The 115,343-nt window shown below is 59.8% G+C and carries 96 protein-coding genes and 1 pseudogene (1 of these 97 only partly in view); 42 read left to right on the forward strand and 55 right to left on the reverse strand.

All coding sequences use genetic code 11. The features are described from left to right. Positions 1-106: 106 nt before the first annotated feature. Positions 107-1,006, forward strand: coding sequence for a LysR substrate-binding domain-containing protein (locus BLW36_RS05435; RefSeq protein ID WP_091385915.1), 900 nt, complete (start codon positions 107-109; stop codon positions 1,004-1,006). A gap of 12 nt (positions 1,007-1,018) precedes the next feature. On the opposite strand, the gene BLW36_RS05440 is transcribed toward BLW36_RS05435, so the two are convergent. The 20 genes from BLW36_RS05440 to leuC all read right to left on the reverse strand — a co-directional run bounded on the left by BLW36_RS05440 (position 1,019) and on the right by leuC (position 25,591). After that, entirely contained in the window at positions 1,019-2,236 is a 1,218-nt protein-coding gene (locus tag BLW36_RS05440) for an MFS transporter (RefSeq protein WP_091385917.1), read from the reverse strand. A gap of 24 nt (positions 2,237-2,260) precedes the next feature. Beyond that, positions 2,261-4,297 (reverse strand): transglutaminase TgpA family protein, encoded by a 2,037-nt coding sequence (locus tag BLW36_RS05445; RefSeq protein WP_091385919.1) that lies wholly within the window; start codon positions 4,295-4,297, stop codon positions 2,261-2,263. Then, positions 4,281-5,303, reverse strand: coding sequence for a DUF58 domain-containing protein (locus BLW36_RS05450; RefSeq protein WP_091385921.1), 1,023 nt, complete (start codon positions 5,301-5,303; stop codon positions 4,281-4,283). Before BLW36_RS05450 ends, BLW36_RS05445 begins: the two co-directional genes overlap by 17 nt. A gap of 4 nt (positions 5,304-5,307) precedes the next feature. Then, positions 5,308-6,231, reverse strand: coding sequence for an AAA family ATPase (locus tag BLW36_RS05455; protein WP_091385923.1), 924 nt, complete (start codon positions 6,229-6,231; stop codon positions 5,308-5,310). Positions 6,232-6,398: 167 nt separating this feature from the next. After that, the gene (locus tag BLW36_RS05460) at positions 6,399-7,580 is read right to left on the reverse strand and encodes an O-succinylhomoserine sulfhydrylase (RefSeq protein ID WP_091385925.1); all 1,182 of its coding nucleotides are present in this window, start codon (positions 7,578-7,580) and stop codon (positions 6,399-6,401) included. A 107-nt stretch (positions 7,581-7,687) separates the two neighbouring features. Then, on the reverse strand, positions 7,688-9,175 hold the full coding sequence (purF, locus tag BLW36_RS05465) for an amidophosphoribosyltransferase (protein ID WP_091385927.1): 1,488 nt from the start codon (positions 9,173-9,175) through the stop codon (positions 7,688-7,690). Between the two features lie 42 nt (positions 9,176-9,217). Next, complete coding sequence (locus BLW36_RS05470) at positions 9,218-9,712, reverse strand: CvpA family protein (protein ID WP_091385930.1); 495 nt, start codon at positions 9,710-9,712, stop codon at positions 9,218-9,220. A gap of 146 nt (positions 9,713-9,858) precedes the next feature. Continuing rightward, positions 9,859-10,497 carry an SPOR domain-containing protein gene (locus BLW36_RS05475; protein WP_091385932.1) on the reverse strand — a complete coding sequence of 213 codons (639 nt, stop codon included), beginning with the start codon at positions 10,495-10,497 and terminating at the stop codon, positions 9,859-9,861. Continuing rightward, positions 10,478-11,749, reverse strand: coding sequence for a bifunctional tetrahydrofolate synthase/dihydrofolate synthase (folC, locus tag BLW36_RS05480; protein ID WP_091385934.1), 1,272 nt, complete (start codon positions 11,747-11,749; stop codon positions 10,478-10,480). Before folC ends, BLW36_RS05475 begins: the two co-directional genes overlap by 20 nt. A gap of 159 nt (positions 11,750-11,908) precedes the next feature. Further along, positions 11,909-12,763 carry an acetyl-CoA carboxylase, carboxyltransferase subunit beta gene (gene accD, locus BLW36_RS05485; protein WP_091385936.1) on the reverse strand — a complete coding sequence of 285 codons (855 nt, stop codon included), beginning with the start codon at positions 12,761-12,763 and terminating at the stop codon, positions 11,909-11,911. 139 nt (positions 12,764-12,902) lie between these two features. Beyond that, positions 12,903-13,712: a tryptophan synthase subunit alpha gene (gene trpA / locus BLW36_RS05490; protein WP_091385938.1), complete on the reverse strand. Its 810-nt coding sequence runs from the start codon at positions 13,710-13,712 to the stop codon at positions 12,903-12,905. 35 nt (positions 13,713-13,747) lie between these two features. After that, positions 13,748-14,965, reverse strand: a complete 1,218-nt coding sequence (gene trpB / locus BLW36_RS05495) for a tryptophan synthase subunit beta (protein ID WP_170833126.1) — start codon at positions 14,963-14,965, stop codon at positions 13,748-13,750. A 29-nt stretch (positions 14,966-14,994) separates the two neighbouring features. Continuing rightward, the gene (locus BLW36_RS05500; protein ID WP_091385942.1) at positions 14,995-15,606 is read right to left on the reverse strand and encodes a phosphoribosylanthranilate isomerase; all 612 of its coding nucleotides are present in this window, start codon (positions 15,604-15,606) and stop codon (positions 14,995-14,997) included. A 112-nt stretch (positions 15,607-15,718) separates the two neighbouring features. Beyond that, on the reverse strand, positions 15,719-16,597 hold the full coding sequence (gene truA / locus BLW36_RS05505; protein ID WP_091385944.1) for a tRNA pseudouridine(38-40) synthase TruA: 879 nt from the start codon (positions 16,595-16,597) through the stop codon (positions 15,719-15,721). A gap of 149 nt (positions 16,598-16,746) precedes the next feature. Continuing rightward, complete coding sequence (locus BLW36_RS05510) at positions 16,747-19,848, reverse strand: FimV/HubP family polar landmark protein (protein WP_091385946.1); 3,102 nt, start codon at positions 19,846-19,848, stop codon at positions 16,747-16,749. A 215-nt stretch (positions 19,849-20,063) separates the two neighbouring features. Continuing rightward, complete coding sequence (locus BLW36_RS05515; RefSeq protein ID WP_091385949.1) at positions 20,064-21,059, reverse strand: Asd/ArgC dimerization domain-containing protein; 996 nt, start codon at positions 21,057-21,059, stop codon at positions 20,064-20,066. 149 nt (positions 21,060-21,208) lie between these two features. Further along, positions 21,209-22,324, reverse strand: coding sequence for an aspartate-semialdehyde dehydrogenase (gene asd, locus BLW36_RS05520; protein ID WP_091385951.1), 1,116 nt, complete (start codon positions 22,322-22,324; stop codon positions 21,209-21,211). Between the two features lie 77 nt (positions 22,325-22,401). Next, on the reverse strand, positions 22,402-23,475 hold the full coding sequence (leuB, locus tag BLW36_RS05525) for a 3-isopropylmalate dehydrogenase (RefSeq protein WP_091385953.1): 1,074 nt from the start codon (positions 23,473-23,475) through the stop codon (positions 22,402-22,404). A gap of 21 nt (positions 23,476-23,496) precedes the next feature. Then, on the reverse strand, positions 23,497-24,144 hold the full coding sequence (gene leuD, locus BLW36_RS05530; RefSeq protein ID WP_091385955.1) for a 3-isopropylmalate dehydratase small subunit: 648 nt from the start codon (positions 24,142-24,144) through the stop codon (positions 23,497-23,499). Position 24,145: 1 nt separating this feature from the next. Beyond that, complete coding sequence (leuC, locus tag BLW36_RS05535) at positions 24,146-25,591, reverse strand: 3-isopropylmalate dehydratase large subunit (RefSeq protein WP_091385957.1); 1,446 nt, start codon at positions 25,589-25,591, stop codon at positions 24,146-24,148. A 249-nt stretch (positions 25,592-25,840) separates the two neighbouring features. Here leuC and BLW36_RS05540 point away from each other — a divergent pair, with 249 nt between their 5' ends. Both BLW36_RS05540 and BLW36_RS05545 read left to right on the forward strand, forming a co-directional pair. After that, the gene (locus tag BLW36_RS05540; RefSeq protein WP_091385959.1) at positions 25,841-26,734 is read left to right on the forward strand and encodes a LysR family transcriptional regulator; all 894 of its coding nucleotides are present in this window, start codon (positions 25,841-25,843) and stop codon (positions 26,732-26,734) included. Positions 26,735-26,830: 96 nt separating this feature from the next. Continuing rightward, positions 26,831-27,568, forward strand: coding sequence for a TIGR04219 family outer membrane beta-barrel protein (locus BLW36_RS05545; RefSeq protein WP_091385961.1), 738 nt, complete (start codon positions 26,831-26,833; stop codon positions 27,566-27,568). A gap of 61 nt (positions 27,569-27,629) precedes the next feature. Here BLW36_RS05545 and aroC read toward each other — a convergent pair whose 3' ends face one another. Next, the gene (gene aroC / locus BLW36_RS05550) at positions 27,630-28,721 is read right to left on the reverse strand and encodes a chorismate synthase (protein ID WP_091385962.1); all 1,092 of its coding nucleotides are present in this window, start codon (positions 28,719-28,721) and stop codon (positions 27,630-27,632) included. Positions 28,722-28,864: 143 nt separating this feature from the next. Beyond that, entirely contained in the window at positions 28,865-29,788 is a 924-nt protein-coding gene (gene prmB / locus BLW36_RS05555) for a 50S ribosomal protein L3 N(5)-glutamine methyltransferase (RefSeq protein WP_091385964.1), read from the reverse strand. Between the two features lie 103 nt (positions 29,789-29,891). Here prmB and folE point away from each other — a divergent pair, with 103 nt between their 5' ends. Together folE and BLW36_RS05565 are read left to right on the forward strand one after the other, a co-directional pair. Beyond that, the gene (gene folE, locus BLW36_RS05560; RefSeq protein ID WP_091385966.1) at positions 29,892-30,452 is read left to right on the forward strand and encodes a GTP cyclohydrolase I FolE; all 561 of its coding nucleotides are present in this window, start codon (positions 29,892-29,894) and stop codon (positions 30,450-30,452) included. 74 nt (positions 30,453-30,526) lie between these two features. Then, positions 30,527-30,871: a 5-carboxymethyl-2-hydroxymuconate Delta-isomerase gene (locus tag BLW36_RS05565; RefSeq protein WP_091385968.1), complete on the forward strand. Its 345-nt coding sequence runs from the start codon at positions 30,527-30,529 to the stop codon at positions 30,869-30,871. A 37-nt stretch (positions 30,872-30,908) separates the two neighbouring features. Here the strand turns inward: BLW36_RS05565 and BLW36_RS05570 are convergent, their stop codons facing one another. The 7 genes from BLW36_RS05570 to BLW36_RS05600 form a co-directional block, all read right to left on the reverse strand. Continuing rightward, the gene (locus BLW36_RS05570; protein ID WP_091386976.1) at positions 30,909-31,793 is read right to left on the reverse strand and encodes an alpha/beta hydrolase; all 885 of its coding nucleotides are present in this window, start codon (positions 31,791-31,793) and stop codon (positions 30,909-30,911) included. A 145-nt stretch (positions 31,794-31,938) separates the two neighbouring features. Next, entirely contained in the window at positions 31,939-32,394 is a 456-nt protein-coding gene (locus tag BLW36_RS05575) for a SixA phosphatase family protein (RefSeq protein WP_091385969.1), read from the reverse strand. A 54-nt stretch (positions 32,395-32,448) separates the two neighbouring features. After that, positions 32,449-33,057, reverse strand: a complete 609-nt coding sequence (locus tag BLW36_RS05580; RefSeq protein ID WP_091385971.1) for a DUF4389 domain-containing protein — start codon at positions 33,055-33,057, stop codon at positions 32,449-32,451. Between the two features lie 67 nt (positions 33,058-33,124). Beyond that, entirely contained in the window at positions 33,125-34,162 is a 1,038-nt protein-coding gene (locus tag BLW36_RS05585) for an NAD(P)H-dependent glycerol-3-phosphate dehydrogenase (protein WP_091385973.1), read from the reverse strand. A 193-nt stretch (positions 34,163-34,355) separates the two neighbouring features. After that, positions 34,356-36,278, reverse strand: coding sequence for a molecular chaperone HtpG (gene htpG / locus BLW36_RS05590; RefSeq protein WP_091385975.1), 1,923 nt, complete (start codon positions 36,276-36,278; stop codon positions 34,356-34,358). 290 nt (positions 36,279-36,568) lie between these two features. Then, a complete protein-coding gene (locus BLW36_RS05595; protein ID WP_091385977.1) occupies positions 36,569-37,765 on the reverse strand; it encodes a serine hydrolase domain-containing protein in 1,197 nt (398 codons plus the stop codon). Between the two features lie 397 nt (positions 37,766-38,162). Continuing rightward, a complete protein-coding gene (locus BLW36_RS05600; protein ID WP_091385979.1) occupies positions 38,163-38,765 on the reverse strand; it encodes a peroxiredoxin in 603 nt (200 codons plus the stop codon). 338 nt (positions 38,766-39,103) lie between these two features. Here BLW36_RS05600 and BLW36_RS05605 point away from each other — a divergent pair, with 338 nt between their 5' ends. From BLW36_RS05605 to bfr, 3 genes are all read left to right on the forward strand, one after another. Further along, entirely contained in the window at positions 39,104-39,316 is a 213-nt protein-coding gene (locus BLW36_RS05605; RefSeq protein ID WP_091385981.1) for a bacterioferritin-associated ferredoxin, read from the forward strand. Positions 39,317-39,455: 139 nt separating this feature from the next. After that, positions 39,456-40,769 (forward strand): DUF2254 domain-containing protein, encoded by a 1,314-nt coding sequence (locus BLW36_RS05610; RefSeq protein WP_091385983.1) that lies wholly within the window; start codon positions 39,456-39,458, stop codon positions 40,767-40,769. A 254-nt stretch (positions 40,770-41,023) separates the two neighbouring features. Continuing rightward, complete coding sequence (bfr, locus tag BLW36_RS05615) at positions 41,024-41,503, forward strand: bacterioferritin (RefSeq protein ID WP_091385985.1); 480 nt, start codon at positions 41,024-41,026, stop codon at positions 41,501-41,503. A gap of 131 nt (positions 41,504-41,634) precedes the next feature. Here bfr and grxD read toward each other — a convergent pair whose 3' ends face one another. Continuing rightward, positions 41,635-41,967: a Grx4 family monothiol glutaredoxin gene (grxD, locus tag BLW36_RS05620; RefSeq protein ID WP_091385987.1), complete on the reverse strand. Its 333-nt coding sequence runs from the start codon at positions 41,965-41,967 to the stop codon at positions 41,635-41,637. 253 nt (positions 41,968-42,220) lie between these two features. Between grxD and BLW36_RS05625 the strand changes: the two genes are divergently transcribed. From BLW36_RS05625 to BLW36_RS05660, 9 genes are all read left to right on the forward strand, one after another. Beyond that, the gene (locus BLW36_RS05625) at positions 42,221-43,405 is read left to right on the forward strand and encodes an aspartate aminotransferase family protein (protein ID WP_170833127.1); all 1,185 of its coding nucleotides are present in this window, start codon (positions 42,221-42,223) and stop codon (positions 43,403-43,405) included. Between the two features lie 17 nt (positions 43,406-43,422). Then, positions 43,423-44,337: an ornithine carbamoyltransferase gene (argF, locus tag BLW36_RS05630; RefSeq protein ID WP_091385990.1), complete on the forward strand. Its 915-nt coding sequence runs from the start codon at positions 43,423-43,425 to the stop codon at positions 44,335-44,337. Between the two features lie 798 nt (positions 44,338-45,135). After that, positions 45,136-48,063, forward strand: coding sequence for a ribonucleoside-diphosphate reductase subunit alpha (locus BLW36_RS05635; RefSeq protein ID WP_091385992.1), 2,928 nt, complete (start codon positions 45,136-45,138; stop codon positions 48,061-48,063). A gap of 538 nt (positions 48,064-48,601) precedes the next feature. Next, positions 48,602-49,870 (forward strand): ribonucleotide-diphosphate reductase subunit beta, encoded by a 1,269-nt coding sequence (locus BLW36_RS05640; RefSeq protein WP_091385993.1) that lies wholly within the window; start codon positions 48,602-48,604, stop codon positions 49,868-49,870. Positions 49,871-50,692: 822 nt separating this feature from the next. Beyond that, complete coding sequence (locus tag BLW36_RS17325; protein ID WP_170833128.1) at positions 50,693-50,854, forward strand: hypothetical protein; 162 nt, start codon at positions 50,693-50,695, stop codon at positions 50,852-50,854. Positions 50,855-51,023: 169 nt separating this feature from the next. Further along, complete coding sequence (locus BLW36_RS05645) at positions 51,024-51,482, forward strand: hypothetical protein (RefSeq protein WP_091385995.1); 459 nt, start codon at positions 51,024-51,026, stop codon at positions 51,480-51,482. Positions 51,483-51,599: 117 nt separating this feature from the next. Then, positions 51,600-52,400, forward strand: a complete 801-nt coding sequence (locus tag BLW36_RS05650; RefSeq protein WP_091385996.1) for an NYN domain-containing protein — start codon at positions 51,600-51,602, stop codon at positions 52,398-52,400. Next, positions 52,393-52,758 (forward strand): molecular chaperone DnaJ, encoded by a 366-nt coding sequence (locus BLW36_RS05655; protein WP_091385998.1) that lies wholly within the window; start codon positions 52,393-52,395, stop codon positions 52,756-52,758. The genes BLW36_RS05650 and BLW36_RS05655 overlap by 8 nt, the downstream gene beginning before the upstream one ends. 804 nt (positions 52,759-53,562) lie before the next feature. Further along, complete coding sequence (locus tag BLW36_RS05660) at positions 53,563-54,282, forward strand: methyltransferase family protein (RefSeq protein WP_091385999.1); 720 nt, start codon at positions 53,563-53,565, stop codon at positions 54,280-54,282. A gap of 157 nt (positions 54,283-54,439) precedes the next feature. On the opposite strand, the gene BLW36_RS05665 is transcribed toward BLW36_RS05660, so the two are convergent. Then, on the reverse strand, positions 54,440-55,123 hold the full coding sequence (locus BLW36_RS05665; RefSeq protein ID WP_091386001.1) for a spermine/spermidine synthase domain-containing protein: 684 nt from the start codon (positions 55,121-55,123) through the stop codon (positions 54,440-54,442). Between the two features lie 238 nt (positions 55,124-55,361). Here BLW36_RS05665 and BLW36_RS05670 point away from each other — a divergent pair, with 238 nt between their 5' ends. Further along, entirely contained in the window at positions 55,362-56,240 is an 879-nt protein-coding gene (locus tag BLW36_RS05670) for an EamA family transporter (protein WP_091386003.1), read from the forward strand. 105 nt (positions 56,241-56,345) lie between these two features. Here the strand turns inward: BLW36_RS05670 and BLW36_RS05675 are convergent, their stop codons facing one another. Continuing rightward, the gene (locus BLW36_RS05675; RefSeq protein WP_091386005.1) at positions 56,346-56,576 is read right to left on the reverse strand and encodes a carboxymuconolactone decarboxylase family protein; all 231 of its coding nucleotides are present in this window, start codon (positions 56,574-56,576) and stop codon (positions 56,346-56,348) included. Positions 56,577-56,997: 421 nt separating this feature from the next. Beyond that, positions 56,998-58,302, reverse strand: a complete 1,305-nt coding sequence (locus tag BLW36_RS05680) for a carbohydrate porin (protein ID WP_170833129.1) — start codon at positions 58,300-58,302, stop codon at positions 56,998-57,000. Between the two features lie 374 nt (positions 58,303-58,676). Between BLW36_RS05680 and BLW36_RS05685 the strand changes: the two genes are divergently transcribed. Then, positions 58,677-58,844 (forward strand): PLDc N-terminal domain-containing protein, encoded by a 168-nt coding sequence (locus tag BLW36_RS05685; protein ID WP_091386009.1) that lies wholly within the window; start codon positions 58,677-58,679, stop codon positions 58,842-58,844. A 346-nt stretch (positions 58,845-59,190) separates the two neighbouring features. Further along, the gene (locus BLW36_RS05690) at positions 59,191-59,988 is read left to right on the forward strand and encodes an alpha/beta fold hydrolase (protein ID WP_211567137.1); all 798 of its coding nucleotides are present in this window, start codon (positions 59,191-59,193) and stop codon (positions 59,986-59,988) included. A 181-nt stretch (positions 59,989-60,169) separates the two neighbouring features. On the opposite strand, the gene BLW36_RS05695 is transcribed toward BLW36_RS05690, so the two are convergent. After that, positions 60,170-61,132, reverse strand: coding sequence for a DUF4862 family protein (locus tag BLW36_RS05695; RefSeq protein ID WP_091386011.1), 963 nt, complete (start codon positions 61,130-61,132; stop codon positions 60,170-60,172). Between the two features lie 224 nt (positions 61,133-61,356). Here BLW36_RS05695 and BLW36_RS05700 point away from each other — a divergent pair, with 224 nt between their 5' ends. Then, a complete protein-coding gene (locus tag BLW36_RS05700; protein WP_211567138.1) occupies positions 61,357-61,974 on the forward strand; it encodes an SOUL family heme-binding protein in 618 nt (205 codons plus the stop codon). Positions 61,975-62,004: 30 nt separating this feature from the next. On the opposite strand, the gene BLW36_RS05705 is transcribed toward BLW36_RS05700, so the two are convergent. Continuing rightward, a complete protein-coding gene (locus tag BLW36_RS05705; RefSeq protein ID WP_091386013.1) occupies positions 62,005-63,861 on the reverse strand; it encodes a cation:proton antiporter in 1,857 nt (618 codons plus the stop codon). Positions 63,862-63,952: 91 nt separating this feature from the next. Here BLW36_RS05705 and BLW36_RS05710 point away from each other — a divergent pair, with 91 nt between their 5' ends. After that, on the forward strand, positions 63,953-64,852 hold the full coding sequence (locus tag BLW36_RS05710; protein WP_091386015.1) for a polysaccharide deacetylase family protein: 900 nt from the start codon (positions 63,953-63,955) through the stop codon (positions 64,850-64,852). A 59-nt stretch (positions 64,853-64,911) separates the two neighbouring features. Here BLW36_RS05710 and BLW36_RS05715 read toward each other — a convergent pair whose 3' ends face one another. Further along, positions 64,912-65,430, reverse strand: coding sequence for a BLUF domain-containing protein (locus BLW36_RS05715; RefSeq protein ID WP_091386017.1), 519 nt, complete (start codon positions 65,428-65,430; stop codon positions 64,912-64,914). 232 nt (positions 65,431-65,662) lie between these two features. On the opposite strand from BLW36_RS05715, the gene BLW36_RS05720 reads away from it, so the two are divergent. Continuing rightward, on the forward strand, positions 65,663-67,051 hold the full coding sequence (locus tag BLW36_RS05720; RefSeq protein WP_091386019.1) for a glutamine synthetase family protein: 1,389 nt from the start codon (positions 65,663-65,665) through the stop codon (positions 67,049-67,051). 198 nt (positions 67,052-67,249) lie between these two features. Beyond that, positions 67,250-67,636, forward strand: a complete 387-nt coding sequence (locus BLW36_RS05725) for a DUF2750 domain-containing protein (protein ID WP_091386021.1) — start codon at positions 67,250-67,252, stop codon at positions 67,634-67,636. A 148-nt stretch (positions 67,637-67,784) separates the two neighbouring features. Here BLW36_RS05725 and BLW36_RS05730 read toward each other — a convergent pair whose 3' ends face one another. Next, positions 67,785-68,699 (reverse strand): AraC family transcriptional regulator, encoded by a 915-nt coding sequence (locus tag BLW36_RS05730; protein ID WP_170833130.1) that lies wholly within the window; start codon positions 68,697-68,699, stop codon positions 67,785-67,787. A 122-nt stretch (positions 68,700-68,821) separates the two neighbouring features. Between BLW36_RS05730 and BLW36_RS05735 the strand changes: the two genes are divergently transcribed. The 4 genes and pseudogenes from BLW36_RS05735 to BLW36_RS05750 all read left to right on the forward strand — a co-directional run bounded on the left by BLW36_RS05735 (position 68,822) and on the right by BLW36_RS05750 (position 73,678). Continuing rightward, positions 68,822-70,333 (forward strand): CoA-acylating methylmalonate-semialdehyde dehydrogenase, encoded by a 1,512-nt coding sequence (locus BLW36_RS05735; protein WP_211567139.1) that lies wholly within the window; start codon positions 68,822-68,824, stop codon positions 70,331-70,333. A gap of 270 nt (positions 70,334-70,603) precedes the next feature. Beyond that, positions 70,604-71,764, forward strand: a complete 1,161-nt coding sequence (locus BLW36_RS05740; RefSeq protein ID WP_091386025.1) for an acyl-CoA dehydrogenase family protein — start codon at positions 70,604-70,606, stop codon at positions 71,762-71,764. Positions 71,765-71,791: 27 nt separating this feature from the next. Continuing rightward, a pseudogene (gene mmsB, locus BLW36_RS05745) lies at positions 71,792-72,709 on the forward strand (3-hydroxyisobutyrate dehydrogenase); the annotation flags it as partial. 441 nt (positions 72,710-73,150) lie between these two features. Then, complete coding sequence (locus BLW36_RS05750) at positions 73,151-73,678, forward strand: NlpC/P60 family protein (protein ID WP_091386027.1); 528 nt, start codon at positions 73,151-73,153, stop codon at positions 73,676-73,678. Positions 73,679-73,766: 88 nt separating this feature from the next. On the opposite strand, the gene BLW36_RS05755 is transcribed toward BLW36_RS05750, so the two are convergent. Genes BLW36_RS05755 through BLW36_RS05765 form a run of 3 tightly spaced genes read right to left on the reverse strand, consistent with a single transcriptional unit; the run spans position 73,767 to position 77,475 of the window. After that, on the reverse strand, positions 73,767-75,980 hold the full coding sequence (locus BLW36_RS05755; protein ID WP_091386029.1) for a xanthine dehydrogenase family protein molybdopterin-binding subunit: 2,214 nt from the start codon (positions 75,978-75,980) through the stop codon (positions 73,767-73,769). Beyond that, the gene (locus BLW36_RS05760) at positions 75,977-76,972 is read right to left on the reverse strand and encodes an FAD binding domain-containing protein (protein WP_091386031.1); all 996 of its coding nucleotides are present in this window, start codon (positions 76,970-76,972) and stop codon (positions 75,977-75,979) included. Before BLW36_RS05760 ends, BLW36_RS05755 begins: the two co-directional genes overlap by 4 nt. Continuing rightward, positions 76,969-77,475, reverse strand: a complete 507-nt coding sequence (locus BLW36_RS05765) for a (2Fe-2S)-binding protein (protein ID WP_091386034.1) — start codon at positions 77,473-77,475, stop codon at positions 76,969-76,971. Before BLW36_RS05765 ends, BLW36_RS05760 begins: the two co-directional genes overlap by 4 nt. 192 nt (positions 77,476-77,667) lie before the next feature. Here BLW36_RS05765 and BLW36_RS05770 point away from each other — a divergent pair, with 192 nt between their 5' ends. Both BLW36_RS05770 and rrtA read left to right on the forward strand, forming a co-directional pair. Further along, positions 77,668-78,159, forward strand: a complete 492-nt coding sequence (locus BLW36_RS05770; protein WP_091386986.1) for a tRNA-uridine aminocarboxypropyltransferase — start codon at positions 77,668-77,670, stop codon at positions 78,157-78,159. Between the two features lie 4 nt (positions 78,160-78,163). Continuing rightward, the gene (rrtA, locus tag BLW36_RS05775) at positions 78,164-78,808 is read left to right on the forward strand and encodes a rhombosortase (RefSeq protein WP_170833131.1); all 645 of its coding nucleotides are present in this window, start codon (positions 78,164-78,166) and stop codon (positions 78,806-78,808) included. A 94-nt stretch (positions 78,809-78,902) separates the two neighbouring features. Here rrtA and BLW36_RS05780 read toward each other — a convergent pair whose 3' ends face one another. Continuing rightward, positions 78,903-80,369: a phage tail sheath family protein gene (locus tag BLW36_RS05780; RefSeq protein WP_091386038.1), complete on the reverse strand. Its 1,467-nt coding sequence runs from the start codon at positions 80,367-80,369 to the stop codon at positions 78,903-78,905. Between the two features lie 675 nt (positions 80,370-81,044). On the opposite strand from BLW36_RS05780, the gene BLW36_RS05785 reads away from it, so the two are divergent. Then, a complete protein-coding gene (locus BLW36_RS05785; RefSeq protein ID WP_091386039.1) occupies positions 81,045-81,905 on the forward strand; it encodes a hypothetical protein in 861 nt (286 codons plus the stop codon). A gap of 9 nt (positions 81,906-81,914) precedes the next feature. Then, positions 81,915-83,081, forward strand: coding sequence for a DUF4785 domain-containing protein (locus BLW36_RS05790; RefSeq protein ID WP_091386041.1), 1,167 nt, complete (start codon positions 81,915-81,917; stop codon positions 83,079-83,081). 58 nt (positions 83,082-83,139) lie between these two features. On the opposite strand, the gene BLW36_RS05795 is transcribed toward BLW36_RS05790, so the two are convergent. After that, complete coding sequence (locus BLW36_RS05795) at positions 83,140-84,348, reverse strand: cation:proton antiporter (protein WP_091386043.1); 1,209 nt, start codon at positions 84,346-84,348, stop codon at positions 83,140-83,142. 340 nt (positions 84,349-84,688) lie between these two features. Between BLW36_RS05795 and BLW36_RS05800 the strand changes: the two genes are divergently transcribed. Beyond that, positions 84,689-87,100, forward strand: coding sequence for a sialidase family protein (locus BLW36_RS05800; RefSeq protein ID WP_091386045.1), 2,412 nt, complete (start codon positions 84,689-84,691; stop codon positions 87,098-87,100). 70 nt (positions 87,101-87,170) lie between these two features. Here BLW36_RS05800 and BLW36_RS05805 read toward each other — a convergent pair whose 3' ends face one another. Continuing rightward, complete coding sequence (locus tag BLW36_RS05805) at positions 87,171-87,839, reverse strand: DNA-3-methyladenine glycosylase I (RefSeq protein ID WP_091386047.1); 669 nt, start codon at positions 87,837-87,839, stop codon at positions 87,171-87,173. A 36-nt stretch (positions 87,840-87,875) separates the two neighbouring features. Further along, positions 87,876-88,763 carry a dienelactone hydrolase family protein gene (locus BLW36_RS05810; protein WP_091386049.1) on the reverse strand — a complete coding sequence of 296 codons (888 nt, stop codon included), beginning with the start codon at positions 88,761-88,763 and terminating at the stop codon, positions 87,876-87,878. 257 nt (positions 88,764-89,020) lie between these two features. On the opposite strand from BLW36_RS05810, the gene BLW36_RS05815 reads away from it, so the two are divergent. Beyond that, positions 89,021-90,478 carry an amidohydrolase gene (locus BLW36_RS05815; RefSeq protein WP_091386050.1) on the forward strand — a complete coding sequence of 486 codons (1,458 nt, stop codon included), beginning with the start codon at positions 89,021-89,023 and terminating at the stop codon, positions 90,476-90,478. A gap of 176 nt (positions 90,479-90,654) precedes the next feature. Here the strand turns inward: BLW36_RS05815 and BLW36_RS05820 are convergent, their stop codons facing one another. From BLW36_RS05820 to BLW36_RS05835, 4 genes are all read right to left on the reverse strand, one after another. Continuing rightward, positions 90,655-92,832: a prolyl oligopeptidase family serine peptidase gene (locus tag BLW36_RS05820; RefSeq protein WP_091386052.1), complete on the reverse strand. Its 2,178-nt coding sequence runs from the start codon at positions 92,830-92,832 to the stop codon at positions 90,655-90,657. 160 nt (positions 92,833-92,992) lie between these two features. Beyond that, positions 92,993-93,631, reverse strand: a complete 639-nt coding sequence (gene tmpT / locus BLW36_RS05825; protein WP_091386054.1) for a thiopurine S-methyltransferase — start codon at positions 93,629-93,631, stop codon at positions 92,993-92,995. A 108-nt stretch (positions 93,632-93,739) separates the two neighbouring features. Beyond that, positions 93,740-95,500 carry a DUF3592 domain-containing protein gene (locus tag BLW36_RS05830; protein ID WP_091386056.1) on the reverse strand — a complete coding sequence of 587 codons (1,761 nt, stop codon included), beginning with the start codon at positions 95,498-95,500 and terminating at the stop codon, positions 93,740-93,742. Between the two features lie 181 nt (positions 95,501-95,681). After that, positions 95,682-96,488 (reverse strand): zinc metalloprotease, encoded by an 807-nt coding sequence (locus tag BLW36_RS05835; protein ID WP_091386058.1) that lies wholly within the window; start codon positions 96,486-96,488, stop codon positions 95,682-95,684. A gap of 47 nt (positions 96,489-96,535) precedes the next feature. On the opposite strand from BLW36_RS05835, the gene BLW36_RS17095 reads away from it, so the two are divergent. Further along, positions 96,536-96,862: a hypothetical protein gene (locus tag BLW36_RS17095; RefSeq protein ID WP_139304824.1), complete on the forward strand. Its 327-nt coding sequence runs from the start codon at positions 96,536-96,538 to the stop codon at positions 96,860-96,862. A 257-nt stretch (positions 96,863-97,119) separates the two neighbouring features. Here BLW36_RS17095 and BLW36_RS05840 read toward each other — a convergent pair whose 3' ends face one another. Next, complete coding sequence (locus BLW36_RS05840; RefSeq protein WP_091386060.1) at positions 97,120-97,932, reverse strand: metallophosphoesterase; 813 nt, start codon at positions 97,930-97,932, stop codon at positions 97,120-97,122. 262 nt (positions 97,933-98,194) lie between these two features. Between BLW36_RS05840 and BLW36_RS05845 the strand changes: the two genes are divergently transcribed. From BLW36_RS05845 to BLW36_RS05855, 3 genes are all read left to right on the forward strand, one after another. Continuing rightward, positions 98,195-99,412, forward strand: a complete 1,218-nt coding sequence (locus BLW36_RS05845) for an MFS transporter (RefSeq protein WP_139304825.1) — start codon at positions 98,195-98,197, stop codon at positions 99,410-99,412. Positions 99,413-99,906: 494 nt separating this feature from the next. Next, complete coding sequence (locus BLW36_RS05850) at positions 99,907-102,423, forward strand: TonB-dependent receptor (RefSeq protein ID WP_170833132.1); 2,517 nt, start codon at positions 99,907-99,909, stop codon at positions 102,421-102,423. Positions 102,424-102,531: 108 nt separating this feature from the next. After that, positions 102,532-104,130, forward strand: a complete 1,599-nt coding sequence (locus tag BLW36_RS05855) for a tetratricopeptide repeat-containing sulfotransferase family protein (protein ID WP_091386064.1) — start codon at positions 102,532-102,534, stop codon at positions 104,128-104,130. Positions 104,131-104,219: 89 nt separating this feature from the next. Here the strand turns inward: BLW36_RS05855 and BLW36_RS05860 are convergent, their stop codons facing one another. Next, entirely contained in the window at positions 104,220-106,403 is a 2,184-nt protein-coding gene (locus BLW36_RS05860) for a S9 family peptidase (RefSeq protein ID WP_091386066.1), read from the reverse strand. A 234-nt stretch (positions 106,404-106,637) separates the two neighbouring features. Next, positions 106,638-108,014 carry an SLC13 family permease gene (locus BLW36_RS05865; protein WP_091386068.1) on the reverse strand — a complete coding sequence of 459 codons (1,377 nt, stop codon included), beginning with the start codon at positions 108,012-108,014 and terminating at the stop codon, positions 106,638-106,640. Between the two features lie 228 nt (positions 108,015-108,242). Here BLW36_RS05865 and BLW36_RS05870 point away from each other — a divergent pair, with 228 nt between their 5' ends. The 3 genes from BLW36_RS05870 to BLW36_RS05880 all read left to right on the forward strand — a co-directional run bounded on the left by BLW36_RS05870 (position 108,243) and on the right by BLW36_RS05880 (position 110,211). After that, positions 108,243-108,869 (forward strand): MliC family protein, encoded by a 627-nt coding sequence (locus BLW36_RS05870; protein ID WP_091386070.1) that lies wholly within the window; start codon positions 108,243-108,245, stop codon positions 108,867-108,869. Between the two features lie 192 nt (positions 108,870-109,061). Continuing rightward, positions 109,062-109,649 carry an SLATT domain-containing protein gene (locus BLW36_RS05875; RefSeq protein WP_091386072.1) on the forward strand — a complete coding sequence of 196 codons (588 nt, stop codon included), beginning with the start codon at positions 109,062-109,064 and terminating at the stop codon, positions 109,647-109,649. A gap of 40 nt (positions 109,650-109,689) precedes the next feature. Further along, complete coding sequence (locus BLW36_RS05880; protein ID WP_091386075.1) at positions 109,690-110,211, forward strand: TrmH family RNA methyltransferase; 522 nt, start codon at positions 109,690-109,692, stop codon at positions 110,209-110,211. 53 nt (positions 110,212-110,264) lie between these two features. On the opposite strand, the gene BLW36_RS05885 is transcribed toward BLW36_RS05880, so the two are convergent. Further along, positions 110,265-111,143 (reverse strand): aldo/keto reductase, encoded by an 879-nt coding sequence (locus BLW36_RS05885; protein WP_091386077.1) that lies wholly within the window; start codon positions 111,141-111,143, stop codon positions 110,265-110,267. A 265-nt stretch (positions 111,144-111,408) separates the two neighbouring features. On the opposite strand from BLW36_RS05885, the gene BLW36_RS05890 reads away from it, so the two are divergent. After that, positions 111,409-112,437: an XdhC family protein gene (locus BLW36_RS05890; protein WP_091386080.1), complete on the forward strand. Its 1,029-nt coding sequence runs from the start codon at positions 111,409-111,411 to the stop codon at positions 112,435-112,437. A 28-nt stretch (positions 112,438-112,465) separates the two neighbouring features. On the opposite strand, the gene BLW36_RS05895 is transcribed toward BLW36_RS05890, so the two are convergent. From BLW36_RS05895 to purL, 3 genes are all read right to left on the reverse strand, one after another. After that, positions 112,466-112,789 carry a TfoX/Sxy family protein gene (locus BLW36_RS05895; RefSeq protein WP_091386082.1) on the reverse strand — a complete coding sequence of 108 codons (324 nt, stop codon included), beginning with the start codon at positions 112,787-112,789 and terminating at the stop codon, positions 112,466-112,468. A gap of 10 nt (positions 112,790-112,799) precedes the next feature. Next, a complete protein-coding gene (locus BLW36_RS05900; protein ID WP_170833133.1) occupies positions 112,800-113,093 on the reverse strand; it encodes a DUF1801 domain-containing protein in 294 nt (97 codons plus the stop codon). Positions 113,094-113,269: 176 nt separating this feature from the next. Further along, positions 113,270-115,343: the 3' portion of a phosphoribosylformylglycinamidine synthase gene (purL, locus tag BLW36_RS05905; RefSeq protein WP_091386086.1), read on the reverse strand. It continues 1,796 nt past the right edge of the window; 2,074 of the gene's 3,870 nt are visible here — the last part of the coding sequence; its start codon lies beyond the right edge, outside the window; its stop codon occupies positions 113,270-113,272.

Consider the following 115,343-nt stretch of genomic DNA (forward strand, 5'->3'; position numbering starts at 1 on the left):
CCGACATCCTTCGCTCTCCATTTCCGTTAAAGTACGGGCGCCATTTTCCGGCTGCCTCGCCGGGGAAGCGAACGATTTAATTTTAAGCTAACTATAAGAAGAACTTATGTCTAAAGTCCTGTCCCACCTGGTTGCCCTGCGCTGTGTCGAGGCCGCCGCCCGACATCAGAGCTATTCCAGGGCAGCAGACGAATTACATGTGACCCAGGCCGCGGTCAGCCAGCAGATACGCCAGATAGAGGAGGTGCTGGGCGTAAAGCTATTCGTTCGCCGCGGCCGCAGCATGCAGCCGACCACCAAGGGCAGGCAGCTGGCCGGGCAGCTAAGCAAGGGCTTCCGGGCGATTGTCGATGGCGTACACCAGATCCAGTCGGAGCCGGTTCCAGGAACCCTGAATATCACCACCACCCAATCTATGGCGACCATGCTGCTGATGCCCAACCTGTGGAAGTTCCGCCAGCAGCACCCGGAAATCGATGTGCGTGTGGCGGCATCGAGCGGGCTCGAAGATTTAAGGCACGGGGATATGGACGTGGCCATTCGCTTTGGCTTTTTCGAGCAATCCGAGCTGCACCAGACGATCCTCTTCGAGGATCCCCTGGTCGCCCTCTGCTCGCCGCAACTGCTGGAGCACGTGGATCTCACGGATCCGGAAAACCTCAAGGAGTGCTGGCTAGTCGACGCAAATTACCGGCCCGGGTTTGGCTGGCCGGACTGGCTAAAACTGGCGGGACTTGATTTCCCCGCCGGCGAAATCAAGTGGCTGCAGGTCAGCAATCTTGATGTGGCCCTGAGTGCGGTGATGTCCGGACACGGAATTTTCCTCGGGTCACATATACTGTCGAAACAATTTATCGAGGCCGGGACCCTGGTGAAACCCTTCCCACACCGAATCGAAAACGGTATTCGTTACAGCTTCCTGTACGATGAATCCTCGCCGCGGTTGAAGCGGATTCAGGTGTTCAGAGACTGGCTGTTCGCCCTGGTGAAGGAAGCGGGTGGCTAGGATCCATTCAGGCTACTCGCCTTCACTGACTTCCACGCCCCGCAGTGCGCCGCTCCAGGCGACCAGCACAAAAGCAACCAGGCTGAGGATTCCCGCCCACAGCAGTGTCGTCAGCGGCGCCGCATACTCACTCAGCACACCCGCAGCCAGCGCGCCAAGCGCCGCCGAGCCGAACAGCGCCAGCTGGTAGATGGAAATAATCCGGCTGCGGAACTCGGCCGGGGCAAATAGTTGCACTATCGCCCGCCCGAGGGCCGCCGAAGCCGCGGCCACTGCGCCCCAGCAGGCGCACAGCAGAATAAGGCCGAAAGGGGTTGGGCCGAAGCTGATCGCAACCATCAGCGCGGCGCTGTAAAGCAGACACATCAGGATACCCCGCCCCGGCTGTCTGCCCTGGCCGCGCCGCAACATGGTCGCCGTCGCGGCGACGGTACCGGTGACAAACGCCAGTTGCAACGTGGCGTAATAACTGGCGCCGCGACCGTAGTCCGCCGCCAGTAGCGGCAGTACCACTAGAAAGATACCGATATGCACGAAGCCGTTGAATGCCAACAAGGCAATCAGTTCGCGCAGTTCCGGTCGTCTCCACGCCTGCGACAAACCGTCGAGGATCAGCGCGTGCGGCAACTTATCCTCCGCCGGTGCGGCCGGGCTTTTCTCCCGCAAAGTGAACAGAAATACAGACGCAACCAACAAGACAGCGGCCTGGATACCCAGCAACAACTGCGGTCCCCACTGGTCAAACCGGCTCGCCAGTAACATGCCGATCGCCTGGCCGCCGTATTGGGCCAGCATCATCCAGGTTACTGTTTTCTGTACCCGGCTCTCGCTGGTAAGCCCCTGCCGGTCGCGGGCACTGCGCTGTACCAGGTTGTCGCGGGCGGGCTGCAGGAAAGCGGTGCAGATGCCGAGACAGGCACCGTAGAGCAGCAGCAGCAACAGATTGGGAATGCGATAGGAGAAATACAGCAACAGCCCACCGTGGCACACCGCCAGCCCGAGGGCGGCCAGCGCGGCCACCGCGGCGGAATCGCGCCTGTCCGCCAGCGCCCCGGCGAACAGCAGAAATACCAGGTTCGGCAGCAACACCGATGCCTGAACCCAGCCCAGATGCAGCGCTGGCAGTCCCACCACTGCGACTGCAATCCACGGCAGCAATATCACCTGCAGGCCGGTGGCCAGGGAGGTGCCGCTGTAACCGAGTAGGAATTTTTGCAGTCTTGCAGGCATGATCAGTAAACGCTTGTTCAGAGATTATTCGCCTGTGGCGATGCGGCCGCCGTCAGCGGTTCGCCCAAACACAAAATTGGCTCGCGGTGACCACTGTCGCAGCAGCCGGCGCAGCTGTTTCTCCGCCGCCGGATCCTCGCCATAGGCCGCCCTTTCAAAAGCGGCGGTGATGCGCTCGACCATCGGTGCCAACGCGGGCATCTCGATGCCTACACGGCGGGCAAAATCCCGCGGCGCTTCGCCGGGGCGGCGGGCGATACCCGCGCGGGCCATACGCCGACAGAATTTCTGGTACAGCCGGCTCGCCGGCGGCAGGCGACGGCCGCGGTTGCTGAGCCACAGCCACAGCAACATGCCGGTCAGGGCCAAGGCAACCGGCACCGCGATGAACGCCGCCAGACGCAGCGGGGAGACCTCACCGAGTAGTTTCTTCAGCAGGTTCTCCTGTTTGTCGCTGTCGAAGCTCACCACTGTCTGGTACCAGCGGTAATTGATCATGTCCCACTCCAGCCGCAGCCGATTGAGCACGGAGATGCGATGCAGCTGCAGCAGGGAATCCTGCATGAATTCATCGGCGGCGGCACTCTGCAAACCGTCACGAATGCGTTCCGGTGAGACTGCAGCGGTCGGATCCACCCGCTGCCAGCCGCGCCCGGGAAGCCAGATTTCCGCCCAGGCGTGCGCATCGTATTCGCGCACCAGCAGGTATTCCTCCTGCTCGACCCACTCACCGCCCTGATAGCCGGCCACCACCCGTGCCGGCACCCCCGCGGCACGCATGGTAAATACGTAGCTGCTGGCGAAGTGTTCGCAAAACCCCTGCTGGCTGCCGAACAGAAAATCGTCGATGGAATCCGCCCCCAGTGCCGGCGGCTTCAAGGTGTAAGTGAAACTGCGGTTGAAATATTTCAGTACGTGGGCGGAAATTTCCTCCGCCCCCAGGCCCGAAGCATGGAACTCCTCCGCCCAGGCACGGGTGCGCGGGTTGCCGCCGCGCGGCAGCTGCAGATAGCGGCGATATTCGAAATCGCTCAGCTCGCGGTCATCGGTGAGCGTCTCGCGCGGCCAGGAACGCACATCATAGGCGAAGCGATTGTATACCGGTCGTTTCTTGAGGAGGCGGTCATCGGCGGTCTCACCGACGCCGCGGGTGTCGGAGATCGGCCGTGCCATGGCGAACAGCCAGGGATTATTGGTGGCCTCCTGTATCACCCGGTAGCGATAGCGCGGCCCCACTTCCGGCAGCTTCTGCTCGCGACCCTGCCAGCGTACGACGCCGCCTTCGCGCGGATCCACGCCGAATCCCTGGCTCCAGCGACGTCCGTCAAAGTCGGCGTAGACCAGACCGCGCCAGTAGCGCTGTTCCGGCGGCGGTATCGGTCCGTCGAACGCAATGCGCAGGGCCGGCTTGTCCGACTTCGACAGGCGGGTGAAATCGCCGGGCGTCATCGAGTCGCTGATGCCGGTAGTGGTGCCGGAATTATTCTGTGGCACCGCCCACAGGGGCCCGAGGCGCGGCATCACGATAAACAGCAATAGCATCAGCGGCACTGCCTGGGCCAGCAGGCGCAGGGATAGCCCCAGGGCCCGGCGCGGACGCGCGCTGAAGTGGCCCAGCTGCGCCGCCAGCGCGGCGGTGACCACCACCACACAGACAGTGCCGTAGAGCGCATAGGGAATGGTCTGCTCGTAGACAAACAGTGTGGCAGCGACGAAATACGCCAGTAACAGGCTCAGAAAAGCATCGCGGCGGCTGACCAGCTCGAGGTTTTTCAGTGTGAAGGATATCGCCAGTAACGCCACCATTGGCTCCAGCGCAAACCAGCGCCGATAGGACAGTGCCAGGCCCGCAACCGTCAGCCCCACGACCAGCAGCTTTACCGTGCGCCCCGGCAGGTCACGGCGCCCGCGGAAGACCTCGAGGCGCCAGTAGACGGCAAAGGCCCAGGCACACACGATCCACAGCGGTAGCTGCGCGAAATGCGGCAGCAGCGCGGCGAACTGGGCGGCGAAAATCCACAACAGGCTCTCGCGGGGCAGGAGCTCACTTTGATTGGCCACCGACGCCCCCTTTCACTGGAAACAGTGCCAGTGCCGTCAGCACCCGCTGCAGATGATCGGCCCCCTGCGCCGGCGCCAGCTTGCTACCGGGGATCCGCAACCCGTAGGCGATCTGCTGTCGCTCAGCCTGCAGCGCCCAGTGACACAGGTTGCTAAGGCGGGTCTCCACGTCGCGCCCGCCGAGCAGCTCCCAGTCCAGCCACAGGCGCGTATCGGCATGGCTCTCGTAGTTCTTGTTGTAGAGATCGCGGCCACCGGCATACTGCTTCCAGGCCAGATGGCGCAGGGAATCTCCCGGCTGATAGGGCTTGAGGCCGGCAAAATCGTCGCCGCCGCGAAGCGCCTGCGGCGCGACGGAAAGATCGTCGGATTCGCTGTCACTGAGCGTCGCACCGATCGGCAGGGGGCCGGCGGACAGCGGCTGGGGGAAAACCAGGAATTCGATATCCAGATCGACCCAGCTCCAGCAGCGGAACAGTCCCAGTGGAAAGCGGCTCTCTATGCGTAACCGCGGTGCGCGTACCTTGCCGCGCGCCACTACCGGCAGTGCGACACGGATCTCGGCGCTGCTGCGCTCGTACAGATCCAGATAAGCGCCCTCCTCCGCTGGCCAGCCGACCCGTATCCACTCCCGCACGCGGCTGCCGCTGCGGCTCACATCGATATCCGCTTCAGCGTAGTCGCCGGCAAAGGCCGGGCGCGCTGCCAGCAGTTGCAGCCGCAGGCCGGAGAGATTGGCAAACGTATGCACCGGTAGCACCGCGAACAGGCTGACGAGCAGAAAAGTCAGGGCGATGACAAGGTTGTTCTCATAGTTGGTGCCGAGCAGCCACAGCAGGGCGACCACGAGCAGGAAGCCCATACCGGCGCGCGAAGGCAGGATAAACAGCTTGCTGTGATCCAGGGTGACGCTGCGCGACGGCGGCGAGCGGCGGCTCAGCCAGCGCTGCATCAGCTCGCGCCAGCGGTCGGCAATCGGGCGGGCAATATCGCTCGGGAAGCTCATCGAATCAGGCCGCGATAATGTCGACCTGGCGCATCAATCGCTCCACCAACTGGGTGCCGTCGCCCCAGTCGCCATGGGAATCACTCTGCAGGCGGTGTCCGGCTACCGAAGGCAGCACCGCCTGGATATCTTCCGGCAGCAGGTGACCACGCCCGTGGATCAGCGCCCAGGCACGCGCCGCGTGCAGCAACGCCAGGGCGCCGCGCGGGGAAAGACCCACTGCACACTCCGGGCTCTGGCGTGTGTGCAGCACCAGTCGCTCCAGATAGTCGAGCAAGCTCTCCGAAGCCTTCACCTGCCCCACCAGGCCCTGCATCTTTTTCAATGCCGTGACATCGACGCGCGGCTTCAGCTGTTGCAGCTGCGCCCGCGGATCCGCGCCGAGGAACAGTGCCCGCTCCGCTTCGCGGGTCGGATAACCGAGACTGATGCGCATCAGGAAGCGGTCCAGCTGGGATTCCGGTAGCGAGAAGGTTCCCGACTGATGCAGTGGATTCTGGGTGGCGATGACGAAGAAGGGCTCCGGCAGCGGGCGCGTCTCACCATCGACACTGACCTGGCGCTCTTCCATCGCCTCCAACAACGCACTCTGGGTCTTGGGGGAGGCGCGGTTGATCTCGTCCGCGAGCAGCAGCTGGCTGAACACCGGCCCCTCGTGAAAGCGGAACTGGCCGGAATCGCGCTCGAAGATGGAGACCCCGAGGATATCCGCCGGCAGCATGTCGCTAGTGAATTGCACCCGCTTGTAGGAGAGCCCCAGTACCTGCGCCAGCGCGTGCGCCAGCGTGGTCTTGCCCATGCCGGGCAGGTCCTCGATCAACAGGTGACCGCGGGACAACAGGCAGGCCAGTGCCAGCTTGACCTGATGATCCTTGCCCAACAGAACCTTGCCGATATCGGCGACGATGGCGGAAATTAACTTTTGCACGGCAAATCCATTACTGCTCGGTTTTTCTTTGCGGCCCGTTCATTCAGGCTCAGGGGCGGCCCCACTGCCGGGGCTTCGCATCGCGGGTGATGCGTTATTCAACCTCGACTATTAATCATAGGTGTTTGACACAAGGGCTCTGCCCTTACTGTCACAAACCGCGCCAGTTACAGCTGCGCGAGTCCCCGCAGCAGGTCCCGCTGCAGGTCCTCGACATCCTCCAGCCCCACGGAAATCCGGATCAGGTTCTCGGTGATCCCGGCGCGTGCCTTGTCCTCCTCAGAAAGGCGCCCATGGGTGGTGGTAGCCGGATGCACTATGGTGCTCTTGGCATCGCCGAGGTTGGCGGTACAGGACAGGATCTTGCAGCTGTCGATCACTTTCCATGCCGCTTCACGGCCACCGCGGACGGTGAAACTGAGCACGCCGCCAAAGGCCGACTGCTGTTTGGCGGCCAACAGGTGGCCGGCGTGCTTCGGCAGGCCGGTGTAGTTGACCTTTTCCACCACCGCCTGCTCGTCCAGCCACCAGGCCAGCGCCAACGCATTGCGGGAGTGGGCCTGCATACGCAGGTTCAGGGTTTCCAGCCCCTTCAGGAAAACCCAGGCATTGAACGGGCTCATGCTCGGGCCGGCGGTGCGCAGAAACACCACCAGCTCGTCCATGATTTCCTTTTTGCCCACAGCGACACCGCCGACACAGCGGCCCTGGCCATCCAGGTACTTGGTGGCCGAGTGCACGACAATATCCGCGCCCAGCGCCAGTGGGCGCTGCAGTGCGGGGGTACAGAAACAGTTGTCCACCACCAGCTGTGCGCCGGCGCTGTGGGCCAGCTCGGCGAGCGCGGCGATATCCGCGACTTCACACAGCGGGTTCGACGGCGTCTCCATAAACAGCAGCTTGGTGGATCCGTCCACGGCCCCTTTCCAGGCATCCATATCGGTGAGATCCACGTAGCTCACCCGCACGCCGAATTTTTCCATATAGCGGCCGAACAGAGCGGTGGTGGTACCAAAAACGCTGCGTGAGCAGATGACGCGATCACCGCTTTTCAGCAGCGCCATGCACAGGCTGAGAATGGCCGCCATGCCGCTGGAAGTGGCTACCGCCGCCTCGCCGCCCTCGAGCGCCGCGATGCGCTGTTCGAACATGCGCACGGTCGGATTGGTGTAACGGGAATAGACGTTGCCCTGGCTGTCGCCGGAGAAACGCGCCGCGGCTTCGGCGGCAGAGGGGAATACATAACTGGATGTGAGGAACATCGCCTCGGAGTGTTCGCCTTCCGGCGATCGAACCTGCCCGGCGCGCACCGCCAGGGTATCCAGTGAATAGCCGTCGTCTTCGAACATAAACCGTCCCGGGTCTCTGCTGTTGGGAAGACGGTTATGTTACCCGAATTGGCGTGGGAAGGCGCCCTCCTCCGCGTCGCGGGCGGGGGCGCCGGAGAGGTTGCTGCTTACAGGCTGCCCTGGCTGCCTTTGCCCTGCTTGGCGGCGTCGTTACGCGCGGCGTGCAGCTGCTCCAGGTAGTTCTCGTCAACGTCACCGGTAACGTAGTTACCGTCGAACACCGAGCAGTCGAACTGCTCGATATTTTCGTTGCCCTCGGCGGAGCTCTCCACCAGGTCCTGCAGGTCCTGATAGATCAGCCAGTCTGCCCCGATCTCCTCGCACACCTCCTCGGTTGTGCGGCCGTGAGCCACCAGCTCGCTGGCGGACGGCATATCGATACCGTAGACGTTGGGGTATTTCACCGCCGGTGCCGCGGAGGCGAAGTACACCTTGGCCGCCCCTGCCTCGCGCGCCATCTGGATAATCTGCTTGCAGGTGGTGCCACGCACGATGGAATCGTCCACCAGCAACACATTCTTGCCGCGGAATTCCAGCTCGATGGCGTTCAGCTTCTGGCGCACGGACTTCTTGCGCTGCTTCTGGCCCGGCATGATGAAAGTGCGGCCGATATAACGGTTCTTCACCATGCCTTCACGGAACTTCACGCCCAGGCGGTAAGCCACCGTCTGGCCGGCGGTGCGGGCGGAATCCGGAATCGGGATCACCACGTCGATATCGTGATCCGGGCGCTCACGCAGGATCTTGTCCGCCAGGTGCTCACCCTGACGCAGGCGCGCCTTGTGTACGGATACGCCGTCCATGATGGAGTCGGGACGGGCGAAGTAGACGTGTTCGAAAATGCACGGATTCAGCGAAGAATTCTCCGCGCACTGCTCGGCGTGGACTGTGCCGTCCAGCTCGATATAGATCGCCTCGCCCGGCGCCACATCGCGCACCAGGGTATAGCCCAGCACGTCCAGTGCCACTGACTCGGAAGCCACCATGTATTCGGTGCCCTTGTCGGTCTCGCGCTTGCCGTAGACCAGTGGGCGGATACCGTGCGGGTCGCGGAAAGCGACGATACCGTAGCCGACGATCAGCGCCACACAGGCGTAGCCACCGCGCACGCGTTTGTGCACCGCGCGCATCGCGGTGAAGATGTCCTCCGCTTTCGGCTGCAACTTGTGCTGTTTGTGCAGCTCGTGGGCGAAGACATTCAGCAACACTTCGGAGTCCGAGTCGGTGTTGATGTGGCGCAGGTCCTGCTGGAAGATTTCCTCGGCGACTTCGCGCACGTTGGTGAGGTTGCCATTGTGGGCCATGGCAATGCCGTAGGGGGAGTTGACGTAGAAGGGCTGGGCCAGCGCCGGGCCGGAACTGCCGGCGGTCGGGTAGCGCACATGGCCGATGCCGAAGTTGCCCTTCAGGCGCTCCATGTGGCGCGCGCGGAATACGTCGCGCACCAAGCCGTTGGCCTTCTGCTGGTTCAGACGGTCGTCGTCACAGGTGACGATGCCGGCGGCGTCCTGCCCGCGGTGTTGCAACAGGGTGAGTGCGTCGTACAACTGCAGATTGACGTCACTCTTACCGACGATACCGACAATACCACACATAGTCTTGGCCCTATGGTCGAGAAGGGGCGATGGCTCGCCCGTTTAAAACAATTTTACAAAAAAGCCCTTGATGACCGCGGCCAGATCCCGCGCGCTGTCCTCGAAGGCGAGGAAATGGGGAATCAATGCCGAATCCCGCCACCAGCTGTCCTCTTCCACCGGCACCAGTGCCGGTGCCAGTATCAGCAGCGCCATCACGACTATCGCGCCGCGCAATAAACCGAAGACCATCCCCAATACCCGGTCAGTACCGGACAGGCCGGTGGCTTCGACGAACGCGGACAGGGTCATGTTCAGGCCGGCACCGGCCAGCAGCGTGAAGATAAACAGGATGGCGAAGGCTGCGATTGCCTGCAGCGATGGAGTGTCCACCAAATTGGAAAGTAACGGTGCCAGCTGATCGCGGAACATCATCGCGATCACGAAAGCGGCGACCCAGGTAGCTAAGGACAGGGTTTCGCGCACAAAGCCGCGACTGAGACCGATCAGCGTGGAAATGGCCACGATTGCCAGAATGGTCCAGTCAGCCCAGTTCATCCAGTCCTACCTGCGTGGCGGCTGCTGCCGCGAAGAGCGCGCATTCTAACTGAAGCGCATCTGCGCGTGAAGCTGTACGCATAACCGTTCGAAATTAGGAGCCGGAATGTTCGGAATGACCGGATACGGGGCAACGCGGCTCGGCATCAGGCCTTGAGGCGTAGCACCAGAGCCTGGGCCTTGAGCAGTTGATCCAGTTCCCGCTTGACCGCCTGGGCATCCGCCTTGCTGACGCTGGGGCCGACGAAGACCCGCACAAACTGCCCCTTGCTGGTGGTCACAGCCCGGGTGTAGGCCTTGTAGCCCTTGTCCATCAGGCGGGCGCGCAGCTTGTCGGCCCGGGCCTCGTCGCGGTAGGACGCGACTTGCACCACCCAGGCGATCGGCAGCCCCTGCGGATCGAGCACCGGCGCGGGATCTTTTTTCTCTACCTGCGGCTTTTCGGCCTGTTCAGTCTTTTCCTGATCGGACTCTGCAACGGAAGCCACACTTTCCCGTTTTGGATTAGAAAACTGTTCCGGCACTTCTGGCTGAAAGGCGGCCTCCGGCGCCGGGGCCGGTGCCACACCGGCGACGGGCTCCGGCGCGGCGATCTCGATCGGGCGAATATCCGGTGCCGGCGGGATCTGGCTGGTCACGTCGATATAACGCGCACCCTCGCGGTCGAACAGGCTCGGCAGGAAGATAACAGCGAGCGCAACCAGCACCAGCGCACCTACGATGCGCTGCTTGAAGCCGTCGTTCAGTCGCCCGCCGCGGGGCGGATTATGGTCGCGACTCGCCATCGCCCTCTTCTCGAATCTGTTGTAAAACCTCCGCCACAGTAAAGAAGGATCCGAAGACAAGCAACCTGTCTTGCGGACCAGCGGTCACCAACAGCCGTTCCAGCCCGTCGACCACCGTCGGGCAGCGCTCGTCCACCTTGTCCGCGAGCACCCCGGCATCCTTCAATCCACCCAGCAGCGCCGCACAATCCGCCGCCCGGGGATTGTCCGGCAGCAGCGCCGGGTGCCAGCTGTCGACCTGCTCGCGCAGCGGTGTAAACAGTCCTGGCAGATCCTTGTCCGCCATAACCGCAACCAGTGCATGCGTCTGGCCGGTAACCGGATTGGCGTCGAGCCAGCGCGCCAGGTATTCGGCCGCAGCCGGATTGTGGCCGACATCCAGCAGCAGCGAGCGCTCGCGCCAGCGGATCTGCTGGCAGCGGCCGGCCAGCCGGATGTCGGCCAGCACTTCGTCCACGCCCCGCGGTGGCAGTGCCTCCAGCACGGCGAGCGCGGTGATCGCCGCGACGATACTCGGGCGCGGTAAACTGACCGGCGGAATTGCGACGGTGAGATCGCCGAAGCGGTAACTTTCGCCGTCGGCAGAGCAGTCGACGGTAAAATCACGACCGATGAAATAGCTCGGCGCCCCGAGGCTCGCCGCGGCGGAGACGACGGACAACGGCGGTTGCGGATCGGCACAGATAAACGGACTGCCCGGGCGCAGTATGCCGGCCTTCTCGCGGCCAATCACCTCGCGATCACTGCCGAGCCAGGCCTCGTGGTCGATGGCCACACTGGTGATGATGGCCAGATCCGCATCCACCAGATTGACCGCATCCAGGCGCCCGCCGAGCCCCACTTCCAGCAGTGCGTATGCAACGCCGGCACGCCGGAACAGCCACAGCGCCGCCAGGGTGGTGAACTCGAAGTAGGTAAGGCTGGTCTGGCCGCGGGCAGCTTCCACCGCCTCGAAAGCCTGGATCAGGTCAGCATCATCGACTTCGCTGCCGTCGATTCGCACCCGCTCATTGAACCGCAGCAGGTGCGGCGAACTGTAGGCTCCCACCGAGTGACCACCGGCCCGCAACAGCGCCTCCATAGTGGCGACACAGGAACCCTTGCCGTTGGTACCCGCCACAGTGATGACCGTCGGCGCCGGTTTCTCGACGTCCAAAACGCGCGCAACCGCGGCCACGCGCTCGAGCCCCAGTTCGATCTCGGTCGGATGCAGCCGCTCCAGGCGGGCGAGCCAGTCTTGCAGTGTGGACATATTTCGCTTCGTGTTACGCAGAAGCGGCGACCGCCAGGGACGGCGGAAATGCAGATTTTGCAGGAGCAAAAATCTACCTCTGGCCGCAACCGGTTTCCAATATTACTGGAAAGCCGGATCACAGCCAGGGGCCGCTTCCGCAAAATGGATCTGTAGGGATCAGACGCCGCTCAGTTTACCCAGCAGGCGCGATACCGTGGAACGCATTTCGCCGCGCGGGATGATCATATCGATGGCGCCGTGGTCGAGCAAAAATTCGCTGCGCTGGAAACCCTTGGGCAGTTTCTGGCGAATGGTCTGCTCGATAATGTTCGGACCCGCAAAGCCGGCGCGGGCACCGGGTTCGGCCGCATTGATATCGCCGAGCAGCGCCAGTGACGCAGACACGCCGCCATATACCGGATCGGTCATGATGGAGATATAGGGCACGCCGGCCATCTTCATCTTTTCCAGTACCGCCGAGGTCTTCGCCATCTGCATCAGCGAGATCAGCGCCTCCTGCATACGCGCACCACCGGTAGCGGAGAAGCACACCAGCGGGATGCCCTCTTCCAGCGCGCGCTGGGCCGCGCGGGTAAAGCGTTCGCCGACCACATAACCCATGGAGCCGCCGTGGAAGGCAAATTCAAAGGCCACCGCCACCAGCGGCCGCCCCTCCAGGGTGCCGCGCATCGCAATCAGCGCATCGGTTTCGCCGGTCGCCTTCTGCGCCTGGGTCAGGCGGTCCTTGTATTTTTTCACATCCTTGAACTTGAGGCGGTCAACCGGCTCCACATCGGTCGCCAGCTCTTCGCGGCCCTCTTCGTCGAGGAAGATATCCAGGCGGCGCCGCGCACCGATGCGTATGTGGTGGTCGCATTTGGGGCACACATCAAGGTTGCGCTCCAGCTCCGGGCGATACAGCATGGCGTCGCACTTGACGCACTTCTTCCAGACGCCCTCGGGAACTTTGCTGGCGCCGGTGCGGCGCTCGGTGCGGATAACCGCGGGCACAATCTTTTCTAACCAGCTCATCTTATTTCCAAATCCCGATGCTTTTTATGGACCGGTCGCATTGTACCGGTCGGTGGCTTTCAGGCTGCGAATTAAAACACTATGCAAATTATCTAACCCGGCCAGATCAGCCGCTGCTTTTGGCTTTCTGGCCAGCCGGTCACTGATCCAGGGCGGCGCGGATTTCACCGACCAGTGCCGCAACGCGATCCTTGGCCGCCGCCCCATCGGCCGCCTCGCCGATTGCGGATACCAGCACACTGCCGACCACGGCGCCGTCGCCGTGCTCGCTGACTGACCTGGCGGAAGCGCCATCCTTGATACCGAAACCGACGCACAGCGGCAGATCGGTAAAGCGGCGAATACGCGCCAGATTGTCGCGCACCGATTCCGGATCCAGGTGCCCGGCGCCGGTCACCCCTTTCAGGGACACATAATAGACAAAGCCGCTGGCGAGCTGCACGATAGACTCGATACGCTCATCTCTGGTGGTCGGCGTCAGCAGGAAAATATTGCGCAGGTTGCGCTCGCCCAGCAGCTTGTTCAGCGGCCCGGCCTCTTCCGCCGACAGGTCCACCGTCAGGGCGCCGTCGACACCGGCCGCCTTGGCGGCGTCGGCAAAGGCTTCCGGCCCCATTTTTTCGATCGGGTTGGCGTAACCCATCAGGATCACCGGGGTGTCCTGATCCTGCTGGCGAAACTCCTTGACCAGTTCCATGCACTTGCGCAGCGAGGTCTTGTGCTCCAGCGCCCGCTCGTGTCCTTTCTGGATCACCGGGCCCTCGGCCATCGGATCGGAGAAAGGCACACCCAGCTCGATCAGGTCGGAGCCACTGGCCACCAGTTGGTGCATTAGCGGCACGGTGTTTTCCAGACCGCCATCGCCGGCGACGATATAGGTCACCAGGGCCTTGCGGCCCTCGGCGCGCAGTTTGGCGAAACGGCGGTCGATTCTGTTTTCCTGAGTCACTCGTTCAATCCCTAATTCACTGTGGGAGCCAGGCCCTAGACTTCGATGCCGTCGATGGCGGCAACGGTGAAAATATCCTTGTCGCCGCGGCCCGACAGGTTCACAACGATGTTCTGTTCCGGCTTCATGGTCGCCGCCAGCTTCAGCGCATAGGCGACCGCATGGCTGGATTCCAGCGCCGGCAATATCCCCTCGGTACGGGTGAGTTGGCGGAAAGCATCGAGCGCTTCCTTGTCGTCGGCGGTGACGTACTCCACCCGACCGATATCTTTCAGCCAGGCGTGTTCCGGACCTACGCCCGGATAATCGAGGCCGGCGGACACCGAGTGAGTCTCGATGATCTGGCCGTCCTCGTCCTCCATCAGATAGGTGCGGTTGCCGTGCAGTACACCCGGCACACCCTCGTTCAGCGGCGCCGCGTGCTTGCCGGTTGCCAGTCCCTCGCCGCCGGCCTCGACACCGTACATCTTCACGCCGGTATCGTTCAGGAACGGGTGGAACAGGCCGATCGCATTGGAGCCACCGCCGACACAGGCCACCAGTGCATCCGGCAGCTGGCCGAATTCTTCGAGGCTCTGACGGCGGGCCTCGCGGCCAATTACCGAGTTGAAATCGCGTACCAGCTGCGGATAGGGATGCGGACCGGCGACAGTGCCGATGATGTAGAAGGTGTCGTCAACATTGGTGACCCAGTCGCGCATGGCTTCGTTCATTGCATCCTTCAGGGTCTTGGAACCGGACTCCACCGGAATCACCTCGGCCCCCAGCAGCTTCATGCGATAGACATTGGGCGACTGGCGCTTGACGTCCTCGGCACCCATATAGACCGCGCACTTCAGCCCCAGGCGTGCGGCGACGGTGGCGGTGGCGACACCGTGCTGGCCGGCGCCGGTCTCGGCGATCACGCGGGTCTTGCCGCTGTGCTTGGCCAGCAGCGCCTGACCGACGGTATTGTTCACCTTGTGCGCACCGGTATGATTCAGGTCTTCGCGCTTCAGCCAGATACGCGCCCCACCCGCGGCCTCGGTCAGGCGCTCGGCCAGATACAGCGGCGACGGCCGGCCGACATAGTGGGCCAGGTCGTAATCGAAGGCGGCAATAAATTCCGGGTCGTCCTTCAGCCGCGCATACATCGCCTGCAACTCATCCAACGCATTGATCAGCGTCTCCGATACAAAGCGGCCGCCGTAGGGACCGAAGTGCCCGCTGGCATCCGGGAAGGCGGAAAAATCTATCGCACCTTGATCACTCACTTGCACACTCCATCGATCACAGAAAATTTCTACTGGTTCTTCGCCGCGCGAATGAAGGCGGCGACCTTTTGCGGATCTTTCTTACCCGGTGACGCCTCGACTCCGCCGCTGACGTCCACGGCCTGCGGGCGTGCCGCAGCAATTGCCAGGGCAACATTGTCCGGCTGCAGGCCACCGGCGAGCACTATCGCTCGGCCGCTATCCTGCGGTACCCGCTGCCAGTCAAAGGTCTCGCCGGTACCGCCGGGAACGCCGGGGCGGTAGGCATCGAGCAGGAAGCCGCGCGCCCGGGGGTGACCATCCATCGCTGCATGCACATCGAGACCATCTTTCATGCGCAGCGCCTTGATATAGGGACGCCGGAACTGCTCACAATACTGGGCCGTTTCACGGCCGTGAAACTGCAGCAAATTGAGCGGCACTTTGGTCAGCACGGCTTCCACATCCGCCGCCGCGGCGTCGACGAACAGCCCCGTCAGCGTCACAAAGGGCGGCACCGCCGCCGCGATGGTCGCCGCAGTATCGACATCAACGTGACGTGGACTGGACGGATAAAACACCAGCCCCAGCGCATCGGCTCCGGCGGCTACCGCCGCGGTCGCATCTTCGATATTTGTGATGCCGCAGATTTTTACTTGCATCGCGTCACCCGGCCTGAAACCGACCGGCCGTCCATAAAAGAGGGAGCCCGCGATACTAGCAGATTGGCTCCGGCCGCGAAATGCGTGATTCCGCCGTTCCCGGCGCCTGGCGTTACCGCGGCAACTGTCCCAGCGGCAAGGGTACCAGCAATGGACCCGGCTCCGACTCCGGCAATTCGAACTCCGCCGGGTACTGCACGTCCACCAGGTAGAGCCCGTAGGGCGGCGCAGTGACACCGCCGACCGTGCGATCCCGACAATCAAGCACTTCCCCGACCCACTGCGGCATACGCTCTCCGCGGCCGACGGCCATCAGCACGCCGGTAATGTTACGCACCATATGGTGCAGAAACGCATTGGCGCTGACTTCCAGCACGATCAGCTGTCCGACCCGGGCGATATCCAGCCGGGTTACTTCCCGCACCGGACTCTTCGCCTGGCACTGGCTCGCGCGGAAGCTGGTGAAGTCGTGCCGTCCCAGCAGATACCGGGCGCCATCGCGCATCGCCTGCAGATCCAGCGGGTGCTGGGTCCAGGTCACCTCGGCGGCGGCCTGCGCCGAGCGGGTCGGTGCACTGTGAATCAGGTAGCGGTAACTGCGCGCCCGGGCGGAGAAGCGCGCGTGAAACTGCGCCGGCACCTCCCGCGCCCAGTGCACCCGCACCGCGTCCGGCAACTGCGTATTCACGCCCTGCACCCAGGCGCGCGGCGGCCGCACCGCGCGGGTATCGAAATGGATGACCTGGCCGGTCGCATGCACACCGGCATCGGTGCGCCCGGCGCATACCAGCGTCACCGGTTCGGCGGCGATACTCGACAGGGCTCGCTCCAAGTGAGCCTGCACGGTTTCGGCGGCAGACTTCTGCTTCTGAAAACCGTGTAAGCGGGCACCGCAATATTCGACACCCACGGCGATACGGCGCAGCCCCTCCGGTAACTGTTCACCGGGTGGCACCTCGCCATTCGGCTTATAGATATATTCGCGCGGCATTTCTCTGATAAACCACCGGTGGCGCACGACGGCCACTGCTAAATAAAACGGTGGGCCGGCAGACACTGACGAATTCTGTGCGACCCAAAATCCAAAAATAAAAAAACCCCGCAGCCTGTGCGAGGTTTTTCCGGAGAAAGAGCGGGCCTTTACGCCATGCGCTCCAGCATCTCCTCGGCGCGCGCTTTGTGCTCGCCCGCGCCCTCCTGCACCACCTCGCTGAGGATATCCTTGGCTCCGTCCTTGTCGCCCATATCCAGGTAGGCCTGGGCCAGCTCCAGCTTGGTGCTAATTTCATCGGTGCCATCGAGCAGGTTCAGCTCGGAATCCAGGTCGCTCTCCAGATTGAAGCCCAGATCGCCAAAGTCTGCCTCGCTGTCCTCTGCCGCGGACGGCTGGCTCACTCCAGCAGAAGGCTGCTCAGACGCCACGGCAACGGCAGTATCGCCTTCCAGTGACAGCTCCTCATCGCCGGGCAGGCTGCTGGCAATATCATCCAGATCGACGGAATCGAGATCCAGACTGTCGTCCAGCTCACCGCCTATCGATTTCAGCTCGTCGTCACCGATGTCATCCAGGGACAGCTCTGCGGTATCCCTTGCGGCCGCCGCATCCACATGATCATCCGCCTGCGGTTCTCCGGCCTCGAGCTGCAGCTCATCAGCGGTTTCCATCGGCGACAGGTCCAGATCGAAATCCAGGCCGTCAAAATCATCATTGCCGGTCTGCTCGGCACTTTCGGGCTGCATATTGTCGAGTTCGACGCTATCGGCTTCACCGCTTTCGAGCCCGGCGGATTCGAAGTCAATCGGACCCAGCTCCTGGCTGTCGTCACTGTCACCCAGCTCCAGATCACCCAGGTCGAGATCGTCGAGATTGAACTCGTCCTGCTCACTGTCCGCCTGCACACCCTGTTCTGCGGGCGCTTCGCTGTCGAAGCCGCCGTCCAGCCCCAGATCCAGCGAGAAGTCGTCCTCGCTGCTGTCCGACTGGGCACCCTGTCCGCTTGGCACTTCGCTATCGAAGCCGGTGTCCATGTCCAGATCCAGGTCCAGCGAGAGATCATCGTCGCCGGATTCGCCAGCAGCGCTGTCGCCATCGCTGGACAGATCCATGGTCAGGTCGTCCAGCAGGGAAGTGTCATCCCCCAGCTCCCCGCCGAAGTCACTGCCGGAATCTGCGGTCGCGCTATCGCCGTCGAAAGAGGCACTATCGAAGGATTCGCTGGCGAAATCATCCTCGAAAGATGCGCTGATATCATCCAGCTGCGCGGCTTCCAGCGATTCACTGGTGAAGTCCATGGATGGCGCTTCGAAAGGTGCGGCGCCGGCGATGGTCTCGCGCAGGCGCGCGGCGCGATCCGCCGCCGGGCCATCGCTGACACTCAACAGCTGGCGATAGTGTTCGTCAAACTTATCGGCATTCTGCTGGTGCGCGTACACCTCCAGCAGCATCAGGCGTGCGTCGACATTCTGGCCGTCCTGGTCGAGCCCCAGCAACAGTTTGCTCTCGGCCTCGTCGTACTGCCCCAGGGACAGGTGGATTTCCGCTTCGGAGATGGGATCGTCTGTACCCACATCATCCAGCTCGCCGAGATCGAAGTCATCTTCACCCGGCATGCCCTCCAGCGCAGACAGCTCTTCGCTCTGCTCGCCGAGTCCCGGCGCTTCGGCCAGCTCGCGCTCGGACAGCATTTCGCGCTCGACCTGCAGCATGGCCTCTTCTTCCTCCTTGCGACGACGCCAGGTGAAGAATCCGAACAGGCCGACCAGCAGCACGCCGGCACCGATACCAATCAGCTGAATATTCTCCATCAGCCGCTCCATCAGGGTCGGCTCGGATTTGGTCTGTACTACCACGCGATTGCGACTGTCGTCTTGCGTCGCAGGCTCCTCTGCTACAGCGGGCTCTGCGGTCGTGTCCGCAACCGTTTCTTCGCCCGCAACGGTTTCCTCGCTGGATTCCGCAGCGGCTTCACCGTCGCCGACTTCCATCGGGTTGGCGGACGGCTCCGACTGCTCGGCGGCAGCCTGAACTGCTCGCATTTCCTCGTTGGAGACCTCGACCATGCGCTCCATGGTATCGATCTGCTCGTCCAGTTCGGCGATGCGCTCTTGCAGCTCCTCGTTTTCGAGGCGCGATTTGTCCAGCTCCTCCTCGGCAACGGTCAGGTCACCGGCCAGGGCCTCGCTGTCCTCGGCGCCACTGCCGGAACCGGACGTAACGGATTCGTTGTCACCCGGGGCGGCCAGGCTGACCCGCCCCTCCACGGTTTCGCCAGAGGAAGTGTCCTCGGCAACCGCGCGCGCATCCAGCGGGGCACCGGTAGCGGTGTCGCCACCAATGCGCTGGCGCCAGGATTCATTCTGCGTGGCCACCTCGGAGACGGCCTCGGACAGGGACAGCGCGCGCACATCTTGCGCATTCGGCAGGCGCAGCACGGCGCCCTTCTTCAGCAGGTTGATGTTGTTATTGATGAAGGCCTCGGGGTTGAGGCGCTGGATCGCCAGCATGGTCTGCTGTACGGAGAATTCGCGGCTGACGCGGTTATTCACTGCGATTTCCCACAGGGTCTGATTCGCAGACACCGGGCCGTATACGCGGCTGCTCTCGCCGGCCGGGCTCTCTTCGGCAGCGGCGGTCTGCGCCTGCGGGCGCAATTCCACCGGCTCGTCGGCCTGCTGCTGTGTCGGCTGCTGTTCGCGCACCTCGACCGGTTGCGGCTCGGCGACCGGCTCCGGCTCTGCCGGGCGTACTGCCGGCTGTTGCACCGGTCGTTGCACCGGAGCCTCACGGCGCACCTGCTGGCGCTCACGCTCCGCGGCGCGGACCGGCTGCTGGGCAACGCTGGTCGAGAAGGCGGGCAGATCCATCAGCAGGGTGTACTCCCGCAGCAGACGGCCGCTGGGCCAGCGGGTTTCCACCAGGAAGTTCAGGAAAGGTTCGCGAATCGGTTCGCGGCTGGACACCCGTATTACCGGCTGGGCGCCGGAATAGTCCACTTCGAAACGCAACTCGGTGAGCAAATAGGATCTGTCGACGCCGGCGCGCTCGAAATCCTCAGGACTCGCGAGGCGCACTTTGATTTCGTTGTCGCCGAGGCCGCGAGTCTGCAGCAAATTGATTTCTGCATTGAGAGGCTGGTTGAGGGTCGAGTTCAGTTTGATCTCACCCAGCCCGAGCGCCAGAGCCGCGTTGCCACCCAGTGCGCTGACCAGACCTACCGCTAGTGCCAGCTTTCGCACACGCATATCCGATTCCCTTTATTGTTAGAATCACCGGGTGTTCCGAGAAGCGCGTCTTTTATCCGCAAAGCCGACCTTCGAAATCCCCATCACCGTACAGTAAACGTTCAAGCAAGTATTTGCCGCAATGGCAGGTGTCTCTCTTTGGCGAATTTATCGCCAACCCCAAGCCGAACGAGAGTTAAGAATACACCTTCACTATGTTCGCTAAGTATTAAATATCAATAGTTTTTTAGCAACAAGTGCACAATCTGTACGCAGTTCATGGCCAAATCTTTGCGCAAATTGTCCGACACTGCACAAAAATTGATCTGTCGACTATTCAGCAAGCTCTGCCGCAACCGGCCAATTATTGTCGCCTCGCTGCCAACCGCATCCTCCGCCGACGGCTGTTCGGCCAGTTGCAGGCGCGCGCCGTTCTTCAGTAACGCGCGCACCTTTTCCAGGTCGACCTCTTCGTGCAGCGCCACGCGCAGGTTGGCCAGCTGGCCGTGAAACACCGAGACAGTATTGATACAGGCATCCACCGCGACCCCTTCCCCGAGCAGGCAGCGCAGATCGTGCACCAGCGCCAGTTCACTCAAGGTATGGCCGCTGGCCAGCAGCGCCTCAGTGGCGCTCAGCTGGTTGAACGCGAGGCGGTGGCCTATAGCGGGATCGACTTCCGCATCCTGGCCGCTGAACATGCGCGCCGTCTGTGCCGCCATCGAATCGATCGCCACCTTGCCCAGTGCCGATACCGGCTGATTCAGCTGGATCTCTACCGCCTGCAGATCCTCTGCCAGCGGCGCAAGCGCCTCGGCCACCATGGCGGCACCGGCACTTGGCAACGCCAGCACACGGCGCTCTGCGCCGGCGATATCGCCACTGTTCAACAGCGGATGGACAACTGTGACGCTCTCATCGCCGCGGGTATTGCCGGCGGCGTCCACTACCCAGGCACCTGCCGCCTCGGCGGCGGCCAGGGCTGTCTGCGCCGCCTCATCGCTGCGCAGCAACACCACCACCTGCTCCGGCGCGAAGGTAAACTTCTCCAGCTCCTGCACGGGGACATTGCGGTTGGCGAACACCTGTGGCTCCACCTCGCTGTCCTCGACCTCCAGCAGCCGCAGCCGGTCTGCAGCAATGGTGCCGCGCTGTTCGAGAATCTCCAGCAGGGGGGCAAGGGCAGCGTTATCGATACCGACGATAACCAGTTCGCGGGCAGTTTCCGACATGGTAGTTCACTTCGTGGTTTGGGGAGGCAAAATCGAGGGGCGATTATACCCGTGGGGAGTAATGTAAAAAGCCGCTCCGGGGCCCCGGAGCGGCTTTTATTGTGCAAGACATCACAGGCTGGCGAAATGCGTGCCAGCCGGGCCCGCGCTTACAGTTTGCCCAGCAGAATCAGCAGCACACGGCGCAGCGGTTCCGCCGCGCCCCACAGCAGCTGGTCACCGACGGTAAAGGCATTCAGATATTCCGGCCCCATGCTCAGCTTGCGCAGGCGGCCCACCGGGATATCCAGCTTGCCGGTCACCGCGGTCGGCGTCAGCTGCTGCAGCGTGGCCTCGCGTTCATTGGGTACCACATTGACCCAGTCGTTGGCGCTGCCGATCAGCTGCTCGATTTCTGCCAGCGGCAGATTTTTGTTCAGCTTCACGGTGAACGCCTGGCTGTGACAACGCATGGCACCGATACGTACGCAGGTGCCGTCCACCGGGACGGTCATATCGGTAGCCAGGATCTTGTTGGCCTCGACCTGCGCCTTCCACTCCTCACGACTCTGGCCGCTTTCCAGCTGGGTGTCGATCCACGGCAGCAGGCTGCCCGCCAGCGGCGCGCCAAATTCCGCGGTCGGGAAATCGGCCGAGCGCATGTCGGCAGCCACCTTGCGGTCGATTTCCAGGATCGCACTGGCCGGATCGGCCAGCTCTTCGGCAACGCCGTCGCGCAGCGCGCCCATCTGCGCTATCAGCTCGCGCATATTCTTCGCCCCGGCGCCGCTGGCAGCCTGGTAGGTCATCGCGGAAACCCAGTCCACCAGACCGGCCTTGAACAGACCGCCGAGCGCCATCAGCATCAGGCTCACGGTGCAGTTGCCACCGATAAAATTTTTCGTACCCGACTCGATGCCCCGGTCGATCACGTCGCGGTTGACCGGATCCAGCACGATGATGGCATCGTCCTGCATGCGCAGGCTGGAGGCCGCGTCGATCCAGTAACCGTTCCAACCCTTCGCGCGCAGCTTGGCAAAAACCTCTTTCGTGTAGTCACCGCCCTGACAGCTGACGATGGCGTCCAGCTCGGCGAGCGCATCGATATCGAAGGCGTCGCCCAGCGGTGCCACTTCGCGACCGATATCCGGTGCCTTACCGCCCGCGTTGGAGGTGGAAAAGAAAACCGGTTCGGCGATATGGGCGAAGTCACCCTCCGCCAGCATGCGCTCCATCAGTACCGAGCCGACCATGCCGCGCCAGCCGACAAATCCTACTTTTTTCATTGCAGTATCCTGTTAATTCTGTGCTCTTCTGAGTTCCGGCTAACGCCGGCATTACGATAACAATCAGATCTGCGAAATTAGAAAGCGGCCACCACTGCTGCACCCATCTCCGCGGTAGATACCTTCTTACAGCCTTCGGTATGGATATCCGCGGTGCGCAGTCCTTCGTCGAGCACTTTACTTACAGCCTGTTCGATCGCGTCTGCCGCCTCGCCCATATCGAGCGAGTAACGCAGCATCATGGCAGCCGACAGAATCGTCGCCAGCGGGTTGGCGATGCCCTGCCCGGCGATGTCCGGCGCCGAACCGTGGCACGGCTCGTAGAGACCGAAACCACTCTCGTTCAGGGAGGCGGAGGGCAGCATGCCGATGGAACCGGTCAGCATCGCCGCGGCATCGGACAGGATATCGCCAAACATGTTGCCGGTGACCATCACGTCGAACTGCTTCGGCGCGCGCACCAGCTGCATGGCCGCGTTATCGACGTACATATGGGACAGCTCCACATCCGGATATTCCGGTGCCAGGCGATCCAGCACTTCGCGCCACAGTACCGTCACTTCGAGTACGTTGGCCTTGTCTACCGAGCAGAGCTTGCCGCCCCGCTTCTGCGCCGCCTCAAAAGCCGTGCGCGCAATGCGTTCGATTTCCGATTCGCTGTATACGTAAGTATTGAAGCCCTGCTTCTCGCCATTTTCCAGCGTGCGGATACCCCGCGGTTCGCCGAAATAGATGCCGCCGGTGAGCTCACGCACGATCAGGATATCCAGGCCGGAAACCACCTCCGGCTTCAGCGAAGAGGCATCGGCCAGCTGCGGATACAGAATCGCCGGCCGCAGGTTGGCGTACAGGCCGAGCTTGCTGCGAATTTTCAGCAGGCCTTTCTCCGGGCGGATTTCTCGCTCGAGCGTATCCCACTTGGGGCCGCCGACGGCACCGAGCAGTACCGCATCGCACTCGCCGGCCGCGGCCAGCTGCGCGTCGGTAAGCGGCTCGCCGTGCGCATCGATGGACGCGCCACCAATCAGGCCCTGCTCAAAGCTCAGGCCCAGGTTAAATTTCTTGTCTGCAGCTTCCAGTACCGCTACCGCCTGCTCGACGATCTCCGGGCCGATACCGTCGCCCGGCAGGATCATGATCTTCTTGCTCACAATGATTTTCCTTAATTCTGTTTATTTGACCGCGTCGAACAACCACGGCGCCTGCTCGCGGCGCTTGGCCTCATAAGTGCGGATATCGTCCGCATCTTCCAGTGTCAGGCCGATATCGTCGAGACCGTTCAGCAGGCAGTGCTTGCGGAATGCATCCACTTCAAAATCGATGGTCTCGCCATTCGGTTTGACGACCTGCTGCTTTTCCAGGTCGATGGTCAGCTGGTAGCCTTCCTCCGCGTACATCTCGTCGAACAACTGATCGACAATCGTCTCATCCAGTACGATCGGCAGCAGGCCGTTCTTGAAACAGTTGTTGAAGAAAATATCGGCGAAGCTCGGTGCGATGATCGCGCGGAAACCGTAATCGTCCAGGGCCCAGGGCGCGTGTTCGCGGCTGGAGCCACAGCCGAAGTTTTCCCGCGCCAGCAGCACAGAAGCGCCCTGATAGCGCGGATAGTTCAGTGCAAATTCCGGGTTCAACGGGCGCTTGGAGCAGTCCTGGCCCGGCTGGCCCTCGTCCTGGTAGCGCAGCTCGTCGAACAGGTTCGGACCGAAACCGGTGCGCTTGATGGATTTCAGGAACTGTTTCGGAATGATCAGATCCGTATCCACATTGGCGCGATCCATCGGTGCCACCAGACCTTTGTGTTGGGTAAAAGCCTTCATCTTAAATTCCCCCCTCGCTCTGGGCAGTCGCCATTTCACGCACATCGACAAAGCGGCCGGCAATCGCCGCCGCTGCCGCCATGCCCGGGCTCACCAGGTGGGTGCGGCCGCCGTAACCCTGGCGCCCCTCGAAGTTGCGGTTGGATGTGGAAGCGCAGTGCTCACCGGCGCCCAGCTTGTCCGCGTTCATCGCCAGGCACATGGAGCAGGACGGCTCGCGCCATTCGAAACCGGCGTCGATAAAGACCTTGTGCAGCCCCTCTTTCTCCGCCTGCGCCTTCACCGCCTGGGATCCCGGCACGATCAGTACCTGCTTGACGCTGTCGGCCTTTTTCTGGCCCTTGGCCACCGCAGCGGCCGCGCGCAGGTCCTCGATACGGGAGTTGGTGCAGGAACCGATAAATACCCGGTCCAGCTTGATGTCGGTGATTTTCTGGCCGGCGTTCAGGCCCATATATTCCAGCGCGCGCTCGATACCGGCGCGCTTGGTCGCATCATTGATGGTTGCCGGATCCGGCACCTGCGCGCTCACTCCGACCACCATTTCCGGGGAAGTACCCCAGCTCACCTGCGGTTCGATCTCCTCGCCGCGCAGCTCCACCACCACATCGAACACGGCATCGTCGTCGGAGTGCAGCTGGCTCCAGGCTTCTACAGCGCGGTCCCAGTCAGCGCCTTTCGGCGCGTAGGGTTTGTCTTTCACGTAGTCCAGCGTGATCTGGTCCACCGCCACCATGCCGGCGCGCGCGCCCGCCTCGATGGCCATGTTGCAGACGGTCATGCGCCCTTCCATCGACATATTGCGCATCACCTCGCCACCGAACTCAATCGCATAGCCGGTACCGCCGGCGGTGCCAATCTTGCCGATAATCGCCAGCACCACGTCTTTCGCGGTCACGCCCGGGCCCAGCTCGCCGTCCACGCGCACGAGCATGTTCTTCATCTTTTTCTGGATCAGGCACTGAGTCGCCATCACGTGCTCGACCTCGGAGGTGCCGATACCGTGCGCCAGGGCGCCGAGAGCGCCGTGAGTGGAGGTATGGGAGTCACCGCAGACCACGGTCATGCCCGGCAGGGTGGCGCCGGTCTCGGGACCGATCACGTGGACGATGCCCTGCCCCGGCTCATTGATGCCGAATTGCACCACGTCGAAATCACGGCAGTTCTCATCAAGAGTCTGCACCTGGATGCGCGATACCTCATCGCGGATACCGGCCACGCCGGCAGCGCGCTCGGCCGCCTCGGACGGCACATTGTGGTCCGGCGTCGCCACCAGCGAGTCTTTGCGCCAGGGTTTGCGACCGGCCAGTCGCAGGCCTTCAAACGCCTGCGGCGAAGTCACCTCGTGGATCAGGTGGCGGTCGATATAAATCAGTGCGGTGCCGTCTTCCCGGCTCTTTACCAGGTGGTCCTGCCAGAGTTTGTCGTAGAGCGTCTGCCCGGCCATGGCCGTTTCTCCTCGTTTTTTGATTGGCGCAGTCTAGCCTCCGGCATTGAATAACATCAATTTATATTTATTATAAGAACTAGTCGGATATGGAATAATCTGTATTCCACGACGGATTGACGAAGGACTACACCCCGAAGCGAAGGCGCTGCTGCCGGGGGCCGCTTGAGAAACATTTGCCGATCAGGCTGTTGAAAAAGCGGCCACCGGCAGCGGCGCCGCCTCGCAATACCTAAAAGGTATCGAACGATGGAAATCCAATGGCTAAAGGCCTTCCTCGCCATCGCCGAGCAGGGCTCGGCATCGGAGGCGGCCGAACATCTACACCTGACCCAGCCCGCCGTCAGCAAGCGCCTTGCCGCACTGGAACAACAACTGGGCACACCGCTGTTCGACCGTATCGGCCGGCGCCTGCAGCTCACCGACGCCGGCCGCGCGCTGCTGCCGCGGGCGCGCCATATCCTCAATGAAGTCAGCGATGCCGAGCGCGAGCTGCGCTCACTCGGCGGCGAGGTCACCGGCAGCCTGCGCATCGCCACCAGCCACCACGTGGGCCTTCACCACCTGCCACCGGTACTTAAGGAATTCAGCACCCGCTATCCAGAGGTGGCACTGGATATCGACTTTGTCGATTCAGAACAGGCCTATGAAGCACTGATGGCCGGGGAATATGAACTGGCCGTGGTCACGCTGGCGCTGAAGGAATACCCGAGCCTGGACGCGCGCGTCATCTGGCCGGATCCCTGCGTGGTGGTCGCCGCACCCGATCACCCTCTCGCCAAGATGAAAACTGTGGATCTCACCGACCTGGCCCACTATCCCGCCATACTGCCGGATCTGAACACCTATACCGGCCGCCTGATCAAACGCGAGTTCGACGCCCAGGGATTGCGATTGACCGCCAAGCTGGCCACCAACTTTCTCGAAACCATCAAGATGATGGCCGGCGTCGGACTCGGCTGGAGCGTGCTGCCGCGCACGCTGGTGGACGACAGCCTCGCCGTGCTGCCGGTGGAGAAACTGCATGTGGTGCGCAATCTCGGCGTTATCAGTCACCGCGCGCGTACGCTCAGCAATGCCGCCAGCGCCCTGCAGCAGCTGCTTTTTGCCGCAGCGGATAAAAATTCAACAGAAAAAATCTGACCGCAATCACACTATTTACGTAAAGCGTACCGTTGACATCAGTATGCCAGCAAAAAAAAGGTAAACTCCGCCACAACTATAAGACGGAGAGAACCCATGAAAAAAACAGCACTCGCCCTGTGCGCCGCCCTCGCCAGCGGCGCCGCCAGCGCAGATACCATCCTCGGCGTTGACGCCAGCGCCGGCATCTGGCAGCCGACCTACACCGGCGGTATCGGTGTCGACAATTTCAATATGGATGAGTTTGCCCTGGCGGAAGACAACATCACCTTCCTGCAGGCAGCCCTGGAGCACCCGATCCCGCTGGTGCCGAACATCATGCTGTCCCACAGCAGCATCCAGACCGATGGTGCCGCCCAGCTCGGCGAGTTCGTGCAGTTCGGTGATGAGACTTTCCTGATCGGCAGCGAGGTAAGCTCGGACCTGGATCTGAGCCACACCGACGCCACCCTGTATTACGAAATTCTCGACAACTGGGTGAACCTGGACGTCGGCCTGACCGCGCGCCAGTACAAAGGTGAACTATCTGTGGCGAGCGCGTTCCAGTCTGAGACCATCGAACTGAATGGCTACCTGCCGATGGCCTACGGCATGGCCCGTTTCGACCTGCCGTTTACCGGCTGGTCCGTGATTGCCCAGGGCAATGGCACCGGCTACAAAGGCGACACCCATACCGACCTGACCGCCAAAGTGCGCTGGGACTTCGCCCCGGGTCTCGACTTCGCCGTTGAGGCCGGCTACCGGGTAATGAGCCTGGAATTGCAGGAACTGGACGATCTGCAGACCGACATCGAAATCAAAGGCCCGTACCTGGGTCTGAATCTGCACCTGTAATCGGGGTTGCAGAAAATAAAAAAAGGGCGGCAATTTGCCGCCCTTTTTTTTATTGTGAAAATTATTTTTCTACCGTCACCACACCCGGTGTGACATCCCCATTCTGTCCACGCTGGCGCAGCGCGTGATCGATCAGCACCAGCGCCATCATTGCCTCGGCAATCGGGGTTGCGCGGATGCCGACGCAGGGATCGTGACGCCCCTTGGTGACCACCTCGATCGGATTGCCGTGGGTGTCGATGCTGCGCCCGGGGATGCGCAGGCTGGAAGTGGGCTTCAGCGCGATATGGGCGACTATGTCCTGGCCGCTGGAAATGCCACCGAGCACGCCGCCGGCATTGTTGGAGAGAAAACCCTCCGGGGTAATCTCGTCGCGGTGCTCGGTGCCTTTCTGCTCGACACTGGCAAAACCCGCGCCGATCTCTACCCCCTTGACCGCGTTGATGCTCATCAGCGCATGGGCGAGGTCGGCGTCGAGGCGATCGAAAATCGGCTCACCGAGTCCGGCCGGCACACCGGAAGCCTGTACCGAGATGCGCGCGCCGATCGAGTTGCCCTCCTTGATCAGCGCCTGCATATAGGCTTCCATCTCTGGCACCTTGTCCGCGTCCGGGCAGAAAAACGGATTCTGCCCGACCTGCTCCCAATCCAGCTTCTCAATCTTGATCGGCCCCAGCTGGGACAGATAGCCGCGCACTTCGATGCCGTACTTCTGCCGCAACCACTTCTTGGCGATGGCGCCAGCGGCGACGCGCATGGCCGTCTCGCGCGCAGAGGAGCGGCCGCCGCCGCGGTAGTCGCGCAGGCCGTATTTCTGCCAGTAGGTGTAATCGGCGTGAGCCGGGCGCACCTGCTCGGAGATGTTCGCGTAGTCTTTGGAGCGCTGGTCGGTGTTTTCGATCAGCAGGCCGATCGGCGTGCCGGTGGTTTTGCCCTCGAACACGCCGGACAGGATCTTTACCTGATCCGCCTCGCGGCGCTGGGTGGTGTAGCGGGACGTGCCGGGCTTGCGCCGGTCCAGTTCCAGCTGGATCTCGTCCTCGCTGATCTCCAGTCCGGGCGGGCAGCCGTCGACGATACAGCCCAGAGCCAGGCCGTGACTCTCGCCAAAAGTAGTGACGCTAAACAACTTGCCAAAGGTGTTGCCCGACATAAGCGACCGTTCCTGCCTCTCAGTGATTGGCGCAGCGATTCTGCGGTGGGAAGCCGCGCATTATAGAGGATTCCCCCTACCGGGTGCGCCGCGCGCGCTAAAAAGCACAATTGGTGCGCGCGACGGCCCCTGCGTAAGAGGAATTATTCGGCGTCGAAATAGGATTGGTAGGCGAGCAGCTCCTCGCGGCTGATGACGAAGACGCCGTGGCCGCCATCCTCGAACTCCGGCCACAGGAAAGGCACTTCCGGGAAGGCCTGCTCCAGCGCCTCCCAGCTGTTGCCCACCTCACACACCAACAGGCCGTCCGGCTGCAGGTGATTGGCCGCCTGGCGCAGCAGCTGGCGGGTAAAATCGAGGCCGTCCTCGCCGGAACCCAGTGCGATTTCCGGCTCCGCCCGGTATTCGTCGGGCATTTCCGCCAGGTCGCGCGCATCCACATAGGGTGGGTTACACACGATCAGCTCGTAGCTGAAGCCATCCAGGCCGGCGAACATATCGGACTGCACCGCCCGCACCCGCTCGTTCAGCTGGTGGCGGTTGATGTTGATCTGCGCCACCTCGACGGCACCTTCGGAAATATCGCTGAGATCGACCCGGGCCTCGGGAAACGCCTCGGCACAGGCGATGCCGATACAGCCGCTGCCGCAACAGAGATCCAGGATCGCCAGTGGTTCCACCTTCAGCCACGGCTGGAACTCAGCGCGGATCAACTCCCCGATCGGCGAGCGCGGCACCAGCACGCGCTCGTCCACGTAAAAAGGTATACCGCAGAAATAGGCCTCGCGGGTCAGGTAGGGGACCGGCAGCCGCTCCTCGACGCGCCGCTCCAGCAGCGCCATCACCTCGCGGCGCTCCTCCATCGTCAGGCGTGCCTGCAGCACCTCCGGCTTGCTCTCGAGCGGCAGGTGCAGGCCGTGCATCACCAGCAGGACCGCCTCGTCCCAGGCGTTGTCGGTGCCGTGGCCAAACCACAGCCCGGCCTCGTTGAACCGGCTGGCACCCCAGCGGATATAGTCCAGCACCGTCGCCAGTTCGTGGAGGCTGGATTCACGCCTTTCTATCATCGAATCTATCCTTAAATACGTTGAAACTCTGCGCCCATCTGTGCGGATCTTTACTCTCTGGTGACAAAAGCTTAGGGTAGCGCACCCGCCCCCTCGGGCTGAGATGTTGGAAAAGAGCAGCATGAACGAACACTACGCGCGAATTATCGAAGCAATTGGCGAGGATCCGCAACGCCCCGGGCTGAAAGACACCCCGAAGCGCGCCGCCAAGGCCATGCAATACCTGACTCGCGGCTACCAGCAGACTGTCGAAGAGATCGTCAACGACGCTCTCTTCCCGTCCGATTGCAGCGAGATGGTGCTGGTCAAGGATATCGAACTCTACTCCCTCTGTGAGCACCACCTGCTGCCGTTTATCGGCAAGGCGCACGTGGCCTATATCCCCGACGGCAAGGTCGTGGGCCTGTCCAAGGTCGCGCGTATCGTCGACATGTTCGCGCGCCGCCTGCAGATCCAGGAGCAGCTGACCGTGGAAATCGCCGAGACCCTGCAGCGAGTCACCAACGCCGCCGGCGTAGGGGTTATCATCGAAGCCAAGCACATGTGCATGATGATGCGCGGCGTGGAGAAACAAAACTCGGTCATGAAGACCTCGGCGATGCTCGGCACCTTCCGCAGCAACCAGGCCACCCGCAACGAATTCCTGTCCCTGATCAGCCAGTAGCGGTTCACCGTACACGGCACAGGGAAGTGTCATGCGGCCTCGAGGCCGCATAACTTTCACGGAGTGAATGAAAAATGCCCCATCTGGTCATCGAGTACGCCAAAAAGCTCGAGGATAAGGTCTCCATCGCCGCCCTGGTCAGTTCGGCCCAGGAAGCGATGCACCGATCCGGCCTCTTCGCCTCCCACACGATCAAGACTCGCGCCCTGGCTTACGAGCAGTTTATTGCCGGCGACAAGGGCGGCAGTTTTATCCATGCCGAGATACGCCTGCTCGAGGGGCGCAGCGACCGGGAGCGGGAGGCACTGAGTTCGTCGGTATTTAACTGCCTGTGCCAATTTGCCGACGGGGTGCCGGCGGTAACGGTGGAGGTGCGGGAAATGGACCCGGTCTGTTACTCGAAAAGGCTGCCTTTCTGACGGCGCGTCGATAGCCGCCGGGCCCTGCCCGGGTTCACTAGTCGCTCTCGCCACGCAGGAATGGCCCAAACCACTCCGCGATGCCCTCGGCGCCCTCCTCCATATGCAGGTGGTGACCGCCTGGCATTTCCTTCACATCAATATTGGGATGCTCGGCCAGCACCGGCCGCAGCCGCTTGATCATATCCACTATACCCTCCGCTGCCAGCACCAGGCGAATCGGCATCGTGGCCCGGTCGAGGAACGCTTTTACCTGCGCATTGTTCAGCTTGGCGGTGGAGGTGGCCATCAGGCGCGGATCGTTGCTCCAGGTGACGCCGTCACCGGCGCTGACGGTGCCGCGCTCGGTCAGCGCACGGGCGGCGCCGTCAGACAGCGGAAACATGCCGTTTTTCCGCGCTTCCACGGCCTCCTCAAACGAAGCGAAGTGGCGAGGCTTGCGCGCCGCGTAGCGGGCGCGCTGGGCAATTGCGCGAGCAAGAATTTCCGGCGCCTCGGCATCCTCCGCTGGCGGCGGTACCAGCCCGTCGATCAGTGCCAGGCGCTCGATTCGATCCGGAAAGGCGCCGGCGGTAATCATCGCCGCCACCGCACCGCGGGAGTGGGCGAGCAGCGAAAACTTGCGCCAACCCAGTGCGTGGGCCACCCCCAGCACGTCCTCGGCCTCTTCCCAGATGTTGTAGTTGGCATCGAGGGAGCGGTGATAACTGCGGCCGTGGCCGGCCATGTCCACCGCGACCAGGTTCAGCCCGCCGAGCAGCGGCGCCAGCCGGTCGAAACTGGCGCAGTTGTCGAGCCAGCCGTGCAACGCCAGCACCGGCGCGCCGTCGGCAGAGCCCCACTGGCGCGCGGCGACAGTCCTGCCACCGAATTCGAGGGTCCTTTCAACAAAGGGGTGAGAGTCGCGGGGAGATTGATTCATGATCGGCAACATCCGGGAAACAGGTGGGCGATGTTGCAGCGATCGCCGCGCGCTGGCAATGACCCGATGGATCAGCGGAGCTGGTGGATTAAATGGCCGGGCGGCGACTCCGCGGCCCGGTGCAGCGAAGCGCTGCGCGCCTTGCTTATTCCGCGTGCTGCAGCCAGTCGAGGTCGGCACAGCCGCTGGCCCAGACCTCCGCGCTGAGGCAGGCGAGGCTGGCGGTGCCCATCGGGTGCTCGCCGTCACTGCCGCAGAGGCCATTGACCAGACTGCCGACCAGCGGCTGGTGGCTGACCAACAACAGCGGCCACTGCTCCGCCTCCTGCTGCAATGCGTCCAGCACCTGCTGCGGCGGCGTATCACCGATCAGCAGGGACTGGGGAATCACCGGCAGCCCGAGGCGCTCCGCCACGATCTGCGCGGTCTGTTGGGTGCGCACAAACGGGCTGGCCCAGATGGCGCGCACCGCGGAGAGTTCATCGGCGCGCATATCGCAGATCTGCGCGACCTGCGCCCGCCCGCGCTCGGTCAGCTGGCGGGCGGCGTCGTCGCCAGTCATCGGCTCGGCTTTCGCATGGCGCAATATCAGTAACTGCACGGTTCACCTCCCTGTGCGTCAAAGGCGGGTATCGAGCCCACCCGTGCTGACAGACTATTTGTCGCTGTCATCGCCCTTAGCGGAATCCGCATCGGTATCCTTGTCGGCGCCGGCGGAGTCGTCACTCTTTTTGGCGGCGCTGCCTTTGCTTCCGCTGTCCTTCGCGGAGCTCTTTTTGGCGGCGCTTTTCTTGGGCGGAGATTTCTTCGGCGGAGTTTTTTTCTCTTCCTTCTCTTCCTTCTCTTCCTTCTCTTCCTTCTCTTCGCCGGCATCTTCATCGCTGCCTAGTTCGATGGGGTCGTACATGCTCTGTCCGTGCGGTTCGTCGGACACAACCTCCCCCTCCACTTCCTCGGCACTCTCATAGCCGGACAAATCCTCGATATCGGATTCCGGCCACTCGGCAAACGGAAAGGGTTTTTCCTCGGTGTTGTAAACCAGGAATTGCAGCGTCTGGTACACGTAGGAGGCGATCTGATCGCCGAGGCGGCGCAGGTTGTCGTTGGGGCTGCCGGTAATGATCGAGAACAGGAATTGCAGTATCACAACCGCCAGCATCACCAGGCCGGCAATTTCCAGCAGGAACGCGAACAGCACCATATAGACGAGGCGCAGCCACTGGTTGCCGGAAGTCAGGTTTTCTTTCAGGTCGTCATTATCCATAAAGTTATTTCCATTAGATTTCGGCACTCTGTACCAGGGTTTACGGCTTCGCTCACTTTACCTCTGTCTACGGCTTCGCCGAATAGGCCACATCAAAGGTTTGCGCGCCCGACATTAAATCGCGTATTACCTCTGGAATCGGCCGCTCTTCAAATAATATGGCGTGAATTGCGGAAACCAAGGGCATGTAGACGCCCAATTCATCCGCTTTGTGCTTGATCAAGCGAACCGTGTTGACGCCTTCGGCGACCTGACCGATTTCTGCGACGGCCTCCTCGAGCGGCCGCCCCTTGCCCACCAGGTAGCCGACGCGGTAGTTGCGGCTCAGGTCGGACGAACAGGTGAGAATCAGGTCGCCGACGCCGGCGAGGCCGATAAACGTCATCGGATCCGCCCCCATCGCTTCGGCAAAGCGCATCATCTCCGCCAGTGCACGGGTAATGAGCAGGCTGATGGTGTTCTGCCCGCGATCGAGCGCGGCGGCCATGCCGGTCACGATCGCATAGATATTCTTCAGCGCACCGGCCAGCTCCACACCGAATACATCCCCGCTCGAATAGATGCGGAAAGTCTCTGAGTGCAGCACCTTCTGGATGTTGGTGCAGAGCGCCTCATCATCACTGGCGATCACCGTCGCAGTGTAGTGCCCGGCGACGATTTCCTTGGCGAAGTTGGGTCCGCTCAGTACGCCGACGCGCATGTCGGTGGTTTCTTCGCGCAGGATATCGCTCATCAGGTGGAAGCTGTCGTGCTCGATACCCTTGGTGGTGGAGATCAGCATAGTGCCGGGCGATAGCAGCGGCGCGACCTTCTGCACCACCTCGCGAAAGGATTTACTGGGGATCGCCACGAACACGATGGCACAGCCGTCGACGGCCCGCTGCAGGTCGCTGGTAATCTGCAGCTCCGGGTGCAGCGGCACCCCGGGCAGGTAATAGTGGTTCTCGCGCATCTTGCGGCAATCCGCCGCGCGCGCTTCGTCGCGCATCCACTGGCGGGTATCGTGACCATTGCCGGCCACGATATTGGCAATGGCGGTTCCGAAACTGCCGCCGCCCAATACGGCAATAGAGAGGGGCTTGGAAGTTTCCGTTGGTGTCGTCATACCGATAAAGCTTTTTTTCGAGTTTTGCGGATTATAGAGGTCGAGAGTTTCGAGCCCAATGACGGCGGGAAAAAAATGTGAATGACGGTCATATCACGATCAGTCGGTGCCATTTACCGGCAGATCGCATAAAAATCAGCCAACCGAAAACAAGAGGGGCGGCCCATGGCCGCCCCCTGTCGGTCAAACAGGCTTAGGCGTTCAGCTCCAGCAGCAGCGTATTCAGGCGGCGCACATAGTCCGCCGGATCTGCCAGCTGGTTGCCCGCCGCCAGGTTGGCCTGATCCATCAGGATGTTGGTCAGGTCCGCGAAACGGTCTTCGTCCGCCTCCTGGTCCAGTCGCTGTACCAGCGGGTGGGACGGATTCAGTTCGAAGATCGGCTTGGCCTCCGGCAACGCCTGACCGGCCTGCTCGAGGATGCGGCGCATCTGCGGGCCCATATCCTGCTCGCTGACCACCAGGCAGGCCGGCGAGTCCACCAGGCGCGTGGTCGCGCGCACGTCCTCGACGCGGCCTTCCAGCACCTCCTTGACCCGCTCGACCAGTGCACCGGATTCCTTCTCGACCTTCTCGCGCTCGGCCTTGTCCTCGTCGGTCTCGGCTTCGCCCAGATCCAGCGCACCCTTGGCGACGTCCTGGAACGGCTTGCCGTCGAACTCGTGCATATGGCCGACGAACCACTCGTCCACCTGGTCGGTCAGCAGCAGCACCTCGATACCCTTCTTGCGGAAGACTTCGAGGTAGGGGCTGGACTTGGCGGTGGCAAAGTTATCGGCACAGACGTAGTAGATGGCCTTCTGCCCATCCTGCATGCGGCCGACATAGTCCTCCAGGGACTGATCCTGTTTGGGCTCGTCGGTGTGCGTGGTGGAGAAGCGCAGCAGCTTGGCCACCTTATCCTTGTTGGCAAAGTCTTCGGCCGGGCCCTCTTTCATGACATTGCCGAACAGATCCCAGAACTTCTGGTACTGGTCCGCGTCCTTCTTCGCCAGCTTGTCGAGCATATCCAGCACGCGCTTGGTCAGCGCGCTCTTGATCGCGTCGGTGTTGCGGTCTTTCTGCAGAATCTCGCGGGAGACGTTCAGCGGCAGGTCGTTGGAGTCCAGCACGCCCTTCACGAAGCGCAGGTACAGCGGCAGGAACTGCTCGGCGTCATCCATGATGAAGGTGCGCTGCACATACAGCTTCAGGCCGCGGGCGGCATCGCGCTGGTACAGATCGAAGGGCGCGCGGGCGGGGATATACAGCAGGCTGGTGTAGTCCAGCTTGCCTTCCACGCGGTTGTGGCTCCAGGTCAGCGGGTCGTCGAAATCGTGGGAGATAAGCTTGTAGAACTCCTTGTACTCCTCGGACTTGATGTCGCTGCGCGGGCGGGTCCACAGCGCCTGGGCGGCGTTGACCGCCTCGAATTCCGGCGCCTGTTTATCTTCGCCTTCCTTCTCTTCACCCTCGGCGGCCGGAGCTTGCTCTTTCAGCATCTCCACCGGGATGGCGATGTGGTCGGAGTACTTCTTGATGATCGAGCGCAGGCGCCAGCCGTCGGCGAACTCCTTCGCCTCGTCTTTCAGGTGCAGCACCACGCGCGTGCCGCGCTGCGGCCACTCGACATTCTCCACCGAGTATTCGGCCTCGCCGTGACACTCCCAGTGCACGCCCTGGTCCGTGTCCAGGCCGGCGCGGCGGGTGAACACGTCCACCTTGTCGGCGACGATAAAGGCCGAGTAGAAGCCCACGCCGAACTGACCGATCAGGTGTGCGTCCTTCTTCTGGTCGCCGGTCAGCTGCTGCATGAAGGCGGCAGTGCCGGAACGGGCGATGGTACCGAGGTTCTCGATCACCTCGTCGCGGCTCATACCGATACCGTTATCGGTGATGGTCACGGTGCCCTCTTCCCGGTCGAACTCGATGCGGATGCGCAGTTCGGGGTCCTCCGCGAGCAGTTCCGGCTTCGACAGGGCCTCGAACCGCAGTTTGTCGGCGGCATCGGAGGCATTGGATACCAGCTCGCGCAGGAAGATCTCCTTGTTGGAGTAGAGCGAGTGGATCATCAGGTGCAGCAGTTGCTTGGCTTCCGTCTGGAAACCGTGGCTCTCTTTATGGGCCTCAACGGTCATGGATTGGTCTCCCCGTACACTTCATTCGGAACAGGGAGCAGATATAGGGGTGGGTGGCGGAGTTTCAAGGGGGCGGCCAACATCCGGCGTCAGGGCGCCCCTGATACCGGGGGGATGCAAAGGCGCTGGTGCCGGGGGCCGTCCGGGAAACGATTGCCGATGAGGCTGTTTACCGGACGGCCACCGGCACCAGCGCCGCCGCAAAGCTGGCTACAGGGCGAAAACCCGGCAGAACTCGGCAGAAAAAAGGGCCTAGCCGGAGAAACTCGTCCTACGCAGGTAAGGAGGGCTTACTTGTTGGCCATGGCAGTGGCGAGCCTGCCGTTGCCGGTGATATCGATAACGAAGTTGGCGGTAAGATCGGCGATCACGCGGGATTCTGCATTCATCAGTATCGCTATGCCGATCTTCTGCTTCTCGGAGTAGGCCACCGCGGCGCGGAAGCCGGCGACCCAACCGCCGTGGTAGATGATGCGGTCATCGCCGATCGTATAGAGGCGCCAGCCGAGGCCGTAACCGGCATGGGACAGGTAGTCGCGCCAGATACGGTGGCGCATATGGCGTTTGGTTGCGACCCGCTCGGTGGTCATGTCCTCGATGACCGCGGGAGACAGCACCTTCGGGTAGTAGCCCATCTGCGCTTTCAGCCACTGGGCCATATCGGAGATGCTGGCATTCACGCCGGCCGCCGGGGCCGCGAAGTAATATTCCTTCTCCACCTTCACCGGGCGCCAGCCCCTGCCGGTCTGTATATGAGGGGCGGCGCGGTTGTTGGAGGCCATAAAGCTCTCCCAACCAACGGAGGCATCGTCCATCTTCAGCGGGATAAAGAAGCGCTCCTTCAGCTGCCGCGCGTAGCTCACGCCGGTGGCCTGGTAGATCACATCTTCGATCAGGCTGAACAGCACATTCTGGTAGCCGTAGCACTTGCCAGGCGTGCAGCGCGGGTCGATATTGGCGAACTTCGGCAATATCTTGCTGAGCGGTTTGTTGTCTTCCAGGTAGTTGTCGTAGGCATTGGGAGTCAGGCCGGAGGAGTGGCTGAGGAGGTGCTCCACCTCCAGCTGCCGGGACAGGGCCGGCGTCTTGAAGCTGAGTTCCGGCACATAGCGCACCACCTTGTCGGCCCAGCTGAACTTCTTCTCGTGCTCGAGGACCGTGGCCATGCTCGCGGCGAAGGTCTTGGATACCGATGCCAGGCGGAACACCGTATCGCGATCCACCTTGCCCTTCTTGCCCTTGACGCGGACCCCGTAGGTATCCATTGCCACGACCTTGTTGCCGTCGACGATGACGTAGGCACCGCCGGGGATAGCCTTCTGCTTCATCAGGAGGCGGAAGTAGCGGTCGAATTCCTTGGCACTGTTGTCGATATCGACCGCACGCGCCGGCAGCCCCAGGCCGCAGAGCAGCAGTGCCAGGTAGATGTGTAGCGCGCCGCGCAGGCGCACATAACTGATCGAGGTGAATAAGATTGCAGGTCTCATGCCGTACTTCGAGCCGCCGCGGCAATATGGTCTGTTACTTGATGTAAGACTAGCAGCGAGCGGAAAAATTCTCTCGTCTTCGCCCATTCGGAAGCCGCTGGGGCGAGGCAAAGCATTTTAATCGCACTTCAGACCTGGCGCACAGTCGTTATGAGGACTGGCGCGAAAAAAGCACGAGATAACGCTGTCATCCTGTAATCAGCAGCAGCGAAGGGGAGGCGATGGGGAATTTGGGCACACAAAACGACAAGGAAGGTCGTCTTGCACAGCCGGAGGCTGCCGGTAGGATGAGCTGGCTCGGCATTCCGGCCATGGATGGCCCGAATAAAAAAAACCGCCTCGCGGCGGTTTTTCTGACGGCGGGGAGCGCCGGGCACTCCCCTGCGGGAACGTCGACTTACAGCTTGTCGGCGTTTTCGCTCAGGTAAGCCGCTACGCCTTCCGGAGAAGCGTTCATACCCTTGTCGCCTTCCTTCCAGCCAGCCGGGCAAACTTCGCCGTGCTCCTGGTGGAATGCCAGTGCGTCAACCATGCGCAGCATCTCGTCGACGTTGCGGCCCAGCGGCAGGTCGTTGACAACCTGGTGACGTACCACGCCTTCTTCGTCGATCAGGAAGGAACCGCGGAAAGCAACACCGCCCTCGGCTTCTACGTCGTAGGCCTGGCAGATTTCGTGCTTCACGTCGGCAACCAGGGTGTACTTGACCGGGCCGATGCCGCCGTCGTTGACGGAAGTGTTACGCCAGGCGTTATGAGAGAACTGGGAATCGATGGAAACACCGATTACTTCCACGCCGCGCTTCTGGAACTCGGCATAGCGGTGATCGAAAGCGATCAGCTCGGACGGGCACACGAAGGTGAAGTCCAGCGGGTAGAAGAACACAACGGCCTTCTTGCCCTTGATGGTCTCTTTCAGGTTGAAGGAATCAACGATCTCGCCGTTGCCCAGTACCGCCGCTGCGGTGAAATCCGGTGCTGGTTTGCCTACCAGTACTGCCATGAGAACCTCCTCAATCCAATGATGGGTTGTTTATAAAGGGTGAAATGATCAATTTATATGCAACCGCTATAAATTGAATAAGAATTGATAGTGGGTCGCTATGATACACACCCGCCTATTTCAGTCCCATTAAATTTTTATATGGCGTCGATAGGCGCGCTACCGAACACATCTGACCAGCTCTCAACTCCCAGTCCCCCCTTGCCCGGGCGGTCACAAAACATACGGCTAGACTGAGAATTGAGCGTCACAGAATCTTATTGACACTCATTCTCACTTGCAATACGATCCGCTTATTAAAAGAGATTGAGCGAATTTACGCCAGGGTTCCAGCAACAATGTACGTATGTATCTGTAAAGGCATTACCGACCGCCAGATCAAGGAAGCGGTATACGATGGTTCCACATCGGTAAAAGCCCTGCGCCGCCAGCTCGGCGTCTCCTCCCAGTGCGGCCGTTGTGCCGAGCTGACCCAGGAGATTATCGACGAGACCATGGCCGGCGGGGTTATCGCCGCCGCCAACAGCGGCCTCTTCTATTCCGCCAGTTGAGCCCCGATTTCGCGCTGATCACCGCCCGGTGATCAGCCGCAGCCCCCTCTTCCCTGTCGCCAAACCCACTTTTTATCAATCCGCCGAAATAGCTGGACTAAGCTGACTTCACTCACGTGTCTGCCGCGCAAGTGAATTCATGAAACAGTATTTTCTGCACCTGAGTGAAAAGCTGCGTTCCAGTTTCTGGAGCGTGCCGTTGACGATGATCCTGTCGGCCTTTGCACTCGCCTACATCCTGCGTGTGATCGACGCCTCGATCGACCCCGCCAGCCTGACCGGATTCGACTGGCTGCGCGTGCGCGACGCCGACAGTGCCCGCTCACTGCTGTCGGTCATCGCCGGTTCCACCATTACCGTCGCCGGCACCGTGTTTTCCATTACTGTGGTCGCCCTGACCCTCGCTTCCAATCAATTCGGCCCGCGCCTGGTGCGCAATTTCATTCGCGATCGCGGCACCCAGGTATCCCTGGGTATTTTCCTGTCCACCTTTGTCTACGCGGTGCTGACCATGCGCAGCATCAGCACCCTGGGCGAAAACTCGAGCAATTACGATCTCGCCGTACAGGCGGCGCTGCTGCTGGCCCTGATCAGTATCTGCTATCTGATCTATTTCATTCACAATGTCGCGCAGTCGATCCAGGTGGACAATGTCACCCACCAGATCAATCAGGAGTTCCACCAGGCGATCGAACGCGAGTATCCGAAGTCAGAGGAAGACAGCCGCGGCGAAACCTTCGACATCGAGCGGCTGGAACTCGGCACCGGCTGGATCAACATCCCCGCCCCGAGCGGCGGCTATGTGCAATTTATCGATCGGCAGGGGCTGATCGCAGTGGCGGCAGAGTTTGACTGCTGCCTGCTGATCGATTGCCACCCCGGTACCTATATCCATCACTGGAGCGTCATCGGCCGCATCTACCAACCGCGGGAAAATGCCGACAACCTGATTGCACAGGTACAGGGGGCGCTGGAAATCGGCCCGCTGCCGACCTCGGCACAGGACATCGTTTTCTCCATCCGCCAACTCGCGCAGATTGCCGAACGCGCACTGTCGCCCGGCATCAATGATCCCTTTACCGCCTATTCCTGCATCGATCGCCTGATCGAAGGCCTCGGCACGGTGCTGCAACGACCGGAACCGCCGAACTGCTTCAACGATTCCGATGGCAAGCTGCGCCTCGTCACCTGCGAACTGGAATTTTCCCACCTGCTCAACGCCGCGCTGGATGAGATCTACGAACACGGCCGCGGTAACGGTGTAGTTATGCGCCACCTGCTCAATGCCCTGGCCGAACTCGCCGATGTGTGCGCGCGGGAGCACGACCGCAAGGCGCTGTACGATTATCTGCAACGCATGGCGGAAGACAGCGATGCTTTTTTACCAAGCCGTGTCGACCGCGCCCTCATCGAAGAGAAAATTGCCGCTATTCAACAGAACTTAACCGCCTGACAGCGCCACCTAAAACAGAATCATTTTCGTTGCGGTTTTCGGCCGAATTTGCGTTAAACCCCTTGTTTTTCCCACTGTGCGCAGCGTTTACGGCGCGCTTGACTTGCCGGTAACGGCACCGCAAACTCGACCCGCATAGCGGCTGTGACCCTACAATAATTCAAGGGCATTCATTCAGCGGCGAACTTTAGCGACTAACAATCAGGAATTCTCTGCAGTCCATTCGAACTCGCAGGGCCACAGGAGCAAAAGCTATGAAGGGCGATCCCAAAGTCATCGAACATCTGAACAAAATACTGGGCAATGAACTGGTGGCAATCAACCAGTACTTCCTGCACGCCCGTATGTACGACAACTGGGGTCTGAAAGAGCTGGGCAAGCACGAGTACCACGAATCCATCGATGAAATGAAACACGCCGACTGGCTGATCGAGCGTATTCTTTTCCTCGAGGGCATTCCCAACCTGCAGCACCTGGGCAAACTGCTGATCGGCGAGGACACCGTCGAAATGCTCAAGTGCGACCTGAAGCTGGAAAACAAGGCGATCCCGGATCTGCGCGATGCCATCGCCTACTGCGAATCCGTACGCGACTACGGCAGCCGCGAACTGCTGGAAAAAATTCTCGACTCCGAAGAGGAACACGTGGACTGGCTGGAGACCCAGCTGGAGCTGGTCGACAAGGTGGGCATCCAGAATTACCTGCAGTCGCAGATGGAAAAGGCTTCCGAGTAGTATTTTTTAGCTAATCGTCATACCGGCGCACGCCGGTATGACGAAAATAAGCTGGAATGGTGATCCTTCAAATAAAAAAGCCGCGACAACTGTCGCGGCTTTTTTGTCTCTGCGAAGTGGAGGAGCGATGTTTACTCGCCGTCTTCACTCTCGGCAGCGGCCTCTTCGACCAGGGTTTTCAGCTCGCCGTTTTCGTACATCTCCATGATGATGTCGCAACCGCCGATCAGCTCACCCTTCACCCACAGCTGCGGGAAGGTCGGCCAGTTGGCGTACTTGGGCAGCTCGGCGCGGATATCCGGGTTGGCCAGAATATCCACGTAGGCGAAACGCTTGCCACAGGCCATCAGCGCCTGGGAGGCACGCATGGAAAAACCGCACTGGGGTGCGTTGGGGCTGCCTTTCATATAGAGCAGGATGGCATTGTCGGCGATCTGCTGCTTGATGTTCTCCAGTGTATCCATAGGGATGACTAACCTCGGGTAGTAGAGCCTTTAGACGATTCGGGGCGCAGGCCAACGTTGGGCGGTCGCGCGCTGGCCGGCATTGTACCCTAGTGTGGTGCCGTGTACTAAAAGCGGCGCGATCACTGGCGCGCCACACTCCGTGTGCTAGTATTGCCGGCTTTCCCGGGGAAACTGCGGACTAGCGCAGCCCCTGCCGAATTTTCTGCGGCAAACCCGGTTTTACAGGCCCGCCACCAGAGGAGAATGTAACGTGGCCACTCCCGCACTGATGCAAAACTATGGAGACAGAGCCCTGACCCTGGTCAGGGGTGAAGGCAATTACGTGTGGGACGACGCCGGCCGACGATACCTGGACGCCATCTCCGGCATCGCCGTCTGCGGCCTCGGCCACTGCCACCCGGCGGTCACCGAGGCGCTCGCCGACCAGGCGCAGACGCTGCTGCACGTCTCCAACCTGTACAACATCCCGGCGCAGGAACAGCTGGCGGACCGACTCGTGTTCCTGTCCGGCATGGAGAATGTGTTCTTTTCCAACTCCGGCGCCGAGGCCAACGAGGCGGCGATCAAGCTCGCACGTAAGCTCGGCAACCAGCGCGGCCACGCCGTGCCGCGGATCGTGGTAATGGAGGGCGCCTTTCACGGCCGTACCCTCGCCACCCTGACCGCCACCGGCAATGAAAAGGTGCAGCAGGGTTTCGGCCCGCTGCCCGAGGGTTTCCTGCGCGTGCCGTTCAACGATGTGGACGCGATCGAAAAGCTCGCCGCCAGCCACGACGACATCGTCGCGGTGTTCCTGGAGCCGGTGCAGGGCGAGGGCGGCATCCGCGTGCCCGCCCCCGACTACCTGAACAAGCTGCGCGAATTGTGCGACCGGCACGACTGGCTGCTGATGCTGGACGAGATCCAGACCGCCAACGGCCGCAGCGGCAAGTTGTTTGCGTACCAGCACGCCGGCATACTGCCGGACGTGGTCACCACCGCGAAGGGCCTCGGCAACGGCGTACCCATCGGCGCCTGCCTGGCGCGCGGTGTGGCGGCGCAGCTGTTTACCGCCGGCAGCCACGGCTCCACGTTCGGCGGCAACCCGCTGGCGTGCCGCGCCGGTCTCGCCGTACTGGAGACCCTGGAGAGCTCGTGGCTGATCGAGCGCGCGGAACAGCTGGGCACCCGCCTGCTGCAACAGCTGCGCCTGCAGCTGGCCGATTGCGCCGCGGTCAAAGAGGTCCGCGGCCTCGGCCTGCTGATTGGAATCGAACTCGACCGCCCCTGCGCCGAGCTGGTGGAACTGGCCCGTGCGCAGGAGCTACTGATTAATGTCACCGCCGGCAACGTGGTGCGCCTGCTGCCGCCGCTCACCCTCACCGACGAGGAGTGCGGCCAGCTCGCCAGCACAGTAAGCGACCTGATCCAACAATTCGCCCGGCAAGCGGCCTGATATAAAAGGGGGAACCTATGGCCACCAGACACTTTCTCACCCTGCTGGACCTGTCCAAGGACGAGCTGAAGAGCGTCATCGAGCGCGCCATCGAACTGAAAGCGCTGCGCGCCCAGGGCATCGCCACCGAGCCCTTCCGCGACAAGGTGCTCGGCATGATCTTCGAGAAGTCCTCCACCCGCACCCGCGTGTCCTTCGAGGCCGGCATGGCGCAGATGGGCGGCAGCGCCCTGTTCCTGTCCCCGCGCGACACCCAGCTGGGCCGCGGCGAACCGATCGAGGACAGCGCGCGGGTCATCTCGCGCATGGTCGATATGGTGATGATCCGCACCTTCGGCCACAACGTGCTGGAGCGCTTCGCCGACTACTCGCGCGTGCCGGTGATCAATGCCCTGTCCGACAGCTACCACCCGTGTCAGCTGCTGGCCGACATCCAGACTTTCGTCGAGCACCGCGGCAGCCCCGAGGGCAAGGTGGTGGCCTGGGTCGGCGACGGCAACAACATGTGCAACTCCTATATCAACGCCGCGCGCCAGTGCGACTTCGAGCTGCGCATCGCCTGCCCCGAGGGTTACGAGCCGGATGAATCCCTGCTCGCCGCCGCCGGCAACCGGGTAAAAATCGTGCGCAAGCCGGTGGACGCCGTGCGCGGCGCCGACTGGGTCGCCACCGACGTGTGGGCCTCGATGGGCCAGGAAACGGAACAGCAGATCCGCATCAAGGCGTTCGAGGGCTTCCTCGTCGACCACGAGCTGATGAGCCACGCCAACAGCGACGCCATCTTCATGCACTGCCTGCCGGCGCACCGCGGCGAGGAAGTGAGCGGCGAGCTGCTGGAGGATGAAAAGATCTCCGTCGTCTGGGACGAGGCGGAAAACCGCCTGCACGCACAGAAGGCGCTGATGGAATTCCTGCAGGAAAACAGCAAGTAACTGCTCACATTTCCGGCAGCGATATATTTCCCGCCCGGGAATCGTATCGCCGCCGGTCACCGCTCGCGCTTTTTGGCGAAAATTTCGCCATGCGGGCGCGGCGACTGCCCGCCGGCGTCACCCGATCAAAAAACCACCGGCGATCAATATAACGACACCAGAACTGGACGTTCGAGTACCAGTTTGCACAAGGACTAAACAAACTGAATTTGTTATTGCTTTGGTTAATTTAGGGGGCGTTTACTATTAAAAAAAATTCTTAAAAATCCCGCAGTGCAAAATCCCCCTGTACAGCATTTAACCACCCCCAGTAATGGCGGGCGCTGGCACGAAAGTGGCCACTGACCTCCACCGCCTACCCACAATTTATCCACAAATAAACACAAGGTTATTCGCCTTGAATTGACCCCGCTACCGCATTATCTTGTAGCGCAGTCGAGGCACGACCCCTATATATTGGGGTACGCACCAAACACAACCCCAAGCCGACGGGGTGAATTCCGACGCATTGCCGCCATCGCGGCACCAACAGTCAGGCACAGCTTTTCAAGCAAATCAGAGGTAACAGGCGGAATGGATTTCCGCCGCAGGCACACGCCGGCAGACCTTCGGGGGGAAACCGGCGATCAAGCGGCCTGTTTCGAGTGGCCGCCGCAACATTGTGGCGCCGCTGACAAAACGATGGACCCGTTCCGCGCCTCCCCTAACGGGGGGCCACACGATCGTGTGGTTGCTGTTCAGGCGGACAGAAGCGGTAAAAAACAACAGTACACATTTCTCGTTCTTGCGGAGATCTTCATGCACACAGAGACAGGGCGCTCTCAAACCGTGCCTACGGAAAATTCGGGCACTTCCAAGGATCAGGCCAACGGCGGCACCACTCTCACCGCCACCGCGCCGGGACAAATTCGCGTTATCAAGCGCAATGGCACCGTAGTGCCCTACGACGACAGCAAGATCTCCGTCGCTGTCACCAAGGCATTCCTCGCCGTTGAGGGCGGCACCGCCGCGGCCTCCAGCCGTATCCACGAGAAAGTGGCGGACCTGGTGAGCCAGATCAGCGGCACCTTCAAGCGCCGCATGCCGTCCGGTGGCACCATCCACATCGAGGAGATCCAGGACCAGGTGGAACTGGCCCTGATGCGCGCCGGCGAACAGAAGATCGCCCGCGACTACGTGCTTTACCGCGAGGAGCACGCCCGCCTGCGCGCCGAAAAGGAGCATCAGCAGAAAGAAGCCGTCGCCGACGCCCACCCGAGCATCCGCGTCAAGCAGGAAGACGGCAGCCTGATGCCGCTGGACATGGAGCGCCTGCGCACCATCGTCAGCGAGGCCTGTGAAGGCCTGAAGGACGTGAACGGCGAGGTCATCCTCGATGAAGCGCTGAAGAACCTCTACGACGGCGTTTCCGAAACCGACATCAACACCGCGCTGGTAATCACCGCGCGCACCCTGGTCGAGCAGGAACCCAACTACACCTTCGCCACCGCCAGCCTGCTGCTGGACAAGCTGCGCGCCGAAGCGCTGCGCTTCCTCGGTGTGGCCGAGCGCGCGACCGCCCACGAGATGGAAGATCTCTACGCGGCCGCCCTGCCCGCCTACGTGGAAAAAGGTATTGCGCTGGAACTGCTGGATCCGGCCCTGGCCTCCTTCGACCTGGAAAAACTGGGTTACGCCCTGAAAGGCGAACGCGATCACCAGTTCACCTACCTGGGCCTGCAGACCCTGTACGACCGCTACTTCCTGCACAGCGACGACATCCGTTTCGAGCTGCCGCAGATCTTCTTCATGCGCGTCGCCATGGGCCTCGCCATCAACGAAGAGAACAAGAACGAGCGCGCGGTAGAGTTCTACAACCTGCTGAGCTCTTTCGACTACATGAGTTCCACGCCGACCCTGTTCAACGCCGGCACCCTGCGCCCGCAGCTGTCCTCCTGCTACCTGACCACGGTACCGGACGACCTGCACGGCATTTACGGCGCTATCCAGGACAACGCCATGCTGTCCAAGTGGGCCGGCGGCCTGGGTAACGACTGGACGCCGGTGCGCAGCCTGGGTTCCTACATCAAGGGCACCAACGGCAAGTCCCAGGGCGTGGTGCCGTTCCTGAAAGTGGCCAACGACACCGCGGTAGCGGTGAACCAGGGCGGCAAGCGCAAGGGCGCTGTCTGTGCCTACCTGGAAACCTGGCACCTGGATATCGAAGAATTCCTCGAGCTGCGCAAGAACACCGGTGACGACCGCCGCCGCACCCACGACATGAACACCGCCAACTGGGTACCGGACCTGTTCATGAAGCGCGTGTTCGAAGACAAGGAGTGGACCCTGTTCTCTCCGGCGGACTGCCCGGACCTGCACGACCTGATCGGCAGCGCCTTCGAAGAGCGCTACGAGCACTACGAGAAGCTGGCCGCCGAAGGCAAGCTGAAGCTGCACAAGAAAATCCGTGCGCTGGACCTGTGGCGCAAGATGCTGGGCATGCTGTTCGAAACCGGCCACCCGTGGATCACCTTCAAGGACAGCTGCAACCTGCGCAGCCCGCAGCAGCACGCCGGTGTGGTACACAGCTCCAACCTGTGCACCGAGATCACCCTGAACACCAAGGCGAACGACGAGATCGCGGTATGTAACCTGGGTTCCGTGAACCTGGCGCAGCACATCGGTGAAGACGGCAAGCTGGACCAGGACAAACTGGCCCGCACCGTGAAGACCGCCGTGCGCATGCTCGATAACGTTATCGACATCAATTACTACTCCGTGGACACCGCGCGCCAGTCCAACATGCGTCACCGCCCGGTGGGCCTGGGCCTGATGGGCTTCCAGGACGCGCTGTACAAGGCCGGCATCTCCTACGCCAGCGACGAGGCCGTGGCCTTCGCCGACACCACCATGGAGGCGATCAGCTACCAGGCGATCTCCGCTTCCAGCGACCTGGCGGCCGAGCGCGGCAAGTACCAGAGCTACGACGGCTCCCTGTGGAGCAAGGGCATTCTGCCGCTGGATTCCATCCAGATCCTGGCGGAGCAGCGCGGCGAGCAGTTTATCGAGCAGGACACCAGCTCCACGCTGGACTGGGACAGTCTGCGCGACAAGGTAAAAGCCCAGGGCATGCGCAACTCCAACGTGATGGCGATCGCACCGACCGCGACCATCGCCAACATCACCGGTGTTTCCCAGTCCATCGAGCCGACGTACCAGAACCTGTACGTGAAATCGAACCTGTCCGGCGAATTCACCGTCGTGAACCCCTACCTGGTGCACGACCTGAAAGAGCGCGGCCTGTGGGACAAGGTCATGGTCAACGACCTGAAGTACTACGAGGGCTCGGTACAGAAGATCGACCGCATCCCGGCGGACCTGAAAGCCAAGTACGCGACCGCGTTCGAGGTGGAGCCGCGCTGGATCGTCGATGCCGCCAGCCGTCGCCAGAAGTGGATCGACCAGGCGCAGTCGCTGAACCTGTACATCGCTGGCGCCGACGGCAAGAAGCTGGATCTGACCTACCGCATGGCCTGGTACCGCGGTCTGAAGACCACTTACTACCTGCGCGCCCTGGCTGCCACCAGCACGGAGAAATCCACCGTGAACAGCGGCACCCTGAACGCGGTGAGTTCCGGAGCCAGCGCACCGGCATCGGCAGCACCGGCCCCGCAGGCCGAGCCCGCCCCGGCAGCAGTGCCCAAGGCCTGTTCCCTGGACGACCCGGACTGCGAAGCCTGTCAGTAAAAATCAGTGCGGGCCTGCGGGCCCGCCTGATCGGCTGACAGAGGTTGGTAAGAGATAAGAGTTAAAAGATTTAAAAGATTTAAAAGATTTATAAAAGTCTCGGGGAGAGCGTCTACCGCACTAGCGGCCAAGACCTCGCGGCGACCCCGGTCCACCCTGCCTTTCTTGGGGGAAAGACGGGAAAAACAAAAACGGACCGGGTGTCGGCTGCGATCGTAAAAACTCTCCGACGAGAAAAGAAAAATAAGAAAAACAAAAAATTGATCTGGCGCAGGAATCACCGCGCCGGGGTGCGTTACAAATAATGCACCACAGAACTTTGAAGCTGGCGCGGGAGCGTCAGCGCACTGGGGCGAAGGTTTCGAAAACGCATTGATACATCCCTGTAGCTCCGGCCGCGCCGTCCATGGCGCGGACGGTTTCGAAACCTTCACCCCAGTACCCTGACTTCCACTCAGGGGGCGGCGCTCCGTAAGAGCGGCCGACACAAAACTCGAACACAGACACACAGAAAAAATACGGATCAAAAGGGCCTACTATGCTGAGCTGGGACGACTTCGACACACAGCCCCAACAAACCAAGAAAAGCGCCGAACCGCGACCGGCGCCGGAGACGCTGCAACAAGAAGTAAACGAATCCGCTGCCTCTTATGAGGCGCACAGCGCTCCGGCGTCGCCCGCGGCCCAATCCAACGCTGCTCCTGCGGAAGCCACTTCCGCGGTCGAAGCCGCACGGGCCGCCGTAGCCGAGCTGGACCCTGCCCCGGGTCTGGAAGAGCTGGAAATGGGTGCCGCCCGTATCCAGGTGGACGAGAAGCGCATCATCAACTGCCGCGCCGACCTGAACCAGCTGGTGCCGTTCAAGTACGACTGGGCCTGGCAGAAATACCTCGACGGCTGCGCCAACCACTGGATGCCGCAGGAAGTGAACATGAACAAAGACGTGTCCATGTGGAAAGACCCCGAGGGTCTGACCGAGGACGAGCGTCGCATCGTGGAATACTCCCTGGGTTACTTCTCCACCGCCGACTCGCTGGTAGCCAACAACCTGGTGCTGGCCATCTACCGCCACATCACCAACCCGGAGTGCCGCCAGTACATCCTGCGCCAGTCCTTCGAGGAGGCCATCCACACCCACGCCTACCAGTACTGCGTGGAGTCCCTGGGCATGGACGAGGGTGAAGTGTTCAACATGTACCGCGAAGTGCCGAGCGTAGCCAAGAAAGCCGCCTGGAGCCTGTCGCACACCCAGTCCATCGGCGATCCGACCTTCAAGACCGGCACGCCGGAAGCCGACCAGGAGCTGCTGCGCAACCTGATCGCCTTCTACGCGGTGACCGAGGGTATCTTCTTCTACTGCGGCTTCAGCCAGATCCTGTCCATGGGCCGCCGCAACAAGATGACCGGCGTTGCCGAGCAGTTCCAGTACATCCTGCGCGACGAGTCCATGCACCTGAACTTCGGCATCGACGTCATCAACCAGATCAAGCTGGAAAACCCGCACCTGTGGACGCCGGAATTCCAGCAGGAAGTCACACAGATGATCCTCGAAGGCATGGAACTGGAAGTGGCCTACGCCCGCGACACCATGCCCCGCGGCGTACTCGGCATGAACGCGAACATGATGGAGGAATACCTCCACTTCATCGCCAACCGCCGCCTGAGCCAGCTGGGCCTGAAAGAACAGTTCCCGGGCGCCCAGAACCCCTTCCCCTGGATGTCCGAGATCATGGACCTGCGCAAGGAGAAGAACTTCTTCGAAACGCGGGTTATCGAATACCAGACCGGTGGTGCGCTTCAATGGTAAGAACAACCAAGAAGCAATAAAGCATGGACAACTACAACAAGTAGTCGCTCACAGGAAGAGATGTATTGAGAGCGGATGTATAGTTTTATGCATCCGCTTTTTTTATGCGCGGAAAAGAGGCGCGCCCCCATGACTATTATGTCTACCCCCATGAGCACATGAACAAAGACCTCGCCAAAATCAGCTAGATAGTCGCAATCGACAAGAATACGACTTACCGGGATATGAGTCGTTAAGAGCGAAAAGTAAACTTGCTGTTTTTCCGCACCCCGTGACGCGCAAGAACTGACGGGGGCCAATGAGATAGCACCGGCAAACCGTCAGAGATAGCAGTATTTGAGCCCGCGATATAAATATTAGTAATAGATTGAGGCAGTGCTAATAACAGTGGCCGATTCAAGGTCCATTAAGCAATATTCATCACAAAGGAAGGGCATGAAATACATTGATATGGCAGTCAGAAGAAAACACTTCCTTCTCTTACGAAGGGGGAAATTCATTCTTGCGAGCATCCTATCAAATACTCCAATCGTGCTATTTGCCCTCTCTACATTTTTAGGGGCCTATTTTTACAGTGAAATACCAGGATCCAGCATTGACTCATTTCTTCATAAATTTAGATGGTGGGCGTTTTTGACGGCGGCTTTTTTTGTTCCAATAAATGCCATTGCAACTTACCTCAATTACAAGCTAAGGCTAACAAACAAGGGAATCGGACGATAAAGCGCCATTGCCTTTGAAATCAAATGCGCAAAAAGATAATTGGGATCAGAGTAAATTTTTTGCACATAATTTCACCTCAATTAGAAATGACTTAAGCTCATGAATGAACAGAATCCAGTCAGCGGCACTATTGTCGGATACGACCCCAGCGGCAAAAATGCGCACGGGGTTGCCGCTACCAGCCTTACCAACGGCAAACTAGAAAGCATCCGCATAGAGACGCTAAATACTGCCGAAGAGGCGCTGTCTTTTGCGAAGTAAATGGGGTCAGATCAAATTTCTGGCATTAATTTAAGGCACTGATTATCAGCTCAAAACTCTCAACTGACACCATTTATTCTACATTTTGCGCTGGTCACTGAACGCCCATATTCGCGCAAAATGTGCACAACGAAACCAGTACCTGCTCACGACGTTAGCAACAAACAACATGAAAGACTCTGACACTATAAAAGAAGGAAACAACAGCCATGATGAATATATAAATCATCGAATGGCTGAGCTTAAGGAGATCCTGAGAAAACTCGCAGAAAGTTTCATCAAGTTTCTTTTTGCAGCGCACTCTGGCGGAATTTTAGCCATAGCTGCATTAATAAAGATCCAATCTAGTGACTTTGGAATTTACCACAAAGCCGCCCTCACCTTCTTTATGATTGGGCTTATGACAACAGCCGTACTGCTACTAAGAATGTTGTTTCGCATGTATTCGATAGATAAGGCGTGGAATAAAAATACAGATTATTGGTACGAAGGCTCTATTAACTGGGGCGAATTGAACCAAAGAGATGAAACTCTAACCCAAAACGACAAAGTGGAATTCACATTGGGGGGAATAAGCTTTATCGTTTTTCTCTTGGGAGCAGTATCAGGCATCACTGCCATCTGGTGAAATATTGAGTTCACAGAATAATAAATAATGGGAGTCAGCGTACAATATTGACACATAAAGCGTCATCTATGAATCCCTGTTGATTAAGCACTGGAAACAACAAGAGCAAGGAAGCCAATGAAAGATCTCGATGATCACAAGAAAATCGCCGTTTTGATCGATGCGGACAACGCCCAATACTCCAAGACTAAGACGATACTGGACGAGATTTCCGCACACGGGCATATCGTCATCAAGCGCACCTACGGTGACTGGTCCAGCGACAACCTGAAGAACTGGAAGAAATCGCTGAACGAGTTGGCCATCCAGCCGGTGCAGCAGTTCGCCTACACCACCGGCAAGAACTCCACCGATGCCTCGATGATCATCGATGCCATGGATCTACTCTACTCCAAGCGCTTCGATGCCTTCGCCCTGGTCTCCAGCGACAGCGACTTTACCAAACTGGCCTCCCGCCTGCGTGAAGACGAGATGTTCGTGTTTGGCGTTGGCGAACGCAAAACCCCCATCTCCTTCCGCAATTCCTGTGATGACTTTATCTTCACCGAGAATTTGGGTGGCGACGAGCCGGCCCCCGCCAAGACAGCGGGAAAACCGAAGGAACCAGAGGCGAAGAAGAACCTGAATGACCCCGCAGAACTGATCCCGTTACTCACCAAGGCTTGGGAGCAGTTCCAGGACGAAAGCGGCTGGGCCAATGCCTCCGCGGCAGGGAGCTTCCTGAAGCGATCAATGCCTGACTTCGACCCTCGCTCCTACGGCGCTCCTAAATTTTCGCAGCTATTAGAGAGTTTGAAAGCCAAACTGGAAATCACGAAGAAGAAGGGGAATGGCAACCAGATAACCTATCGCATGAAGCGCAGCAAACCCAAAGCCAAGCGCCAGCCCACCGCATCCAGAGTAGAAGAACATGCATGAAATCAAGGCAAATCTGTACCCCTGCAGGCACTGCAATGAATCGGGAACCTGCACTACAGGCAAAGATGGGGCGAGTTGCAATGCCTGCGCAAAAGTCCACGAGCTGAGTAAAAACCAAGTATATTTCGGCCTGTCCTGTGCAGCCTGTAACGGAATTGGGCAAGCAGAGCCAAAGACAGAGCGCATTAATAAAAGGATAAAGCCCGTGCTAGCCGTATTAACGGTTTTACTATTGCTGGGTTTTATCTTCTCGCTGGCACTAATGCAGAATCCTCACTTCCCTGAATTTCTGGCGTTCTCCGGAACTTTGCTTGGCAGCATAACTGCGTATTACTTTACCAATAGCAAAAATACGTAGATAGGATATTGGGGGCGGAGTTAAGTTATGACTCCATTTTCTGCAACAGTGAATCCGCGCAGCGTTTTTTAGGGTGGCGGGGAATCTGTCGCCGACACCAGATTCAATTTGAGACATCTAAAACCACATGAGAATAAGCTTATATAGCCTGGCCTTCTGGACAGTATTTATGTGGGGCATGGCAGAGATCCAGTACTCTTTAACTACAATATATTTATGGCAGCCGGAAGCTTTTAAATCACATTTCGTAGACGGCACGGTAATTTCGAAGCGAACAGCCCCTACAACCGGAAGATTTGGTAACGAGCTTATAAGATTGACTTTTCTCTACGAAATTGACGGGGCGATCTATCGATCAAGTGTTTGCAGTATAGAATCCCCAATCATCCCTGAACGATATGCAAGGAAGTATCTTGAGAACCACTCATACAGAGTTGCATATGATCCGAAGGACCCGAGCAAAGCAATCTTGAAAGATTGCAACGCAGATGGACATGAAATTAACGGAATCAAGATTTTGGCTCTGTCATTCCTATTTTCTTTATTAGTGTCATTGAGAACCTCCGGAAAACTCACCTTCTGGGGGTAAGAACTTCAGAGTCATTCGTAATAAATGGGTCAGATCAACATTTTGGCATTGAACTACCCAAAACAAACAGGCGCTATAAGGTTGACCCAACCCAGTTATTGCACTCCGACCGCAAAATAGCACCGCCTCCGCGAGACAGCCTACACTGTGTTTCGGCTGCTCCTACTATGGGCGTTAGGCGAAAGACTTACCCACGTTTAGTTTTGGGGAATGACATGTCAGCGAAGGCGGTTAATAAAGAGGCAGCGCAAACAGCATCCCCTCGCCAGTGGATCAGATTAGTTGTGGTGTATCTCCTTATCCCGCTGATTTTACTGGTATGCGGTGGGGACCTCGGTTGGTGGCAGGCGTGGCTCTATTCCCTACTGATCTTTGCTGCTGGTATAGGGGGGCGCATATGGGCGGAACGGCGACACCCCGGATTGATAGCCGAACGACAAAATATTGAAAATATCCGCAACGCAAAAGCCTGGGACAAAGTGCTTGCCCCACTGATGGCGGTGAGCCTCGTGTTCCCTATGGTCATAGTGGCGGGACTGGACCACCGCTTTAACTGGTCCCCCGAATTCCCGCTATGGCTCATCGTGATTGGCTTCACGTTGATCTTGCTCGGATACGCTTTCGCTGCATGGGCACTGGCAGAGAACCGCTTTTTCTTCAGCGTGGTGTGTATTCGGACGGATCGAGGGCATGTGGTGTGTGACAGTGGCCCGTACCGGTTGGTGAGGCACCCGGGTTATGCTGGAAATATTTTTCCACTGTTCGGTATTGTTCTTGCACTGGGCTCGCTGTGGACACTGATTCCTGCGGCGCTGGCAACAATCATCACGGTGATTAGAACCGCGCTTGAAGACCGGACGTTACAGGAAGAGTTGCCGGGCTATCGAGACTATGCACGACGCGTGCGCTATCGGTTGATTCCCGGGATATATTAAGAGGCTTGGGTGGTGGCTGTCCCAACTCAGAGATTGAGGCCCAACCGAGAGAGTTGCGTGCCGCCGAATAAATGGGGTCAGATAAAAATTTTGCCCCCTAATCAACCAAAGCAAAAAAGTGTCAAAATGTTGACCTGACCTCAACTATTCTTGCGCGTCACACGGACGTTTTCTTTGCCAGAAAAATCGTATGCCGCGCCCCCTTGCCCGGGCGCTCGCGCACAGTCTTGACCTCGACGTCAAAGCCGGTCTTCCTCAGCCGGTGAACGTAAAAGCTATCGGGCCCCGCCGACCACACCGCCAGCATGCCGCCTGGCGTCAGGCTCTCGTAGATACAGCTGGTGCCGTCGAGGGAGTACAGCCAGTTGTTGTCGCTCTTGGTCAGCCCCTCGGGGCCGTTGTCGACATCCAGCAGCACGGCGTCATAGTCACTGTCACCCTTTTCCAGCAGCTCACGCACATCGCCGATATGCACGCTGCAGCGGCTGTCGTCCAGTGGCCGGCCGGCGCAGGCGCCCAGCGGCCCGCGGTTCCACTCCACCACCTCGGGGATCAGGTCGGCGACGATGACCTCTGCATCGGCCGGCAGCACCTCGAGCGCGGCGGCGAGTGTGTACCCCATGCCCATGCCGCCGACGACCACACGGGCGTTGTTGTGCTGCTTCAGGTGGGCGCAGCCGAGCAGCGACAGCTCCCGCTCACTGTTATAGCGGCGACTGTTCATCAGTTCGCCGCGGGGGCCGGACAGGGAGATGGAGAACTCCTGGTCGCGCTGGCGCAGCGTGAGTACACCGCCGCCGTTGGGAATCTGGGCGGTACCGAGTTCGATCCAGGGTTTCATCGCGTGCGCTCGCTGTGTGGCGGTGGATATAAGGCGTGCAATGTAACACAGAGCCTGTCCCGATTGGTGAGCGACAGGAGTGGTACAAGAGAGCCACAGGAGAGGCACAGGGGATGCGTACGGCCAACCGGTACCGTTGGTTGGTACACAGTGTGAATGCAGCCCGGACTATGGATTCCCGGGCTTCCCTGAAGTGTGCTGTAGTGTACTAAACACATTGCCTTCAACAGGAGATCAGGTGGCTGGCGCCAGTACAGCTCTCGTGGCCCTGGCAGCGCTATGCTGGGGCTTGTCCGGCGGTATCGCCGCCATGCTGATGGGCAGCGGCTGGGAGCCGGTTGTCGTTGCCTTCTGCCGCGGCGCGATCGGGTTCCTGTTTGCCTGCGCCTGGTTGCTCCTGCGGCCCGGCGGCAGTGGGCTGGGAAGTGCCGGCTTGTGGTTCTGGTCCGTGCTTGCCGGTTTCGGCGTCGCCGGTAACTTTGCCTTCTATTCCATCAGCATCGCCCAGGGCAGCGTGGCCGTTGCCGTCACCTTGATGTACAGCGCCCCAGCAATTGTATATCTCGTATCGTTTGCCCTGCGGCTCGAAAGCCTCACCCCGGTAAAACTGGTCGCTATCGCACTGGTGATGCTCGGCATCATTTTGCTGACGCAGGTTTACGACACCAGCATCGATGGCATCACGCTGCTGGGCATTGCTGCAGGGCTGCTGGCGGGGTTGTGCTACGCGGTGTTTATTTTTGGCTTCAAGTATGCGGCGCCGCACGGCAGTCCGCAGGCTGTCCTTACCATTGCCTTCGCGGTGGTGGCCATAAGCCTAATCTGGCCTGCTGGTGCCGATCGGTCCATTGCCGTGCTGGGCGCACCAGAATTGCCGCTGTTCATACTGCTGGGTGTGCTCGGCGCTGGCCTGTCATTCGCGCTTTATGTCACCGGCCTGAAGCGCACCGCACCGACTGTGGCCTCGATTGTGGCGATGGTCGAGCCGGTCACCGCTGCACTGTTTGGTGTCGTAGTTATAGGTGAAAGCCTGACAGCCCCGCAGGGATTGGGCATAGCGTTGATACTGTTCACGGTAACCGTGCTGAGTCTGCATTCACCGGCGAAACGGCCTTGAATAATTACGGGCGCTGTTCGCAGTGGTGGTGGCAAGGTACCGGTGCCCTTGCCGGCGCAACAGGGCGGGAGGCGCTGACGCGCGCGGGCATCAGGGCCGGGCGAGCTATTCGTCTGGTGTGTCGCCGCCCAGCATGTGGTTCGCCGCCTCGAGTACTTTACGGGCTGGCACCTTACGCACCTTGTCAGCAAGCAGGAGTGCTTCGCGTATCTCTTCGTCGGACACGCCCGCCTTCTTCGCTTCAGGGATGTGATACTCGATGCAGGGCACACAATTGCTGCCCATTGCAGCGCCGATTGCGACGAGTTCAAGCTCGCGCTGGCTAAGTTGCGCCATAGTAGTTTTCTCCTTCGTCAGCCGGCCCCCGCCTCTTCTGCCCGCATGCCTTGGCGGGCACCGGGTTTTTCCGTCAGCGAGGAAGCTGCGACCAACAATACACCGCTAGCGGTGGCAATCCATCAACTTAGCGCGAAGTATAGACAGCGATCGGCCGGCAAGGAGGGAGACAACAGCCGGAGTAAACGACGGCCAGGTCAACACGGTAGCGCTACGCTTTCCCCCCTCACCTTCTCCTTCCCTTCCTCTTCGAGCGCCTTCAGCGGCAACGCAAAAGTAAGGCATTTGATGTGCGCCCCATTATTCCCATCTTATCCATGGCATTTCGTGGGTGTGTCATTATCCCCGTCGTGCGGCTCGACATCGAACAGACTGCGAACCAGTACCATCGGATCGGGTACCTTCGCAACCGTGCCTCAACTCAGAAGCGGATCTGCAAGCGCACGGCCCCAACGGTAACGTCGTCGCGGCTCTTCTCGTGTGGCTTGACCCTTTGCACGTCGGCGGTGAGGCGCAGCCAGGGCATCACGTAGAAGTTGTAGAAGGCTTCGACTCCCCTCTCCGCGCCGATGAAAAATGTCGGATCGAATGGCATGGTGGAGCCGATCTGTGCCAGCCCGTCGGTCAGGCGGTCGCTCAGGCCATATTTGAAATAACCGATGCCCCAGCGGTCCTGTGTGCGACTGGGGAACAGCGCCTGTCCGGCGAGGCCGGCCACGAAGTGCCATTTGAGTGGATTGGGATTGCCATCGGAAATTGCACCTTCCGCAAACAGGCCCCAGCCAAGGTCCGGGTTGCCCGGGTAGTGGTAGAGGTATTGCTGCACAGCGGTGCTTAGATACCAGTAGCCTTTTTTCACGAGGACGGACTGGGCCTCGGGGGGCAGGTCGATAAGCGCGGGAATGGTCGCAAGGTCCAGTCCGCTTTTCGAACTGTAGACACCGCGCACGCTGTAGAAACCTTTCTCGCCGGATATCGTTAGCGGGAATGTCGCCGACAGGCTTGTTGTTGTGCCGTCGGAGAAGGGATCCTCGATTACATTCCGATCCTGGGCGTTGCGGGGGTCATAGACCATCAGTACAAGGCCCGCGTGTTCCGCTTTGTGCGTTCCAATGATGCCAAACAGATACGGCGGCGTTACCCCACTGACCGGCGCCGCGAGCGCGATATTCATGAAAGTGTCGAGGCCACCGCCGCCGGCGAGGGGTTTCTTGGCGGCTGCGTCGAGCATATTGAACTTGCCGAAGGCCAGCGAAGAGCGATCACCGAAGGTCTGCTTCAGCGTAATCGCCGTTTCGCCGTCACTGCCACCGAGTCGCGGATAGGCGAGCGCCGTATTGAACGGGAACAGCTCGCCACTGCCCGGGTTGTTGGCATCGTCACCAAAAATCCCTTCCTGGTGCACGTTGATCGAAAAGCCGTTCCACAGACCCAGCTTTGACATGTCCAGGTTGACGATAAGGTCTGCTTTGCCGCCGTATTGCCAGCTCTTGTCGCCGTCACCGGCGGTAACGCCCTGGGAGAACTGAGTCAGCCAGACGTCGAGGTCTATGCCCCTCTCCTGCAAGGCCTGCTTCGCACCGCCCGGACAGTCAGACAGGGAGTCCCCTGAGCAAAGTGAGTAACCGCGATCGGCCTCGCCAGCGTCTTGCGCGGAGGCCTCCTGTATCGAGGTAATGCAGGTAAATACTGTTAACGCAATCACCTGCCCCAACTGATGTCGCATAGGCACCTCAACTGCGCTTGCCTTGGCGGCGTTTTGCCCCGAATTCCAATACATATTCGTTAGAACACCTGCCCGGCCAGCGGCTCCAGAAAATAGTGGCAATCCTGAGTCTAGCCCAGGAGTTTTCGGGGGCCCGGTGGGCCAGGGATTTCACGAAGGCTTGTGAAGTGCTATTCGGGGAAAACAGATGGCGGCAGGGATTCCCTGCCCGGGCAACCCGGCCTATAGACGGCGTGATCCTTGGTATCCAGTCAGTGGCAGATGCGCTCTGTCGTCATCTGCATCATTACTCCGCATGCCGGTGTGGATACCGGGCGCCAGCGTCTATAATTGCGCACTTATAACGGGTCACTTTTTCGGAGGGCGGTGTCATCATGGAAGGCATCCTCGGGTTACTGATCTTAATTGCCGATATCTACGCCATTATCAAGATCCTGCAAAGCTCGGCTTCCGGGCTCAAGAAACTGGTGTGGGTCCTCGTAGTGCTGCTACTGCCGGTATTGGGGCTGATTATCTGGTTCTTTGCCGGGCCGGGGCGCTGACCCGCGGGCGGCGCAGCCCGTAACCAAACCTCCTCTATTCGATGCCCACCGCATCAAGCGTACGCCGCCAGGTTGAATACTGGATTCGACCTGGCGTCTTATATATTTATTGACGTTGAAAGTCCCTTCCCTCTAAAACCATTGGTTGCTGTAAATTCCAACCAATCGCTCACTTGGAAACAAACGGGGGTAGCTCAATTGTCTGGCGTAATTGCTTTGGGCGAATTTCATGACTTCGGCCGGGATTGCGCCGTACAAAGCGCTACGGCCGGACAAGCCTTCCGCTCTGCGCCAAATTTGCCGAAGAGCGCGGCGTTAGCCAGCTATTCATGGAGGTTACGGCAACATGCCGACCACAATCGTCAATGGCGTTGACCTCTACTACGAATGTCACGGAAAGGGCCAACCACTGATGTTGATCGCCGGTCTTGCCAGCGACTCCCAGAGCTGGCAGCCGATAGTGGAAGAGCTGTCGCAGCATTACCTTGTTATCCTTCCGGACAACAGAGGTACTGGCAGAACAAAGCCGCAGGATGTTGAGACAAGCATTCAGCAGATTGCCGACGATTGCATTGCACTTCTCGGACATTTGCAGCTGCCATCCGCCACGCTGCTTGGGCATTCCATGGGAGGCTTTGCGGCACTGGATTGTGCCATCCGCTACCCTGCACATGTTTCCAAACTGATCCTGGTGGGAACGTCAGCTGTTAATTCAGACAGAAACAATAATTTATTTCGCGACTGGGTTTCCTATCTGAAATCGGGAATGGACACGGAGCGTTGGTTTCGCAACGTCTTTTACTGGATATTTTCCAGGCGCTTTTTTGAGAATAGCGAAACATTAAACGATGCGCTGCGCTTTGCAATTGAGTATCCCTACCCCCAGAGTGACACGGCGTTCGCAAAACAGGTCAATGCCATCGAGGAATTTGATTGCCGGGAACAGCTGCCGGGCATCAAGGCAAAGACCCTGATCATTAGCGGGCAAGAGGACCTGCTATTCCCCCCAAAAGACAGCGCTAGGGTTTTGCAGGCGATTCCGAGTACAAGTGTTTGCCTGATCGCGGATGCGGCACATTCCATACATATGGAAAGTCCCACGACGTTCACCGATTGTGTCTTGCATTTCCTGAGTGATGGCTAACAAATCGCGTTAACCGACGCGCTGAACGGCACGGATGTGAGTTCCGCGGCACGCATTCGGAATGTAATGAATAGGGGCAGATCAACTTTCTGGCGTCAATTCAAGTCAATGCATATGACGCCGAAACTCTGGTCTCCCCCGATTATCTCGATCCCGATTATTCCAATATACCGACGGCGGCCTACCCGCTGATCCGGTCCAGGATATGCAGCGCCCCGGCGATATAGGCCAGCCGCTCGCCCACGCTCAGCGAGTCCGGGCGCACCGAGATCTTGACGCCCATGAAATCGAGCGCGCTGGCGTCGGAGGCCTGCAGGCAGCGGCGGAATTCCGTTTCGGTCAGCAGTGAGCTGGGCTCGAAGGCCGGGATGCCGAACGCCTGCGCCGGCGGCATATGGGTGTCGCGCCAGGCCCCGTAGGGACCCTCCTGCCCCGACGCGCCGGAGAACATCAAACCGCGCAGCAGGCCCGCCTCCCGCGCCGCCTCGAGGTGCGCCACCGGCCCGTCCACGCCGCGCGCCTCCAGCGCCGAGCGGCCCCAGTTGATACACAGGCCCACCGGGTGGTCGGCGCCGCAGTTGGCGCTGGTCACCGCCTCGATTTCCGTTTCAATCAGCATAAAGCCCTTGTCGGCACCCTGCCCCGGCAGCTGGGCATCGCAGTGCTCGAGCACCAGCGCGGCGCCGTCCCAGTCCCAGGACGCCAGGGTTTGCAGCGAGGAGACCAGCGCCGCCGCGTCGGGTCCGTTATCCGCCGCTACGCGCGGGGCGGCGTGGATCAGCAGCGCGGTGACCGCCTGGCGGCCGAGGTGGCGGTTCAGCTTCAGAATGGCCTGTCGCGCCTGCTCGTAAAATGCCAGCGCCGCCTGCCGCCCCGCTTCTGCGCTGGACGCGAGGCCGAAGCTGGCATCACTGCCCAGCCGCTGCATGACGCCGGGCATGCCGGTGAAGACGAAATCCCACTGCGGATCGATATTCGCCAGGAACCAGTCGTCATCCTCTGCGTGCAGCGCGCCGGTAAACGGGTGCTCCAGGCCGCGGACATTCGGCATCGCCTTCAGGCCGTCATAGTATTCGGCCTGAATCGCGGGATCCCAGGATTCGGTGACCGGCGCAGTGGCATAGGCGCCAACAAAATAACCCATAATTCTCTTTCCAGTGCTTGCTGATCCAGATCTCGGCGCGGCGGCTGTACACGTCTGCGATAGCGATAGAGCCGGACGCCGGACAAAGAAGGGAGTCTACCACCAGCGCCGGCAACTTCGATTCTCTCGGCGTTCACCGCGCCGCACTGCGCTGCCGCGGCGGACACATCGTCAGCCTTCTACACTTTGCAATGCGATCTGGCGCTAACTGGCGGAACGACCACATGGCTCGACTTTTGCTGGGATTATTGTTGGCCATACTGGCGGGTTATGCGATGGCGGTTGAAGAACCTGAGTACTCGGTTACCGAGCAATCCGCGCCGTTCGAGCTGCGCACTTACCAACCGAGGATCGTGGCCGAGGTGGTAGTGGCTGGCTCGATGGATGAGGCGTCGAGTATGGGGTTTCGATTACTGGCCAATTACATTTTCGGCAACAATACCGCCGGAAACGGCGGCAGCGAGAAAATCCAGATGACCGCCCCCGTCAGCATGGAGCCGCGCTCGGAAAAGATCAGTATGACGGCGCCGGTCAGCATGCAGGAAAGCGGCGGCCGCTGGCGGGTTTCCTTCGTGATGCCCAGCCGCTACACGATGGAAACCCTGCCCCGCCCCAACAATGCCGCCGTGACGATCCGTCAGCTTCCCGAAACCCGCTACGCCGTGATCCGTTTCTCCGGGCTGGCCGGTGAGCAGAAGGTCGCACAAAAGACTGCGGATCTGCTCGCCTGGCTCGACGAAAAAGGCTTGCGCGCCAGCGGCGAGCCGGAACTGGCCCGCTATAACCCACCCTGGACGCTGCCCTTCCTGCGCAGGAACGAGGTTATGGTCGAGTACCAGTAGCCTCCCTCGCCCCGCCATACCGGTGTCCCTCTAGCCTGTTGGCAGGCTGCCCTGCGGCGAGAGTTCACCGTCGGCCGGCTTTTCCGCTCCCTCCTCCGGCGCGATAAGACTGACAATCTGCCACTCCTCCTTCAGCGCAACGTCGCCTGAAATCGTAAACAGGTGCACTCTGCCCTGCGGGTCCAGCGCATACAGCGGCGTGGCGCGGTTGCCGTAGGTTTCCCTGTAATCCTCGATGGTGAAGGTTTCGGTCAGGCGCGTGGTCCTGATCGTTGCGCCTTTGGCCACCAGACTGGCAAGGCGGCTGTAGGTTGCGTTCTCAGAGAACAGCTCCAGTGTTTTTGCGTAGTCTTCCGACACCTGGTGGCTGGCCCGCCCCTCCTGCGTACCGAAGCCCAGGCCGAGCACCGAACCTTTGCCCAGCACGTATTCGAAGTGATAGGCCACCAGCGGGTTCAGCTGCTTGTAGGGCGACAGCACCAATACCTTGCCCACGGTGGAAAGATCCATGGTCAGGCTGGCATGCTCCGAGATCGGGTTGCCGTAGTAAGTGGGAATGTTGTCCATGCGCGCCTCGCGGATGGCGTCCCAGTTGGTATCCGCAATGATGACGGGAACCTCCTTGTCCATCAGGTCTTTGGCCAACATGCGCGCAAACTTGCCGCCACCGAAGATCAGGTAACCGTTTGGATAGGGAGCGCGCACGCCCAACAGTTTGGCAATGGTCTTGGAGGTAAGGCTTTGCAGAACGACCGTGGCAATAATCACCAGGAACACCATCGGTACCAGCAGTTCGGATTTTGCCAGCCCGAGTTCATCCAGTTTCAGCGCAAACAGCGCGGAAACCGCTGCGGCGACGATACCCCGCGGCGCAATCCAGCTGAGCATCGCCAGCTCGCGCCAGTTGAGACCCGAGCCGGGTGATGACAGAAATACCGATAGCGGCCGGGCCACAAACATGATCGCCGCCAGTACCAGTAGCGATCCCCAGCCCAGCTGAGCGAGCGTGAACCATTCCAGCCGTGCGGCAAGCAGGATAAACAGTGCCGAAATCAGCAGTACGCTCAGGGTTTCCTTAAACTCGAGAATATCGTCGACATCCAGCCCCTTCATGTTGGCCATCAGGACACCCATCACCGTCACCGTGAGCAGCCCGGATTCGTGCGTGATCAGATTAGAGGCGGCGTAGGCACCGAGCATCAGCGTGAGTACCGCGGTATTGCGCAGGTAGTGCGGTACCCAGTTTTTCCTGAGCAGCGAGCCGAGAAAATACCCCATCAGCGAGCCGAGCCCGAAGCCGATCGCCACTACCTGCAGCAGAATCACCAGCGTGTGCTCGACGGCATCCTGCGCAGCCACAACGTACTCGTACACCAGCACCGCGAGCAGCGCGCCGATGGGGTCGATAACGATGCCCTCCCAGCGGAGGATATTCGCGATACGCGAATTGGGGCGTACCGAACGCAGCATCGGCACGATGACGGTCGGCCCGGTAACCGTGACAATGGCCCCGAACAGCGCGGCCAGTTGCATGGGCATGCCGAGCACATAGTAGGCGGCGGGCGTGGCGATCAGCCAAGTCACCAGGGCACCGAGCGTACACAGGTTGCGCACCATGGTGCCGTGCCCGGCGAGGTCGGAAAACTTGAGTGTCAGCGCGCCCTCAAACAGGATAATCGCGACCGCCAGCGACACCAGCGGGAACAGCAGGTCGCCGAACAGGGCGTCGGGATCGAGTACGCCGGTCAGCGGGCCGAGCGCAAGGCCGGCCAGCAGAAGCGGCAGGATCGCCGGCAATTTGAGCTTAAATGCCAGGTACTGACACGCAATCGAAACGATGCCCACCATCACCAACAGGGCCATCGGGTTCGAGAGGATTTCTTCCATAGTGCTAACCAGGCGATTGCCGTTTATGTTTAAGCGCGAGAGTATCACCTAGTGAATCGCGCCGGAAACTCACTCACTCGGACACAACACCATGCGACACCTGCTGACCGCCCTCCTCCTGCTCGCCAGCGCCCTCGCTGACGCCAGGGAAGTGGCCTTCACTTTCGACGATGCGCCGAGAAAAGCTTCTGGCTATTTTGACGGGCCCACGCGCGCGCAAAAGCTGCTGCACGAGCTCGCAGCACACAAGGTAGGCGAGGTGGCGTTTTTTGCCAACACCGGGCAGCTCGAGGGCGAGAAGCTGCAGCGGCTCAAGACCTACGGCAATGCTGGCCACATCATCGCCAACCACAGCCATACGCATCCGAATTTCAACGGCGAGGAGTTACAGGCCTACATCGACAATGTGCGCGAGGCCGATCGTATCCTGGGCGATTTCCCCACATTCAAAAAATGGTTCCGCTTTCCCTACCTGCGTGAGGGCAATACCCAGGCCAAGCGCGACGGTATGCGGCATTTCCTTGATGAGCAGGGTTACTTGAACGCCTATATCACGCTCAATAATTACGACTGGTATATCGAAACGCTGTTCCAGCAGGCCGTCGCCAAGGGGATAGAAGTCGACCTGGACAAGCTGCGGCGCTTCTACCTCGAGGTGATGATCTCGGGCATCGAGCATTACGATCAGATGGCCATCCAGCATATCGGCCGCTCGCCCAAACATGTGTTGCTGATGCACGAGATGGATATTACAGCCATGTTTGTCGGCGACCTCGCCGATGCCCTGCGAGCCAAAGGCTGGTCGATCATTTCACCGGAAGAGGCCTACACCGACGATATCGCCAACTACCGCACCCCCAGCGTATTGAAGTACAACGCCGGCAGGATCGGCGAAATCGCCTTCGATAAGGGACAGAAGACGGGCCTCTGGCATGAGACCCTCGATGAGGATTATCTGCGCAGGCGCTTCAGTGCCGAGGTGTTGCGGTAACCCCCTACATCATACGTAGCAGTTCAGGCCTGAACTGCTACGATTCGGTTTTTCGCCTGCTAGTTTCCCGCGGAGCCTGTTCTGGAGGAGAAAAACAGGTTACGCAGGCCGAACCAGCTGCGCTTCTTAGCAACAGCTGCAGCATCGCCATTTTGCTGCTGGTGAAACAGTTTAATCAGCGCCTCGGCTTCCTCTTCCCGAAACCGCAAAGGCTCAAACCGTTGATAGTCTCGGCTGCGGACAAACTCCCTTACCGCCTGCTCCACCGGAACATACTTCATTGACCAATCTGCAAACAGGCGGTTCGGTACGGTTTTCAGCGACAGAATGGTCACATTCCGGTGCCGGGGATCGGCCGCGATACGCTGGTAAGTCCGGTTGACCGCGTTGCGGTCGCCCTCAAGCGCCTGGAAAAAATGCCCATCGCCAAAATAGAGCACGCCTCCAATATTTTCACGGCTGTTATTCCGCCGGCTCTGCATCAGGATACGGGCCACGGACGGCTCCACTCCCTGCTTCACTGGTGCGGCTTCAAACGCCGCCTCGCTCGCGTAGACCAGCCTAATCAGTTCACTCATCTTATTTTCCTGCCCGGTATTGGGTTAAATTCCGTTACTACGCAGGTTCCGCCGCTCCGGATCAGTTCCGGGTGATTGGCTGTAGCCAGTCGATCAAAAGTGTGCCTGAAGGCTTATACCGGTCCCGGATGCGATGCCGAAAAGTCATTTCGTTGCCGGCCTAAATCACATCCCTCGCCGTCACATTTCCTTTACACTGTGGCCACCTATCATTCCCGTTGTCGGAGTCACCATGAGTCAGCCCGCAAGCCGTTCCTGGCTTAACGCATTACCCGCAGCTTTCAAGGCCTACCAGAACGGCCGCAGGCTGGATGAAGTGGAGTGCATCATTCCCGACCTGAACGGCATGTCCCGCGGCAAGGCGATGCCGTTGAATAAATTTTCGCCCGAGACGCCGATCTTCCTGCCGATTTCGATTTTTTACCAGACCATCACCGGTCAGGATGTGGAAATGGATATCGACAACCAGTGGGCGGAGAGCGACATGGTGCTGGTGCCGGATATGTCGACGGCGATGGCGGTGCCCTGGGCCAAGCAGGCCACGCTGCAGATCATCCACGACCTGCAGGATTTCGACGGCAAGCCGATTTTCTGCGCGCCGCGGAATATCCTCAAGCAGGTGATCGGCCTGTATCAACAGCGCGGCTGGAAGCCGGTTGTTGCCCCGGAGCTGGAGTTCTACCTGACCAAGCCGAATATCGACCCCAATGAGCCGATACAGCCGCCCGTCGGCCGCAACGGCCGCTCCGGTACCGCGCTGCAGTCCTATTCGATGTCCGCCGTCGACGAATACGGCCCGGTGATAGATACCATCTACGACTATGCCGAAGCCGCCGGCCTGCATATCGATTCGGTGATCCAGGAGGATGGCGCTGGCCAGGTCGAGTTCAACCTCACCCACGGCGACCCGCTGTTGCTGGCGGACCAGGTTTTCTACTTCAAGCGCATCATCAAGGAGGCGGCGCTGAACAACAATATGTTCGCCACCTTTATGGCCAAACCGATGCGCGACCAGCCCGGCAGCGCCATGCATGTGCACCAGAGCGTGGTCGACATTGCCAGCGGGCAGAACATCTTCTCCGATGGCGACGGCAATGAGACCGACCTGTTCCGCTACTTTATCGGCGGCACCCAGAGACACCTGAGGGAAGTAATGCCGTTGATCGCACCGAACGTCAATTCCTACCGGCGTTTCGAATCGGAGGCCAACTCCAGTGCGCCGACCAACCTGGCCTGGGGCTATGACAACCGCGCCACCGGCCTGCGGGTGCCACACTCCGGTGCCCAGGATCGCCGCCTGGAGAACCGCGTGATCGGCGTCGACACCAACCCGTACCTGTCGATCGCCGCGAGCCTGGCCTGCGGCTACCTGGGCATGGTGAATCGAATCGAGCCGGGTGCGCCGGCAGAAGGCGAGCTGGATGACCACCAGCATACGGAATCCTATATCCCCACGACCTTCGACGAAGCGCTGCGTATCTTTGCCAACGCCGACGAGGTCCACCAGGCGCTCGGGGAGAATTTCTGCCGGCTGTATGCGGAAGTCAAAAAGGAAGAGCTGCGCCAGTTCCACCGCGAGATATCGCCATGGGAGCGTGAGCACCTGTTATTGAATGTGTAGGGTGCGAGGGAGCCAGCCGATTATTAATATTTGGGTTAGAGTCAGGCTTTTAGGCGCGGACCCACGACACCGTTTGATACCATGGCTTTACGCCATCCCGACTATTGATTGCCGCCCCCTGCCGACATCCCAGGCGCACCGTGCCGCGCTTCGGATGGCTCCGCTCCGGGGCTTTAGCCAACAGAATCGAAACACACTATGAGCAAAGAAGAATTGGACGCAATACTGGCCCTGGGTACTGAAGAGCGCTTCGAGGTTTTCCTCGACCTTGTGGGCGAGGAACGGGAGGTCTGGATACTGGTCAACAGCGAGGAACACTTCCTGAAGCTGCATTCGGACGAACACGGCGGCTTCGAGTACCTGCCGGTGTGGCCGGCCGCGGAGTTCGCCGCGGCCTATGCCGGCGACGACAGCGACCTCAAGCCCAGAAGCATTCCCCTGCCCCAGTTCCTGAAGAAGTGGCTGGCGGGACTGGAGAGAGACGGTATCGAAATCGGGGTATTCCCCGGCCCGGACAAGAGCGTCTGGATTACCGAGCCGTCAGACCTGGGGCAGGACCTGCGCGACGAGCTGTCCCGCTTCTGACCGAGGGCGCCCCATCGGCGCAGGCCCGACTGGGAGCTCCATCAGGCTGAGGGCTCTGTTAACGCTGAGGGCTTTCTTACGGCTGAAGGCTCCCTTACCGCTGAGGGCTCTTTTCGCGTTGAGGGCTCTTTTCGCGCTGAGGGCTCTCTTACCGGTGTTTATTTTTCCGGTATTGCGCCGGCGACAGCCCCATCACCTTCTTGAACAGGCGGGAAAAGTAGTAGACATCCTCATAGCCCAGATCCGCCGCCACCTGCTTGATGCTTCTGTCGCTGGCATCCAGCAACTGGCAGCCGCGCTGCATTTTAAGGTGAATGAAATACTGTATCGGGGACTGGCCGGTGGCGGCGGTGAATTTGCGCGAGAAGTGGAATTTCGACAGCCCCGTCTGCGCCGCCAGCTGTTCCAGCGTCAGGTGTTCGTGCAGATGGTCCTGCATAAACCGCACCGCCAGATCGAGATCGATGGCCATGCCGCGGCCCGGCGGGTGGCGCCGGGCCATCAGTGAGATATAGCTGACGATCTGCCGCAACAGATAGCTGCCGTAAATGAAGGCATCCAGGTGGTCGCCGCTCCAGCGCAACTCGAACAGGCGCTCGAAGTCGGCGATGATTCTGGGGTGCAGGCCAATGGTGGTGACGGCCTCCCAGGCCGGCATCTGGCGCAGGGTCGTCGAGCCTTCAATGCCGTCGAAGTGCGCCCAGTACAGTGTCCACGGATCGCGTTTATCGCTGCTGTACTCGTGGGCCACCCCCGCCGGCAGATAGATCAGGTCCCCGGCCGCAACCGGAAAACGCCCCGCCGCAGTTGTCACCTCCCCCCTGCCCTCAGTGCAATACATCAGCAGATAGTTGCGGTGCTGTCGGCGCCGCATATGGTGGCCGGCGGCCCGCGGATAGTAACCGGCGGCCACCGGGTACATTTCCCGGGTCAGCGTGTTGTCGCGCATGCGCGCCACCAGGGAGGCGGGCACCAGGAAGCGGACCCCGCTTTTCGGCAGCGGCCAACTGGAAGTGACTTCGGTTTTACGCTGCCCGCTGCCGCCAGCGGCTCTGCTCGCCATGCCGCTGCCCTCGACTCTGAACATTGGAGGGCAAGATAGTCCATTAAATGGGCAAATTAATCAATTCGCACGGCGCCGCGCCTGTGTTCTTATAAGGCCAGAAAACTTATCAGGTGAAGGCCATGAACAAGCAAATACCCGCCAGCATTCCTTTGTACATCGACGGCAAGTGGGAGCTATCCGCTTCCGCAAACTCGCAAGATGTTACCAATCCGGCCACCCAGGAGGTGCTGACCCGGGTGCCCTTCGCCACCCAGGACGAGATGCAGCGGGCGGTGGCCTCCGCCAAGAAAGCCTTCCAGTCGTGGAAGGAGACCCCGGTATCCAGCCGCGCGCGGGTGATGCTGAACTATCAGGCGCTGCTGAAGGAGCACCAGGAAGAACTGGCGAAGCTCCTCGCTCAGGAAACCGGCAAGACTTTTGAAGACGCCAAGGGCGATATCTGGCGCGGTATCGAAGTGGTGGAACAGGCGGCCAACATCGCCTCCATGATGATGGGGGAGACGGTCGAGAATGTGGCCACGTCTATCGACTGCTACTCCTATACCCAGCCACTGGGTGTCTGCGCCGGTATCACGCCATTTAACTTCCCGGCGATGATTCCGCTGTGGATGTTCCCGATGGCGATCGCCTGCGGCAATACCTTTATTCTCAAGCCGTCGGAGCAGGATCCCATTACCCCCACCAAGCTGGTGGAGCTGTTCGAGCAGGCTGGCGCCCCCGCGGGTGTGTTGCAGGTGATTCACGGCGGCAAGGAGCAGGTGGACTTCCTGCTCGACCACCCGGATATCCAGGCAATTTCCTTTGTCGGTTCCGTGCCCGTCGGCCAGTACATCTACCGCAAGGGCACAGACAACCTGAAGCGGGTACAGGCGTTTGCCGGTGCCAAGAACCATATGGTGGTCATGCCGGATGCCAACAAGGCGGCGGTGATCAACAACCTGGTGGGCGCCTCCGTGGGTGCCGCCGGTCAGCGCTGTATGGCCATTTCCGTGGCGGTGCTGGTGGGCGATGCCAGGGAGTGGATCCCCGAGATTCAACAGGCCCTGGCCAAGGTCAAACCCGGCGCCTGGGACGATCCGGAAGCTGCCTATGGACCGCTGATTTCGCCCCAGGCTCGCGAGCGGGTGTTGGACTTTATCAACCGCGGCAAGGAGGAAGGCGCAACCTGCCTGCTGGATGGCAGCGAGGTGGTGGTCGAGGGATACCCGGACGGCAACTGGGTGGGCCCCACCGTCTTCAGCGACGTAACGCCGCAAATGGCCATCTACCGGGAAGAGATCTTCGGCCCGGTGCTCTGCCTGATGACGGTGGACACGCTGGACGAAGCCATTCAGCTGATCAACGAGTGTCCTTTCGGCAACGGCACCTCCATTTTCACCGGCAGCGGCGCTGCGGCGCGCAAATACCAGCACGAAATCCTGGTGGGCCAGGTGGGAATCAATGTGCCCATTCCGGTACCCCTGCCCTTCTTCAGCTTTACCGGTTGGCGCGCCTCCTTCTACGGCGACCAGCACGCCTACGGCAAACAGGCGGTGCGTTTCTACACCGAAACCAAAACCGTGACCGCCCGCTGGTTTGATTCCGATATCGAACTGGCGCAGCAGCCGAACATGACCATTCAGCTCAAGTAACACCGCTGTTCACGGCTTAGGGCGCGCGCCGCGCGCCGCAGGTTGCTGACAAAGTTACGCAGTCAAAATTTAAGGCAAAGTGCTAGGACGAGGATTTCGAACCGTCGGCGACAGGACGTCGCCGCCGGAGCTTACAGGGATGTATTCACAGCGTTTCGAAATGCTCGTCCTAGTGCTTGGCCGCCACCGCACCAGCTCAGAACGGAATGCGGGGTTTATCAACAGTCTGAAGCGCGCCCCGCGCGCCGTTTCTTTTTTTCGGATCTATCGATGAATTTCAATCTCGACGAAGAGCAGCGCAGCTACCAGCAGGCCGCGCGGGATTTTGCCCGCGGCGAACTCGCGCCCAAGGCGGCCGAGTGGGATGCGCAATGCCATTTTCCCGTGGATGTTTTGCGCAGTGCCGGGGAAATGGGCTTTATGGGGATCTACACTCCCGAGGCGGCCGGCGGCATGGGCCTGTCGCGGGTGGACGCCGCCATTATTCTGGAGGAGCTGGCCGCGGGCTGCACCTCAACCGCCGCCTATATCAGCATTCACAATATGTGCTGCTGGATGCTGGCCACTTTCGGCGGCGACACCGTTAAAAACGCGTTCAGCAAAAAGCTGAGCAGTGGCGAGTTCCTGGCCTCTTACTGCCTCACCGAACCCGGTGCCGGCTCCGATGCCGGCAACCTGCGCACCAGTGCCAGGTGCGACGGCGATGAATATATTCTCAACGGCAGCAAGATGTTTATCTCCGGCGCCGGCTCCACGGATCTGCTGATCGTGATGGCGCGCACCGGCGGTGAAGGCCCACAAGGTATTTCCGCCTTCGCGGTACCGGCAAATGCCGCCGGGATCGGGTATGGCAAGAAAGAGGAAAAGCTGGGCTGGAACAGCCAGCCCACCCGCGCCATCAGTTTCGACAATGTGCGGGTATCCGCACAGTTTATGCTGGGCGCCGAGGGCGAGGGATTCAAGATCGCCATGATGGGCCTCGACGGCGGCCGCATCAATATCGCCACCTGCTCCATCGGCGCCGCCCAGGCGGCACTGGATGCCGCGCAGCAATATATGCACCAGCGCCAGCAGTTCGGCAAGAAACTGGCCGATTTCCAGGCGCTGCAATTCAAGCTCGCGGACATGGCCACACGCCTGGTGGCAGCGCGGCAGATGGTGCGCCTGGCAGCCAGCAAACTGGACGAAAACGCCGCGGACAAGACCACCTACTGCGCCATGGCCAAGCGCTTCGCCACCGACGAAGCCTTCACCATCTGCAACGATGCGCTGCAACTGCACGGCGGCTACGGCTATATCCGCGAGTACCCGGTGGAGCGCTATCTGCGCGATGCGCGGGTACATCAAATCCTGGAAGGCACCAACGAAATTATGCGGCTGATTATCGCGCGCCGCATTTTGCAGGAAGGCGCGACGGAGGCCATACGATGAGCGAACTGCTGAAACTGGAAAACCGCGGACTATTTGAGGGTACTGGTGATGAGTAAGACGGTAGCATTTATCGGCCTCGGCAACATGGGTGGCCCAATGGCAGCCAACCTGGTCGAGGCCGGATTCCGGGTGCAGGGTTACGACCTGTCAGAAGATTTGTTGAATGCCGCCGCGGAACGCGGCGTGGAGAAAGCGAGCTCCGCCACCAACGCCGTCGCCGGTGCCCGGTACGTAATCACCATGCTGCCCAGCGACGCCGCCGTGGAATCCGTTTATATCGACGGCACCCGGTTACTCGCCCATATTCCCGAGGATGCGCTGATCATCGACTGCTCCACCGTCTCCAGCGCCACGTCAAAACGGCTGGCAACCCAAGCGAAGCAGCGCGGCCTGCGCGCGATAGATGCCCCGGTATCCGGCGGCGTGGCCGGCGCGGCAGCGGGCACCCTGAGTTTTATGTGCGGTGGCGATGCCGAGGATGTGGACAGCGCCCGCGAACTGCTCTCCGCCATGGGCGCCAATATCTTCCACGCCGGCGCCGCCGGCGCCGGCCAGACCGCGAAGATCTGCAACAATATGCTGCTCGCCATTCACATGGCCGGCACCGCAGAGGCACTGCAACTGGGCGTGGACAACGGCCTGGACCCCAAAGTGCTGTCGGAAATCATGCTGAAAAGTTCCGGTGCCAACTGGTCACTGGAAAAATACAACCCGATGCCCGGCGTGATGGAAAACGTCCCCGCCAGCAGGGACTATTCCGGCGGCTTCCAGGTCCAATTGATGAGCAAGGATCTGCGCCTTGCCCAGGACACGGCCAATGCCAGTAACTCCCATACGCCCCTGGGCTCACTGGTGCACAACCTGTTCGGGCTGCACGGAAAAATGGGCAATGCAGGTTTGGATTTTTCCAGTATCCAGCAGCTGTTTTCCAGGAAAATAGGTTGAGCAGCTAGCTGATGGGCACCTCCGCCATCGCGGTGGAGGTGCTTCATTCCCTCTAAGTAAATACTGCCTGTCAGTGCGCGAGACAACTGTTCAAAAATTGAACAATACCCCAATCTATTGCGGTGAAATGGCCACTGAACGGCAGCAGCCACAACACGGCATCACCGGTCAGAGCAGATTTCTTTTGCCGGCCAAATCAATGCACCGGCACTGACGCAACATATCTGGCGCCAGCCTGTCCAATATCAAGCCAGCTGTTCAGTTTATGTTCAGCCTCATCTTGTACTCTGGTACCATTTACCGCTTCCCGTACTCGCAGGAACTGAGCCGCGCTTGTAGGTAGTCCGCCCGCAAACGCGATTTACCTGCCCGCCGCAGGCATCGAGCTGTTGCCATGCTGCGATGGGACCGATGAGTCTGCTTTGCTAACAATAAGATCCGATGAATAAAAAACTACTGGTCCCGATCCTTTTCCTGATAGCCACTACCACGGGTTGTAGCCTGGCCCCGTACCAGCAGCCCCCCGCAGAACCCGCTACGGAGCCCAAGACACAAACTCCGCCAACGCCGCTACGGGAAACCCCCAAGGTCGTAAAGAACGACAGGAGCGTAAAAGAAAAGCTCTATTCACAGCACCGGGAGTGGAAAGGTACCCGCTATGTCCTCGGCGGCATGAGCAAGCGGGGAATCGATTGCTCCGGGCTGGTGGTTAACATTTACCGCGATCACCTCGGGGTGAAACTCCCCCGCACCACCAAGTACCAGTCCCTGGTCGGCAAGGCAGTCAAGCGCAGCCAGCTGCGCGCCGGCGACCTGGTGTTTTTCAAGACCGGCGCAAACACCAGGCATGTCGGCATTTACATCGAAGACAACAAATTCCTGCACGCTTCGACAAAGCACGGCGTGAAAATTTCGCGACTGACCGATTACTACTGGCGGGACAGATACTGGCAGGCGCGCAGAGTGTAGCTTGCCAGTCAGCGAGCCAGTGCCATTCGTACCCTTATTTTCTTCCCGTCGCTGCTTCTGCGAAACATTGTCCGTGTCCGCGCCAGCTTCAGGGCAAATGCTCCAGTAACTTGTCCAGCGTGATCGGGAAGTTTCGCACCCGCACGCCGGTGGCGTGATAGACGGCGTTGGCCACCGCGGCGCCGGCGCCACTGATGCTCAGTTCGCCGATACCCTTGGAGCCCAGCGGATTCGAGTGGCTGTCCGGCTGTTCGCGGAAATGGATCTCCACCTCGGGGATATCGCGGTTGACCGCCAGGTGATACTCGGCAAAGTCGCGATTCACGAAGGCGCCGTAGCGCTCGTCCAGCATCAGCTCTTCCAGCAGCGCATAGGAGATACCCCACACCATGCCGCCCAGCAGTTGGGAGCGTGCGGTCTTGTGATTGAGGATGCGCCCGGCGGAGAACACCCCCAGCATCCGCTGCACCCGCACCTCACCGGTATCCCGATCCACGGTCACCTCGGCGAACTGGGCGCCGTAGGAGTGCTGGGAATATTTTTCGTGCTCCTCGCCCGGCTCCACCTTGCCCTCGACTTCCAGGTAATCGTGGCCGGACTGACGCACCAGCTCGGTGAGCGGTACCTCCTTGTCGCCCAGCACCAGCTTGCCCCGCTCGAAGCGCGCGCCATCAAAGTCTGCACTCTTTAATGATTCCTGCTTGCGTGCGATATCCACCAGCTTCTCCCGCAATTTCATGCAGGCGTCGCGCAGCGCGGAGCCGGAGCTGCCGGCGCCGAAGGAGCCGCCGGAGCCACAACTGGCCGGATAGGCGGAGTCCCCCAGTTCGATCTGCACCTGCCCGGCCGGCAGGCCCAGAATATCGGCGGCGATCTGGGTGAGGATGGTGTAGGTACCCGTGCCGATGTCGGTCATGTTGGCCCACGCGATCAGGCTGCCGTCATCGGACAGGCGTATCCGGGTGGTGGATTTCACCAGAATGTTGATGCGGATGGTGCTGGCGACACCATAGCCTACCAACTGGCGCCCGCGCTCGTGGCTGCGCGGGGCGGACTCGCGCTGGTCCCAACCGAACTTTGCCGCGCCCTCGCGCAGGCACTCGGCCAGGTCGTGGCTGGAGAAGGGCTTGCCGCTGCTGGGATCCTTGTCCGGCATATTGGCCAGGCGAAACGCCACTGGATCCTGGCCGCAGCGGTAGGCCATCTCGTCGATGGCGGACTCGAAGGCCAGCGAGCCGATGGAGTGCCCCGGCGCGCGGCAGGAGTCGATCAATGATATGTCGACCGTCTTCACCCGGTGCCGGCTCAGCAGCGCGTCGGTGCGGTAGGTAGTGCGCGCCGACGCGCCGGTGGGTTCGGCGAAGGCGTAATCCCTGGCCCGCGGCATGAAGCTATCGTGGCCAATGGCCTGCAGTTTGCCGTCGCGGCTGGCGCCGAGGCGGATGCGCTGCACCGAATTGCCGCGATGCGGCGCGTTGTGGAAGACGTGGCGCCGGTGCTGCACGACCTTGACCGGCCGCTCCAGGTGCATCGCGCCCAGGCAGGCCAGGACGGCCTCGTTGTGCAGGCCCAGCTTGGAACCGAAGCCGCCGCCGATGTAGGGGCTCAGCACGCGGATCTTGTCCGGATCGAGGTTCAGCGTATTGGCCAGCACCTGCACGGCGGGGCCGATCAGCTGCACCGACGTGTAGACCCAGAGTTCCTCACCATCGTATTCGGCGATGGTGGCGTGGGGCTCCATGGCGGCGGCCGCCTGGTTCGGCGTGCTGTAGGTGACATCGAGGGTCACGTCGGCATCGCCGTAGGCCCGCTCGAAATCCCCCCGGCTGACATCCGCATCCAGGCCGCCGTCGAGCTCGTCGGGTTTCTCGTCCGCGTCTTCCCCGGCCACGGTCACCGCCGGCTCGGACTCGTAGCTGACCTCGACCAGCCCCGCCGCGTGGCGGGCATTCGCCAGCGTATCGGCGATCACCAGCGCGACCGGAAAGCCGTGATAGCGAATGCGATCGTCGCGCAGCATAGCGCGGGACTGGGTGAAACGCCCCTCGTCGTCCGGCTCGCCGAATGGCGTCTGCGCCGGGCTGTCCCTGTGGGTAAGCACCGCCACCACGCCGGCGCTGTTCTCCGCCGCGCTGGTATCCAGCGCCTTGATGCGCCCGGTGGGAATAGTGGCCTCGACGATCCAACCGACCAGCGGCGCATGATCCAACTGGTGCTCGGCCGCATAGGTGGCCGCGCCGCTGACCTTCAGCGGTCCGTCGACCCGATCCAGTGGCTGGCCGATGGATGCGGAATTCGTCATGGCGTGCTCTCCTCTGTCGCGCGAGCCGCATCCCTGAGGACGGCCACCAGCGTGCGCCGGGCCAGCGGAATCTTGAAATCGTTGCCACCGTAGCCTCGCGCGTCGGCCAGCTCGACGTCGGCTGCCTTCAGGAAATTCTCCTCGGTGGCCGCCTGGCCCTGCAGTGCCTGCTCGGCCTTGCGCGCGCGCCAGGGTTTGTGGGCCACACCGCCGAAGGCGATGCGCACGCTGCCCACCTTGCCGTCCGCCACGTGCAGGATCGCGCCAACCGACACCAGCGCGAACGCATAGGAGCTGCGGTCCCGCACCTTGCGGTAGATGTGCCGGCCCGGCGGTGGCGCCGGCAGGTCGACTCCGAGGATCAGCTCGCCGGGCTGCAGTACCGTGTCGCGCTCAGGGTGATCGCCGGGCAGCCGGTGCAATTCCTCCACCGGCAGCTCCCGCTGGCTGCCATCGGCCGCGCGCAGCCTGACCCTGGCATCCAGCGCGACCATGGCCACGGCCATATCGGATGGATGGGTGGCGATGCACTGCTCACTGGCGCCGAGGATGGCGTGAATGCGGTTGTGCCCCGCGAGCGCACCGCAACCCTCGCCCGGCTCGCGCTTGTTGCAGGGGCGGGCAGTGTCGTAGAAGTAATAGCAGCGGGTGCGCTGCAGCAGGTTGCCGCCGGTGGTGGCGCGGTTGCGCAGCTGCGCCGTGGCGCCGGCCAGCAACGCCGAAGACAGCAGCGGCCAGCGCTCCCGCACACGGGCATCGCTGGCCAGCCCCGTATTGGTCACCAGGGTACCCACCCGCAGGCCGCCCTGATCGCCGTCCTCGATCTGCGCCAGCTCGAGCCGGGAAATATCCAGCAACCGCTCCGGTGTCTCTATCTCGTGCTTCATCAGGTCGACCAGGTTGGTGCCGCCGGCGAGAAAGCTGCTCCGCTCGCCGGCGTCCGCGTCGATCTCTTCCACGGCGCCGATGCGCTGATAATCAAAAGGTTTCATGATGGCGATTCCTCCCGCTGGCCCGCCTCGAGAATCGCGTCGACGATGTTGGCGTAGGCGCCGCAGCGGCAGAGGTTGCCGCTCATGCGCTCGCGGATTTCATCCCGACTGAGACGCACCCCGTCCTCGTCGGTGACGTCGCTGGGTTCGCCGTTGGCGATTTCCTCGAGCATGGCGTAGGCCGAACAGATCTGGCCCGGTGTGCAGTAACCGCACTGGAAGCCGTCGTGGCGGACAAAGGCCTGCTGCAGCGGATGCAACTGGTCCCCCTCCCCCAGCCCCTCGATGGTGGTCACTTCGCAGCCCTCGCACTGCACTGCCAGAATCAGGCACGCATTCACCCGCCGGCCGTCCAGCAGCACGGTGCAGGCGCCGCACTGGCCGTGATCGCAACCCTTCTTGGTACCGGTGAAGCCCGGGAGCTCCCTAAGCGTATCGAGCAATGTGGTACGGGGATCATCGCTGAGTGTTACCTGCTGTCCGTTAACCGACAGTTCCGCCATAGCGGGCCCTCCCTGGCCAGTGCGTTTCAGGTTATGTTAGTGCAACCACGGGCGAACCTGCCTCTCGCCGCCTGCACAAACAGGCATGGGGTTCGACGGTAAAGAACGACATCCCGGGTGCTGGAGATAACGGCAGCCGGACTGGACTGGACGCACAAGAATCGACGCAGACCCTGGTCTGCTCGGCAAGGTATGAAGATCACACTGCTGACCCATGAGCGCGAGCTCGACCGCAAGACCAACACCGGCGCGCTCGCCCTTGCGCATTGCGGGGAAATCGTAGAGCGCGTGGCCTGGGCGCGCCGCGAACCGGATACAACATTGGTGGACAGCGTTGAGCGCGGGGAAGCGGCACTGGTTTACCCCGCCGCGGATTCAACACCGGCACGGCTGGAAGATTTCGCCCATGTGATACTGATCGACGCCACCTGGCAGGAAGCCCGTAAAATCTATAACCGCAGCCCCTACTTGCAGACGGCACCCCGGGTGGCCATCGCAGCGGACAGCACATCCAGCTACCGCCTGCGGCGCAACCAGCCGGAGGGCGGCCTCTGCACCGCCGAGTGCGTGATCGAGATACTGCGCAGAAACGGCGAGGATGCGGCAGCCGACCGACTGGAGGCGGCGTTTATGCAGTTCAACCAGGCCCCAGATACACAATCAAGTAGAAAAAATGAGGGATGACGGCATGCTACGCACACTCCTGGAAAGGGTCATCGAGTGGCTCGCCCCCGCTGCAATAATCACTGTCGCGTGTCTTATCTATTTCGCCCCACCCGAGGTGGACAGCCTGCTGCGCTACGAGCGCAGCCTGATTCTATCCGGTGACTACTGGCGCATTGTCACCGGCCACTTTACCCACACCAATCTCAATCACCTGTTGATGAACTGCGCCGCGGTTGTCCTGACCTGGATGCTGCTGCCGATCCGCCCCCGCCTCGACCTGGCGCTGCTCGGCATCGCCATCCTCGCCGCCCTCTGTGGCATCGCGCTGCTGGTGTTCGAGCCGCAGATCGGCTGGTACAAAGGCCTGTCGGGCCTGCTCCACGCCCTGCTGGCCCTGGGCGCCGTGCTGAATATGAGGGAGCGCGGCTCGCGCTGGTGGGGCATTGTCTTACTGGCGATACTGTCGCTGAAGGTGTATTCGGAGTGGTTTGGCACCCAGGGCTCGCTGCTGGCGCAGTGGATCGGCGCACCGATGGTGACGGAGGCACACTTCTGGGGGCTGGTTATCGGGGGGACAGTCGCAACGCTGGTACTGTTCGGCATGGGCCTGGGAGAACTGATCGCCCGCGGCATTGCCGCTATGCGCGGAAGCCGGTCTCCCGGCTAGCACGCCGCAAGCTGCCGGGACCGCCGTTCGCCGGCCAGTTGGCGCCTATCGAACATCCGCGCTCTGCACCGACGTACAGCGTCTCAGTAGCCCATTACAGATGGATCTTCATCGTAATAAATTCCGCCGGCCGTACAGCGGCAACGCCGATGTAGAGTTCGACCCGCGGTGCCAGCGGATCACTGCGCTCCCCGTCCGGGTTAACTGCACAATTGACGAAGAAAGCCTGTTCCGGGGTGGCGCCCGCCAACGCACCGGCCCGCCATTGCTCCATCAGAAATTCTTTCACGCTGGCCTTGATCATTTCCTCCACCAGCTTACCGTCCACGTCTATCACCAACTCCTGCAGCGCGTTCGCAACCGACCGCCTGACCATGCTGCAGTAGCGCCTGACCGATACGTAACGCCATTCGTTATTGTGGCCGGCCAGCGTACGCGCCCCCCAGACGAGAACCCCCTTGCCAGTAAAATGGCGCAACGCGTTGATGGACTTGCCGCTCGCATCGATATTCATCTGCTCGTTCAGTTGATCATCAATCGCGGTAGGCAGCGCCCGCACGGCCGAAACCGCGATATTTGCCGGGGGCTTCCACACCCCGCGCTCGCGATCCACCTTACAGTAGATACCGGCGATAGCCGCGGAGGGCGGCAGCGTGACGGAATACTGATCCAGCGCCACGCGCACATTTCTGTATACCCCCAGAAACGCTTGACGATCTCCCCGTTCGCCGCGGACCAGCAGCTCCGCCAGCGCCAGGTTATGACAACGCCCCGGCTGAACCAGGCTGCCGTCCGCAGCTCGGCTTGCCGGTTGCGACAGGTGGATCGTCTCCAAGTCCCAGCGCCACGGCAGGCTGGTTTCAATAAAGGGATGGTACGCGGCGCCGTAGTCGAGATTGTCATAGCCTATCCCTGCACGGAACGCCTCCACCACGCCCTCCTTCGCCGTGTCTCCGCCCCAGACATCGGCGATCAGGAATCGATCGCCCAGTTCGGCGCACTGCGTCAGCGCCATGCGCAATACCTCGTGATATTGCCCCCTGATCCAGTCAATTAATGTTTCATCGTCAGGGTCGATCGGTTTTATCCCGCTGAGATCCGGCATCACGATCAGCGTGGGTCCCTGTTGTTCGGCCAGCGCCGACAGGCCCCTGAGATGTTCCGCGGACATTTCGGACATTACCCCGGGGCTGCTGAAGTCCCCGACAGACATCACGTAACAGTGGCCACCGCCATTCAGGAAATAGTGATTCAGTGCGTAGGCCAGACGAAAACGGGAAATGCCCTTCTGGTTCGGATCGAAGATACCACCGGCGATACCACCATCGGCGTCAATTTCGATAGTAAAGCCCCCGACTGCCGGCGCCTCACCAAATATGGTGGCGAAGTCGCTGAGGGATTCTATTTCAATCGGCCGGTTGAGCAGCGACACCCCCGCGTATTCGACTCTCTCGGTATAACCGATAAATACAGGCACCGCAGTCTCTACCGGGACTACGGGCGGAATATCTACAGGAATCTCTTCGATATAAATTCCGGGACCGCTGTAATGTTCATTCACGTCAACCGCCTCCAGAGTGATTATTGTTGTCGGGAAGCTGCATTAAAACTGAGCAGTATCCGGGATGGGGATAAGGCCTCTATCGAAGCCGTTAAAACCGGCTTTTATTTTCACCATGCGTGTGGCGAAAAACCCACAGTGCTGGTCGACAGCCAGGCGCATTTGCGGGATGGGTGACAATCTTATTCTTATGAGCCCGCCGGCAGATATTAGCATCAAGTAATCATCGGATACATCTGCGCGTTGACGCCTCTCTCGATAACAAATTCAACGCCAAACAAAATCCCTTTCCCATATCACCAAAGCCACCCATCGGCATAGGATTTATTGAAGCGGTTCGGACGCACCAGTCAAAACCAGTCGGTCTGTTTTTTCTTTTTATCACCCTGCGGAAAGTGATTTTTTTATTTATTAATTTTTATGCACTGCCGCACAAATTTCGGATCATTCAGGCACCACCGCCGGAATTTCACTGCTGAGCATTTTAAGGCTATATAGAATCAACGGCGAATGCGATGGATACGCAGTCTCACCCGGACAATGGCCAGGCTCTTCTGAAGCCGTACCGAAGTGCCAGTCAGAAACCGGTTAAAAATAAGGACAGACCTATTTACTCATCTCTCCTTATTCCATTTTCCATTCAAAAAATAAAAGTAACAACACGGTGAACAGTCGATGAAAACGAGAGCATTTACATTATTGGTTACGCTGCTATTAAGCGCACCTCTGTCCGCACTGGCCGCTACCGGTGTGGCACTGGTGCACGGCACCGGCCAGCAGTCCGATGCCTATAACGACTACTGGAAATCCGGCATGGTGGAATCCATTCGCCAGGGATTGCCAACCGGCAGCAACCTGCTAGTCGTGAACTGTAATTTTGAGGAGTACATGTGGGACGACGCTGCCGCCGGCTGCCTGGCGACGCAGCTGTACGATTTTGTCACGTCGATGAATATCGACGATCTGGTCGTCGTGACCCACTCCAACGGCGGCAATGTCATGCGCTGGATACTGTCCAACCCGACCTGGGACAGCCGCTACCCCACCATCATCAACAGCACCCGCTGGATAAACGTACTCGCCGCGTCCAGCGCGGGCACACCGCTGGCCGATGCGGTGATGGCCGGCAATGTGTTCGAAGCCTCGGTGGGCTGGCTGCTCGGCTACCAGAATGATGCCGTACGTATGCAGCAGACCAGCTGGATGGCCTACTACAACGATAACTGGTTGCTGGGCACTGCCGGGCGCCCGTCCCTGCCGGTAGGCTTCTGGAACGTCGTCGGTACCGATGTGGAGACCGCTGTGTGGGATGCCGACAGCTACTGCGGCGGTTATACCGAGAACCTTGGCCTGGAGGTCACCCAGGAGTGGCTGGACAGCTGCTCCGACGGTTTCCTGAATTGCTCGTCGCAAAACGCCGCGGGCAGACTATGGTTCTACGACTACAGCAGGACCAAGGGTGGCGAGCCGTTGAGCCACAACCAGAGCCGGCGCAAGTGCTTCAATCTCGACGTGATCCTGCGAAACGATATTTAAGGTGAAACCATGAAATCCATACTCATCACAACAGTGCTGGCGTTCTGCGCGTTCACCTCTGTCGCGTCCGCCCAAGAGATTCTCAACAACAGCCGCGAGCAGATACATTTTTCGCAATATGTCGACCCGGCTGATGAACAGCGGCTGGCCGATACCGGCAGTAATGAAAAGAGCCGCGTATTCTTCCGCAGGGTCAGTGGTGCCGAGCTGAATCGCGGTGTCGAACTGGTAATCGACGCCAAGAAGGCGGTTATCCAGATTTCACCGCTCGATCGCAGCAGCAATGGCAAACGCGTCGTCAATGCCGAGATTCCGCGCGGTATGACGCTGTCCAATGGCACCGAGCGCCGGCGGGTGGACGATGACAGCATCGCGCTGTACCGCAAGTCGCAGGGTCTCAGGGAGAATTTTCCGGACTTTTACGGCCGCGCACATGTGATGCGCGTGCCGGAGGAAATGGGCCGCGGCAAGTTCACATTGCAGGCCAATGGCAACGCAAAGAGCGATGCGGAATATATCGTCTACGTGCTGGACAAGCACAGTGATATCGCGCTGGAAGTACAGACCCCGAGCAAGCGCTTTGCCCGCTCCGGCAAGCTGGTGCTGGATGCCAAACCGAGCGGCAATACCGCCGTGAAACTGGAATCCATCTCCACCACGCTGATCGCGCCCAATGGCGAACGCTATGCAGTAGACGGCAACATGAGCGGCAACAGCTATAACGTGGACTGGCCGATCACGGCGGACGCCCCCTCGGTACCCGGCGAGCTGTGGCGGATTGAAGTGCGCTCCACTCTGCGCAATGCGCGCAACGAACCGATCGAGCGCGTCGCCGTGCTCGCCGCCGATGTCTTCACTAAAACGGCCGGTGTCTCGGCAGTCGACAGCGGTGCGCAGAATCTTCAACTGTCACTCAGCGTACAGCACGCGGGGCGCTATGAAGCGCGGGCACTGGTATTCGGCAGGGACAGCGCCGGTGAATACAAGCCCGTGCTGCTCGCCTACCAGGCACAGTGGCTGGACGCCGGCCAGCGCGAAATGCAGGTGCCGATCGATCAGGTCAAGCTGGCAGCTTCCGGTCTGCACGGCCCCTACCAGGTGCGCAATATCCAGCTCCTCGACCAGGGACGCATGTCGGTACTGGAATATCTGGATGGCAGCTGGGAATTGAAGTAATCCATTAGCTAATGGTGGCAGGGCAAGCAATTAGCGGCGCTATAGGTTTTTAGCAGTGTTAACGCTTCGCCCTGTTGTCATACTTGCGCAGCATGTGAATCAGCCGATTAGCGGTGATACCGTGTGCAATCACACTGAAAAGAATGGTACAGGCGGCGGTGACGATGATGATATCCCCACCGGGGAGATTCTGGTTCAGCACCACGACCGCGAACACGATACTGGCCAGACCGCGCGGGCCAAACCAACCCATAAACAACCTCTCCCTCCAGGTAGCGCTCGTCCCGGTGAGGCACAGTATTACCGGCAATATGCGCACCACAGTCAGGCTCAATACGGCATACAGCACGACTTGCCACGTCACTTCGTGAAACAGCTTGCCGATCACGGCAGCCCCAAATACCACCCATGTCAGTAGCGTGAGTGTATCGCCAGCACCCTCGGCACTGGCAAGAAACTCGTGTTTTTGCTGCCGCGCGATCCAGCCGAATAGCAATCCGCCGGAAAAAGCCGCGATAAAGCCGCTGCCGTCGAGCCACTGGGCTACGCCGAAGCAGCTCAGGGCTATGCCAATGACGGGCAGCTGGCGCCAGGTTTCGGTTATCCAGCCGCGGGCATTCGCGGCACGCATTACCAGCGCCATGACGGTAGTCATTGAAAGCCCGACCGCCAGTCCGGTACCCAGCTCACCCAGGGTCAACTCCAGCGCCAGCACCGGCGTGGTATCCGGTGCCGCCGTTCCGGTAGCCAGTGCCAGAAAAACAAACAGTATCGGCACACACAGACCATCGTTGAGACCGCTTTCCACGTTCAGGGATTCACGGATGTAGGCGGGTACGGCCGGATTGGTGACGACCGCCTTGCCCAGGGCAGCATCTGTCGGCGCCAGTAGAGTGGCGAGTACCGCGATTTCAAAGTGGCTGAGATCGTCAAACAACAGCAAGCCACACAGATATCCGATAAAGATCTTCAGCGGCAATACCAGAAGTAGCAGTCTGCGGGGAATGGCGACCGCCTGCCGCAACACACTGAGATTCGCACCTGCCGCCTCGGTAAATAGCAGCAGCGCCAGGGCCGACTCGGCCAGAATCCTGAGTCCGTCCGAATCTATGGCCAGGTCCAGCAACCCAAGGCCGTAACCGCCCAGCACAAAACCAGCGAAGGTAAATACCAGAGCACCATTAAACGGCGTGCGCGCTACGCGGCGGCTCAAGATGCTGTAGCAAAAAATGAAAAGTGCGACGATGGATAGGTTCGCGTAGCTCATTCTTCAGCGACTGATCAGTGGACAGGGAGTACGTCTGCCGTAACTATAGAAGCTGCGCGAATAAATCAGCCCCTCATTCGATTCGAAGTTATGCCCCTCAACGGCACCGAAGTGACCAACCACGTGTCGCCCTTCGCCAAGGTTAGCTTTCCTACATGAGTTTTTTGAAAAAGAGATATGTGACAACCTTTGTGAGGTCCGTCACAGTTTTCCGACATAAGCGTTTTGCCGACTATTCGAACAGATTTGAGTGCCGTTACTTTTCACTTTCCGATAAGACAGAGCAGCGTCGCATAAAGGTAAATTGTGCACGCTGGCTTTGCGTACACGAGAAACCTATATGAAGGCCTTTCAGCAACTTCCTCTCATTACGATCTTTCTAGCTTTCGCTATGTCGTCTGGATGCGGTGGAGGTTCTTCTGGTGACTCAGCAGATGTCAGTCCGGCACCGGTAGCAGTAGCTCCAGTGACCTATACCGGTGTCATTATCGATAGTCCGATCGATAACATTCATTATCGTGCTTCCTCCGGTCACGAAGGAAACACTGATAACTGTGGTGAGTTCATCTTTGAAGAGGGCGATTCAGTAACTTTCTCGATCGGAGATCTGGTCTTTGATCCAATTCCTGCTCGAGCAGGTCTGACACCACTGGAGCTTTTTGATGCTCACGATATCCATGATCGGCGGGTAGTCAATTTCGCGCGACTGGTACAGACGCTCGATGATGATGGCGATATCTCAGTTTGTATCAATATCACCAAAGAGGGCGTCGAGGCCGTATCCAATGCCGGCTTTACGCCGGAAGATTTCGACATGTCAGAGGAGGATTTTACCAACAGTGTCAAAGTTCAAACCCTGCTGACCGAACTCAACCTCAGTGTTATCGCCGGACCGGAAGAGGTAAAAGTTCACTTGGAGCTAAGCATCCGCAAGTCCGACAAGGTCGACCGCGATGATGACGGTACCAGCAATGACGAGGATCACGATGACGATGGCGACGGGATCAACGACGAACACGATCTTTTTCCTGATGATCCGTCCAGCGGTGGCGATTTGGATCAGGACGGCATAGACAGTCTGCACGACAGCGACGACGATGGTGACGGCGTTTCTGATGAAGAGGATCTCTGGCCCTATGACAGCAGTGAGAGTACAGACTTTGATGGCGATGGTATTGGAGACAATGCGGACCCGGACGACGACAATGATACCGTCCCAGACGTAGTCGATGAGTATCCCCACGACGATACTCGAAGCGGCGATTTCGACTCAGACGGCCTGGAAAACCTTGTCGATGATGATGACGACAATGACAATGTAACCGATGACCGGGACGCTTTTCCTTATGATGCATCGGAGCATAGTGACTGGGATTGTGACGGTATCGGCGACACTGTCGACATCGACAACGACAATGACTCCATTCCTGATCATCAGGACCGACTCATTATCGGCTGTGTGGAATCTGCATATCCCCAGGAAGCACCAATCCGGGTTCTCACCAAGGGCTTTGATCCGACATTTGCCAATGCACAGCCGGAAGATGGCTGGCACATTCAATTTTACACCTATAGCGTCGACGATCCGGGTAACTACTTGACCGAATACACCAGTGGCGGCGCCTACAATGCTCAATATGACCCTTGGGATCAAACCTGGATCATCGAATACTGGGCGCCCCGTGTTCCAGGAAAATATAGAACCGAAATCACCCTGTATTGTTCTATGAGCCCGTCGGCCTGTGACACCAACTTCCCCTACGAAGAGTACAAGCAGGAGGTTTCCTTTACTTCGAGCTGTTCGACTGAATCCTGTACTTATGAACTGGACGATGCCCGGGGCAACTACGTCAGTAACTCAAAGTCTTCTTCAGTCAGGCCCGGCTTCGTGCAAAGGTCAAATGGCCAGCTAGTGGCCGTCTACACGGAGTTCCGGGACGGAGGTCTGGCAAGCGCAGTCTCCCATTCTGACGACGGGGGTAAAACCTGGAAAGTACCGACAGATCTGCCGGCCCCTGTGCACGGCGAGCCCAATATGATCGAGACCAGCGGCGGAACCCTGATGTTTCTGGCCATGTGCTCCGGGTTGGATATCTGCCTGTTTGATTCCGGTGACGGAGTCACCTGGGGGCGCAGGAACTTGACTCAAAATACCAGTTTTGCACCCTGTCCCGAGGCCGACTGCTCTCAGCAGGATATTACCAGTGGTTCTTTAACTCAGCTCTCAGATAGCAGCTACGTGATCACTTACTACCTGAGGGTCGGAGATGACATAGATGTCTATGTCACTCGCAGTGCGGATCTGCAAAACTGGAGCACCCCGGCCAAAGTTTCATCCGGCGCAGGATGGGACTTTGACCCGCACCTACTTGAAACTCAGTCTGGAGATTTTTACCTGGTATTTGTTTCTTACACGAAACAGGCTCTCGTAATTGCCAAATCACCTGACCTGGTCAACTGGCAGGAGAGCTACACGGTCAATTGGTCACCACATCTACACATGAAACCGCGATTGCTGGAAATCTCTGGCAAGCCAGCACTGTTCTTCGCAAGTTCTTATGAGTTTTACTACTCATATCTGACCGCCACGGGTGCGTTCAGTGCCCCTCAGATGCTGCTGGAAAATATTCCTTTCGGGCCCGAGGTAAAGAAACTGCAAGATGGGCAATTGGGTATCATGTACGAGATGGATCTAAACAATCAGCGAGATATCTTTTTCGAAGAGCTGCCGGCGCCAGCGGTCGACTTTTAAGGAGCGGTTATCCTGGAAAAAAGGGCTTCGACTGTGAATTATCAAGAAGCCCTTTCCATCCAAGGCATCATTAGCCAACAGAAAATGCCAGTATCTGGCTGATTTCATTCAGGCTGCGCCCGCTCTGTCCCTGCCAGGCCTCGATCGCCTCCTGCAGCGCGGCCCAGTCTTTTTTCGACGACGGCTTTTTCTGCACCACGCCGGCGCGAATCAGTCCCTGCACCATGTCATTGGAGAACACCAGCGTATCTACCCCCATACGGCGCAGGAATACCTGGGCGGTCTTGCCGCCGAGCCGGTCGCCGCCCTTTTGCAGGGATTTCAGGTTGTCGGCGTAATTGGCACTGTTCCATCCGGCAAAATAGTTGCCCAGCCCGCCGTGCACATTGGACAGTTGCCAGAAGAAATCGGCATTGCGCTGGATGGACTTGGTCTTTTTCCAGTGGCTGATCATGCCGTCCTGCTTCAGGATTTCCTCCAGTGCCTCATCCGAAAGATAACGGCAGAAGGAAAGCTCGAAGCCGTGGAAAATTTCCTCGATGCGCGGCCACTTGCTGTCGACCACCTTCCAGTTGAAGCCCGCCTGGAATACCGCCTTCGAGGCCTCGGACAGCCAGCGCTCGTCGGGGATTTTCTTGATCGTGCGCGACGACTTCGGCTTCGTCAGTCGGGCCGCCAGCTCCTGCTCGCCACCGAAACGTTCGATCACCCTTGCTTCTATTTCTGCAAAGTTCTCCATCACTCTTGTCTCTTGATCAGCTTGCACAACCCGGCATCAAGCGAGATTGCGCTCGAATAGTGTCAACGCCTCGCGCCAGGCGCGCTCCGCCTGGGCCTCGTTGTATACCGCAGAATCCGGCGGACACCAGCCGTGCAGCGTGCCCTCGTACACCTCTACGTCGGCCGTAACGCCGGCGCTGTCGAAAGCCTTGCGCAATACGGTTTTGGCTTCAGGATCGCGTTCGTCGTCGTTCTCGGCAATCGCCACCAGGAATCCGGCCTTGATTTTCGGTATCAGCAGGTGGGGACTGTCGGGTTTATCCGTCACCAGGCCACCGCCGTGAAAGGATGCACCGGCACCGATGCGTTCCGGCATATCGGCCGCGAGGCGGAAAGTGTAGGAGCCGGTCATGCAGTAACCCATGGTGCCGACCGGTCGATCGGCTGCCACCGCGGGCTGCTGGTCGAGAAACTTCACGAAGGCGCGGCCGTCTGTCACGCAGGTCTGTGGCGACAGCGTGCGGGCCTGCTCGCGCGCCCTGGGGAAAATCTTTTGCTTCAGCTCGGGGTCGATAACGTCAACATCATTCGGCACCAGCTGCCCCTTCATCGTCCGGTAATAGGGATTGACCACCAGCACGGCATAACCGGACTGGGCGAGCCGCTTGCCCATCTGGCGGAAGGCCGGGCGCATACCGAAGATATCCGGCCACATAATCACCGCCGCGTGCCGGCCTTTGGCCGGGTGCACGAAATAGCAATCGGCCTCGCCGTCCGGCGTCTCGACCATCACATTCGCTTCCACAACGTCCTGCGCCTGTGCCGATACCGGCAGCATCATCGCCAGCGCGGCGCCCAGCCCGACCTTGCCGAAATCGCGGCGACTCATGCCGCGGCTGCGAAAATAGGCTTCCGCGTCCTTGTTGGTCTGGTCGTCACACATGCTCCATGCCTCCTGTAGCCTTGGGCCCTTGGTTCGGTATGTTTTTTTATTGGATTTATTGGCGCCCCGCTGCAGAGTAGCTCCGCGGCGCCTACCGCGCGATACATGCCTGCTGCCGTTTATAACAGGCACGGGGCGCGTCGACCAGAGCGTGTGAACGCGGTGAACCGAGCTGACTATTGGGCACAATGCTCAGTAAACTGGTACGGTTTCAACAATCCGCTCCGACCACAATGATCATAACAACGGGAAACTCCATGATTCGCAGCACTCTGGCAACGCTGGCGCTGGCAAGCGCCATCACCACCGCCCACGCCTACGACGACCAGTCCCTCGCTGGCGATGCCGCCTGGGTCGGCAAGCAATCCGACCGTATCAGCACGCAGGCCGCCGGCCTGGCCGACGACCTGTGGAACTGGGCCGAAATGGGCTACCAGGAGACCCGCAGTAGTGCGGCCCTGCAGGATCACCTGAAAGAGGCCGGTTTCAGTGTCGAGACCGGTATCGCCGACATTCCCACCGCGTTCGTCGCTCGCTATCGCCAGGGACGCGGCGGGCCGGTGATCGGCCTGCTGGCGGAGATGGATGCCCTGCCCGGCGTCGCGCAACAGGCAGTTCCGCGGCAGAGCCCGATCGAAGGCCAGGCCGCGGGTCACGCCTGCGGACACCACCTGTTCGGCGCCGGTTCCACCGCCGCCGCCATCATGCTGAGCCGCTGGCTGAAGGAAACCGGCTCGCCGGGTGAGATTCGCCTGTATGGCACACCGGCAGAGGAAGGCGGTTCCGGCAAGGTGTATATGGTGCGCGCCGGCGCCTTCGACGGCACCGATGTGGTACTGCAGTGGCACCCGGGCGACCAGAACGCCGCCCTGCCCCGCTCCAGCCTCGCCAACAAGTCGGCCAAGTTCCGCTTCAAGGGCATTGCCAGCCACGCCGCCGCAGCGCCGGAGCGTGGCCGCTCAGCACTCGACGGTGTCGAGGCGATGAACTTTATGGTGAACATGATGCGCGAGCATGTGCCGGACAGCACCCGCATCCACTATGTGATTACCGACGGTGGCATGGCCCCGAACGTGGTGCCGGCCAACGCCGAAGTCTTCTACTACGTGCGCGATGAATCCGCGGCGGCGCTGGAACCCATCTGGGAGCGGGTGGAGGAAATTGCCCGGGCCGCAGCCCAGGGCACCGGCACCAGCGTCGAGTGGGAGGTAATCCATGGCAATCACAGCTTGCTGCCGAACCAGACTCTGAACCGCCTGTTGGATGCGAGCATGCGCCAGTTCGGCGGCATCGAATACTCGGCAGAAGAACAGAAGTTCGCGCAGACTTTGACCGGCCTCGCCCACGGAGCCGGCCGTGAACTCGGCGATCAGCGCAAGATCGTCGATTACGATCCGTCCGAGACTGCCTCGCCCGGCTCCACCGACGTCGGCGACGTAAGCTGGAATGTGCCGACCGGTGGCTTCGGTACCGCCACCTGGGTACCCGGCACTTCCGCCCATACCTGGCAGGCGGTAGCCGCCGGCGGAACGAGCATCGGCCACAAGGGCATGCTGCTCGCGGCGGAGACGCTGACGCTGGCCGGTATTCAGTTGCTGCGGGAGCCCCGCCTCGTCGAGCAGGCGACAAATGAATTCCAACGGAAGCGCGGCGATGATTTCGACTATGCGCCGCTGCTGGGCGACCGCCAGCCGCCGCTGGATTACCGCCGGTAACGGACCGGGGGTATATTTCGCTATATATCCGCGCCATTGCGGTGCCCACCCCGATGGCCCGTTGGCTTACGCGCCGCCTTGCTAAATCGTTTACTCCGATCACCGCTTCGGCTAAAACCGTTACCCATAAAAAAGCCCGGCCAAACCGGGCTCTTTTATTTCCGCATCAGACCACATCAAAGCGACAGGCTTTCCACCCCCATGTTGTAGAGCGTAAAGCTGAAGATATCCGCATACTGCTCGATACTCTTGGAAACCGGCGTTCCGGCGCCGTGGCCGGCTTTGGTCTCGATACGGATCAACGTGGGTGCATTGCTCGCCTGCTTGGACTGCAGTTCGGCGGCAAACTTGAAGGAGTGTGCCGGAACCACTCTGTCATCGTGATCGGCGGTGGTCACCAGAGTCGCTGGATAAGCTACGCCCGCTTGCACATTGTGAACCGGGGAATAGCCTTTCAGATATTCGAACATCTCTTTGCTGTCTTCCGCGGTACCGTAGTCATAGGCCCAGCCGGCACCAGCGGTGAAGGTGTGGTAGCGCAGCATATCCATCACGCCGACGGCGGGCAGCGCGACCTTGAACAGATCCGGTCGCTGGGTCATTACGGCGCCCACCAGCAGGCCGCCGTTGGATCCGCCGCGTACCGCAAGGTAGTCACTGGAGGTGTACTTGTTCTCGATCAGGTACTCGGCTGCGGCAATAAAGTCATCAAAGACATTCTGTTTCTGCAACTTGGTGCCGGCATCGTGCCAACGCTTGCCGTACTCGCCGCCGCCGCGCAGGTTCGGCACCGCGTAGATGCCACCGAGCTCCAGCCACACCGCATTGGGGATGCTGAAGGACGGCGTCAGGCTGATATTGAAGCCGCCGTAGCCGTAGAGAATAGTCGGGTTCTTGCCATTGAGCTCGGTACCCTTCTTGTAGGTGACCATCATCGGCACGCGGGTGCCGTCCTTGGACTTATAGAAGACCTGCTTCGACTCGTAGCGGTCACTATCAAAGTCGGCACCAGACTCGTTATAGACCGCCGATTCGCCGCTCTCCACATCGAAAGAGAAAATGGTGGCGGGCGTCTTATAGTTGGTAAAAGAGTAATAGAGTAACGCCTCTTCCCGCTTGCCACCGATGGAGCTGGCGCTGCCCGGACCCGGCAGTTCGATCTCCCGCACGCGCTTGCCGGTGTAATCGTACTGATAGATCTTGGACAGGGCGTCCACCATGTACTCGGCGAAGAGATAGCCACCGCCGGTGGAGGCGGTCAGGACATTTTCTGTTTCCGGGATCAGATCAACCCAGTTTTCCACTGCCGGTGCCGCCGCATCCACGGTGACCACTTTTTTGTTCGGCGCATCGCGGTTGGTAACCAGGTACAGTTTGCTGCCTTGGTTGTCGATGACATCGGTATCCGAGTCGAAGTCAGTAACAACCGGCACCAGCGGCGCATTCTCCTTGGAGAGGTCACGGATAAAGAGGTCATTGCCGGAAGTGGAGACGGCCCCCGCGACAACCAGGAAGCGATCGTCCTCGGTCACGTAACCCTGCACATAGCGGCGTTTTTCTTCCGGCGTGCCGCCGAATACCAGCTGATCCTCGGACTGGGGCTGGCCCAGTTTGTGGTAATAGAGTTTATGCTGATCGGTCTTGGCCGATAGCTCGCTGCCCTCGGGCTTGTCATAGCTCGAGTAGTAGAAACCCTCGTTGCCTTTCCAGGAAATGCCGGAGAACTTCACATCCACCAGCGGCTCTTCCAGTACTTCCTTGGTTTTCGCGTCGATTACCAGGATCTTGCGCCAGTCACTGCCACCCTCGGAGATGGCGTAGGCCGCAATGGCACCATTTTTAGAGAAGGCCAGCGAGGCCAGCGAGGTAGTACCGTCCTCACTGAATTGATTGGGATCCAGGAAGACTTCCGGCTCGCCGTCGCCCTTCTTGCGCCAGACCACATATTGATCCTGCAGTCCGTCATTGCGGTAGTAGTAAGTGTACTGCCCCTCGGTAAACGGCTTGCCGACCTTCTCGTAATTCCAGCGTGCCTCCAGGCGCTCCTTCAGCTGGTCGCGGTACGGAATTGAATTGAGGTAGTCGAAGGTCACCTTGTTCTGCGCCTTGACCCACGCGGCAGTCTCGTCGCTGCGGTCGTCCTCTAGCCAGCGATAGGGGTCAGCAATCTGGGTACCGAAATAGCTGTCGACCATATTTCCCTCCCGGGTCTCCGGATAAACCGTGCGCAGAGTCCGCTCGGCGGCTAGAGACTGGGTGCTGGTGGCGGTAGCCGCCGTATCTTCACGGCCCGGGTCATCACCGGAACAGGCCGCAAGAATGCCGGCCACGGCTAGGGGGATAATCTTTTTCATGGATATATCTCTAAATTTCTTTTTCTTGGCGACCCGAACAGAGTGTTCTCTCGACCAGCTCGATCGCCTTGGTATGGCAGTAGCAAAGCGTGTATTGGCGTAAATATCAAGCCCTGCGGTGCCAGTTCTAGCGCTATACGACCAAACGCGCAAAATGGTTTCAGGAGCGACGCAGCAGCCAGGCATTTTCCATAGCCGCACATTTGCCCTTCAGGCCGCCGGGCACATCCTGGCTTTCGGCGAGCGTTAATTGGTAATGGTCGCCGTAGTGCCGCTCGACCTCCGCGTTGCTGATCGAGAAAGGCGGGCCCGGCTGCAGACTCTGGTCGTATTCGAACGTAATCAGCAGTTGCGGCGCGCCGTGGGTGATCTCGAGCAAATGTTCGCTATAGCGCTTGCGCATCTCCTCCGGCAGCGCCACCAGCGCAGCCCGGTCATAGATTGCGTCGACCTTGCCCAGTGTGTCGGCGGACAAGTCAAAGATATCACCGACGAAGATATCAATAGCCTCGGCGCTGAAATGTAACGTATTGCCAATCTGCGCGATCGCCGGCTCCACGCCCAGCTCCTCAAAAAGTTGTTCGATCGCCAGCCGGCTCAACTCGGCGCCGACAGCCCGGTAACCATTGGCCAGCAGCCAGCCGATATCCAGCGTCTTGCCACACAGCGGCACGAACACACGGCTATTCTCCGCCAGAGACAACTCGCTGAAATATTTGACCAGCAGCGGGTTGGCTTCACTGGCGTGAAAGCCGATCTCATTATCGGCCCACTTCCGGTGCCAGAAATTTGCTTCCATAGTAGCTACTCCAGATCTCAATTTTTTCGGCTATTGCCGGCAAACTCATATTATTGACGGGTAAGGTAATGGCTAGCCACCCCCATCGCATCAGCCGCAACAGAAACACTATGCCTGCATCTGCTCTTTCTTAAGCTGTACCCTGGTCTTGTATTCATCCAATCTGTCCACTCCCGTCAGCAGGCTCATGCTCTCCAGCAGTTGATTTGCTGGCAAGCGACCGGCGATGCCGCAGCTCACTTTCAGCGTCTCGCCGCTGCCGTTCTGTAACAGCAGATCGAAATATTCCGTCGTCTTGCCGTCGCTGGTGCTGGAACCGTTCTTGTGCAGGCACAGCCCACGAAGTGTTGAGCGCGGCCAGACCAGTTGTTTCTTCTCCCTGCCCCGTCGAAATACCTTGTGCACGACGCTGTCTCTACCAATAAAGGTCTCGTAGCCGGTAACCAACATATTGATCCCCAGCGCGGCAAACAAGAGTCCAAATGCGGAAAATACTATCGGGAAGAGTAACGGCGCTTCGGTAAAGCCGAGGCCGATACCAATGCCGCCAAACAGCAACCCGAATATTACCAGTGGCCAGGCGAGCGACTGCTTACCCGGAGCCTGCCTTACCAAGACGCCGCCATCGCGCTGCTCCACATCGAGCATTGCCTCCAGCTGCGCGGTAAAATCAGTCTCGGCAGTTGCCACCTTGACACCGGCCTGTGCCGGAACGCTTACCGGGGCGCCCGTGTCGAATACCGGAATCTCGTAGCTTCGATTGAAATCGACACCCGGCATATCCCCGTGCACCTCTAGGTTCCACCAGTAGCCATTGCCGTCACTGGTTCTGGACGGCGGCATGCCCGCAGGAACTTCGATCGCAAAATAAACCCTGGAACCCCGGGCACCGCTCTTAATCGTCCCGCTGCCACTCAGCTCCCACAGGCTGGTGTTTTTAGTGCTGGTCTTGTTACCGGAACGGGTGGTCTCGGTTTTCATTTGCTGGAGGGTAACGCGGAACCGGGAGCTGGCATCGAGCCATGTCATGAACTGAACATATCCCCTCACCTGGCCGCCTATCTCGCCCGGGAATGGATCCAGCACCACCGGCACCCTGCCGAAGCGGCGGTGCTCCAGGGTTTTCCTGATAGCCCGGTACAGGATATAGAAGCCGAACAGGCCAACAAGCAGCAACAGCAGACCGGCGTAGTTACCCTTGCCCAATAGCTCCAGCCCGATAGTGGCGCACGGCAGACTGATTGTGTTTACCGCCAGTGCGATAAACCAGGCAACACCGACCATCAGCCTGTTGCTGGAGTAGATCCCCTCCGGCGACCATTCAGGCCTCGCCAGCCAGGGCGTATTCGACAGTACCTCCGGGTCCGGCTCCGCCTCCTTGCTCCAGGTCAGATAGAGAATACCGGCGCCGATAATCATAAACACTGAACACAGCATGGTGGGAAACACCACCAGCAGCCAGCGCAGCTCGCGGTCCAACACCGACTCGCCTGGGTTATCGGGGTCTATCCATCCCCGTACCGGCCGCCCCTGCCGCTTTGCAGCGGTGAGCCGGTGATGCATTTCCTGCTGGTAATTGCCGAAATTATCCGAGCCGGTATGCACGCTGACGCGGTCGCCACGGTAACTGCGGCCGTTGTATACGTACTGGTAATTCGCGGTGGCCTTGTAAGTCGTGCCACCGTCACTGTCGCGGTGCGTCTTTAGCTCAGTTGAGAGGATTTCCGCCTGCATCGGCTGCCAGTCCCGCATGTCGACACGGTCGATCAGCGTCAGGCCAACTAAGCCGACAAAGAAGCCAAATCCCATGCAGAAAAATAAACCACCGAAAAGCGTGCCGCCGACCCTGGACGATTGCCTGTCAGCCATCCCGACCCTCCTTGTTATTCCTGTAAGCCTGTTCGGCAGATGGCGTGAAAATCCAGCTTATCATAGATGTTTAACGAAGCGATTAAGGGCGCAAGCGGCACAGTACACGGGAACAAAAAAGGCCCACCTTGCGGCGGGCCTGTAGAGAGAGTTTCAGACCTATCCAGAAAAATACCCTGGATCAGTGGCCTTTCGCCCAGGTCACGTGCGTGATATGGCGGATGCCCTGTGGATCGATGCGGATGAAGGTTTCATGTTGTCCGCGCCGGCCCATGGACATACCCCAGCCGGTGTTGCTGTTTTCCCAGCCGATGCCTGCCTTGTTACAGCCTTTTCCGGGCGGGGAGTTGCAGTCACCACCACCGCCGCCACCGGAGCCGCTGGAAACGTAGGAGTCGTAGGAGTCCAGGTGGCCATAGATGGTGTCCAGCTGCTGCATATCGTGGCTATTCGGATACGGCCAAGGTGGATCCTGGTAGTCCATGCAAGTCTTCAGCGATACGTTATTGAAGTCCTCGTCCTGGTGCCCCAGGCCGACATCGTGGCCGAGTTCCTGACAGGTGACGCTCTGCTTCCAGTCGACGTTGTTATAGTAAGACTGGGCAAAGTAGGTGTCGTTCAGTTTCGTGTAACCGGTCATGATGTGTCCCTGTGGATCCAGGGAAATGCCGGCAATACCCAGCCAGCCGGTATTACCGTAGTCGAGGTTACAGATCAGCACCATGCCGTCCGGCGCGGCGCAGCGGCGGCGGGCCTTGGAACTGGTATCGCCGTTAGGATCTTCGACCATATTCAGCTTGCTGGATTGCGACCAGTCCCCGATAGCCTGGGTAACGTAGGGATCCCAGTCGCTGGTCGTGCTGTTGATTACCGTAAGGTCGAAGGAGCTGCTGGTTCTGGCCCAGTGGTAGTTACCCCACGAGTGGTCGGCGGACGCACTGAGTGGCAGACCAGCTGCGAGCAATACAGCAAGAATGCTTCTTTTCATTATTGTCTCCAAAAAAAAATTCACACTGCTTCTGGATGAGTAGCGCTATGGAGTCTTTCTGGGGAGTAATGCTTAGCCCGGAAAAACCACACAGCGCGATTTACCGGTCCAAATGCTGGCATTGGATGCCAAATGCTGGAGGAATGGAAAGCGTTGCAGTCAATGCCGAAATCGTCAAGGTCGCCTCCTCTGCAGGACAGAACAGACCAACCTGTCTTTACCGCATCGCACCCATTACTGAGAAAATAATCGGAATATTTTTGTCCGCTACAAGCATGTTTTACCTAACCGGGAACAAAATCAAAAGCAGTTGTGACGCAGCCGGAACGCCTGTGCAGATTACAAATAATGGCGCCGTTTACTCTGTTATGTGAACTGTGACTACATTTTGCATCTATTCGAGTGCCACTGTTATTTTCAGTTTTGGCCGTTCCGCATCGTTCCCCATCGAGTTGAGACTGCAATACCACTTCATTCGAGCGAGTCAACTGGAGCGCGCGACCAAAGTCGGGGAGCAGCGGCCGCCTGCATGACGGAGCACAATTTTACCGGTTTGCAAAAATGCCGGGCCTCCCGTCTTCATCACCGGGCTAACATGTGCAAAAACCAGACATAGGATCAGTGAATAACATCAAGCCCGGCTGACACAGACAATACTCAGCCTCTCACCCTGCGCTTCGCGATAGGAGTCGAGGAAATGACACTTGCCAACTTGAATCGCGTTCGGCACAAACGTGTGTCCCATATATACGGCATCGATGTCGGAGACCTCGAACGGTTTCAAGGTTTCCGCGGCGGCCTCGGCGATCCATTCCTGAGACTGCGGTGACTTCATTAAGTCGCCAGATACCTGCTGGCCGGCAGCAGAGTCCAGAATGTCGCGATAGAGCTTGAGCACCAGGTTCCGGTCCCACAGCAGCCGTTGCGCCGCGTACTCGACCGCGCTGTCCGAAAGTCGAGCGCCGGACTGCCACTGCTCATCAATACTCCGTAGCAGCGCCGTCACCCGGCCCCAGCTGCTGTCGGGTACATTGGCATGCACTAACCCGGCGCGGCCTTTGCCGGTGTCCAGTTCGATGGCCCAGGGCCAGGTGCGACATTTATCGACAAGCTCCTGTTGTCGCCACTCAGGAAGGTCGTAAAACCACTCCCCACCATTCCATCGGTGCAATACATCCCGTCCCGGTTCTTCGAGGCCCGCAATCATCATCGCCTCGTGATTACCGAGTACGCTCCAGTATGTCTGCTGGTCGATCAGGTCCAGTACGGCTTCGCTGTCGGGACCACGGTCGATAACGTCGCCGAGAAACAACAGGCGATCGACATCCGGATCGAACCGGAGCTCTGTCAGCTGGCGGCGCAGTTGTGCCAGGTGGCCGTGCACGTCACCGACTACAAAGTCCCTGCCATTCTGATTTCGGCGAAGACTGAGCAGAGTCGCCATCGAGATTCCACAGCGTTAGTTAGCAAACCTCCATAAAGACTAGTCTGCGCAATTCGTGCCGACAAAATGCCCTTCCCGGCACACTGGTAGGTCGGCACGTCGTTTGTGCCCAGCCCCTGCGGTAGCGTCTCCATCAATTACTATCGCGGTATGTCCATTGCGGTGGCGACCTTTTGAAAGCCAGTTGGTTAGCGGTTACCCTGAGCCGGTTTTTCTGTCGACTGTTTGCCCGACTTCCGCCCCAGCCAGTCCGAGTTGTTACATGAACCGTATCAAGTCCATCCTGCCCGTGTTGATCAGCGCCTGCCTGCTGCTGTTGCTGTCTTTCGGCTATCGCGCCGGCTTCGGCCTGTTCCTGGCGCCGATGTCCGCCGCCAACGGCTGGGGGCGGGACGTGTTCTCCCTGGCACTCGCCGTGCAGAACCTGGCCTGGGGCCTGTTCGCCGTGTTCGCCGGCGGCCTGGCGGATCGTCACGGCATCCTGAAGGTGCTGCTGGCCGGCGCCGCCTGCTATGGACTGGGCATGTGGTTGATGGCCGACTCGACTAGCGGCTGGGCCATCACCTCCACCGCGGGCCTGATGGTCGGTGCCGGGGTGGCGGGGACGGCATTCGGCATCGTCCTGCCGGCGCTGGCCCGCGCCGTGCCGGAGCAGCGCCGCGCCTGGGCACTGGGTATCGGCACCGCCGCCGGCAGCCTCGGCCAGTTCCTGCTGGTGCCGGTCATGCAGCAGCTGATCGACTGGGCCGGCTGGTATCAGGCACTGCAGTTCCTCGGTCTGTCGGCCATATTGATGTCGTTCTGTGCCATTGCGCTGGTGCGCTACAGCGCGGCGCCCGCCGACGGCACCGACGAAACCGCACTCGCAAAAATCAGCCTCCCAGAGCTTGCACGCCGCGCTTTCCAGGTGCCCTCCTACACCCTGCTGGTGTTCGGTTTCTTCGTCTGCGGTTTCCACGTGGCCTTTATCACCGTGCATATGCCGGGCTACCTGGTGGACCTGGGCTTCGACCCGAAGGTGGGCGCCTGGAGTATCAGCCTGATCGGCCTGTGTAATGTCATCGGCGCTTATATGGCCGGGGTGATCAGCAGCCGGTATCCGATGCACAAGCTGCTGTCATTGATCTATCTGGGGCGCGTGATCGCTATCGCCGGCTTCCTGGCATTTCCGGTCACACTCGCCAGCGTGCTGGTGTTCAGTGCGTCGATGGGCTTCCTGTGGCTTGCCACGGTGCCGCCGACTTCGGGCCTGGTCGCACGCTTTTTCGGCACCCGCTACATGACCTTCCTGTACGGCATCGTGTTCTTCAGCCACCAGCTCGGCAGCTTCAGCGGCGTATGGCTGGGCGGATTCCTGTATGAGACCTTCGGCAATTACGACGGCATCTGGTATGCCGGCATTCTGCTGGGTATTGTCGCCGCCGGCCTGCACTGGCCGATCGCAGACCGGGATCACTCTCCGCGTTTGCAGGTCGCCTGATTGCGACGCGCCGGAGCCGATGCGGGCACGGCTCCGCTTCCCGGCCACAACCCTGCGCGGTAGTGGCCGTCGCCATACAGCTGCCCCTCTGCACACCGGTGATTTGCCACTTGCCGCTATCAACAATGATTATTTTGTGATGAGACTCACAAAAAATTTCAGCGCGTAACGACGCACTACTACCGCCAGCCGCGAAGCTCCTGTCTGATTGTCCGGGCCTTTTCTAGGCAGGACTGTTCGCCACATCGATAAAATCGAAACAAGCATTTTCACTCGGCCTCCTTTGCCGCTTGCCCTCGATATACGGCTGCAAAATCTCTTTGACAGCGCTTTGAGTAAGGTTCGAAACCGCGCAAATCAACCGGGTTGCAGTCAAGGCTATATTGGCCCTTCACCACAAAAAATGGCCGTCGCTGAGAGGTATGGAGCGCGAAACACTGTCTGGGGGACTCATGCAGGCTAAGCAAAAATTCCAACGAAAATTAATTGCAACTATGGTAGCCGCCGCTTCCACGGCGATGGTGCCGATGGTAGAGGCACAGGGGCAATCGGTAATCGAGGAAGTTAAGGTTACCGCAACTCGACGGGCACAGTCCGTCACCGAAATTCCTTACAACATATCCGCGCAGTCGGGAGAGGCGCTGGAGAAAGGGGGCATCACCGACTTTACCAAACTGGCCCGTTCCATTCCGGGGCTGACATTCGTCGAGTCGGGCCCTCGCGACAGCGGCCTGAACAGCGGGCTGATTATTCGCGGCCTGAACGTGGAAGGGTCAGGCAGTAGCGATCTGCTGTCCATCGCCGCACCCACGGTATCCACCTACGTCGGTGAGACGCCGATGTTCGTCAACCTGCACCTGAAAGATATTGAGCGCGTGGAAGTTCTGCGCGGTCCACAGGGCACGCTGTATGGCTCTGGCTCTCTCGGCGGCACCATTCGTTACATTCCGCGCAAGCCGGATCACGGCGAGTTCTACGGCGAAGTCGGCACGCGCGGAAGCTACACGTCGCACGCCTCGGGCCCCAACTCCGATACCTACGGCATGGTGAACCTGCCCGTCACCGACAACCTGGCCCTGCGGATAGTCGGCGGCTACGTCGAGAACCAGGGCTTTGTCGATGCCCATGGTCTGGTCAGCCGCGATGAAAACGGTTACCTGGTCCCGGATCAGGGCGACAACCCCATCGATTCCGCATCAACCGGTTGGGGCGCGCTGGGCTGCGGCGCCTTCAGTGCGACGTCTAGTTACTGTACCGACTTTGCGCTGGTGGCGGGGAACAAACGCAAGCCGCGCTTCCACAACAAGGGCAACGTCAACGGCAACACGATCAAGCATGCCCGTTTGTCTGCTGCCTGGGATATCACCGACGACGTGAGCGCCCTGCTGACCTATCAGCGGGAAGAAGATCAAGCGGGCGGACGGCAGGTGGTCAACCCCGACCACCCCGAAGGCGGCGAGTGGGCCTACAATGCGCATGTTCTCGAAGAACTGGAGCGCGAAGTCGACCTGCTGGCGCTGGATGTAGAGGCCGACCTGGGGTTTGCCACCCTGAGCGCCTCCGTGTCCGGCTACCGCAATGAAGCGGATATTACCTCCGACCAGTCCGGCCTCTACGTCAACAACTTGTTCCAAGCTACGGCTTACTACGCCAACATGCCGATGGATGTGGTATGGGGGGATTATGCGCAGAAGGACGAAGGCAAGATCGCCGAGCTGCGTCTGGTTTCCAATGGCGACGGCCCCATCGACTACGTTGTCGGCGCCTTCTGGCTCAAGCAGGAGGCATCGGCACTGCAGCGGGATATCATCCCCCACGTGTACGAAATTACCGGCGAGTACCTGCAGCGCGAGCTGGGCTACACCGCCGACGCGGTACCCGTTGCGCCGCCGGCGTCTTCCGGCTTCGGTCCCGACGATGCCTTCTACCAGAACGTACAGCCGGAATATTCCGATAAAGCCCTGTTTGGCGAGCTGACCTACCACATCACCGACGATTGGCAGGCCACGGTCGGGGCGCGTTTCTTCCAGCAGAACTTCAAGGTCCAGAACGACCTGCTCTATCTCGCCTGCCAGTGCGAGACCACCGATGCCGACGACGTCATTCCCACGCGCTACGAGGGCCTGGGCTATAACGGCCGCTACTCAGAGCAGGACTTCGATGACCAGATTTTCAAGTTCAACACGTCCTACCAGTTGAGCGAATCCGGCATGCTCTATTTCACCTGGGCGGAAGGTTTCCGCCACGGTGGGGCCAACGCAATCATCGAGCGCTTTGGCGATGACCCGGAACTGGAAGGAAAATACGATTCGGACCTGGCCACCAACTGGGAAGTTGGCCTGAAGGGCAATGCTTTCGACAGCCGCCTCAATTACACCGCGGCGCTGTTCTACATCGACTGGGAAGATATGCAGTTCTTCTCCCTGGCTTCCGCCTCCGGAGTGCCGGTGGTGCTGAACGCCGACCAGGCGCGCACCCAGGGTCTCGAGCTGGAAGCCACTTACTATGTCACGGACAACCTGATCACCCGATTTGGCCTCGCCTACACCGATGCCGAGGTAACCAAGGATACAGTCCTGCCGCAGATAGAGATCTACAAAGGGGATCGCCTGCCCGGGGTACCCGAGACGTCACTGAACCTTGGCCTGGAGTATCACCAGTCGCTCGACAACGGATTTGAAATCGACCACCGCCTGAACGCAGCCTACACCGGCGCCGTACAGACCGATTTCAACCCCGCCGCGCCGAACTACACCGAAAGCGGCAGCAGTACGATCGTCGATTTCGCCAGCGCGGTCACGATTGACGAAAACTGGCAGCTGACACTCTTCGTCGACAACGTCTTCGATGAGCGGGCACTGGGTAACGGGCGTTCCGCGAACTCCTGGAACAACGCACCCTACTTTGCCAACAATACGCCGCCGCTGGCTTATCAGCAGAACGGCTATTACCAGTTCGCCAACGTCAACCGGCCCCGCACCGGCGGAATCGGCCTGAAGTACACCTTCTAGGCTGAGACGCTGACGAACAAGGGGCTGGACTCTTCCAGCCCCTTTTTTTTCAGTTACGCACTGACGCTGGCGGTACTGGCGCACTGTGCAGACATGAATTGAACCGCTATGAACTACTCGCTAGAAGAACATGAATCCGCCGAACAAGTGCTGTCGAGCGTGGAAACGGCACTCGAGTCAGATCAACTCGATCGGGCACTCGGCCTGGTGATCAAGCTGGTCAAGGCGTATCCAGAGATGCTGGATGCACAGCTGCTTTTTTCCCGCATCATGCTGGATGCCGGACGCAACAAGCTGGCGCTCGACAGTGCGCGCAAGGCCGTGGCCCTGGACACGACCGATGCGCGGGCCATGCTGCACCTGAGCAGCGTTTACTACAAATGCGGCTTCCTGGAGCAGGCCATTCAGGCCGCCGTGCGTGTCGAGGCACTGCTTGAGGATGACGGCGATGGCTGGAGCACGCTCGGTGCTGCCTTCTACAAACTGGGAGAATTCCAGCGATCGATTGCCGCCCATGAACGGGCTGTCGCTCTCGATAAGTCGAATCACCTTTACTGGTACAACCTGGGCATCAGTGTACAGGCAGCCGGCGACCTGAAGCGCGGAGAGGAACACTTCACCAAGTGCCTCGAACTGCAGCCGGACTTTGCCAGGGCCTACAGCAGCCTCGCCCGGATCAAAAAACAGAGCCGGGACAGCAACCATATCAAGGAGATGGAAAAACTGGTGGTGGACTCGCGCGGCGATACGGAAACCGCCATGCATCTCAGTTATGCACTGTCCAAGGAGTATGAGGATCTCGAAGAGTACGATTTGGCTTTCCGCTTCCTCAAGTCCGGATCCGATATTCGCCGGCGCGGGCTCAACTACGACGTCGGGCAGGACACCGCGTTTGTGGAGAAACTGATTCGCTGTTTTCCCGCAGGTTGCTTTGACGACTATCCGTTCGGCCATGACAGTGGAGAGCCGGTGTTTATTGTCGGCATGCCTCGCAGTGGCACGACACTGACGGAACAGATTATCTCCAGCCACAGCGATGTGTTCGCGGCCGGGGAACTGCGTGACTTCGGCATGAACCTGACGCTGCAGGGGGGAGAAAAGAAACCCGTTGAAATGCTCGACGAAGCGGGGATCAAGCGGTTATTGGGCACCAATGCGGCCAGTCTCGGCGAACGGTATATCGCCAAAACCCGCCCCCGCACCGGCCACACGCCGCACTTTATCGATAAACTGCCACGCAACAGCCACTACTGTGGCTTCATACACTGGGCACTACCAAAGGCAAAAATCGTTTTGCTCGATCGTCACCCGGTGGATGTCTGTTTCAGCAACTACAAAGTCCTGTTCAAGAATGGCTACGAATACTCCTACAATCTGGACGAACTCGCAGAATACTACATCGCCTATTGTCGATTAATGGATCACTGGGAAGCGATCATCCCGAGTGAGAACTTTTACCGGGTCAGCTACGAAGCACTGGTGGCCAGCCAGGAAGCCGAGTCGCGCAAGCTGATCGAATTCTGCGGCCTGCCCTGGCAGGATCAGTGCCTGCAGTTCTACAACAACAAGGACGGCGTGACCACCGCGAGCCTGGCCCAGGTGCGCCAGCCCATCTATAAATCGGCCGTCGCCCGCTGGCGCCATTACGAAGCCTATCTGCAGCCGCTGATTCGCCGCCTGCAGCAGGCGGGTATCGACTGTAAATGAAAATGGCAGAGTGCGTCGAGAGTCTCTGTCGGCAAGCAGGCACCCGGGACCTGCCCTGCCCGGGGCCCACTGCGAAGATGTAGCGCGCTTTACTCCACCGGGCCGGCCATATGGCCTTTATCGAGCAAATCCAGGTAGAAAGCGTATTGCAGTGCCGTATCCTTGTATTTTCGGTAACGCCCGGAAGCACCGCCGTGGCCGGCATCCATATTGACATTTAAGATAAGGCGATTGCTGTCTGTCTTCACTTCCCGCAGTTTCGCCACCCATTTCGCTGGCTCGAAATACTGTACCTGGGAATCGTGCAGACCGGCGGTCACCAGCATGTTGGGGTAATCCTGGGCCTTGACCTGGTCGTAAGGGGAGTAGGACAGCATGTACTCATAGCTGTCTTTGTTGTTGGGATTTCCCCATTCGTCGTACTCATTGACCGTAAGCGGAATCGATTCATCGAGCATCGTAGTGACGACATCCACGAAGGGAACCATCGCGGTGACGCCACGGTAGAGGTCAGGCTCCATATTGACGACCGCGCCCATCAACAGCCCACCTGCACTGCCACCCGCTGCAAGCACCTTGTCCGGCGCTCCGTATTTTTTCCCGGTCAGCCCCTTGGTTACGTCGATGAAGTCGGTGAATGTATTCACCTTGTTGAACATTTTCCCATCTTCATACCAGCTTCTACCCAGTTTCTGCCCGCCGCGGATATGGGCAATGGCGAACACGAAGCCCCTGTCGAGCAGGGAAACCACTTCCGGGCGAAACCTGGGATCTACCGTGGAGCCATAGGAACCATAGCCAATCTGAAATAGCGGGTTGCTGCCATCCTTGTTAAATCGATCCTTGCGATAGGCCAGGGATACCGGAATCTCAGCACCATCGCGCGCGGTGATAGTGACATATTCACTTTGATAGCGTGCAGGATCAAAGTCGCCCGGCACCTTGTCCTGTTTCATAAGCTGCAAATCGCCGCTACCAAGCTCGGCATCGTAAATGGTATTCGGAGTCGTCAGGCTCGAATAGGCGACCCGTACACTGTCGGAATCGAGGCTGGGATTGTCGTCGAGGCGCAGCTGATAAATTGGGTCATTGAAGCCGACCGTGAAATCATCGCCATTTTCCAACCCGATGATGCGCAGCGTACTCTGTCCATTCTCACGCTCGACAATCGCGAGGTGGCGATCAAAGGTAGTGAAGTCTTCCAGTAATACATCTGCTCGATGAGCGAGGACTTCCCGCCACTTGGTTTTGTCACCGGCATCGCTCGCCGCCACCTTCATCAGGCGGAAGTTTTCGGCCTCCCAGTTGGTCAGAATATAGAAGTCATTATTCAACTTCTTCGCGGAGTATTCGTGCGCTTTTTCCAGTGGGTGAAGCGGTTGGAACTCACCCTCCGGTGCATTGGCGTCCAGTGTCGAGAGCCCCTTAACCAGCGTCGAATAGTGATGAATGTAGATAAGTTCCCCGTCTCTGGACTTGGAGAGCCAGGTGTAAAACGAGGTATCGTCCTCCTCATAGACCAGCACATCTTCACTCTGCGGCGTACCCAGCTGGTGGCGCATCACCTGGTAGCCGAGCAGAGTCTGTGGATCCTTGTTTATGTAGAAGACTGTCTGGTTGTCATTGGCCCAGACCAACCCGGGCTCCGCATTTTCCAGGTGGTCCTGTAGCAACTTGCCGGTCTTCAGGTCTTTGAAACGGATACTGTAGATGCGGCGACCGACGCTATCCTCTGAGTATGCCAACAGCCGATCGTTCGGCGACACGACAGGCTGGCCGACATGGTAGTAATCATTGCCCTCGGCGAGTGCGTTGACATCGAGCAGAACTTCTTCCGCTCCCTCCAGGGCACCCTTTTTGCGTGCGTAAACCGGATACTCCTGACCGGCGACATAGCGGCGGTAATACCAGTAATCACGGATCTTGACCGGCACGGTCGACTTGTCTTCTTCCAGCCGTGCGGTAATTTCTTCAAACAGTGTGTCCTGCAGCGCCCTGGTGTGCTTCATTAGCGCCCGGCCATAATCATTCTCCTGCTCCAGGTAGGCGATGACTTCCGGATCCTTGCGCAGGTCGTCGCGCATCCAGTAGTAGTTGTCGATGCGCTCGTGGCCATGGATGGACATCTTGTGGGGAATTTTTTTGGCGACCGGTGGCGATGGAACCCCGCTCACTGTACTGGAAAGTTCGGCACCTTCGGTTTTAGCGGAATCCGACTTTCCACAGCCGGTTAATGCCAGTGCACCCAACAATGCGATGACCGCAGTTTTCATAAGTCCTCCGTGGACAGTTATTGTGTTATTACCACGTTCGAGAGAATGCTAAAGCAGTTTGATGGCCGGTTCACTCGAAAGCCTGTTACAGTCGCTTGCGAGTGACTTACCTCTTACGCTGGCTGCCTTGGTCGAGCTCGGCGCCTCGATCTCTGGCACTTGCCGAATTTCCCGGCCAAACACAGAGACCAACCATACCTTTGAGCGTCTTACGGCAAGGGTCCGTGCGCTTCGTTATACGAGCAGAATCCAGCTCATTGCCGCGATAATCAGTGACGCCGCCACACTGAGCACCGCCCCTTCCCGCACCATATCCTGCATGCGCACCTTGCCGGTACCGTAGGCAATCGCGTTGGGAGCGGTGGCCACCGGCAACATAAAGGCGCAGCTGGCGCACATGGCCGCCGGGATCATCAGTACCATCGGATCGAAGCCGGCGGATTCGGCGGCCACGGCGAGGATCGGCATCAGCAGTGTCGCCGTGGCTGTGTTGCTGGTGATTTCCGTCAGGAAAGTCACCGCCAGGCACAACAGCACCAGCATCAGCCACAGCGGCATCGCGGTGAGGAACGAAAGCCCGTTGCCGAGCATGTCGCTGAGGCCGGACGCGGCGAAGCCCTTGGCAATGGCGATGCCGCCGGCAAACAACAGCAGCATGCCCCAGGGGATGGTTTCCGCCGTCTGCCAATCCAGCAGGCGCCCACCCTTGCCGTTCGGAACCAGAAACATCAACACCACTGCGCCGAGCGCCACGGTGCTGTCACCGGCAGCCTCGATGCCAAACCAGCCGCTCCAGCCGCCGAAGGGTTCGTTGCGGGTGATCCACGCCAGTATTGCGACACCAAACACCATCAGCGTACGGATCTCCTCCGTACGCCAGGCGCCGACGGCGGGCGGCTCGATGGATTTCTCCAGGCGGACGTTGCGTGTCAGCCACAAGGCCATGATCGGCAGTGTCACCAGCACGACCGGCACACCGATTTGCAGCCAGCCGAGGAAACTGAATTCCCGCCCGGTGACCTCCTCGTATATCCCCATGAAGATGACATTGGGTGGCGTGCCGATGGGGCTGCCCACACCACCGAGGCTGGCCGCGTAGGCGATGCCGAGGATCAGGGCAATGTTAAGCCGCTGGTTGTCGATGCGCGACAGAATCGCCAGCGCGATGGGCAGCATCATCAGTGTGGTGGCGGTATTGGAAATCCACATACTCAGCAGCCCGGCGGCCAGCATAAAGCCCAGTACCAGCCGGCGTCCGCTGGAAACACCCACCATTTTCAGCATGTACAGCGCCAGGCGCTCGTGCGCGCCGCTCTTCTCCAGCGCCTTAGACAGGATGAAGGCGCCCATCAGCAGCAGGATCACATGACTGCCAAGGGACGAGGCCACCAGTTTGTGATCGGCCACGCCGAACAGGGGCAGCAGCACAAAGGGCACCAGCGAGGTCGCAGGTATAGGCAGCGCTTCGGTGACCCACCAGATCACCGTCAGCAGCGTGATCGCCGACGTCACTGCGGCAGGATACGGCATACCCAGACCGCTCAAGAATAAATAAAAAGCTGCGGCCAATATCGGCCCGAGCACGATAAAGTGCTGCCGCGCTATCGCCATGTTCGGATTCCCCCAAGAAAGTCTGTCTCGCCTTCGCTGGCTGCTTATAATTTGAGTTCTGCTTGTCGGGCCGGCGTTATGGCCATGATCGAATCGGTATCCAGCCCGTTTAGCGACATAGGATACCGGTATTCGGCACTTTTTTGCCGCCTATCCATACTTCAACAGTGCCGGAGCTATGATTGATAGAGGCCTTCGGCGTTATTTCCACATCTCAGGAAGCAATCGATGATAGTTATTCGCTCAGCCCGCTTTCCGGCTTCGCTCGCCCTGCTGCTGACTTGCATCGGTTGGATCGCCAGCTGTTCTGCGCGGAATGAGGGGCCTTCTTACTCGTGTGAGCGCATTGAGGCAGGCAGCATCGAGGCCATGATCTGCGACGATACCGAACTGGCCGCCCTCGACCGCAAGCTCGCCGATGTCTATGCGGCGGCAACCGAGAAGGCGGTCAACGAGCGGCCGCCGCTGTTGAAGGCGGAACAGCGCGGCTGGATCAAGGGGCGCAACGAGTGCTGGAAGAGCGACGACAAGAGAAGCTGTGTCGCAGACGAGTACCGGCGCAGAATCGCCGAACTGCAGGCGCGCTACCGTCTGGTGGCGGCAACGGGGCCGGTAACTTATGTCTGCGACGGCAACCCGGCCAATGAAGTCGTAGCCACCTATTTCCAGACCGAGCCGCCAACATTGATAGCTGAGCGCGGCGATAGCGTCTCGCTGATGTTTCTGCAGCCCAGCGCCAGTGGTACCAAATACCAGGGCCGCAACGAAAGCCTGTGGGAACACCAGGGGGAAGCCCGAATTACTTGGGGCTACGGCGCAAAGGAATTGCGCTGCAAGCAATCCTCGTCACGATAATTTTCTCGCCGTCGCCAGCCCCGTTTGCTGTCACGAGGCGCAGTTCAGCAGCTGTAACGCAATCTCAACGATTTCAGCCAAAGCGTTGCCGATCATTTTTTGACCACCTCCCCGTCTACCTCTGTACATCTCACTGCCAATCGGCAAACTATAGCCTTCGACAGCAAGACGCCCGCGGGGCCGAACGGATTCATGAGCACTATCCCCAACACGATCGAAGTCCTGGACAAGCTCCGCTGGAACGCCCACCTGTGCAAGCACAGCCACTTCCGCGCTTCCATGAAGGGGCGCAATATGCACGTGCTGTGCGGCGTGCCGATCGTGGTGATCAACCTGTTTCTCGGCTCGCTGTTCTTCTCCCTGATCAATGCCGAGCTGCCAGACTGGACCAAGTGGGCCGGCGCCGCGCTGGCACTGCTTACCGCCCTGCTCGGCGGCGTGCAGACATTTTTCAATTTCAAGAAAAACTACGAAGGCCACCGCGAGGTAGGCAATGAGTATCTGGCCATAGCCCGCGAGTGCGAGCGGCTGATCGCACTCTACTTCGACGGCATCCTCGATCTGGAACACCTGTCCACCAAGATCTCCGAGCTGAACGCGCGCTACAGTGACATTAACCAGCGCGCCGAGGAATATATCGTCTCGGACAAGGTCTATCGCGAGGCCCTGCGGGTGCAGAACCAGAAGGCGGAGCGTGAGCCCTCACTGGTGGAACAGATGCGGCAGCGGACGGCGAAACAAGGCGTTTCCACTGCGCCCGGCCCGGTGGCGACGGTTTAGCAACTGCCCTACTTCGACGGAACAGCGGCCGATAACAATTATGCAGAAGGATCACAGTGCACACAGGCCGTCATCCCAGCATTACCCGCTATGTTACCTGGCCATTGATATCCGCACGCCGACCAATGTCGGCGGCCTGTTTCGAATCGCAGATGCGCTGGCCATCGAGAAAATCTATCTCGCCGGCAACTCCCTGACACCGCCCAACTCCAAGCTCAGGAAAATCTCCAGGTCGACGGAAAAGCACGTCGCCTACGCCTACAAGGAAAATGCGCTGGAGACGGCGCGCCACTTGAAAAGTCTCGGTTACAGACTGGTTTGCCTGGAAATAACGTCCAGCAGTATCGAGCTGGATCAGCTCAGCGTTGGTGCGCAAGACAGGATTTGCCTGGTACTCGGCTCAGAGAAGGACGGGATACCTCACGAATTACTGGCGCTGGCCGATGCCACTGTGCACATTCCGATGTACGGCACCAACTCTTCCATGAACGTAGCGGCGGCATGCGCTATTGCCACCTACGACATCACCGGCAAGCTGCGCCGCGCAGGGGTGCAGCTGTAGCCTATTGTCGAATTGGCTGCTCTCGGCTGTTCAGGCGCGTACCCGGCAGTGCCCTATTCCGGTACCTGCACCTGTTTATTGCTGTCATGCGCGGTATCCGGGTCGGCACCGAAGCGGTGGTCGCGGTTGAGGCTGTCGATCGCCGCAATGTCCTCCTCGCTTAGCTCAAAACCCGTCAGCAGGAAGTTGGCCCTGATGTGATCGAGGCTTTCCGCCTTGGGAATCACGATGCGGTGCTGCTGGATATTCCATTTGAGAATAATCTGCCCCGCACTCACCCCGTGCTTCTCCGCCAGCTCGACGATGACCGGATCGGTAATCGGCTTGTCTTTGGTCTCCACACCACTCCAGCTACCGGATCCCAGCGGCGACCAACAGGCGACGGCAATCTTGTGGAACTTGCAGTACTCCACCATTTCCTTCTGGGTGAGATAGGGATGTAGCTCTATCTGGTTACAGGTCGGTTTGACCTCAGCAAAAGTGGCGATCTGCTCGATATCGGATTTGCGGAAATTCGACAGCCCCAGGGCACGCACCTTTTTTTCCTCGTACAGCTTCTCCATCGCCTGCCAGGTTTCCCGCGTATACGCCGGCACCGGCCAGTGAACCAGGTAGAGATCCAGGTAGTCCAATTCCAGCCGCTCCAGGCTGCGTGCGAACGCGGCCGCTGTCTCCTTGCCCTGCTCCGTGTCCCAGACCTTGCTGGTGATGAAGAGCTCCTGCCGTGGCAGCCCTGAATCCTTGATGGCGCGACCCAGCGCGCGCTCATTGCCGTACACCGATGCAGTATCGAAATGCCGGTAACCGATGGACATCGCCTTCAGAATGGTTTCGGTGACATAACCATTATCTTGCTGCCATTCGCCGATAGCTGCGGTACCGAAACCCAGCTCAGGGATCTCTACTCCGTTATTGAGCGTCACGGTAGTCATCGCGTCTCTTTGCCTCAGTGAAGTAACTGAAAAATGGCGCCGACAACGGGCGCTTCTGTAATCGGGATTTGCGGATCAGTGTAGGGCAGCCGGTCGGCCAGCGGTAGGCGCAGGAGTGGGAAGGCGCCAGCGAAATAGTCAGCTCCGCAGGCATAATCAACCGGCCCTGGCACTCCTTGCTTCAGACAAAAAAACGCGCCGGCAGAAACCGGGTAGCTACGCTAGTATTTCGACGATTCCAACGATAAAAACTGGGCGCGCCCGTATGGCCAATCAACTCCCTGCATTACTCGAACTTTGGCACCGGAACAGGAACAACCGCAGCTGGGTGCTGGGCACCGTCTATAAAACTGTCGGCCCCTGCTATCGCAAGGCGGGCGCGATGATGCTGTTTGACGACCTCGGCAAATACCATGGTCTGTTGAGCGGCGGCTGCCTGGAAGCGGATATCCAGCGCCATGCACAACGAGTCTTTCACTCGGGCCGCTCAAAAACCATCTGTTACGACGGCGGCGACGAGGACGACTTTGCCTTCCAGTTGGGCATCGGTTGTGGCGGCACTGTTCACATACTATTGCAGCCGTTGCTGCCGGAAAACGACTACTTGCACCTGGCAACGCTGAGGGCACGACTTCTACAGCGCCAGACCTGCCACTATCTGCAGAAAATTCCGGTGATGGGTGAGAGTCTGGCACGGGTATCCGTATGCAAGTTTGAATCGGTGCGGGCCCGCGCGCGGCTGATTGAACACGAGAATGGCATGTGGCTACAGACTCCGATCTCTCCACCGCCGCATATTTTGATCGTGGGGGCTGGAGTAGACGCACGCCCGATGGCACAACTGTTCCGTTACCAGGGATGGAAAGTAAGTCTGTGCGATCCCCGCCCGGTCAATGGCCGCGAGGCTTATTTTCCCGGCTGCAGATGCTATCGCTGCCACCCGGACAAACTCTCGCAGCTACAAAATTTGTCAACTTTCGACGCCGCCGTGGTAATGAGTCACAACCTGCACCTGGATGCGGCGGCGTTGCGGTCACTGCGCCGCCTGCCGCTCCGCTACCTGGGATTACTCGGACCAGTGAGCCGGCGAGACAGGGTATTGCAACTGGCTGGCCTGCGGATGGAAGAGTTGTCGACTCAGCTGCACGCACCTATCGGTCTGAATCTGGGAGGGGAATTGCCGGAGAGTATTGCGCTCGCGGCCTGTGCGGAAATACACGCAGTTCTACATGGAGCCGACGGGCTCAGACTGAGGCCCGCCGGTGGAAGAGTAATTACGGAATACGAAATCTGATATTGGCAACGGCCGTCATTTTTTATGGCTACTTGGGCGGCAGCGAGCCCGCAAATTCAGCGCCGCGATTGACCCACTCATCCAGGTCTGCGGCCACCGCATCCTCCTCCACATACACCATGCCCTTCAGCGGGCGGCCGGTGAAATCCATCGGCCTGGTGTAGCGCTCGGCCAGCGCCTCCTGGTAGTTGTCGGGTCCGACACGCACCATCAGCTCCTCGCCGACGACGCCGCAGGCCATGTTGCCGTTCAGCATGAATGCCAGTCCGCCGAACATCTGCTTTTCCGTCAGGCCATCGTTGTCTTGCAGCAGTTCGCGCACTTTTTCTGCCAGCTCTTCGTTGTATACCATAACAATCTCCTTAGTGACCCTTACTGAACGCGGAACACAGTAGCGACGGCGGATCTGCCCCGGCGATGTCATCGCTGTCGCGAATATTCAGGCTGCCGGTACCTCGCTTAATCTTGGGATGGATATGTTCCCGGGCGCAGGTATACAGGGAGACATAGTTTTTCTGGCTGGCCACGGCGACCCAGCCGTTGTCCAGTTCGTAGGTGGGTATCTTGTATTTGGATGAAAGCCGCGCCTGGGGAAAATGTTTGACGATAAACTGGTGCAGTGCCTGTATCCGCTCGCTGCGCTGCGGAGGGAGCAAGCTGGTATATTCGGCAACTAATTCCGGAACCTGCACCATACTTGAAAAGTTATTGTGAGTAACTTTTTAAGTGTAGCAGGAAATATCAGTTTTGCCGGCTCGACAGAAAATAGTAGACCACAAAACAAAAAGCCCGCTCGAATGAGCGGGCTTTTTTTTCACGCAGTGCGGTCGGTTTAATCGACAAATACACGCGCGTTGCGGAACAGGCGCATCCAGCCGGAATCCTCCTGCCAGTCGTCCGGGTGCCAGCTGTTGCTGACGGCGCGGGCAACCCGCTCCGGGTGCGGCATCATGATGGTGACGCGACCGTCTTCGGAACACAGCGAGGTGATACCGTTAACCGAACCGTTGGGGTTGGCCGGATAGGTCTCAGTGATCTCGCGCTTGTTGTTCAGGTAGCGCATGGCAATAGTGCCGGACTGCTCACAGGCCTCCAGCGCCTGCTGGTCCGCAAACTCCACCCGGCCCTCGCCGTGGGCGACTGCCACCGGCATGTAGGAACCGGCCATGCCGTTGAACAGCACCGACGGGGAATCCTCGATTCCCACCAGCGCGAAACGCGCCTCGTACTGCTCGGACAGGTTGCGCACGAAACGCGGCCAGTGGCCGGCGCCGGGAATCAGCTCCTTGATCACCGAGAACATCTGGCAACCGTTACACACCCCCAGGCCGAAGGTGTCCTTGCGATTGAAGAAGGCCTCGAACTGGTCGCGAGCGCGATCGTTAAACAGGATCGTCTTGGCCCAGCCCTCACCGGCACCGAGTACGTCACCGTAGGAGAATCCCCCGCAACCCACCAGGCCCCTGAATTCGTCCAGGGTCACGCGACCGGCGAGAATATCGCTCATGTGTACGTCGACGGCGTTGAAGCCGGCGCGGTGGAAGGAGTGCGCCATTTCCACCTGGCTGTTGACACCCTGTTCGCGCAGGATGGCGACTTTCGGCCGCTCGCCCTTGTTGATGTAGGGCGCACTGATGTCCTCGTTGATATCGTAGGTCAGGTGCACGGACAGGCCGGGGTCGTCCTTGGCGATAGCGGCAAATTCCTGTGCCGCGCAGTCGGCGTTGTCGCGCAGCGACTGAATCCGGTAGCTGGTTTCGGACCAGATCTGCTGCAGCTCGGCGCGGGCGCGGCTAAACAGCGGCAGCCCTTCGCGGGTGATGCGCAGGTGCTCGTTGTCGTTCAGGTAACCGATCCGGTGCGCCGGCACGCCGACGGCGGCAAAGCGCTGCACCAGCATCTCCGCGTCGCACGCGGGCACCTGCAGTACCGCCCCCAGCTCCTCGCTGAACAGCGCTGCAATGGGGTCGTCACCCAGTTCGTAGATTTCCACGTCCATACCCACGCGGCCGGCGAAACTCATCTCCGCCAGGGTGGCGAACAGGCCGCCATCGGCGCGGTCGTGGTAGGCGATGATCAGGTCTTCGGCGAGCGCCTGCTGCACCACTTCGAAGAAACCCTTTAACAACTTGGCGTCGTCCAGGTCTGCGGGGGTGCTGCCCAGCTGGTTATAAACCTGTGCCAGACAGGAGCCGCCGAGACGGTTTTTACCCGCCCCCAGGTCCACCAGGATCAGTTCGCTCTCGCCCTTCATGGTGCGGCGAAGTTGCGGCGTGGCGGTCTTGCGCACGTCGGTGACCGGCGAGAAGGCGGAGATGATCAGCGACAGCGGCGCAGTAACGGCCTTGTCTTCGCCGCCATCATTCCAGGCAGTGCGCATGGACATGGAGTCCTTGCCTACCGGGATGGTGATACCCAACTCCGGGCACAGCTCCATACCCACGGCTTCGACGGTGCGGTAGAGCTTCTCTTCCTCGCCCGGATGGCCGGCGGCGCACATCCAGTTGGCGGACAGCTTGATATCAGACAGCTGCTTGATCGGGGTACAGGCGATATTGGTGATCGCCTCGCCCACTGCCAGGCGACCGGAGGCCGGCGCATCGAGCAGCGCCACCGGCGTGCGCTCGCCCATGGCCATGGCTTCGCCGGCGTAGCTGTCGTAGGAAACGGTGGTTACGGCACAGTCCGCCACCGGCACCTGCCAGGGACCGACCATCTGATCGCGGGCCACCTGGCCGGTCACAGTACGGTCACCGATGGTGATCAGGAAGCTCTTACTGGCCACGGTCGGCAGGCGCAGCACGCGCTCGGCGGCTTCGTTCAGGTCGATGCCCTCGGTACTGAACGCCTTGCTTTCCACGACGCGTTTTTCCGCCTCGCGGTGCATGCGTGGCGGCTTGCCGAAC

Origin of the sequence: Microbulbifer marinus (genome assembly GCF_900107725.1) — a bacterium.
Taxonomy (GTDB): domain Bacteria; phylum Pseudomonadota; class Gammaproteobacteria; order Pseudomonadales; family Cellvibrionaceae; genus Microbulbifer; species Microbulbifer marinus.

Bases quoted from the DNA above. Each gene is read 5' to 3' on its own strand.
- BLW36_RS05435 (WP_091385915.1), top strand. From the start codon at position 107: ATGTCTAAAGTCCTGTCCCACCTGGTTGCCCTGCGCTGTGTCGAGGCC.
- BLW36_RS05440 (WP_091385917.1), bottom strand. From the start codon at position 2,236: ATGCCTGCAAGACTGCAAAAATTCCTACTCGGTTACAGCGGCACCTCC.
- BLW36_RS05450 (WP_091385921.1), bottom strand. From the start codon at position 5,303: ATGAGCTTCCCGAGCGATATTGCCCGCCCGATTGCCGACCGCTGGCGC.
- BLW36_RS05460 (WP_091385925.1), bottom strand. From the start codon at position 7,580: ATGTTCGAAGACGACGGCTATTCACTGGATACCCTGGCGGTGCGCGCC.
- purF (WP_091385927.1), bottom strand. From the start codon at position 9,175: ATGTGTGGTATTGTCGGTATCGTCGGTAAGAGTGACGTCAATCTGCAG.
- BLW36_RS05470 (WP_091385930.1), bottom strand. From the start codon at position 9,712: ATGAACTGGGCTGACTGGACCATTCTGGCAATCGTGGCCATTTCCACG.
- BLW36_RS05475 (WP_091385932.1), bottom strand. From the start codon at position 10,497: ATGGCGAGTCGCGACCATAATCCGCCCCGCGGCGGGCGACTGAACGAC.
- folC (WP_091385934.1), bottom strand. From the start codon at position 11,749: ATGTCCACACTGCAAGACTGGCTCGCCCGCCTGGAGCGGCTGCATCCG.
- accD (WP_091385936.1), bottom strand. From the start codon at position 12,763: ATGAGCTGGTTAGAAAAGATTGTGCCCGCGGTTATCCGCACCGAGCGC.
- BLW36_RS05500 (WP_091385942.1), bottom strand. From the start codon at position 15,606: ATGCAAGTAAAAATCTGCGGCATCACAAATATCGAAGATGCGACCGCG.
- truA (WP_091385944.1), bottom strand. From the start codon at position 16,597: ATGCCGCGCGAATATATCTATAAGCCGAATGGCGAGGTGCCACCCGGT.
- BLW36_RS05510 (WP_091385946.1), bottom strand. From the start codon at position 19,848: ATGCGTGTGCGAAAGCTGGCACTAGCGGTAGGTCTGGTCAGCGCACTG.
- BLW36_RS05515 (WP_091385949.1), bottom strand. From the start codon at position 21,059: ATGTCGGAAACTGCCCGCGAACTGGTTATCGTCGGTATCGATAACGCT.
- asd (WP_091385951.1), bottom strand. From the start codon at position 22,324: ATGAAAAAAGTAGGATTTGTCGGCTGGCGCGGCATGGTCGGCTCGGTA.
- leuD (WP_091385955.1), bottom strand. From the start codon at position 24,144: ATGAAGGCTTTTACCCAACACAAAGGTCTGGTGGCACCGATGGATCGC.
- leuC (WP_091385957.1), bottom strand. From the start codon at position 25,591: ATGGCCGGGCAGACGCTCTACGACAAACTCTGGCAGGACCACCTGGTA.
- BLW36_RS05540 (WP_091385959.1), top strand. From the start codon at position 25,841: ATGGAAATCCAATGGCTAAAGGCCTTCCTCGCCATCGCCGAGCAGGGC.
- BLW36_RS05545 (WP_091385961.1), top strand. From the start codon at position 26,831: ATGAAAAAAACAGCACTCGCCCTGTGCGCCGCCCTCGCCAGCGGCGCC.
- aroC (WP_091385962.1), bottom strand. From the start codon at position 28,721: ATGTCGGGCAACACCTTTGGCAAGTTGTTTAGCGTCACTACTTTTGGC.
- prmB (WP_091385964.1), bottom strand. From the start codon at position 29,788: ATGATAGAAAGGCGTGAATCCAGCCTCCACGAACTGGCGACGGTGCTG.
- folE (WP_091385966.1), top strand. From the start codon at position 29,892: ATGTTGGAAAAGAGCAGCATGAACGAACACTACGCGCGAATTATCGAA.
- BLW36_RS05565 (WP_091385968.1), top strand. From the start codon at position 30,527: ATGCCCCATCTGGTCATCGAGTACGCCAAAAAGCTCGAGGATAAGGTC.
- BLW36_RS05570 (WP_091386976.1), bottom strand. From the start codon at position 31,793: ATGAATCAATCTCCCCGCGACTCTCACCCCTTTGTTGAAAGGACCCTC.
- BLW36_RS05580 (WP_091385971.1), bottom strand. From the start codon at position 33,057: ATGGATAATGACGACCTGAAAGAAAACCTGACTTCCGGCAACCAGTGG.
- BLW36_RS05585 (WP_091385973.1), bottom strand. From the start codon at position 34,162: ATGACGACACCAACGGAAACTTCCAAGCCCCTCTCTATTGCCGTATTG.
- htpG (WP_091385975.1), bottom strand. From the start codon at position 36,278: ATGACCGTTGAGGCCCATAAAGAGAGCCACGGTTTCCAGACGGAAGCC.
- BLW36_RS05595 (WP_091385977.1), bottom strand. From the start codon at position 37,765: ATGAGACCTGCAATCTTATTCACCTCGATCAGTTATGTGCGCCTGCGC.
- BLW36_RS05600 (WP_091385979.1), bottom strand. From the start codon at position 38,765: ATGGCAGTACTGGTAGGCAAACCAGCACCGGATTTCACCGCAGCGGCG.
- BLW36_RS05605 (WP_091385981.1), top strand. From the start codon at position 39,104: ATGTACGTATGTATCTGTAAAGGCATTACCGACCGCCAGATCAAGGAA.
- BLW36_RS05610 (WP_091385983.1), top strand. From the start codon at position 39,456: ATGAAACAGTATTTTCTGCACCTGAGTGAAAAGCTGCGTTCCAGTTTC.
- bfr (WP_091385985.1), top strand. From the start codon at position 41,024: ATGAAGGGCGATCCCAAAGTCATCGAACATCTGAACAAAATACTGGGC.
- grxD (WP_091385987.1), bottom strand. From the start codon at position 41,967: ATGGATACACTGGAGAACATCAAGCAGCAGATCGCCGACAATGCCATC.
- argF (WP_091385990.1), top strand. From the start codon at position 43,423: ATGGCCACCAGACACTTTCTCACCCTGCTGGACCTGTCCAAGGACGAG.
- BLW36_RS05635 (WP_091385992.1), top strand. From the start codon at position 45,136: ATGCACACAGAGACAGGGCGCTCTCAAACCGTGCCTACGGAAAATTCG.
- BLW36_RS05640 (WP_091385993.1), top strand. From the start codon at position 48,602: ATGCTGAGCTGGGACGACTTCGACACACAGCCCCAACAAACCAAGAAA.
- BLW36_RS17325 (WP_170833128.1), top strand. From the start codon at position 50,693: ATGAATGAACAGAATCCAGTCAGCGGCACTATTGTCGGATACGACCCC.
- BLW36_RS05645 (WP_091385995.1), top strand. From the start codon at position 51,024: ATGAAAGACTCTGACACTATAAAAGAAGGAAACAACAGCCATGATGAA.
- BLW36_RS05650 (WP_091385996.1), top strand. From the start codon at position 51,600: ATGAAAGATCTCGATGATCACAAGAAAATCGCCGTTTTGATCGATGCG.
- BLW36_RS05655 (WP_091385998.1), top strand. From the start codon at position 52,393: ATGCATGAAATCAAGGCAAATCTGTACCCCTGCAGGCACTGCAATGAA.
- BLW36_RS05660 (WP_091385999.1), top strand. From the start codon at position 53,563: ATGTCAGCGAAGGCGGTTAATAAAGAGGCAGCGCAAACAGCATCCCCT.
- BLW36_RS05665 (WP_091386001.1), bottom strand. From the start codon at position 55,123: ATGAAACCCTGGATCGAACTCGGTACCGCCCAGATTCCCAACGGCGGC.
- BLW36_RS05675 (WP_091386005.1), bottom strand. From the start codon at position 56,576: ATGGCGCAACTTAGCCAGCGCGAGCTTGAACTCGTCGCAATCGGCGCT.
- BLW36_RS05680 (WP_170833129.1), bottom strand. From the start codon at position 58,302: ATGCGACATCAGTTGGGGCAGGTGATTGCGTTAACAGTATTTACCTGC.
- BLW36_RS05685 (WP_091386009.1), top strand. From the start codon at position 58,677: ATGGAAGGCATCCTCGGGTTACTGATCTTAATTGCCGATATCTACGCC.
- BLW36_RS05690 (WP_211567137.1), top strand. From the start codon at position 59,191: ATGCCGACCACAATCGTCAATGGCGTTGACCTCTACTACGAATGTCAC.
- BLW36_RS05695 (WP_091386011.1), bottom strand. From the start codon at position 61,132: ATGGGTTATTTTGTTGGCGCCTATGCCACTGCGCCGGTCACCGAATCC.
- BLW36_RS05700 (WP_211567138.1), top strand. From the start codon at position 61,357: ATGGCTCGACTTTTGCTGGGATTATTGTTGGCCATACTGGCGGGTTAT.
- BLW36_RS05705 (WP_091386013.1), bottom strand. From the start codon at position 63,861: ATGGAAGAAATCCTCTCGAACCCGATGGCCCTGTTGGTGATGGTGGGC.
- BLW36_RS05710 (WP_091386015.1), top strand. From the start codon at position 63,953: ATGCGACACCTGCTGACCGCCCTCCTCCTGCTCGCCAGCGCCCTCGCT.
- BLW36_RS05715 (WP_091386017.1), bottom strand. From the start codon at position 65,430: ATGAGTGAACTGATTAGGCTGGTCTACGCGAGCGAGGCGGCGTTTGAA.
- BLW36_RS05720 (WP_091386019.1), top strand. From the start codon at position 65,663: ATGAGTCAGCCCGCAAGCCGTTCCTGGCTTAACGCATTACCCGCAGCT.
- BLW36_RS05725 (WP_091386021.1), top strand. From the start codon at position 67,250: ATGAGCAAAGAAGAATTGGACGCAATACTGGCCCTGGGTACTGAAGAG.
- BLW36_RS05730 (WP_170833130.1), bottom strand. From the start codon at position 68,699: ATGGCGAGCAGAGCCGCTGGCGGCAGCGGGCAGCGTAAAACCGAAGTC.
- BLW36_RS05735 (WP_211567139.1), top strand. From the start codon at position 68,822: ATGAACAAGCAAATACCCGCCAGCATTCCTTTGTACATCGACGGCAAG.
- BLW36_RS05740 (WP_091386025.1), top strand. From the start codon at position 70,604: ATGAATTTCAATCTCGACGAAGAGCAGCGCAGCTACCAGCAGGCCGCG.
- BLW36_RS05750 (WP_091386027.1), top strand. From the start codon at position 73,151: ATGAATAAAAAACTACTGGTCCCGATCCTTTTCCTGATAGCCACTACC.
- BLW36_RS05755 (WP_091386029.1), bottom strand. From the start codon at position 75,980: ATGACGAATTCCGCATCCATCGGCCAGCCACTGGATCGGGTCGACGGA.
- BLW36_RS05760 (WP_091386031.1), bottom strand. From the start codon at position 76,972: ATGAAACCTTTTGATTATCAGCGCATCGGCGCCGTGGAAGAGATCGAC.
- BLW36_RS05765 (WP_091386034.1), bottom strand. From the start codon at position 77,475: ATGGCGGAACTGTCGGTTAACGGACAGCAGGTAACACTCAGCGATGAT.
- BLW36_RS05770 (WP_091386986.1), top strand. From the start codon at position 77,668: ATGAAGATCACACTGCTGACCCATGAGCGCGAGCTCGACCGCAAGACC.
- rrtA (WP_170833131.1), top strand. From the start codon at position 78,164: ATGCTACGCACACTCCTGGAAAGGGTCATCGAGTGGCTCGCCCCCGCT.
- BLW36_RS05785 (WP_091386039.1), top strand. From the start codon at position 81,045: ATGAAAACGAGAGCATTTACATTATTGGTTACGCTGCTATTAAGCGCA.
- BLW36_RS05790 (WP_091386041.1), top strand. From the start codon at position 81,915: ATGAAATCCATACTCATCACAACAGTGCTGGCGTTCTGCGCGTTCACC.
- BLW36_RS05795 (WP_091386043.1), bottom strand. From the start codon at position 84,348: ATGAGCTACGCGAACCTATCCATCGTCGCACTTTTCATTTTTTGCTAC.
- BLW36_RS05800 (WP_091386045.1), top strand. From the start codon at position 84,689: ATGAAGGCCTTTCAGCAACTTCCTCTCATTACGATCTTTCTAGCTTTC.
- BLW36_RS05805 (WP_091386047.1), bottom strand. From the start codon at position 87,839: ATGGAGAACTTTGCAGAAATAGAAGCAAGGGTGATCGAACGTTTCGGT.
- BLW36_RS05810 (WP_091386049.1), bottom strand. From the start codon at position 88,763: ATGTGTGACGACCAGACCAACAAGGACGCGGAAGCCTATTTTCGCAGC.
- BLW36_RS05815 (WP_091386050.1), top strand. From the start codon at position 89,021: ATGATTCGCAGCACTCTGGCAACGCTGGCGCTGGCAAGCGCCATCACC.
- BLW36_RS05820 (WP_091386052.1), bottom strand. From the start codon at position 92,832: ATGAAAAAGATTATCCCCCTAGCCGTGGCCGGCATTCTTGCGGCCTGT.
- tmpT (WP_091386054.1), bottom strand. From the start codon at position 93,631: ATGGAAGCAAATTTCTGGCACCGGAAGTGGGCCGATAATGAGATCGGC.
- BLW36_RS05830 (WP_091386056.1), bottom strand. From the start codon at position 95,500: ATGGCTGACAGGCAATCGTCCAGGGTCGGCGGCACGCTTTTCGGTGGT.
- BLW36_RS05835 (WP_091386058.1), bottom strand. From the start codon at position 96,488: ATGAAAAGAAGCATTCTTGCTGTATTGCTCGCAGCTGGTCTGCCACTC.
- BLW36_RS17095 (WP_139304824.1), top strand. From the start codon at position 96,536: ATGGAGTCTTTCTGGGGAGTAATGCTTAGCCCGGAAAAACCACACAGC.
- BLW36_RS05840 (WP_091386060.1), bottom strand. From the start codon at position 97,932: ATGGCGACTCTGCTCAGTCTTCGCCGAAATCAGAATGGCAGGGACTTT.
- BLW36_RS05845 (WP_139304825.1), top strand. From the start codon at position 98,195: ATGAACCGTATCAAGTCCATCCTGCCCGTGTTGATCAGCGCCTGCCTG.
- BLW36_RS05850 (WP_170833132.1), top strand. From the start codon at position 99,907: ATGGTAGCCGCCGCTTCCACGGCGATGGTGCCGATGGTAGAGGCACAG.
- BLW36_RS05855 (WP_091386064.1), top strand. From the start codon at position 102,532: ATGAACTACTCGCTAGAAGAACATGAATCCGCCGAACAAGTGCTGTCG.
- BLW36_RS05860 (WP_091386066.1), bottom strand. From the start codon at position 106,403: ATGAAAACTGCGGTCATCGCATTGTTGGGTGCACTGGCATTAACCGGC.
- BLW36_RS05865 (WP_091386068.1), bottom strand. From the start codon at position 108,014: ATGGCGATAGCGCGGCAGCACTTTATCGTGCTCGGGCCGATATTGGCC.
- BLW36_RS05870 (WP_091386070.1), top strand. From the start codon at position 108,243: ATGATAGTTATTCGCTCAGCCCGCTTTCCGGCTTCGCTCGCCCTGCTG.
- BLW36_RS05875 (WP_091386072.1), top strand. From the start codon at position 109,062: ATGAGCACTATCCCCAACACGATCGAAGTCCTGGACAAGCTCCGCTGG.
- BLW36_RS05880 (WP_091386075.1), top strand. From the start codon at position 109,690: ATGCAGAAGGATCACAGTGCACACAGGCCGTCATCCCAGCATTACCCG.
- BLW36_RS05885 (WP_091386077.1), bottom strand. From the start codon at position 111,143: ATGACTACCGTGACGCTCAATAACGGAGTAGAGATCCCTGAGCTGGGT.
- BLW36_RS05890 (WP_091386080.1), top strand. From the start codon at position 111,409: ATGGCCAATCAACTCCCTGCATTACTCGAACTTTGGCACCGGAACAGG.
- BLW36_RS05895 (WP_091386082.1), bottom strand. From the start codon at position 112,789: ATGGTATACAACGAAGAGCTGGCAGAAAAAGTGCGCGAACTGCTGCAA.